This is a genomic window from Pseudomonas sp. FW305-3-2-15-E-TSA4 (genome assembly GCF_058787295.1).
This window is the reverse complement of record NZ_JBYSZP010000018.1, coordinates 1-110194: the sequence shown is the minus strand read 5'-3', so window position 1 is coordinate 110194 and position 110194 is coordinate 1. Positions and strand designations below refer to the sequence as shown.

Sequence of the window (110194 nt, the reverse complement as noted above, 5' to 3'; positions counted from 1 at the left end):
CCAGTCTAGTGCCCAAGGCCTTGCGGGCCAAGCGCTGGCGACTGTCGGTAAATCGCGCTTGTCAGCCGAATCGCCGCCCAGTAGGGTTTTGCCACGAATTCATGACTCAAACACAGCAAGGAATCTTTCGATGAGTGCCAACCCTCGCGTCGCCGATTACGCCATTCACCCGCAGTTCACCGACCGCTGGTCGCCCCGCGCCTTCACCGGCGAAGCGATCCCGGAAGAAACCCTGCTGAGCTTTTTCGAAGCCGCACGCTGGGCGCCGTCGGCCTACAACTCGCAGCCATGGCGCTTTCTGTATGCGCGCCGTGACACGCCGAACTGGGGACGCTTCCTGGGTCTGCTGAATGAATTCAACCGCAGCTGGGCGCAACACGCTTCGGCGCTGGTGATCGTGATTTCGAAAACCACCTTCACCGCACCCGGTGCCAGCGAAGAGTCCCCGGCGCTGTGGCACACCTTCGACACCGGCTCGGCCTGGGGCCACCTGGCGCTGCAAGCGAGCATCAGCGGCTGGCACACCCACGGCATGGCCGGTTTCGATCAGGAGCTGACCCGCAAGGAGCTGAACATTCCGCAAGGTTATGCGCTGCATGCGGCGGTCGCGATCGGCAAGCTGGGTGACAAGGCGACCCTGGCCGAATACCTGCAGGCTCGTGAAGAGCCGAGCCCGCGTCGCCCGCTGAGCGAGTTGGTGGCGGAAGGCGACTTCACCCTCTAAGCCAGCACAAAAACAAATGTGGGAGCGAGCCTGCTCGCGAAAGCGGTGTGTCAGACAACGATGATGTTGGCTGACACTCCCCCTTCGCGAGCAGGCTCGCTCCCACAGTTTACTCGGCGAACATTCAGTAACCGCGGTTGAAATCCACTTCCCCGCGCAACGCTTCTCCCGCTTGATACGCCTTCAGGTTTTCGACGAACAACTGCACCATCAACGCCGGCGACGTCGGTGCCGAGCTGTGCCCGGTCAGCAGCAGGCCCCAGGCGGTCCAGAACGGATGGCGTTGCGGCAATGGCTCCTGACGGCAGACGTCGATCACCGCGCCCGCCAGATGCCCTTCCTTCAGGGCTTCCACCAGATCCGCATCAACCACCGCCACGCCGCGCCCGACGTTGATGAACAACCCGGTAGGCTTGAATTGCTTGAACAGCGCCGCATCATAAATGTCGTGGGTGTGCTCGGTATTCGGCAGCAGATTGACCACGTAATCGACCGCGCCGACCAGTCGTGGCAGATCCGCCATCGAGCCGACTTCGACGAACGGCGCCTGCTCGCGCGCGCTGCTGGCGATGCCGTACAGCTCGACGCCAAACGGCAGCAGAAACTGCGCCACGCTCTGGCCGATATCGCCGGTGCCGACGATCAGCACCTTGCGCCCGACCAGACTCTGGCCGGTGCGGTTGTCCCACTTGCGCTCGACCTGGCTGACCAGACGCGCCAGCACTTCCCGCTCGTGGCCAAGCATGTAGGTCAGCACGTATTCGGCCATCACCTGACCGAAGATCCCCACCGCGCGGGTCAGGCGGTAATCGCGGCGCAAGCCATCAGCGAGCAGCGGCGTGATGCCGGCCCAGGTCGATTGCAGCCATTGCGGCTGGTGGCCCTGACGCAGCAGGGTCGCCAGCAGATCCGGCTGCCCCAGCCACACCGGGCAATCGGCCGCCTGACGGGCCAGTTCGGCGGAGTCGCCACTGGTCAGTACTTCAAGTTCGGGGGCCGCCTGACGCAGCAGCCGGGCGTACACCGCGTGGTCGTGTTCAGCAATCAGAACGCGCATCTTCAAACCTTTCGCAAACCGTGCAGGCAACCGCCGAAGGAGTCGCGCTCCTTCGTGGCGGTCGTCGCCGTAAAATCAGTTCCAGGGGGGCAAGAGGCCCAGAACAGGGCCTCGCAGATCAGACCGGGTCGTTGCGTCGCAGCAATTCTTCGGGCAGGTGTTCGATGTACTCGTCCTCGGCCGGCGGCATCTGCAAGTGATAACCCTGCTTGTCGAGGTTTTCCAGAACCACGACGATGTCCTCGCTGGCCAGCTTGCGCTCAGGCGACAGCACCAGATCGAAGGCATGTTTCGGCTTGCCGAACGCCAGCATCAGGGGTTCCGGCACACGCTCCAGAGCATCGCTCTTGAGCACATAAAGGTACATTCCGCTTCGCTTGGAGCTTTGGTAAATGGAGCAAATACGTTTCAAGGCTGTTCTCCGGCGGTGGCCAGGCTGTCGAGCAGCTTCTGGCCCATGAGTTCGCGGCGCCAGCCACGCAGCGACTCAGGCAATTGATAAGGACCCTCGGGGAAGCCGCTTTTGACCAGCGCTTCGAGGGTTTTCTTGCGCAGCATCAGTTCCGGGGCGATGCCCAGGCGTTCGGCTTCGACCTGGCCGAGGGCGCGCAGTTGCTTGATCAGCGCTGCCGCTTCGACCGGCAATGGTTCCGGCACCGCCGGCGGCCATTGATCAGGCCCCACACTGCCAGAGCGCTTGATCAGATCAAGCAGAAATTGGCCGTCCTGACGCACGGTACGCGGGTGCATGTCTTCGATCTTGCCCAGCGCGGCGAGGTTGTCCGGCTGCGTGCGGGCCAGCGGCCACAGCGAGTGCTCACGGACGATGCGGTTGCGCGGCAGATCACGGGCACGCGCTTCTTTTTCACGCCAGGCGCACAACTCACGCAGCACCGCCAGTTGCGCACGGGACAGTTTCCACGCCAGTTTGGCTTCGCGGTAGACCTCGTACGGGTCGGTCTCGCGGCGCAGGTTGGCGACCAGTTCGGCGCCGTCCTCCAGCACCCAGGCGAATTTGTCGTCGGACAGTTTCGGCCGCAGCTGTACGAAAACTTCCGCCAGATGCACTGCGTCTTCAGCGGCATAGCTGATTTGTGTGTCGGAAAGTGGACGCTGCAACCAGTCGGAACGGGTTTCGCCCTTCGGCAACTCAATGCCCAGCACTTCCTGCACCAGCCGCGAATAGCCCATCGAGAACCCGAGGTTCAGGTAGGCCGCCGCCAGTTGCGTGTCGAACAACGGCGCCGGCAGGCTGCCGGTCAGACGCAGCAGCACTTCGAGGTCTTCGCTGCAGGCGTGCAGGACTTTGAGCACCGCCGGGTTTTCCAGCAACGCCGCCAGCGGCTGCCAGGCGTCGATGGTCAGCGGATCGATCAGGTAGGCGCGTTTGCCATCGCCGACCTGCAGTAAACCGGCAATCGGGTAGAAGGTGTCGACCCGCATGAATTCGGTGTCGAGGGCAACGAACGGCAGTTGCTGCCACTCGGCGCAAAACTGCGCGAGGCTTTCGTTGTCGCGAATCCAGTGAATATCGATGGCCACACGGCTCTCCCTTGAAGAATGGCGCGCAGTATATATCGCCGCCGGCGTTTTACGCGCCTGCGCTGGGCCAGAGCTGTAACGAAATGTCCTGCCAGAAAGAAAGAATAGTCTTACAGCGTGGTCAGCAAGAGGAATCCGAACCTACCCGTGCAGGAGAGTCATATTTAATTTTTAAATAATGCTCGGGAAATCTGATTTGCCGATTAGTACGCTGCGCCGCCTAATCGACAGCCTCCGCAATCCAGAGTCTGCCGATGGAACACGTCCGCGCCCCCGCTCGCCCCGCTGCCTGGCTGATGTTCGGGATCATTCTCGTCGCACTCAATCTGCGCCCATCCATGGCCGCCGTCGGGCCGTTGCTGTCGGCAATTCGTGGCGATATCCCGCTGAGTTTCAGCGTGGCTTCGCTGCTGACCATGCTGCCAGTGATGGCGATGGGACTGGCGATGTTTTTCGGTATCGGCATCAGCCGGCGCCTGGGCGAGCAACGCACGGTGATCCTGTCATTGTTGATCATCGGCCTGGCGACGCTGTCGCGGCTGGTGCTCGATTCGGCACCGCAGTTGATTGGCAGCGCGGTGCTGGCCGGGATGGGTATCGCCCTGATTCAGGCGCTGATGCCGGTGCTGATCAAGTCACGCTTCCCCGACCATGTGGCGCTGTGCATGGGCCTGTATGTCACATCGATCATGGGCGGCGCCGCGCTGGCCGCCTCATTTTCGCCGCTGGTGCTGGGGCAGACCGGCAGCTGGCGCATCGGGCTGGCAATCTGGGCGGCACTGGCCTTGCTCGCGTTGCTGGTCTGGTGGACACCGTCGATCCCGTCATCCATCCAAAACACGCCTGTAGGAAAAGAGTCCTTCACGCGTAATTCCCGCGCCTGGCTGCTGGCCCTCTTCTTCGGGCTCGGCACGGCGTCCTACACCTGCGTGCTCGCCTGGCTGGCGCCGTACTACGTGGAACAGGGCTGGAGCGAACAGCAGGCCGGGCTGCTGCTGGGTTTTCTGACCGCCATGGAGGTGATTTCCGGGCTGCTGACGCCGGCCATCGCCAACCGTAGCCGTGATCGCCGTGCCGTCCTCGCAGCGTTACTGTTGCTGATCATCGGCGGCTTCTGCGGATTGATCCTCAGCCCGCAACACCTCAGCCTGCTGTGGCCGTGCCTGTTGGGGCTGGGGATTGGCGGCTTGTTTCCGATGAGCCTGATCGTCTCCCTCGATCACCTCGACAACCCGCAGCGCGCCGGCAGCCTGACCGCGTTCGTGCAAGGCATCGGCTACTTGATCGCCGGGCTTTCGCCGCTGCTGGCCGGAATCATCCGCGACCGTCTCGGCAGCTTCGAATGGGCCTGGTGGTCGCTGACCGCAGTGATGGTGGTGATGCTGCTGATAGTGCTGCGCTTTGACCCTCGGCTGTACGCCCGACACATCCGTTGAAGCCGAATGCCGCCGCTGGGCTAGAGGCCTGTTGCCATCTTTTTGCGGTTTATTTGTCGACGTCGTGTTGCTAAAAGTTTCTGTCCCACTGGCGACATTGAAACGTCCTACAGGGCTTTGTCCTGGCACCATCGTTCCGCTACGATCATGCGCACACGTTTGCGCGGATTCAGCGCAAGGAGCACAGCGGGACGGAACGGATGCTGAACAGTAACTTGCTTCGAAAGCTCGACATGCAGGACCTCATGGTGTTTATCGCCGTGTATGAGCAAAGCAGCGTCACGGATGTCTCGGAGACGCTGTGCGTCAGCCAGTCCACTGTCAGCTATTGCCTGAAAAAATTGCGCACCAGTTTCGAAGACGAGTTGTTCATCAACACCCGCACGGGCATGCGTCCCACCTACAAGGCCGGCACCATGTACGGCCATGTGCAGAAGATCCTCGAAAGCATCAACCTGTGCCACGCCGGCGCCCCGGTCTTCGATCCGACCCGGCAAGCGGTGACCTTCAATATCTGCGCCCCGGAATACTTCGAGCAATTGGTGCTGCCACGGCTGTTGAAGCGTTTCGACTTCGACGATTTGCCGGTGGTGGTCAACATGCACAAGTTCGAGACCGATGTGCCCGCCGACGAACTGCGCGACGGCAGCCTCGACCTGGTGATCTGTTTCGGCCCCAACTTCCACCGCAGCCACACCGACCTGAAATCGCGGATGCTGCTGGAGGACGATCTGGTCTGCGTCTTCGACAAACGTGCCACGCCGCTGGAACCGCGCCTGAGCCTGCAGGCCTTCACCGAGCGGCGCCATGTGTTCCCGACCCCGTGGACTTCCACCACCAACATGGTCGATGGCTGGCTGGCGCGTCAGGCGCAGAAACGGCAGATCGTCGCGCGTTCCAACAGCTACAGCGCGGCATTGAAGATGATCACCGGCACCGACTTCATCCTCACCCTGCCCCGGCGCATCCAGCGCCTGCTGACCAACGACGCGGTGTTCAATCACTGCGAGGCGCCGAACGGCCTGCCGGGGTTTACCCTCGACATGCAATGGAGCCAGAACGCCGATCAGGACAGCGCCAACGTCTGGCTGCGCGAGCAGGTGATCAAGGTGTGCAGTGAGCTGGAAGCGGCCTGAGTCCTACATGCCGATGGCGGTCTTGGTGTAGGAATCGCGGTCGATATCGAGCAACTCCACACACAACTGCACTTCGACCCCCGCCGGCCATTCGCACAGATCCTGCAACACCGCCAGCAGGCTGTCCGAGAGCTGCTTCTTGATCTGCGGCGAACGACCGCTGAGCAGCGCTAGCTTCACATGGACGAAAGCGCGCTCACCCATACTGGTACCGACCTTGAAGGTCTCGACCTTCACCGCCCGGCTCTTGATATCGAACTCGGCGGCGAACTGACCGGAACCCACCAGGGCGTTGTTGAGGCGGATCAACGCCACATCAGCGTTCAACTGCGGCAAGTTGGCGGTGTATTCCATGTGCAGGTGTGGCATGGGGATGCTCCAGTCAGTCGGCAGAAAGGTCGTACATATACCACAGCGCTGCCCTACTCTCCTGTGGCTTTTTCCGAGGTTATCGAGGCCGACGCCTGACGCAATGCCAAGCTTTCCCACAGCGCCACCAGCACCACGATCGCCGTGGTCAAAGCCCCGAGCATCAGCGCCGAAAACCAGTGATTCAACGCCAATGGCAGCGCCAGCATGAGCAACACCAGCCCCGCCAGATGCGACAACGGCGGCAGCGCCCGGTCGGACATGACCCACTTGAACAGCGCATTGCCCAACAGAAACAGCCATGGCCCGCCCACGATCACCAGGATCCCGGCGTCACTGGCGTGATCCGGATGCACCAGCACCAGTTCGTCGGCCACCGCACTGACAATCACCCCGGCAACAATCAGCACGTGCAGGTAGGTGTAGGCGATGCGCGCCTGGCGCCCGGGATCGCTCGAATGCGCGATGCGGTGATGCGCGCGCTCGGCGCCGCTGTCGAAGTACACCCACCACATGCCGATGCTGCCCAGCACCGCCACCAGAAACGCCATGACTCCGGTGGCGCTCAGCGTCAGTTCAGCGAACGTCGCGCCGGTCACCAGCAGCGATTCGCCCAGGGCGATGATCACGAACAACGCGCAGCGCTCGGCCATGTGATTGCCTTCGACGTTCCAGTCGTTCAACGACGAACGCCCCAGCCCCGGCACCCAGAAATACAGCGAAGGCGAGATCAGCTCGATCAGCAGCGCCAGCGCCCAACACAGCAGACGTTGTTGCCCGTCAAGAAAGGCTCCGACGATCCAGAACACGCCGGAGCACATCAACCACGCCAGAATTCGCTGGAAGTTACGGGTCATGCTCAGCGATTCGCCACGCACCGCCCAGATCGCAAACAACGTGCGCCCGACCTGCATGAACACGAACGCCGAGGCAAACATCAGCCCGCGCTCGGTGAAAGCCTTGGGGATCGAGGACGACAGCAACAGACCGGCGATCATCAGCCCGAACAGGCCGAGACGGATCGGCAATTTTTCCGGGTCGAGCCAGTTGGTGATCCACGAAGTGAAAATCCACACCCACCACACCGCGACCATCAACAGCGCCACCTGCACCGCGCCCAGGATCGACAAATGCGCGAGCAACGAATGCGAGAGCTGAGTCACGGCAAACACGAACACCAGATCGAAAAACAGTTCGACCATGCCGACCTTGCCACTGTCGAGACTGCCGCGCCCACGCAGCAACGATCGGGAAATGCTCATCGGACAAGTCTCCAGCCGGGGTCTTTGCCATTGAGCAAAGCAGCCCGACCAGACGAACGCAAACCCTGTAGGCGTGAGCCTGCTCGCGATGAGGGTGTGTCAGTCACATCAATGTTGTCTGACACAGCGCTTTCGCGAGCAGGCTCGCTCCCACAGGGAAGGTTTGTAGTGGTTTCAGGGGGCGGTCAGTGGCCGCTCACTCATGAACGCCTCAAGCCGCGACCGCAGCCAGCGCTCGGCCGGGTCGCTGTCGACGTGGCTGAGCCAGACCATCGACAGATCCAGCATCGGCGTCTTGAACGGAAACGGTTCCTTGAACAACAGCCCGGAGGCAGCCATGGCTTCGGCGGTGTAGTCCGGCAGGCTGGCGATCAGGTCGGTGCCGGCCAGCAATGCCGGCAGCGCACTGTATTGCGGCACCGACAACACCACATGCCGGGTGCGGCCGATTTCCGCCAGCCACTCATCGGCATAGCCGCTGATGTTGGCGGTGTGCGACACCAGTACGTGTGGGCGCGAACAGTATTCATCGAGGGTCAGCGGCGAATCCGAGGCGTCGGCGCGCAGAATGCTTGGCTGGATATGCCGCAGCAGTTTGCGCTTGGCATTTGCCGGCAGGCCCCGGGTCTGACTGATGCCGACGGTGATGTCGCCGGCGGCCAGCAGGTCGGGGATGCGCCAGTAGTCGACGTGTTGCACCACGAACACTACGCTGGGTGCTTCCTGACGCAGCGCCCGCAGCAACGGTGGCAGCAGGCCGAATTCGACGTCATCGGACAGGCCGATCCTGAACGTCATGTTGCTCACGGCCGGGTCGAAATCGTGAGTCAGACTCAGCGCCACCGACAGCGAGTCGAGGGCCGGCGACAGGTATTTGAACAGTTCCTCGGCCCGGGCCGTCGGCTCCATGCGATGGCCGACGCGAATGAACAGCGGATCGTTGAACATCGCGCGCAAGCGATTGAGCGCCGAACTGATGGTCGGCTGGCCGAGAAACAGCTTCTCCGCCGCACGAGTGACGTTGCGTTCGAGCATCAAGGTCTCGAACACCACCATCAGATTGATGTCGGCCTTGCGTAATTCATTTCGATTCATCCATTGCCCCTACTCCCCGGTCTGCGGGCAGTTTAGAAAGGCCCATGGACAGCGTCCATGGGCGAAAGGAACAACACCGGCTCAATTCACCGTCAACGCCTGTATCCCGATCGCCAGCTTGCGCATGTCCTTGCCCATGCCCAACTCCCCCGGACTGATAGCGTTGGCGTATTTGAAACGAATATTCAGCACACCTTGTTGCTCGACACGCTGCTGCACTTCGACCGGCAACTCGACATTCAGGCGATTCGCTTCAGGCTTGACCAGCCGGGTGGACAGCACGCGTACATCGTTGACGAAAATTTCCACTGCTTGCTCGGTGTGTGAAGGGGCCAGCAGCGCAGTGGTTTCCAGCAAGAACGAGTGCACCCGAGCAGTCGGCCGCAGGGCAATTTGCGACTCATTCCCCTCGGACCAGGTGCCCCACGGTTCATTGTTCGCCCACCCTTTACCGAGGAAAAACGTCGCCAGACTGCTGGGATTGAACACGACTCTCTCGCCCGACTTGAGTGGCGGGATCAGCGTCAATGGGTCCGGGGCCGATATCGGCAGGCAGTCGGCGCAACGCTTCCAGCCCGGCGCCAACACGTTCAACCCGTCAATTCTGGCGAGCACATCGGTGTCGCGATTCAAGGTCAGAGCTGCTTCCAGCACAGTGCGGTTACTGAGCACGTACAGGGTATCGGCTGCATAGTTTCCAGAACTGACCATTCGATCCGACACCGCTTGAGCGGCTTCAGTGGCAACCGTACTGACGCGCCCAAGGTAGATCGCGTTGGTCGGCAAGTGATGGCGACCCGAGTAGTCGGCCAGGGTCATCCACTGTTCCGGATAATTCTCCGGTCGCAGCCAGCGCACTGCCTGATAACGCTTCGCCGCCTGCTCCCAGAACGGGTCGACCAATGGCGTCTTCCATGTGGGCGACGGCGTGGCCATGAATAAACCGCGCGACACCGCCCAACCGGCGCGCGTGTCTGCCACCTGAACCACCAGCGCCACACTCAGCAGCATCAACGCCACGCGCGAGGAGTGCCCGCGAATCACCACATAAAGGATCGCAAAAATGGCCATGTACATGAGCGGCCAGATCATTCGCCCCGAGCCACGAAAAATCGTGGCCACGGCAACCACCGCATCCGGCAGCGGAATCCTGAATTCGAATGGCCCTACGCCGATATTGTTGGAAACGGCGAATATCGCCAGCCCTGCCAGTGCGAGCAAAACCAACGGGTAACGGCGAGCCTTGGCTCCCAGGTCAGTCGTCCCTTGCAGTACCGGCACCAAGGCAAAGATCCCCAGGCAGATCACGCCCAGGCCCAGAAATGCGAACCCGTCGCCGTCGCCCAGTACACCCGGCATGTCCTGCAAGGTATAGGACCAGACACCCGCATCGAAAAAGGTCAGCACATTAGCCCGGAACAGGCCATACCCCATCAACGCCAGACCGCTGTCGCCTATGCTGAAATAACCCGCCTGCCAGCAGCAGACACTGACCAGCAGAAACAGACCGATCAACTCGATCAAGGCCTTACCCGGCGTCTGGCGCCGCTGAAGGGTTTTGGCGGCAAGGTCGGCAAGCCAGATCAACGCAACCATCGCCAGCAAATAAGCGTGCACCAGCGCAGCCGCCGCCAGCAGCGCGCCCCAGGCGAGGCGGCGTTTCGGCGTAAAGGGGCGCAATGCCAGATATAACCCTGCCAGCAACAGAAAATGCCCAGCCAGGGACAGATGTACGCTCATGCGGACGATCATCGCCGGAATGAACAAAAACATTCCTGCACCAAGCAAACGCAACGCCACGTCGCGACTGAACAGGCCAATCAGCTTCCAGGCAAACCAGCTCTGCAGAATGAAACACGTCAGTAGCCATAGCCCGAAATACTGGAAGGGTTCAGGCAACAGGGCTGAGAACGGTTTGAAGATAAAGGCGAACAACGGATTGGAATCCGAGAAAATTATCCCGTTACCCAACTCCAGCCCATAGCTCGGGTTAAGCCCCAGTGGAAACGTCCAGGGCGAATGACGAAAAAAAACCCAACCCTGATAGTGCGTGGCGGGGTCGCCGTCGCCTAGCCATGCAATGTTCATCGGGTTCAAGGCACGTGGGCCGACCACAATGAAAAACGCCAGAATTCCCAAGAGCACGGGCAGCAGCGCAGTCGCCCGATGTGTTGCGGAAAGCTTCATCGATACGTCCAGAAGTTGTGCAAGACAAACGTGAATGCCGGAATCGTCAGCGCCACCGCGACAATGCCCAACAGATAATTCAACCCGGCAACCTGCGCGGCCCAGGCGACAAACATCGCCAACAGAAAACCGCACGCCGATACCAATAGAAATCGCAGCAACGTTCTGCCGTGCAACCGAGCCGAGAAACTCCAGGTGGTATTGATCACGTAGGACACCACCGTTGCCACGGCAAACGCCACTCCGTTGGCCAGCGGCGGTTGCGGCGCAACGAAATTGATGAACAGCACAGCCACCAGCGCATGCAGCGCGGTGACGAACAGACCGGTCACGGCAAAGCGCAGACCGCGCTGGATCAGCGCTTTCCTTTCAACTGAAGTCACGGTTTTTGCGCCAGCACGAACACGCTCAGCCCGGCCAGACGGTTGTGGCTCATCAGCGGCAGTTCGAGGCTGCACAACGTCTTGAGCACGCCGTTGACCAAGGGATGATGGCGTTTGAGCTGAGACTGCGGCGCTGCGGCCTGCGGCCCTTTGGGCAGCAAACGCAACGCCGCCGCAATCGGAAACACCGCGCCGAAATAGTAGGCACCAAGCTGCACGCTCAAACCGGCATCACGGGCCAGGGTTTCATACTGCGGCAGGGTGTAGCGGCGCTTGTGTTCGAGGAAGTCGTCGTGACCGCTCCACAGGAACTGGAACGCCGGCACGGTCATCAGGAAACGGCTGCCGGACGGCACCTTGTCAACGTAAGCCTTGAGCAAACCAAGGTCATCGTCGACATGCTCCAGCACATCCATGAGCAGCACCAGATCGGCGTCGATGGCGTCGATATCGCGGCGATAATGCACCGGTTTGCCGGCAGTGATCGCATCTGAATCGGCGGGGTAACTGATGTCGACGCACCACGCTTCGCGCGCATCGGTTTGAGTCAGCAGGTGATGGGAGAAGAAACCCGAGCCGGCGCCCACGTCGAGAATCCGCGTGATCGGTACATCACCGAGCAGACGACGAGTCGCCGCCGCTTTGGAGCAGTAATACCAATGCTCACCGATGCTGTCGCCGAGGATATCGGTTTCCTTGAGATCCATGTTTCAGTCCTTGGGGTCGTAGACGCGACGCACCAGAAAAACCGGCCGGCGTTTGGATTCGATATAAGTGCGGCCGAGGTACTCGCCGAGTACGCCGATGCCAATCAATTGCAGGCCACCGAGGAACGTCACGGCCACCATCAGCGAGGCATAACCGGGCATGTCGACGCCGTGGATCAGCGTGCGCAACACGATAAAAATGGCAAAGGCAAAGGACACCAGCGACACCGCGGCGCCGATGTAAGTCCAGATCCGCAACGGTTCGGTACTGAAACTGGTGATGCCTTCCAGGGCAAAATTCCACAGCCGCCAGCCGTTGAATTTGCTCTGCCCCGCCACGCGCTCGGGCCGCTCGTAATCAACGTGGGTAGTCCGAAAACCGACCCAGGCGAACAGGCCCTTCATGAAGCGCCGGGACTCGGGCAAAGTCAGCAAGGCATCGACTACACAACGGTCCATCAGGCGGAAATCGCCGACGTTTTCCGGCAGCGGTTGCTCGGCGATCTTGTTGTGCAGGCGGTAAAACCAATGCGCCGACGTCTGCTTGGCCCAGGTGTCGCTGCGGCGGCTGACGCGATGACCGAGCACCATTTCATAGCCCTCGCGCCATCGCTCGATCATTTGCAGAATGACTTCGGGTGGGTCCTGCAGATCGGCATCGATAGGCACCACAATCTGCCCGTTGGCGATTTGCAATCCCGCAGACAACGCCGCCTCTTTGCCGAAGTTACGGCTCAGATCGACGATGCGCAGCCGCGAGTCGTGCCGCTGACGATCCAACAGCCGCTCAAGTGTGGCATCAGTGCTGCCGTCATTGATGAACACCAGCTCCAAAGCAATTGAGGCTTGGTGCTGGAAGACTTCATCGATGCGCAGAATGAACGCGTCGAGACTGTCCTCCTCGTTAAAAACCGGGACAACCAGCGATAACGTGACCCGTGTGGCCTGTGCCGTTCCATGCTCAGTCAATGGAGTGCTCTTTTTATAGTGTTTGTCGGTCGTCGAAGCATTTTCAACGCCATGAGCCGTCCCGTATTAAGCAGTAGCGTCGATAGCCTTGCAAGGTGCAAAGGGCGACATTCTGGCCAATCCAGACGCCGATGCGTGCGCTCTAGCCCGCACTCTTCAGAAACATCTGCCAACGATTGGAAACAAATACCCGATAGCGAAAAAAACTCGCTCCGCTAGGCTTGCGACGATGCGCCACACAGGTTGTCGCAAACACCATCGCAAGGAGCGAACTGAATGTATTTCGAGATCTACAGGCAATCCCGAGGCACCCCGAGCACCGGCAAAGGCCAATGGCGCTGGAGACTGCGGGCGGGGAACCACGAGACGATTGCCAGTGGCGAGTCGTATGTGAACAAGGCCGATTGTTTACACGTGATCGAGTTGATCAAGGGTGTGCAGGGGGAGACGCCGGTGAAGGAAATCTGATGGCGCCGCGTCCTACAGCCTCTTCCTTTTTCGTCTGAAGCACTGGCAAAGCACTTTTGCGCCCCTACGCTCTTCAGCGTACGGGGCCATCCAGCCCTGTTTCGCCAAATGATGTTCAAACTCAAAAGGAGCCGCACCATGGCTAGAGACAAAGCGAAAGACGACAAGCACTTCAACTGCACCCAAACACATGAAGCCGACTACGTCGCCAGCCTCTATCCGCACGCCAAGGACGAAGTGAAAACCTTCCTGGCCTCGGCTTGCAAGGACAACACCCTGCGCAACTCGACGCACAAGGAAGTGTATGACCTGATCAAACAGAAGCTCGGGCATCCGCAGCCGTGAGTGGCTGAGGCGGGTGCTCGGTAAAACTCGCAGATACAAAAAAGCCCCGTAGCTTCTCAGCTACGGGGCTATTTGCTCTGTTCGGGAACGACGTACAACCTCCAGACCAGAATCAAGCTAGGCATGGGCCTCTCGGTCAAGAACATCCGCAACCCACTGATTAATGCTTTTTTGAGCCAATTGCGCTTTTACGGCAACAGTCGCATGAAGAGCTGGCGCCAAACGCAGACTGAGATTGCCCGAATAAGGCTTTTGAGGAGCACGGCCCAGTTTTGCGCAAGTCTCCAGATAGTCAGTAACAGCCTCTTCGAATGCTGACCGAAGCTTTTTCACAGATTCGCCATGAAAACCTACTACGTCCTTGATCCCAGCGATATGACCAACAAAAAGACCATCTTCATCACTGTATTCAATTCGGGCTGCATACCCGTTGTAATTCATCACGTTCATGGAGTGACTCCTGCTTGTTCAAGAAAAGCCCGAGCATCACGAACCTGATAGGGCTTTGCTTCTTTATCCGGGTGAGGTCGGTGGAACGTAGCAACCACTCCTCTTAATTCAAACCGAACTCGCGAACCATTGCTTTCCACGGTTCTGGCCCCGACCGCATTGAACAGAGACTCGATGCGCGCCCATTCCAACGTGGCGGGTGTGGGTCGTGAAAATATAGCTGCGAGCGTACCGAGTTATTTGTTGTTCATAGTATTACACCATGATACCGCGCAGGGAAAATTGACAATCGCGATTCATATCGCTGATCCATGAAGCGCCCCCTTGAACAAGCGGACAACGCCACCCTCCAAGCTTGAAAACGGCGTCTTTTTATCCGAATCCGGTCAATATTGGGCACATAGGTCAGGATAAGGAGTGATTGGAAATAGAGCTGTAGGTAGACTCCGAGAGTTACGTACGAACCGGCATCAATCGAGTCACATCCGATTATCGAGTTTTCAACCTCGGGTTCCGGCGACAGGATTTGCTGATTACTCAAGCGAGCAGAAACAAAAAAGCCCCGTAGCTTCTCAGCTACGGGGCTTTTTCTATATATGGCGGAGAGATAGGGATTCGAACCCCTGCCACATCACACTCATGCCGCCTCAGGCCACGAAAGCATTGCCTTGGAGCCATCTGGGTTGGTCTAGAGAGGCCCGGATAGGCCCATGATATGTCCTAAATTTGCCCTAAAAAACGCTGAATAGCGCTCAGCTTTTTTTAGAGTGTGCAGCTCAGGTTAGATCCTAGTGCGAAACACCGCTAGCTAAAGAAAATCCAGGAGGCTACCCTAAGCACTGTCTATTCATACAGTTAAGGACCACCATGATGAGTGCTGAAATTATCGATTTCTATAGAGTTAAATCCGACTCCGAGGCGGCCGAGGACGCCGACCTGTTAGCTTTTTTTCAAAGGCTACCGCTCACCTTTTCTGCAGATCACAGTTCTGTAGCGAGAAAAATGCTGGGCTGGAGCATTGAGGCATTAGCCTTTCGTTCCTCCGTTTCCGTGAAAGCCATCAAAGATCTTGAGAGCGGCACAAGGAAGTTGAATCAGGTAACGATGCAAGCCTTGGCTTACGCCTTCGAGAACGAAGGGCTAATTTTTATGCCAGGTCACCCACCGTCTAAAGGCGAGAACTGCCGAGGCGCGACATCCAATCCCAAGCATCGCGACGATTTCCACTTAATCGAATAACGAACCAATGAAAAGCAGCAGCCAAGGGCGGTGAGTAACAGCCCCGTCGCCAGCCCAGTCGCCCTGTCATTAGCCAAACGGCAGCTAACGGCCAGAAGCGGACATTGGCAAGCCGCCTTTGGCCAAGAGCAGCCCGTCAGGGTCATGGCAAGCACAGCTGAACAATTGAGGCGTCGGGGCTCACTGTCCGACTATACAGGGAAAATTTTTCCCGCCGTTCGGGTACCGACACCTGCAGATGCGGCCGACAGCCATGCGGCAGCCCTTTAGAACACCATACTTTTCGATGGCTTGTTTCGCATAGTTTGAACAGGAAGGCTCAAAGCGGCAGGCATTTCGCAATCGAGAGGAAGCAACTCGCTGATAGCAACGAATTGCTGAGACGGCGCAAAGCTTGATCACCGGGGCTTGCGCATAGAAATCACGTAATATTGGTTCAGAACGTTTTTCTTCCCCATTAACGCGTCGAAACATCCCGGTTTGACTGAAACGCCAATCGTGTCTATCCGATAAAACTCCCCCCCATCTTCAGCATGAGTGTTGACCACATTTTATAGATAAACTGCGGCCTCGTTCACTCGGTGCTCCTTCGCACGAACTTCAATGGTTGGCGGCACTTGAACCATTTTGTAGATGTACATCCGTGATCACCTTGTGAATGCTTGTATTCCCATGACGACATCGTCACGCTCACCAAAAGCAAGCAGCGGGAATTACTTGATTGGGTCAGCCTGGGTATCAACCTGATCGGTGTTTTACCAGCCCCTCCGACCATGGCTGCTGCTCGTATGAGTTTGCGCCCTACCTTGTTTTTAGTACATCAGGACTGCGTAACAGCGCCAAGATGTTGTTGGGCGATTCAATGACCGAAGTGCTGGTCGGGCACTTGAACGCCACCATCGTCGGCACGATCGATGACTTCGTAAAACAGGCCCAAGGCAAACTTTCGGGCATTCTTGCCGATGCCGGGAACTTGGGGGCAAGCGCGGTAAAAGAAATTGCGAAAGGGCTTGAAGCCGTCGTCAACGGCAAGCTCGACGCAAAAGGCGATGCGCGCCGCGGGTCAGAAAATCACTGCTGCCGGCAATCAATTGCTTAGCGATCCCAAGGCGGCCATCAGCAATATCTTTGGGGCTGCATTTAGCGCCTACAAAGCCGTAGGTAAAGGAGTTGCCAATAGCGCAGCGAAAAACCTTCTGCCGGACCAGGCTAAAAAACTGGTGATGACGCACACCGGCACATTGAGAGCGATGGGGCCAGAAATCAAAACCCAACTGAGTAAGTTGGTTGATCCGGGAACGCGACACTCCGTCGGTTGGTTGTTGCAAAGGCTCAGCGGCGCTGTGGTGACTTGGCGTAAACGCCGAGGACATGGACAGAGCGCTAGTGTTAAACCTAATGCCACCAGTAAGGCGCAGAGCAGAGCAGGTGAAGGCCGGCTCGAAGCCAGCAGCCGTCAGGCTCCTGCGAATGCTAACGCCAAACCGCCAGGCAGCTTGGGATGAGCCGCTCGACGGTAGGCTTTCTATGAGCTCGCTCCCCTACCACCGAAAACTAGGGAAATGGTGCTCAGGGCAATCAGGTATCCCTACCCCGTTTTTTAGCTTCGGTTATCGGTGGCCCTATCAGACTGAAGAGCTTGTAGCAGGTAAATTTCCAGAGCGGAAACGTTAGCTCAGCTACCCCACTTATACTGAAGAGGTTGTCAGGTTTGCCTGGGCCCAGTTCTCAGCGGTCGTGAGTTGAATCGACTGCTGCTCGTTGAAGGTGCCTGCTTTAGGCCATGACACACCTTTGCCCTGAGCAAATACGGCACGGTACTTCTTGATGTGATGGGTGGGGTCTTTTTCCAATTCTTGGAGCAGGTACGGAACAGTCCACACGTTTCGTTTGAACGGGCGACCCAGCACACGTTCAAGGAGGCTGGCGACCTCTCCGTACGTCACAGTGTCTCCAGATAGATAAACAATTTCATTGCGAAAGCGGGGTTCGAAGAAAACGATTTCCGCTGTCAAGGCGCCGATGTCGTCTGGAGTCGTAAGCGTCACGCTGGTTTCGAGACTGCCTAGTGCGTTCACGGTGTCGTTTTCGAAATCGACCACCTCGAATACAGGCTCGAACAAAAAGCTGGTGAACATACCAGTCGAGATGATTACCCATTCAGTTTTATCCTGGGCGCGAAGCAATTCGCGAACATCAAGCTGAGCATCGAACAGATCCTGAGGACTGCCCCGACCGATTGCCTCGAAGTCGGCACCAAACTGCCACGGGAAGTAGCGCTTCACACCTGACTTCAGAGCAGCGGTAGCCAGTTTCATCGGGGTTTCCCGGCCTGCAACCATGCCTGCACAGCCGATTACGGTATCGTAACGTGCGAATACTTCCGCCAACTGATCGATTGAGTCATTCACGAGGTCTGCGGCTACCATCTGGATGCCTAGGGCCCGAAGCTCATCGATTTCAACCTTTTTCTCAGGAATTTGAGTGTTGATGGTCGAGTCCCTGAGGAGGACGCTGATTGTGGAACCTGGCGCACGCTTTGCTACCCGCGCCAGGTTGCGCAAAACCGGCAGTCCAAGCTCACCGGCGCCTAGAACGAGAATGGATTGGGGGGAAAGCTGGGTCACTTCGGTCATGATTTCTCCTGAGCCCTGTTGCCTGTAAGATGAACAAATGCTTGCACGATTAGGCAACGCTTGTAAGAAGGCACACCGGTGATACCAGACAAAGAAATGTCCAGTCAGGAGGCTCTCAGCCAAGCTGAGACAATCTGCCGAACGCTTAGAGAAGACGATGATGGCGTCAGAAGGGAAGTGCTTGCTCACGCAGGCAGCCGCTGGTCATTAGGCATTCTGCATGCCCTAGGGGTGTACGGCACAATGCGCCATGCCGAAATAAAACGGCAGATGACCGGAGTGACTCAGCGGATGTTGACTAAGACATTGCGCGCCATGGAGCGGGATGGCTTAGTGAATCGGCGGGAGTTTGATGAAATTCCACCACGTGTCGAGTATGAGCTCACGCCGCTAGGCATGGAACTATTGATCCGCATGTCCCCCATCTGGACGTGGGTTGTCGAAAACGTTGAGGATTTCCGCAAGGCGCGGCGTAATTTCGACAATCAGAATGATAAAAAGCCTGTATGGCAAATACCCACGTCGACACCATTAGGCTCAGAAGCGTCTGACTGATTTACTCGCAGCGTACTAGAAGCCCGGTGCTGAGGAATAGCGTAGTAATTAATCAATCGCACTGACGCTCTTTATTGGGCCATCAGCATGACCATGCATTGCACATAGTGACACCAGCACAGGCGACGCCTGCGCTGGCTGTTAATGTTGGGCCCCAATGCTGCTGCTCAGTCGACACTAAAAGGCCAAAGCATCGAAAAAATCAATAGTCTGATTTATTGCCAATAAATTGACTCGATTAGTCTCAGCAGGGTTATCTTCGCAGATGAAGCTGTGTCCTACTTCCTCATATATATAAAAAAGATTTGGCACACCCACACGATCAAGCGCGTCCTTCATTTGCACGCTTTGGAGATATGGAACCTTCCGATCCTTTTTCCCGGCTAAAATCAGCATCGGCGAAGTTCGAGATGTGGGGTGAAAAGCGGGACTGGCTGAGCGAAAACGAGCAGTGCGATCCTGGCCAGGCTCTGCCCCTATAAGCCTCCACTCCGGCGCATCATCTGGAATGTCAATTCCCAGCTGTAGCGCTTGATCACCGAGAGTGGTGAAGTCGAAAACTCCATACCAAGCCGCTACGCCATGAACGCTTGCCGTGACCGGACAATGCTGATCCTGACTACTTACCGATTCAGTTGGATTGCCCAGCGAGGCAGCCAACTGAGCTCCGGCTGACACGCCCCAAGCGTAGACCCTTTGCGGATCTATACCGAATGCATCAGCTTGGTTCAGCAGAAAACTGACAGCAGTTCGAACATCGTCGATTTGCGCTGGCCATTTCGCCTCTGAGCTAAGTCGGTAATTCACCGCTGCGACGACATAACCTCTGCTCGCAATATCGCCCAATAATCTCGGAAAGTCAGTGAAAACACCGCATCGGTGACTGTCACCACGCCTCCAACCTCCTCCGTGGATATAGATCAGCAGGGGTAACTGCCTTGGGTGAGGCTGCCCTTTCTTCAACGGGGAGTAGAGGTCGAGCGTCAGGGGACGGTAGCCATCAACTCTATGATATTGCAGCCCCCCAAGAAGCGTAACGCCGCTCGCAAGCACTGTCTCCATCACAGGGAAAAGATCTTTATAGACCATTGAAGGCTCAGTCACGGGGTTCAGCCAAGTTGTTGATCTGAGCAATTAGATTCATCCTCGGGTAGCGGAGATTGCCAATTGAGGCGGCCATAGCAGAGACGTCCAAGAACGGCATAGGCTCATGAGAGAGGTTATCGCCTCATTCAGCCAGTGCAGATCTGGTTTTTTTCATGAGGATTCAAGCGGGCATGGCGACATGGGCGTCGAACTCGCCACTGTCACCAAGAGCCTTAGCTACGAATCCACTTCGCAATTGGCGGTTAACGAAGCCCTGGACATACTCCGCCGCAATATCGCGGCCTTTAGGCACTGCCAGTGCCTGACGGATTTCTGTGAAGTTATCCATTAACACCCTCACGCCAGTAGTCGACTTGGCGAAACGCTCCAATGGTTGGCGAACACCAGCGGCTGCATCCAGGCCCAACTCCAGGAAGGTGTGGACAGCTTCAGACGAGGTTTCCGCTCGGACGAGGTTAGCATTCTTGAGTGTGCGGGACAGGAACAAGTCGTAGGCGGCACCCTTTCCTACGGCGATACGGTTTCCGCCTGTATCCAGAGCAGAGGCTCGATGGAATTTGCTATCGGTCTTCACAAGATAGGTTCCGTCGATACAAACGTAGGGGTTCGAGAACGCGATTTTCTCGGCCCGAACTGGCTCGATTGCCAGAAATGCAAGATCCCAAGCCTGTTCTTCTAAAGCAGCGAACACCTTGCCGGCAGCATCGTACGTCGCCATCGAAATTTGGATGCCAAGCTCATCGGCAAGGGCCTTTGCCAACGCAACTGACACTCCGGAAAGAACTCCAGTTTGCTCATCTCGCTTCGCCAAGACAGGATTGCCAAGGTTAATGGCCACCCGCAGTGTCCCGTGAGGAGCCAAATCCCTACACACGTTGGCAAGTTCAAATTTCACGATCGCTCGCTCCTTTCCGCTTCTGACTGGCTAGCGCCTGCCCCTTTCCAATGGATAATCATTTTTCCGATAATCAAAATCATGAGCGCACCTAATGCTCCAGCGGCGTAATGAGACCATGTCGGCACTGCCGGCACGCTAATGTCGGTGATCGCCATCCTACCCGCGATCCAGCCCAGCAGTGCCGCTCCCAGCGTGATGACTATCGGGTACCGATCCATGAAGTGCAGCACCAACTTGCTGCCCCAAATGATGATGGGAATGCTGATGACGATGCCGAAGATCACGAGTTCCAGTTGGCCGTTGGATGCTCCCGCCACAGCAACGACGTTATCCAGGCTCATCACCGCGTCGGCGACGATGATCGTTTTGATTGCCCCCAGAAGCTTGGGGCTCGCAGCCAAGTTGTCGTGAGCGTCCTCGCCTTCGGGAACGATCAGTTTGATCCCGATCCACAGAAGGAGCACGGCGCCAACTAGCTTTAGGTACGGCAGCTCCAGCAATTGCAGAGCGAAGAAGATCATGGCGATCCGGAGAAGGATCGCCCCCAACGCGCCACCAATGATGGCGCGATTGCGCTGAGCTTCTGGGAGCTTGCGGCAAGCCAGCGCGATGACCACCGCGTTGTCGCCACCCAGCAAAATATCGATGGCGATGATTTGCATCACCGCCAGCCAGAACCCTGGCGAGTTTATGAGTTCGATCAAAATGAGCTCTCCAAGCCAGGGGGCCGGTTAATCAGACAGTTTTGAAGATCATGCAGACCGGGCTGCCGGTCTTGATCACCTGACCGTTCGAGGTAAGCACCCCGGAAGCCTGATCAACATCAAAGCCGACAATGGTGTCTGTCTCTTCGTTGGCGACAAACAGACGCGTGCCATCCGGCGTCAGGTTCATGAAGCGAGGCTTACGTCCTTGAGACGAAGTGTGAGCCTTGGCAGCAAATGCCCCACTCTCTTCCAGCGCGAAAGTCGTCACACTGTCATGGCCCCGGTTCGACACGTAGAGGTATTTTCCAGACGGCGCCATCACGATGGCCGCGGCACGGCTATTGCCTGTGAAGTTCGACGGCAGAGTGGAGACAATTTCCTGAGGCTTTAGCGAGCCTTGCTCAGGATCGTAGGCGTACCCGGTGACGCTGCTGTCGAGTTCGTTTACGACGTAAGCGCTCTTCCCTACCGGCGTAAATACCACGTGGCGCGGGCCCGAGCCTTCGCGTGCTTTGACCATGCTGACCTGGGTGGCGCCATATTTCGCGTTGTTCTGCTGCACCCGGTAGACGAAGACGCCATCCAATCCTTTGTCGGGAATGACCAAGAATCGTCCGGACGGATCGAAAGGAATCATGTGTGGATGAGAGCTGCTTTGCTCCACTTTATGCGGCCCAGGCTCGCCAGGCAGCGACTCCAGATGAGCCAGCGCGCCGAGGCTACCATCATCCTGAATCGGGAAGATCGCAAAACCGCCAGTGGCATAGTTCGCAACAGCCAGGAACTTACCGGAAGGATCGACGCTGAGATGAACGGGGTTCTTGCCTTGGGTGCCAACTGTATTGAGCTTGGTCAGCTCACCGCTCTTCGCATCAATAGCGAACGAGCTCACCTCGCTGAGATCACCATGTACGCAGTAAAGATGAGTCTGCGAGTGGTCGAAGGTCAGAAACGATGGATTCACAAGATCATTGAGCGCCTGAACCAACGTGCACGCACCCGTTTCAGGCGCATAACGGTATACAGTAATGCCTACGCCACGGGCATTGCGCTCTTTGGTTGTGCGTGATCCAACATAAGCAAACCGAGGGGTATGCGACCGTTTGTTATTGGTCATCTTGCTTTTATCACTGGTAGCAGCAGCGTGTGCCGGGAGGGTGAAGCCACCAGCCAATACACCGCCTGCCGCGAGCGCAGAAAGCTGAATGAATTGGCGGCGGAGCATCGAGTGACGCGGGAATTCGGATGAACTCATGGTGTGGTTCTCTGTTGTTTTTATTATTGATCAGGGTTGTGCTCATGCCGGACGGAAGCCGACATGAGCACGGGCTGGATCAGAGGACTTCAGGAATCCGTACCCAGCCCTCCATCAGCCGGCGAGCACTGCGGCTCATCACAGCCTTGTCCACACTCCAGGCACCGTCCTCCAGCACAGTTTTTGCGCCTACTGCCACACTGCCAGCGGTATGCCCCATACGAACTTGACGATCCCCGATGTCACCCACGATACGATTCACCAGCGTGCCGTCGAGAGCTGCCGCGACGGCGACAGCGACTGCACCCGTACCCGTAATCGCATGGTGAAGTTTGCCCATCGACAAGATCCGGGCGATCACATCGATATCACCAGGCTCAACGAGCTTGCCGCCTGCCGCCTGATAGGCCTGAGGCTTGGCCACGAAGCACAGCTTCGGCGTGTGCGGACGCAGACGAGTTGCCTCTTCGGCGGTGGCGGCCAGTCCCATGGCAACGGTGCAGTGGGCACGGATGGTTTCGCAGCGTGCCAGCAGCTCAGCATCCCCATTGACCTGATCCTGAGTTTCGGTGCCCTTCAGGCCCACTCGGTCAGCTTCAACGAAGATGGTAGGGTTACCAGCGTTCAACAACGTGACGGGCATATTGCCAATGCCTGGAATATTTAGTTCGTCGATGGCGTTACCCGTCGGCAGGATGCTGCCCCCCGAGCCGCCTGGTTTAAGAAACTCCAGCACGACTTCAGCAGCGGGGAACGCCACACCGTCGAGCACGAAATCACCTTCTTCCAGAACCTCGCCGTTGCGCATAGGCACATGCGCGATGATGCGTTTCTGGATATTGGCCTGCCATATACGGACGACGGCGATGCCATCGCGAGGCGCATCTACCAGACCTTCAGAGATGGCGTATGGGCCGACAGCCGAGCTCAGGTTGCCGCAGTTGCCCGACCAGTCGATCACTGGCGTCTCGATGGCCGGAGCCCCGAACAGGTAATCCACGTCACAATCTTCGCGACTAGATTTACCGATGATCACCACCTTGCTGGTACTGGAGGTCGCACCACCCACCCCGTCGATCTGCTTGCCGTACACATCCGGGCTACCGATCACGCGGAGCAGGATGGCATCTCGCTCTTGGCCTGCAGGCGGCAGATCCTTGTCGAGAAAGAACACACCCTTGCTGGAGCCGCCACGCATGTAAACGGCTGGAATACGTCTTTGAGTCATTTGATATCTCCTGCGACAAATCAGCGGCACATCAGTTAGCGGATGCGTTCTTCATGCTTTCGATCAGCAACTGCGGCAACAGACCACCATTGCGGAAGTAACGAACGTCCTCGAAGGTATCCAGACGACTCACCACAGTGACGCGCTCGGTTTCGCCGTTTTCGCGCTCGATCACCAGAGTGACCTTGGCGCCTGGCTGGAAGTCATCGGTGATGCCTTCCACGCTGAACGTTTCGCGGCCATTCAGACCCAGGCTTTGGCGCGAGACACCCTGCTCGAACTGCAGCGGAAGAATGCCGAGACCCGCCAGGTTGGTACGGTGGATACGCTCGAAGCTCTCAGCTACTACCACGCGCACACCCAACAGGCGTGGGCCTTTAGCCGCCCAGTCACGAGACGAACCACTGCCATATTCTTTGCCGGCGACAACGATCAGGGACTGCTTGCGATCTGCGTAGATCTCGGCAGCCTGAAAGATCGTGGTGACCTCTTTCTCAGGCAGCAGCAGCGTCCATGGGCCTTCACGACCATCTTCGAGCAACTCGTTCTTGAGGCGCGGGCTGGCGAAGGTGGCGCGCTGCGCAGCCTCGTGGTTGCCGCGACGTGTGCCATAGGAGTTGAAGTCAGGCACCGCGATGCCGTGCGATTGCAGGTATTGGCCCGCATCGCTTTCCGGCAGGATCGCACCCGATGGAGAAATGTGGTCGGTGGTGATGTTGTCCGACAGCATGGCGAGGACGCGCATGTTGCTCAAGTCTTTGCTGATGTCAGTGGCCGTCACCGCATCGCTCCAGTAGGGAGGTTTGCGAATGTAGGTGCTGTTCGCTTGCCATGCGTATTGGTCGCTGACACCGGCGCGCAGGTCGCTGGCAATCAGTCCGGCTTCGCGCGGGACGTCTTCGTACGCCTTGTCGAACAGGTCGGCGGTGAGGTTTTCAGTCTCGATTGAGGTGAGTTCCTCGTCGCTTGGCCACAGCTCGTGCAGGTAAACAGGCACACCGTTGTCATCCACGCCCAGCGCGTCTTTTTCCGGATCGATCAGATAGGTACCGGCGATGGCGTAAGCAACGATCAGCGGCGGCGACATGATGAAAACTTCGCGAGCCAGCGGATGAACACGGCCTTCGAAGTTACGGTTGCCCGAGGTCGCAGCCACGGTTTCCAGCTTGCGGGTGCGGATCTCCTCTTCGATCTCAGGGCTCAGCAATGGCCCCGACATACCGTTACAAGTGGTACAGCCGTAACCGACCAGGTTGAAGCCCAGTGCATCCAGATCATTGTTCAGACCCGAACGCTCCAGGTAACCAGCAACCACCATCGAACCTGGCGCAAACGAAGTTTTTACCCATGGAGCGCGCTTCAGACCACGCTTGCGGGCGTTGCGTGCTACCAGACCAGCGGCGATCACACCACGGGGGTTGGAGGTGTTGGTGCAACTGGTGATTGCAGCCAATACGACCGAACCATTGTCCAGGCCAGTTGGTAGATTGGTTGCCGGTGCCTTCTGACCCAGCACGATACGCTGGTGAGGCTGTTTCGGGCCGGCGATGGAACGCTCCACGGTGCCGAGATCCAGGGTTACAACGCGGTTGTATTCAACCGCGCCGAGGCTGTCATGCCACAGGCCTTGAGCACGAGCATAGGCTTCAGTCAGCCCCGAGATCTGACCGCCACGACCGGTAATGCGCAGGTAATGCAGCGTGCGGTCGTCGATGGCAAACATGGCAGCGGTAGCGCCGAACTCAGGCGCCATGTTCGACAGGGTGCCTCGGTCAGCAAGAGACAACTGTGGAACACCTGGGCCGAAGAACTCCAGGAAGGAGCCGATCACGCCAGCCTTACGCAGCAGCTCGGTCAGAGCCAATGCGATGTCCGTTGCCAGGTAGCCTTGGGGCAAGGTGCCTTCCAGACGCACACCGACAATTTCAGGCAGACGAAGCATCAGGGATTTACCCAGCATAGCTGCCTCAGCCTCGATACCACCGACACCCCAACCCAGCACGCCGATGGCATTGATCATGGTGGTGTGGCTGTCGGTGCCGACCAGCGTATCCGGGAACGCCCACAGCTCACCATCACGGCGCTGAGTGCCAATTACGGTAGTCAAGCGTTCCAAGTTGATCTGATGAAGGATGCCTTTGCCCGAAGGGATGATCGACAAATTGCTGAACGCCTTGTTGCACCAGTCCAGAAACTGGAAACGTTCGGCGTTGCGCTCACGCTCAATGGCTTCGTTATCGGCGAGTGCACTGGCGTCACCCCAACGCTCTACGTTGAGCGAATGATCCACTACCAAGTGGGTCGGTGTAACAGGGTTAACCAGCCTCGGGTTGCCGCCTTGAGCAGCGACGGCATCGCGCAGACCCGCGAGGTCGACCAGCGCCGGCGTACCGAGCAGATCCTGCAGAACGACGCGAGCTGGACGGAAAGGAATGTCGAATTCTTTAGAGCGGGCGCAGATGACTTTGAGCGCGGCTTCAGGGTCAGCCTCTCCACGCAAAACGTTCTCGGCAAGGATTCGCAAGCTGTAGGGCAGCTTCGCGTAATCACCACCCAGGTCGGTCACGACCCCCCGGATGTCGCTGACACGGTACTCGATTCCGTTGGCGGAAACGATTTGACCCTTTGACTTAGGCATTGACTATTCCTCACAAACAACACGGGTAACGTTCTTGTGGGACGCATATTGCACTTTGTGATGATATAGGTCAATGTTGGGTCATCCGATTCATCTTGTTTGAGTGTCGGACGTACCCAACCAACGATTTCTACTGCGCATGCTCGCTCCTTCGACGTAGCGCCCAGTCAGGTACGGTAGAAAAAATAAAGATAAGAAAAATCGAGGCCCGCCATGATCAAGCTCTTTTGCCCCCGCTCCCCCACCACTCCCATTTGGATCGAGCCGGTCTCGACCTGAGACCTATTGCGCTATCCAGGCCATATGGCCGACCAGAGCCACATAGATCTGAAAAATGGGAGTTCGACCGTGCTAACAGTCCTTGGCTTTTCAATGGTTATCTGTTTCATGTACTTGATCATGACGAAGCGCCTTTCTGCGCTCATCGCGTTGATCTTGATACCTATCGTTTTCGCGCTGATCGGAGGCCATTACGTAGGCCTCGGTGCCATGATGCTCGACGGCGTCAAAACACTTGCTCCAACCGGCGTGATGCTGACCTTCTCGATTCTCTACTTCGGCATAATGATCGACGCTGGGCTGTTCGACGGGCTCGTCCGCTTCATCTTGAAAGTGGTGAAAGGCGACCCTCTCAAGGTCTCGGTAGGCACTGCGGTGCTGACGATGCTGGTGTCGCTGGATGGTGACAGCTCGACTACCTACATGATTGCCTGCGCTGCATTCCTGCCGCTGTATCAGCGACTGGGGATGAGCGTGCTGGGCATGACATGCCTGGTGAACATTGCCAGCGGGATCATGAATATCTCGCCGTGGGGTGGGCCAACTGCTCGCGCAGCAGCAGCGCTGCATGTGGATGCAATGGAGATTTTCCTGCCCATGATTCCTGGCATGCTGCTAGGTTGCGCCTGCCTCATCTTTACTGCCGTAGTCATTGGGCGCAAAGAGCGTGCGCGCATTGGCATTCTTGATATGGACGGTCTTCATCACGGCCCTGTGTCGCTGGGCAATGGATCAGCAGAGCAATGTGATGAAAATCGTCGTCCGAAAATGTTTTGGCCGAATTTGATCTTGACACTAGGCCTCATCACTTGCCTGATCATTGGCGCAATGCCTATCCAGATCCTGTTCATGGTCGGCTTCGCCATTGCCATCATGCTCAACTACCCGAACATTGAGCAGCAAAAAGCACGTATTGCCGCTCATGCGACGAATGTGTTGGCCGTTACAGCAGTCATTTTTGCTGCGGGCATTTTCACGGGGATCCTTTCCGGAACCGGCATGGTGGACTCAATGGCGAAAAGCTTGCTGCATGTAATCCCACCAAGCTTCGGCCCGTTCCTGGCTGTCTTCACCGCCCTCGTTAGCCTGCCGTTTACATTCTTCATGTCTAACGACGCGTTCTACTTTGGCATCCTTCCGGTGATCGCACAGACTGCAGCCCAATACGGGATAACTCCACTGGAAATCGCGCGGGCTTCGGTTGTGGGTCAACCCGTCCACCTACTCAGCCCGCTGGTGCCATCACTCTATCTGCTCGTTGCCTTGGCCAAAGTAGATCTCGGAGATCATCAACGCTTCGCGCTCAAATGGGCTATTTTGGCCAGCCTCGGCCTGTTGGTGGGCGGCCTTCTGTTTGGGGCATTTCCCTTCTATCAGGTTCGGTAAGCCCCGCTGGACGTCATAATTGAGGCGGAGGCCAAACGGTCTCTGCCACAGCGTAAAATGACGCGCTAGAATGGGCTTTCTTCGGTTCAGATCTCTGTGGTTTCCGACCTAATGCCTCTAAGCCCGCTGCAAGCACGCATCGCGCGTGACATCGTTTCCCACGTCCGACGTGAACGCTTCCCTGTTGGCCATCATCTGGTTGAATCACAGCTAGCGAACACACTGAATGTGTCGCGCACGCCTGTGAAGTTTGCCCTGGGCCATTTGGTTGAAAAGGGTATGCTGACCTACGACCGCAACAGGGGATTTTTCCTCGCGCGATCCAGTGACGACTTGAGCGACCTTGTCTCTGAAGTCATGGAGAAGAGCGACGATCCTCTGTACCTGACGCTTGCAGAACTTCGCCTCAGTCGGCAGCTTCCTGAACTGTTTACCGAGATCGAATTCATGCGGCAGTTCGATGTGTCCAGAGCAGCTCTGAGGGCCGTGCTGTCTCGGATGCAGCAAGAAGGGTGGGTTGAACAGCGTGCAGGCCAAGGGTGGCGTCTGCTTCCCATGATCGACTCTGTTGAGGCTTACGAAGAAAGCTACTCCTTCCGAGCGACCGTCGAACCTTCTGGCCTTTTGTCACCGACTTTTCAGATTGATCGCGAGACGTTGGCGGCATGTCGTAAGCAGCAGGAATTCATCGCGAACGGCGGCTACCTGACCATGACGCCTCAGGAGCTTTTTGAGGCCAATTCCCAGTTCCACGAGACATTGGCAGCGTGCTCGGGTAACCGTTTCCTGCAGCAGACTGTCCGCCGTCTCGACCAGTTACGACGCCTGGTGGAATACCGCCAGGCCAGCGCACGCACACCCCGTAAAGGCCAAGCGGAAGAGCACTTAGCGATTCTCGATTGCCTGGAACGTGGCGACCGCTTGGCTGCTGCTGACCAGATGCGGCGCCACCTTGAACAAGCTCGCCGACACAAAGTCGATCCTGCTTTGTTTGAATAAGATTTCCACTCCCTAGCCCCTAGAGCATTGACGCGATCAACCTGGTCGCATGCGCTCACTCCTGGCGCTTGGACGACGCTCTGCCAGCTAGCGGTATCGTCGTAGTCCCATAACGCGCTGATTGACTTATATTTCCATATAAAACATTCGAACTAAGACATCCGAGTGCGCGCTTTCGTGTCATTTTGCACCCAGCTCGATCACGCTGTTAGACGAGGTCGACCTCAAGTTTTGTAACCGTCCGGCAAACATATCTTCCTCGAACGACTGCTAAAGGCCATGGTTTCCACCTAATTTAAGTAGACACCATCTCTGGCCCAGAGAGCGGATTTCCCATGATCCATGGCGACCCGCAACATGTCGCTCATGTGACGGTACAGGCTGTTCGATGCAGCCAGGCCGGCATACAAAAGCCTCTCTCTGGTGCAAAGGCATGAGTAACCTACCGACTGATCGGACATAGACGCGCCCCACATCCCAAAATACGCATTAAGGCTTTTATTGAGTGGCCAAGTGCTATCCTGCCAATCTCCACCTGCCGTCTCACTGGGAGCATGACGTCGGCCAGTGAAACTGAGCAAAACCGATACGTTCCGCATGTCGACGCTCGCTGCTCACCAAGGCCTTTGACTCGCTATGACTTCAGATTACGGCAAAACCTGTTTTCACAGCATGCAAGGAGTGCAAGATGCAGTACGTGGCTTGTTTACGAGTTGGTCAGAATGACGTTAAGGCGCTGATAAATCTGGAAGACCACAGGCGGGAAGTAGTGGCTCCGCTGTTGGACATGCGAGGTGACGACGACAGACACCTTCAAACATTCCTAGCGAGTTGGACTGAGCATCCTTTTTTCCTGGACGTTTCAAGAATAGCTAAGGACGTTGGTGAAGAATTCATTACTACCAATGACCTGCACAATCCTCATGGCGCGTTTGAGAACAAACGTCGCTTCTTTTCCGATGTGGCAGCCATCAACCAGAATGTTATACCGGTGGTCTCCTGGGTTGATGACGATCCCCAACGAGCAGTCATCCAAAGTGCACTTGCTCTCCAGGGCGATTTCCCCCATATAGCCATAAGGGTTACCTGCCCGGAAAACCCCACCTCGACTTCGTGGAGCAGATTGCTATCAATCCTGGATGCTCTTGAACGCCCGGACACCGCGACGGTGATTTTAGACTTCGGTGCCACCGCTCCGGCCAACACCGCCTCAGGGTCAGATTTCAACGTATCCCTGAGACAACTGAACAGCTATCAGATACGAAATCTGATCCTCATGAGCACTTCCTTCCCTATCGATAAGCCGGCTTCAAACACTTCACGTTCCTCCGCCTGTTACGACGTTGCGTGGCAAGCAAGGGTCGATACCAGTGGCATAGAGTTGGATATCGTCTACGGGGATTACGCCGCCACCAATCCGACCGCCTCGATGGAATACATACGAGGCATGCCTGTGCTTCCTTTTGCCTGCTATTACACGCCAACAGAATGGTGGCAACGACGCAAAGGTTCGGACAAGGAGTTTGTACGGTACGTTGAAATCGCCCAAGAAATCAGAGGCCTGCCGGGTTACCACGGTGATGACTTTTGCTGGGCTACTCGTGAGTACAGCAGAATTGTCGCCACATCTACAGGTTACGGGAACAATGGCACATGGAATGGGTACAGGATCAATCAGCATATCTGCGCCATGATCGAGTCCATCGTAGATACGGATAACAGTTTCGATGACTTTGATGCCGACGACTTACTCTAGCGAGCGATAGCGTTGTTTCAAGCTTGCTAGTACATGCGATCTGATCACGTTCATGGGGAGGGCGTCGCATAGCTGGCGACGCACCTCTTTTATGAGGTTGCGACTTTTCGTTGGCACCCCATACTGGGCCGCGAGTGCGTCCAACTCGCTACGCCACAAGAATCCCGTAAGGTGAAATTTATCCTGGAGCTTGTTGGGCTTCGCCCTTCGAATCATCGCCATGCCCGAATAGTCATCGACTACGAGCACTCCAACATGCGGTAGACAGGACTCAAGAGCCTTCACCAAGTGCTTCGAATGGCAGCATAGCCAGACTTCGTCAAAGCATGCCATATAGGCCTGCTGCTGGCCTTCCCAGCGAGCCAAGGTATCAGCATGCGATTTGATTTCGAACGCGGTTAGCTTTCCATTGGCGTGAACGAGATCGGCGCGTCTGGCCTTATCAATGAAGCACAGCTCCTCGATGAAAACGTCACTCTCTTCATGGGACATCGCTTTCGCGACCCACTGCTTGAGGATTGGGCGGATTTCGGTTGGATTCAGCATGCGCGGATTATAGACAGACAGTTGAGGCTTCTCACGCTAAAAAAGCATCCGGTCGTCTAAGGCCACAGAGCCCGCATCTGTATGATAGCCATCTTGCACGAAGTGGGGATGCGCCCGGTAGAAGCTTGGTGGGTTCATTCCGATGCGGCTAGAAATTGGCATTTAGAGCGACGCCCGAGGCTAGAACCCAGTACTCAGCTCAGTAGCCCTGAAAATCGCTCTTCAGAAAGTCCCGCAGCGACAACGGCTTCGGCTTTTATCAGCGCACCATCGGAACATGTCGGCTTGTCCAGGCCTATCAGCGCGCTGGTGCTGTACAGCGTGGTATAAGCGGCGCCCGCTAACACTGGGCAAGTGGTCTGAATACACGGGGAGTCGATTACGCGATCGACTTTTCCATCCGGCGCATAACGCACCACCCTGCTGCCGCCCCATTCGGCATTCCAGAGAAACCCCTGCGCATCAATGCAAGAGCCATCTGGAGCGCCTTGACCGTCAACCGTCGTGAACACACGCTGGTTTTCCAGTGAGGGGTAATCGCAGCAGAAAATACGTCCCTGCAGGGAGTCCGCGTAATACAGAGTGAAGCCGTCCGGGCTGAAACAGATGCTATTCGGGATCGCCACTGCGGGAATGTCCAACGTTTCTGTTTCGAGCGTCGACGCATTGAGGCGGTGAAATCTGCCGATGGTTTGCACCTGCTCACTGGCGTCCATCGTGCTGAACACAAAGTTGCCCATACGGTCGCAGCGGCCATCATTGATTCGGGTTCCGGGTACACCAGGCGTGACTGCAATTCTGCTGAAACGGCCTGTGCTCAGCTGATAGTAGCCCAGGCAGGATGCCAGTCCCATTAGCAATACGTCTTCGTCTGCCGTGAGGGCAAATGAGCCTAGCGACTCGGGCAGCGGCCAGCACTGCACTTCACCGCTTACGAGATCTATAGCACGTAACTCGCAGCTTGGAATGTCCGTCCAGAACAGGCGTTCGGTTCTTTCACACCAGACAGGGCACTCGCCAAGCATGCTGGTGGTGTCGGTTAGAGTTTTAAACATGGTTGCTTCCTACGAAACAGAATGGGGTAAACAAGGTAGTCAGTTGGAGAAAAGCGCTGACCAACGGTCACCGAACAACGCGATAGCCAAACCTGCGAGCATCACCACCGTCCCGACCAACTTGATGGAAGGCACCGGCCTCTCCAATGCCCCCATCAATCCGAAGTGATCGATCGCCAGTGACGAAATGATCTGCCCAGCGATAGCGAGGCCAAGCAGTGCTGACAGACCGATTTTCGGTGCCAGCACTACATAACTGAGCAACGCGCTGGCACCCAGCAAACCACCCAACAGGCTCCACCAAGGCTGTGCAGGTATGGCCGCCAGTGAGGCTGCTATCCCCCCGCGCATCAATGAAAAAATGCCCAGGCATACCGCGCCAGCAGTAAAAGAGAACAGCGCCGCCGCTACGGAGTCTCCACCCACACCTTTAGCGAGTTGGCCATTCAGTGTGGTCTGCAGGGTGATGCCAAGCCCCGCGCAGATGGCCAGCAGGTAGTAGGCTGCATTCATCTCACACCTCCTTACTTGGCTGACTCAAGCGGCAGGAATTTCTCGGCAAAGATATCCGGCTGATAGCCTGCAGCAGCAAACAGATGCTCACGGGACTCGTTGATCGCCGCACGCAGCCTTTCGCTATCCACACCTAAAACCTTGCCACCGCGCTTGACGATACGCCCGCCAATCATGACGGTGTCGACATTGCTGCGCTCTGCCGCATGTACCACGGTACCGAAGGCATTGCCTGACGGATAAAGGTTGATGTCCCGCGCGTTTATCAGGATCAGGTCAGCCTGCTTGCCGGGACTCAGGCTGCCGATTTTGTCCTGTAAACCGGCACAGACCGCGCCGTCGACGGTGGCGGATTTGAGCAAACCATGGGCGGGCAGGGTCACCACCGGATGATGGTCTTCACCGCAGCAGCGCTGGTGGTGCATGCCCATGACGCGCTGCAGGTAGAACGCCACCCGCATCTCCATGAACATGTCACCGCTGTAGGAGGTTTCGTTATCGACACTCAGGCCTGGACTGATACCGTGACGTTGGGCCGACTGCATGGCGAACATTCCATCTTCAATGCCGTAGTGGGCATCTGAACGCGGGCATACGTTGACCCGAACGCCAGCCTCGCGAAGGATTTTCCAGCCGGCGTCCGGCAGCGCGGTGCAGTGGTTGAAGATGTTGTCGGAACGCAGCAGCCCCTCGCGATGCAATCCTTCCAACTCAGCCGCCATGTCACCGCCAAAGAACTCGGTGATGATAGGCAGCCCTAGGCGTCGGGCCTCAGCCCACAGCTCAGGCTCCAACTGCGCCATCACCGCCAGAGAGAGCAGCGGGTTGTCGCCTTTCTTGATGTATTTTTCCTGCAGACGCTCCAGATTGCCCGGCCAGTGGGCTTTGTCCCACTCACCCGCAACCGGCGCCCCCGAGGCGTGTACGGCGCGTATGCCTGCATCGAGCAGCGCTTCGACAGCGGCATCGGAGTGCTCACCCGTGCGGCTGTTATGCGAGTTGTCCACCAAGGTCGTTATACCGGCATCGATGCAGCCCAATGCGCTCAGGAGGTTGCCGATATACATGTCCGCCGGGCGATAGTATTTGGCGAACGAGAAGTGGGTTGCGTTGCAGTAGTCCTCCAGGGTTGCGGCGTTCGGATTTATTCGCCGTAGTTGCCCCTCCCAGGAGTGACGGTGGGTATCGACCATGCCCGGCATAGCGATCATGCCGGATGCCTCAATCACGACAGAGTCGCCGGCTTCGAGATTTTCACCGATTGCCGTGATGGTGGTGCCTTCGATAAGAATATCGCCACGCGCCAGATTGCCGATGTCGCCATCCATGCTCAGTACAGTGGCGCCGCGGATAAGTGTGCGTGCGGCCGGAGCGACTGGGGCCTGCACAATGCTGCGGTTGTATTCAGCCATTTCAGTACACCTCTTCCAATTTCGTTGGAAGAAATGTACGCAAGGCGATACTGCGGGAAAAAGATGATTAAACTGTTTTTATTATTCAAGAATGACGAATAATAATGCTTTCCCCGGTCACTGCTTTGAGGCTGCTAACAGTCATGGATCGTATTCAAGCGATGCAGGTATTCGTCCGTGTGGCTGAGGCAGGAAGCTTTATCCAGGCGGCGCAGACGCTCTCTTTGCCGGCCTCGACGGTTACCAGCACCGTCAAGAATCTTGAGAAGTACCTGCAGGTGCGCTTGCTCAACAGAACCACGCGGCGGGTTAGTCTGACGCCTGAGGGCGCACAGTATCTGGCGCAATGCCGGGAAATATTGGAGCTGATAGAACACACAGAGACTAGTCTGACGGATTCCGTAAAACGGCCACAGGGACGTTTGCGGGTTGATATGCCGGGCGGCATTGCACACTTCATCGTCATGCCAAATCTGCAAGCTTTTTACATGCGCTACCCAGATATCTACCTAATGATCGGCGTCAGCGATCGGCAGGTTGACCTTGTTCAAGAGGGTGTAGATTGCGTCATTCGCACAGGCGAGCTCGACGATTCAACGCTTGTTGCGCGCCCCCTTGGCCGATTTCGCTGGGTGACCTGTGCATCTGTTGCCTATCTCGAAGAAAACGGTACTCCGCAAACACCACTGGATTTGTCACACCACCGGGCCATCCATTACTTTTCGGGCCACGCAAGGCACGCGGGCGAAATGCGCTTCGCCAGTGGCTCTGAAAAGCTCTCGGTTCAGGTGAACGGAACAACAGCCGTCAACGAGACTGGGCTCTACATAAAATTGTGCCTTGAAGGCTTTGGGCTGGCGCAACTCGCCGAGAACGTGGTTTCCGAGCACCTGCGAGAAGGGCGGTTGGTGGAAGTACTTGCTGACTGGCAACCGGCTTCGATTCCTGTGCACCTGTTATACCCGCATCAGCGCTTTCTTTCGCCAGCCGTGAGCGCATTCGCTGACTGGATCTCCGAGCTCGTTCGTGACGGGGATTCAGCCTGAGTTCAGTGGCTGCAGGGCTGAACAAACAGGCTCGAATATTCAGCTGGTGCGCCAATAGCGACGAGTAGCCAAGCGCAGCGAAGTGCTCGGCGGCCAGTGTGGCGAACGTATTGTTTAGTTCTCCCTTGGAGATGAGAAATGGCTTGGCACCGTTGATGATCAGTACGTTGCTCGCGAGGCTTAATCACCGACGATGAGGATCGTGATAGGGCCGCTCGGTGGCGATCGACACGTATTTGCCATGTTTGCTGGCCTAGCTGTGTTGCATGGGCGTGCTTCTGTAATGAGTGGGTTCGAGTTGAACATTGCGCCCGGCCAGCATGCCGGTGGATGCGCCGGCAACGGCGATTGCCGCTGTGATCAACAGCGGTGCTGTCCAGCCATCAGTCCAGTCGTGCAGTTGGCCCAGTAGCAATGGGCCTGTGGCCGCCATCAGATAACCCACACACTGCGCCATTCCTGATAGTGCCGCCGTGTCGCCGGCATTTTTTGTACGCAAGCCAATGAACGTCAGGCCAAGCATCATGCTAGCGCCAGAGCCGAAGCCCAGGAAAGCTGCCCACAACATGGCGTAGCTTGGTGCGTAAATGAGCCCGATCAAAGATGAGGCGGTTAACAGGCTAACGGTAGCGGCTGCCAGTTTCTGGTCTTTGAGACGGCGAAGCGTGGCCGCCAGAATCAAGCCGGGAATGGCGGTGGTCAATTGCAGCGTGCCGTGTACCATGCCAGCTTGCTCCGGGGATATACCATGATCCATCAGCATGGTCGGCAGCCAGCCTACGGCGACGTAAAAAGGCATCGCGTTCAGGCCCATAAACAGTGTGACCTGCCACGCCAGCGGTGAACTCCAGACGTTCACGGTTGCCGCTTGTTTGGGGCCGGACAGAACAATATGTTCGTGTTTTTTCAACTGGGGTAGCCACACAATCAGCGCCAACAGCGGGGCTGCTATCAACAAACTCAGGGCAATCGGCCATCCCCATGATTGGGTCAGCGGAATGATAACGGCGGAACCGGCAGCACCTGCTGCCCCCATCGTGATGGAGTAAGCGCCCGTCACAGACGCCATCTTCGTCGAGAAGTCGCGTTTGATCAGGCCAGGCAATAGCACGTTGCCCAGTGCGATCCCGGTGCCTATCAATACCGTACCGGCATACAACGCCCATGCGCTGCCTGCCGAGCGCAGCAGGATGCCTGCTGAAATGACCAACAGTGCACCGAAAAGCGTGCGTTCAATGCCGAACCTGCGGGCAACCGAAGCGCTAAGCGGGGAAAAGGCGGCAAAAGCCAGAAGTGGTAGTGAAGTAAGCAGGCCTAGAGCTGAGGCGCTTAAGCCAAAGTCATTCTGAATGAGCGGTAAAACAGGGGCGATGCCCGTAAAGGGAGCGCGTAGGTTTACGGCAATGAGCAGAATGCCCGCGACGAGCGCGATGGCATGCCACTTGTTTTTTGTATCTGACATATTCTGTAGCTGTCCTCTGAAAAGAAGACCACTGTAGAGAGCTTCAGAATTATCTAATATAGATATCAAAACACCTGATACCTAAATTATGCCAAGCTCAAAAAATGTCGTTACCTCGCCGGAAGATTTCGATTCAAATCTCTTCGCTCAGGCTGCGATTGCGCTCAAGGTTGCGCCTGCCCCCAATGATTCGGTTGCCCGCGCCCATGATCATCGAAAAGGCCAGCTAGTCCTGTCTTTGCACGGAGCGGTGAGCTGTGAGGTGCAGAACGCACTTTGGCTTGTGCCTCCCCAACATGCGGTATGGATTCCCGGCGGCACGCCGCACAGTTGCCGCATGACCGAAAACGCCCGCACTTGTTTTTTGTTTGTTGAACCCGATGCAGCAGAGATGCCTGACGCCTGCTGTACGGTTGCCATTACCCCCATTGTCCGCGAGATGATCCTTCACCTCGCAGAGCAGGAACCCTCCTGTCTTTGCGAGGGTAAAACTGCGCGGCTGGTTGCAGTACTGCTTGAGCAGCTTTCCGATGCTCCGCTGAAAGAGCTGCATTTGCCGATATCCGACCACCCCAAGATCAAACAAATCGCGGATACGCTCTTTGCAGACCCCGGTGACCGAACCACGTTGCGCGAGTGGGCCAATCGGCTTGCAACGAGTGAGCGAACGCTAGCCAGACTTGTGGAAAGTACGACTGGGCTGAGCTTCGGACGCTGGCGCCAGCAACTGCATCTGATGATCGCACTGAGTCATCTGGCAGAAGGCGTATCCGTGCAGCATGTGGCAGGCATCCTGGGCTATGACTCTGTTAACGCCTTTATCACGATGTTCAAGAAAGCTTTGGGAAAACCGCCCACTCTGTACTTTTCCTCTCTGCGATAGTGCTTTGCTTGTTAAATATCCGACCCATTGAGTCGTCGAGCCACCTGCACGATTCTGGGGATCACCCCCTGCTCAGCTTCTCCATCTGGAGTCCTCGTCGCAGACACCCACTGACCATCGGCATCACTAAATTCTGTAAAATGGGAAAGTGCGGTTCTGACACGGCCAGTCGTGAAGTGAGAATGGAGCCATCAAATAGTTAAGGATTGCTGACATGTCACGTTTCAAGGGCCGCCGCCTCAGGCAATACAGGTCGAGTTCGACCATCATAAAGATTTCAACATAGCTCACCCGACCATAGGCCTGTAATCCTAGGGATTGGTGAAGGCACCAGCCAGTTGCTACAACAGCCTGGCGGGAATATCCACCTCAGTGCGGGCACCTATGCCAAGAGCATGGGTACAAATGCTCTGAAGTGTGAACGGTGCGACGCAACAGTAATTCATGTCAATTCCTTCACTCGGGGCTGCTACTACAAAACCTCTAAGGTTCGGGCCTGCTTCCGCCCGCAAGCGAATGGAACGCATGGCCCCAACTGTCGTTTCGGTGTTGATAAGCAAATCGTTGAGCTCGCCAGCACCTCTAACTGCCTGGTCGAAAGCGTCCAGAAAAACCGCTTCCGCATGCGTCGGTCGCGGTGACAGAAGAGTTGAAAGCAAATGCTAGACGACTCAAGAAAGATGACGGTGGTGAGACATCCTCTACTGCCATCTGAACCTACACACCATCATCCAATCGGTTGTCCTCCTATATCAATACCGCACAAAGCGTCCTCAGACTGCGCGCAATGTGCGACGAAGACGCTGACATCGACGAGCACCTAGAACCAGTGTTTGCAGGCAATACCGTTGGCTGGAATCAGTTCTACTTCGACCATGCCCGGCAAATGGAGGCCCACTACGCCGTCTCAAAGAGTTCGACTCAATACCCGATCGCGATCCAAGGACGCGTGGGTAAGATCAAGCGGCGTGTCAACGGCGATACCACGCTCAATGTCATGAATCTCGAACGACTCAGGGTGACCCAGGATCCCAACGAACCCCACATATGGTATTAGCCTAGAAGTGGGTGTATGGGCGGCCTAGGCAAGCTGGTTTGATGGGCTAAGCGAAAACGACGAGTTCATAAAATCTGTCTGTGGAAAGCACCTCCCCCGGCCCGGAGCAAGGCCACCAAGGCGGGGTCTCTTGCATTACCGAATTGGCAAGTGCGTCAGTGTGCCGTGCCGGTTTCGCCAGGGTGGGCAGTCGCTTCTATTTTCTACCAATTGGTGGTCCCAAATGGGATGTCGGTGAGCTGCATGGGATTATCTCGGACGAGGGCGGGGTGGAATCGTACCAAGGTAACAAGGAAGCCAATAGATACAGATCCGGTTGATTTCATCAATGCTCGAGGGAAGTTGTTGCTCTCCCGTCGATTTACGTCCGTGTCCGCCCCCCCTTGACTGGCCGCTTCGGCCGATAGCTGCCGCTCACGAACGGCGGCTTTCGGCCAAAAGCGGACACTCAAAGATGCTAACGAAGCCAGGGAACGCAATCCTCCTGGACGCCAGTAGGATCCCTGGGCAGGAATGCGTTTTCTCCACTACCTACCTATCATCGCCTTCTCGGCTCTGATGGCCAGCTATGCCTAACTGTGGCTGATTATACCGACGTCTCTTTTAAATGATTTGGCTTAAACCAGTAATTACAGGTCATGGCAATCAACGCATCACTTAGAGCAAATGGCTTCTTCGCCGGCCTTTTGGAGTCAGAATTGTTGCTCGCTGCATCGCTCGAGTTACGGCTACTGGTACAAAAGGAAATAAATGAGAAAACAAAGAATGAACTGAGACAAAGATTTCTTTGGTTCGTGGTGGTGATTGCTGAACCCACTTTGGGATTTCGAATAGATAAGGCGTTCTCGATATTAATGGGACTGACTGAGATGAGCGCCTTAATGTCCGTAAAAGCAATTTTAAGAAAGGGCGAACTCTGTCCTATGGAAAACTTCCTCTTCTCCACATCTAAAGCAGGTTGCCTGTCGCCGCACTACAGTATTTCCATACTTAATGTGAGCGACATGACGGCTTGAGAGAGCACCGGTTCAGTTCAACGATGGGCTGCCCCACCTCAGGCCGATAAAAAATAACGTCATGCCCGGGATTACTTAAACGCTACAGACACCATTCCCCTTAATGCTGGAGTTGGAAGGCGAGTTCGCCGGACGCTTACACTAAAAATCTAAAAAAATAGCGAGGGGGGGGGCTGCCAACCGGCTAGAAAATGCAAATTTATTTTTATCTCCCTATATAATCAACGTCTGATGTTCGTACAGTTGACTATTCAGAAATGCCATCTTGCGTATCCTAGCTTACTGGTTTTTCTCGGACGAACTGGACGGACAGCTCTCCACTGGTCCAGCGTACAGATAAAACTATTTTATTCACTATGGTGGGTTCTTGTTGATTTTCAAATAGTATTTTTCGACCGGTCGTGAAGTTTAATTTCAGTACCAATGTTGGGTAATCGGTAAGATCTTTTTGTCCGACAGATTTATTAGATTTATTAGATTTATTTTTCGTGGATACGGGGGATGGTTCTTTTATGAGGTTTTCCGCAGCGAGTACATCAGAACGGGCTTTTTGGGATGCCTTGTCGTTTTTTCGTAATAACTTATTAGGCATTGAACCGGAAAGCGCGGTGGGAGTACCGACATCCGAATCAAACAAACCAGCAGTATGAAAAGTTTCGCCAGGAATATAGAGCTCGCTAAATGCGCGCTTTGCTTTTTTGCATTGAAGCTCAATATCTCTTTTCTCTTTGGCTTCGGCGTAATTTTTTTTATAATCATCAAGAAGCAAGTGATTGGTAATTCTTATTTTAACTTTCTCTACGAACTGGGATATTAAAAACGGATAATTGTGGGCAATCCATGTTTCCCCATCAGTTGTCCCGCTCCTGTCAAGTGGCCATGCGTTGTTCGGACTTGCAATGAAAATATCCGCAATTAAAATGTCGTCTGCTAATGGCATTTCACCTTTTTGGCCGGATAATTGAGTGAACGCATCTCTGATGGCATTATTTACTGCTGATGGTGTATCGCAAATGGTATGTTTCAGCTGAATAACCTTTCCTTGGCTTTTTCCCTCCTCGTTGTATTTATTGGTTGTTGTTGTAATGTCACCGCGGTTTTTTTTGACGACCTTGTTATTAACTTTTTCAGAAAAGCCTCCTGCGAAATTTTTTTTCTTAAGATGTTTTAGGCCTTTTGCGGATTCTACGTAATACCCCATTGCTATGCCAGTTATCGAATTTTCCCAACCATTGTGTTTGTCCAACAGCCAGTCTCGTGACTTTTTGTTTGCCGGCGTTTCCGGGAGTTCCTGCGTAGAAATTAGCATTTTCTCCAGAAGGTTGAGAGCGTTTTTGGCTCCGGGGTAATAAACTGAATCTGGCATTTCACCGACTCCATTACAGAATGGCGTTCAATAAATAATGAACGCCATTCCAAATATTAGTTTCTATAGATTGCTTTGGGCGATAAGACACCGGATGCAGCATCGAAGTGAAGCCCGATGGCCAGAAGGCCCTGATTATCCGGTGACTCTATATTGGAAAGGAAGGTACTGGAAACACTCAGCTGTTGAGGCTCGTCCGATGCATCATCTGCCACAAAGGTCCAAGCACTATCCGGCTTCAATTTGTATTGAAAGCAAAGTCGCTTGCTTTTGGGCTTTACATCGAGCTTGATTGCGTGTATCGGCTCCTCGGGTAAGTATAGAAACTGAGTGTCGATACCCGTGACAGAATCGGAAGTGATTTCTAACACTTGATCATCATCCGGCTCATTATGGGTTTCATAGGCGGGCTTAGCATTTTCCCGCGAAACACCTATCGTCAGCTGAACGGCATAGCCTTCATTGATTGACCAAAAACCACCACGTTTGATGAGCTTAAGCGCAAGCGAAGTCAGATTTCCCGCGATAATTAACTCTCGCCGATCTATCATCTTCGCCCATTCATTACTTCGCTGCGAATTGGCTACTATTTGCTTGTAGCTGGTGTATCCCAGGCTCTTCCCAACTGTGACTTTCGTCCACTTCTGTTTAGAAGCTGTACCACTGACCCTCATGGCTAAAGGGTTACCAGTTTTCGCGTTGTTGGAGTCATTACCGGCCGCGATTACCAAATCCGCCAGCTCTGAATGACGTGACACGATTAGCTGGTCGTTTTGCAATGTCCATCGCTGGGCAAAATTGGGTGACTCTGGGCTCACAACCAGGGCTTTGGTTTTAAGGTCGGCTGACAATAGTAGATCCATGAAGCTCCCAGCATCCTGCGCTTTTACAGCTGAGATCAACCGTCCTTTCGCATCCAGTTGCCATATTTGATGTGCACCATTGATGTCAGGTTGTGTAACTACCGAACATTGTGAAGTCGAAAGCACAGACTCCAGGCCTTCGCCGCCATTGATCGAAAGAACCGGACCGCCGTCGGCTAGCCGAAGTTTGAACCAGAGTGGAGCAGTGTCTTCGTTAGCGGCTTTGATTAGGTTGTCGACAAAATAGAGGGGTATCTCGTCCAGTTGCCATAGTCGATCATTACGGGTGTTATCTGTTCGTGCTTTCAGTAGAATTTTATTTTCCGCTGCAGCAAGCAGTGCGTGGTTTTTCCCAATCCCGACATTGGTGATTTCACCGGAGCCTGCTGATTCCCAGATTTGGTTATCTGCTTTACCAAGCTGATGGGCGATTAGCGTATAAACGGCATCTTGGGTACCAGAGGCCTTTTCGGGAGTGATGGCGAAAGTGATATCCCCGCGGGCGCCCCACGCGCCAGCCTTACGTGTGACCAGGCTCACTATGTGGCCTTCGGCAGTCATACGCCACAGCTGTGATCGCTCTGGCGCATCTTCACTTTTTTTCCAGACGATGGCAGTTCCTTCAAGCTCGGTGTCGGATGCCAAGCTCAATAGTGCGTCGTTATTTTTGTTGCCAATCGTGAAGTAGATATCCTTGGCCAGGCAGCCTACGGAATCTCCATATTCGCCATAAAAAAGGAACCACGCGTTTTCCTCAAATAGCAGAGCGCGTTTCGTTTGAGTTTTTGCATAGCGCTTCAACATTGCCCAGCACTTGCTGGATAACTCATCCGGTAACACGTTGATGCTCGGAATCAGGTTCTCTCTTTGAACTGCTGCCCAGCGTTTGTAATCGTAAAGCGATTCGGCCCATCGAGCCGCATCTTGAACCACGATGCCTTCACCGCCGACGGCATGGAAGGTTGATGATTGCGATTCGTTGCTGGACTTGTTCTTTTCGTCCGCCTGAGTGCTTTTTTCCGCAGATGCGGACAACTGCACATCAACTGTCGGTGCGCTGAGGCTAGCTTGAACCTTCGCTGCGAAACGTTCAGTCAGGCTGGATTTATCTTCCTTTCCGTCAAATACCTTCGACTGCGTTGCGAAAAGGCGTCCTCCTACTAGGGTCCGCGTCGAGACGAAATGCCCGTAATACCCGAGCACCTTTTTCAGAGCTTTGAACTGTTCGGTGTCGTCTTCTTTGTCCATGGCAGCCTGGCATTTTTCGAAAAAGCTCTGACTGGCGCATGGTTTATGTTCGTCGAACGACAATTCGATGCGGGGTAGGAAGAAGTTGGCCGTGGTGTACGACCTCTTTCCAATCATTCCAGCACTCGATTGCTCTTGGCTGGCATAGCTGGCTGCCATCCCGACGCCGACGGTCGTCATAGCTCCGCCGGCGACTGCTAGCGAAAAGGAGAGGTTGGATATTCCGCTTTTTTGCGTTTGATGCACCGCTTCAGAAAAGGTGAATTGGTTCTCAAAATAACCGGAAAACAGCGGTTTCCTGTACAGCACTGTGGCTGGAGACAGTTCATTGTTATCGACCTGTGTCGCACTGAAGTCCGGGCGACGGAGCACTTCTCGAAAGCTGGCATCTATAGACGTCGACGGATCGAGGACGATACCGCGGTAAAAACCAACACGATCGAGTAAGTCATCACGTTGAGCCACTGTCAGGTCAAAAAAATCCTGCGCATCCTTTAGAGGAGCCAATTGCGCCTGAAGCAATGCGACCTTTTCTTGAGGAGAGAACTCGTGTCCTTCGTGCTCAAGGCTTTCCATCTTCTCGAACAGCTTCGCGCTCAAATCCGGCGTTGATGCCTCGACGGCCTTCAACAACTGCGCACGCCTGTCTTTCGCTTCTTTCCGGAACTTCTCCGCTTCGGCCTCGCTTTCTTTCTCCATCTTGCGCACATCCAAAGCATGCTTGCGCAGCAAGATACGGTCGAGTCGTTTATCGATGTCGTCAGCGGAGATAGCATCCAGATCATCCGGTTCTTTGAATCCGTTGCTCTTCCGTTGCGGCGGTTCGTTGGAGAGGGGCCTTCCTCCCTCTGGGTTTTCCGAACCTTCGCCATCTTCAAGTACGTCGTCGACCATGAGCGCTTCTCTACGGATTGAGATTTGCGACTGACAGTGCCATATTGCCATTATCAGGTTCAAGACCCTTGGTGCAATGCCTCGACGTGAATGCGAAACCCGCTTTACTAAATTTCTGCAGATTCGAGCCACATTGCCGATACACGCTGATCCCAGAATAAATTGCAGTCTGAACAGCCCCCTTCACTTGGCTGGCAATTGCGCTTGAAACAGGTTTGTCGGAATGTCCCTGACACGGAAGCTAATTTTCACTGCGGTTGCCAGAAATCTTGCGCTAACTTTGCTAGCGACGGCGTCCCTTTTTGGTTTCTCTCCATCGGTATATGCCCTCTCCGCAGGGTGTACAACCTTGAACGCCCAAAGCGGTACGACGTCTTTCTCGCGATCATTTGCTGCAGGATCTTTCGATCCTGGTGATACCTTGACTGTCTCGTTTTCGGATAACGGTTCAAACGTCGGAAATTCCAATCCCAGTTCTGCAGATTCGGTCATTCTTCGTAATCCGACGACGTTTACCGCCTACTATGATTACCGAAGCAACACCGGTAGCGGAGGTAGTCACACTGGTGGTGCGACATCCTCACAGTTGACCGGTGGCGCGTTCGTCAGCATCAAAGCTGGGACATACTTGAGTGCAGTGTCGATTTCCTGTGGGTCGGCAGTATCCAGTGACGCCACGCTTTCCAATCTCATTCCGTCGACTGGCACGTTGTCTCCATCATTTTCTCCAGGTACCACCAGTTACAGTATTTCTGTTGCTAACAGCGTTTCTTCGATTGGCTTCACGCCGATTGCCAGCAGTGGCAATGCTACGATTAATGTAGGCAGCAATACGGTTGTATCTGGTGCGGCATCTCCCACGATCGGTCTAAGTGAAGGCACAAATCCGATCAGCATTTCCGTCACAGCCCAAGACGGCACCACCACGAATCTCTATTCAGTAAGCGTCTTGCGAGCAGTCGCAGTCCCAATTTCGAATGCAGTGACGGCGACTGTCTCGGCCAACAGTTCGAATAACATTGTCACGCTGTCCAACTCAGGAGGCGCTTATACGTCGGCTGCGGTGTCCGTAAATGCGTCTCATGGCAACGCAGTAGCGACAGGTACATCGATTTATTACACACCTACAGCCGGCTATTCAGGGGTAGATAGCTTCCAGTACACCCTTAGCAATGGAGCTGGTAACTCACAGTCTGCCACGGTGACAGTTACAGTGACGGCGCCACTGTTAGCGCTGTCGCCGGCGGCCGGAACACTAAACTCTGGTCAGATGGGTGTTGCGTACAATCAGTTCTTCAGTGCTTCGAGCGGTACAGCACCCTACAGTTATGTGGCTACGGGAGTTCCGCCAGGTCTTATTTTTGATCCCTCCAATGGGCACCTCAGCGGCATCCCGAGCAGCAGCGGTACCTATAATTTGTCTGTTACCGCTACCGATCATTTCGGTGCCACCGGTAGTGCCAACTACACGTTGAATGTTGCTGCTGCTGCGTTACCTGTCGCCAATCCAGTCTCCGCCACCGTTTCGGCCAATACCAGTAATGCTGTTTCCGTCGCGTTGTCGGGAGGCACAGCGACATTTGTAACGGTAGCGTCTGCACCGATGCATGGCATTGCCGTGGCTAGCGGTACTTCAATCACCTATACGCCGAATGCAGGTTATTCAGGCGTCGACAGTTTTACCTATACAGCAAGCAATGGTTCTGGCACATCTGCGCCGGCAGTGGTCACTTTGACCGTCACATCGCCGACACTTGTTCTGACACCGACTTCAGGCACGTTGACGTCGGCGCAGGTCGGCGGCACTTACAGCCAATCTTTCAGCGCATCCGGCGGTTCGGCTCCCTACAGTTACGTCGGTTCGGGCCTTCCCGTAGGTATGAACCTGGACTCAATCAGTGGACTGCTCAGTGGCTCGCCTACTGGTACAGGCACTTTCAATTTGTCTGTTACGGTGACAGATAGCCATGGCGCAACCGGAAGTGCGAACTACACGTTGAATGTTGCGGCTGGAGCACTACCCGTTGCGAATCCAGTCTCAACCACCGTTGTTGCCAACAGCAGCGGCGCGGTCGCATTGTCGATCAGTGGTGGGACGGCAACTGCTGTGGCGGTAGTAACACCGCCATCACACGGTTCGACGGCAGTCAGTGGAACTTCGATTTTCTACACACCGGTAGTAGGTTTCGCCGGCACAGATAGCTTCCGATACACAGCCAGTAATGCCTCGGGGACATCACCAGCAGCGACGGTCAGCATTACTGTCGCTCCGTCAGTGCTTACAGTTTCGCCGGCGGGGTCGGAGTTACCCAGTGCAACAGTTGGTGTCGCTTATTCGCAGCTCATTAGTGTTTCAGGCGGAGCCACCCCCTATCATTTTGTAGCGGCAGGCCTGCCAGCAGGGCTTATTATCGATGCATCCTCAGGCGTCATCAGTGGCATGCCGACCACCTCTGGTACGGCCAATGTTTTGGTAACAGTGAGCGATAATACGGGCACATCTGCGAAGGTTCCCTATAGCCTGACGGTGAATGGCTCGGTGCCAAGTGGCGCGGATCGTAGTACGTCTTTGTTGGCAGGTCAGTCACTAACGGTTGATCTCACCGATAACATCAGCGGCGGTCCATTTACTCAAGCCTCATTGCTTGATATCCCACCCAGAGCAATGGGACAGGTCAGTCTGAACGGTATGAACCTCACTTTTCTTGCGGCCGCTCAGGCCTCGGGAGCGACAGTGATCCATTACACGTTGAGCAACCGTTGGGGGACTTCTCAACCTATTGCGCTGAGCGTGCAGATTACCGGGCGATCCGATCCAAGCAAGGATCCAGAGGTTATCGGTATGGTCGGCGCTCAAGCACAGAGCTCCACGCGCTTTGCTCGCGCGCAGATCGACAACTTCAATGATCGGCTTGAACAGTTGCACGACGACGAAAGCCGGCGGAATAGAGGCTTCAATTTACAGTTGGGTCTACCGCAGTCCCGCCCATCTCGCACCGGAAATACCAGTGCTGCCGAGATGTATCAGGCACTGTCGTCGCTGAGCGGTAACGATGCTCCGGCAATTGAGCGGCACGCTGCAGCAGGTGAGCAGGATGGTTGGTTGGGAGACGATAACCTCGCGTTGTGGAGCGGCGGTTACGTGAATGTTAGTGATACTCATCGAGATGACGTCAAGTTCGACAGCACGATGGTGGGGGTTAGTGCGGGTGCTGACTATCGTTTCTTCGATACCTTCACCGCCGGCATCGGCTTCGGTTATGGAAGTGATTCGAGCGATATTGGTTCCCGGGATAGTCGCAGTAAGGGGCGCTCATTCAGCACCGCGTTGTATGGCAGCTTGCATCCTGGACGGATATTCGTCGACGGCTTACTCGGCTACAGCAGCTTGTCATTCGATAGTCGGCGCTACGTTACCGATAACGGAGGCCGCGCCAAGGGCAGCCGCGATGGAGATCAAATATTCGGCTCCCTGAGTTCTGGCTATGAGTTCCGGGACGAGAATTGGAAGGTCGCGCCTTATGGCCGCATGGATATTTCTTCGACCAAGCTGGACGGATTTCGCGAGAGCGGTAGCGGCATCTATGACCTGGCTTACGCGGAGCAGCGTATGACAGTGTTTTCTGGCGTTGGTGGGGTGCGCGGGCAATATGGCATACCGTTGACGCAGTCAGCCGTTACTCTGAGAGGTCGAGTCGAATACAGCCATACGTTTAGCGGCGATAGTACTGCACGTGTTGGCTATGCCGATGTCAGCGATTCTACCTATGCCATCTCAACGGTAGGGCAGAGCGAGAACATCATGACGGTGGCGCTGGGATTAGACTTCCTTCTGTCATCGGGCGTGAGTACTGGACTGACGTACCAGGGCTCATATGGACTCGGCGATGACTCAAGATCGAATGCGTTGATGTTTCGGGTCGGCAGCCGTTTCTAACCGCCGACCCAAGCGTCCTGCACACCCCATTACTCGCAGCCCGGCCATCTCTCCAGACAAATTATGTTTTTTTGCATAATTGCGCATAAAGCTAGTCTTTTAGATTTTGCCCGCCCGTTCACCAACCGGATCTCAAAGATCTAACCACATCAAGCGACGCTTTCATTGGCGAGCATGCTAATGCTTCATAGCGTGCTTGCCTCTGTTTCTTTGGCCCCACACTGAGGGTAGAACTGGGGGCCTTGGGCATTATCGCGACTACAAGGCCGCTCGTTGCCGGGCCTCTTCTCGTGCCTGAAGCTGCAACTGAAGCTGGGCTTGAATCTCGGTGTAGAGCTGAGCCTGCTCGTTATCACGGTCGGCTAAGTAACATCACTCAGGAGGATTGTGATCTGATAGACGACTTGATGACACGATACTCTGTGTATGAGCATTCTCAGGCAGACGATCTTCCAGCGGTCCCCCCCGAACTCGCCCAACTCGAAACAGATGTGCGATCGCTTGCGGACTGGATAGAGGGGTACTCGAAGCGAGTGGCCTGACCCACATTGAAACGCCGACTGCTTGTTACCTGTAGCGGTCGCTAGTGAGCGTCCGCTTTTGGCCGAAAGCGGACCATTTGGCTCACCCTGTGAACTCCTCTCGCCTTAGCACTCGTCCGATAAAAGTCCAAAGTCGTCGCTGGACACTTGAGCTGCTTCATTAAGCCGTTGACGTAGCGCAGCGGTCAGCTCCCGCTCCACTTCCCACGGGTCCGATAGCGCAGCAAGTTGAGGCGCCAACTGTGGCGACAGGCTCATCAGGGACTGATTGAGCGAACGCGCCGTTTCATAAGCGGCCTTCTGCACGAAGCTGACTTCCACCAGTTCACCTTGGGCCTTGCGAAACTCCATCTCCGCCATCCGCGCCAAGTAGTGCTCGCGATGCGCTCGTGCTTTCTGAAAGTCCGGGGACTGCCCTTGCGCGGGATCAGCGGGCGGCGGCGCAGCCATGTTAGTCGGCTCGGATTGTGCAGCGACGTGGCTGTACACATCACGCTGAATCCGCTCCTGTTGATGGCGAGCAGCGACGGCAGCCTTGCTCGGGTCGGCGGTATCGCGGATCAACGCTTCAGTGGCCAGCACGTCGACCTGCTTGCCATTGGGAGACAGGACCAGTCGGCCGTTTTCCTTAAGCCAGGTGATGTAACTCGGTGACCGGCCGATGTGCGCAGCGAAGGCGCTCTTGGATAGGTAGGTGGCTACGGTCATAAGCCCTCCTTTTCAGCGGCTTTTCAATGAATCCTTTCAAGATTTCAGTGGATTGAAATTTCAGTAAGCTGGCGGGCCTCCCACTAACAAGATCCCGCGGGTTTCCGACCCCGTGTCCTTTGAAAGTCCCCAGGGTCCCCGGCGGGTTTCTGCCGGGTCCGGCCGGTCGAGCCAGCATCCGAGTGCCATGCCCTGCCCCAATTCCGTTGGAAAGACGGACATCCCTGCAACCATTTCAGCTAGAGAGATTCCGCGAGTTCGATAACCCGTGTAGGGGGCGGCCCTTGGGGAGGACCCGTGAAATCTGCGCCCTACCCGGCCCGCCCGGCTCATGCTTTCGGCTCGGCCTCGCTCAGGTCCAGCCGCTTGGCCACCCAGCGCTCGTACAAGCCGATGGCGACATCGGCGCCGGCCATCGCGGTCAGGCAACCCAGGGCGCCCGCTGTCCAGATCGACAGGCCCGCACCGAACAGCAACATCATCGCCGACACGCCGCACACGATGCAGGCACCGGAGCGAAGTACTAGCCGGCGCAGTAACGCCCAACCTCGTGCCCCGTCCTTGTCGGCGCGCCACATCTCGCCGGACACACCGCCAACCAGGGAAAGAGCAATCACCAACCAGATCGGCATCTCTGCCAGTGCCTGTTGCTCGTTCGTCATTGCCCTGCCCCTTAAACAAAAAGACCCGGCGCAATGGTCGGGTCAGGTGGTGGGTGGCCTGCCGCGCTTTGCGGTCGCACCCATCGAAGATGGCCCCTTTTTACAGGTCGATTCTGGTGGCAGCAAGACCGTTTTAATGCCACCCGGTGAATGTGTGGGTGACACCCGGTGAACGGCTGGCGAATGTCGGTGAATATCTGTCCCGGCTGTCTTTTGCTTTTCTGGCGTCCCATGCGTCCCACCTCTTTAAAACGAGGTGGGACGTCTGAAAGCCCCGCAGATTGGGGCTCTGCCCCACCGTCCTACTTTTATCTCTCTTTTCTCGTGTATAGAAAGAAATTTAAAAAGCACGCGTGCGCGTAAACGCGCGTACCTGTACCCGCTACGCACACACGGGCGTGAGGCATGAAAAAGGTGGGACGGTGGGACAGCCCAACAACGACGCGGCCTGCGCCCGTCCCACCACCGCAAAAAGCGGTGGGACGGAGGCAGGCCAGTGGGACGGCATGAGCCAGAGAGATGCCCACGATCAAGCCGCTTCCCCCAGGAGGAAGTGCTCGACCACGATGTGGGCGTCGTGCAGGCGCTGGTAGTAGACGTTGCGCGTGCAGCCACTGCGGGTCAGACGTGCGGCTAAGGGCGCGTCAGGCTGGAAGTAATGCACCTTGACCACGGTCATCAGCTCGGGGTCGAGGCGTTTCTTGACGATGCGCTCAATGTCCAGCGAGGCTTCCAGCGGCACCCGGCTCCCGCGCCGGCCGCGCACCAGTTGACCACCGCTCTCCATCATCATGGCGACCATGTTGCCGCCCGAATAACCGGCGGCCACTTCGTCGCTGTGCAGCTCCTGGGCCCATTGTTTGAGGGCCATATCGATCGCTTTAATCATCGAAGCACGGCTCCTCGAATTCTTCCTTCTGAAGTGCAGGCGCCCTGCCCCAGTGCTCGGGTTTCTTGTACGCCCATGGCCGCTGACCGCTCTTGTTCAAAGCCCCCAGACGGAACCGTCGCCACCCCAGTCGATGCAGAATCGCACCGACGCGCATCTGCTCGGGTTTGCCCCAATGACCGGGATCGAGCTTGAGCGCCTGACTCATCACCTCACTGCCGGTGGTGGTCTCGCCAATCTGCGACTCTTCGAGCCAGTTCAGAATCGGTGTTTCCCATTCGTCCACCACAAAGCGTTCGTCCTGCTCCTCGCTGAACATCGGTGCTTCCTCTCGTGTCACCCACCAGAGATCGCCGGCCTCGAAGCAGAACACCGCTTCGGCCCACAGCTGGTCGCGGATCTCGCGCAGCAACGGCACATCGACCTTGGTACAGGCCACCGGCCAATAACGCCGGTTGCCGGTGGCGTCCTTGAGGTACTCGTCCTGGTTGGTGGTCCCGACGAAAACACACTGGCGTGGCACGTCCAACGTTCTGCGGCCATAGCTTTCGCGGTAGGTGTCGGTCGACGCCGAGAAGAACTGCTTGGCCTTGGTGCTCTCGGCCTTGTTGAAGCTGTCCAGTTCGCCCAGCTCGACAATCCACTTGCCACGAATCGCCTGAAAGCCGTCCTTGTCGCCGAGGGCAAACGGCGTGTCCATGAACCACTCGCCACCGAGCACGCTCATCGCGGTCGACTTACCGGCGCCTTGTACGCCTTCGAGGATCATCACCGAGTCCGCCTTGCAGCCCGGCTTCATCACCCGCGCCACGGCGGAGATCATCCAGCGCTTGCCGACCTTGGAGGTGTAATCCGTTGCCTTCACCCCCATCACATCCGTCAACCAACGCTCCAGGCGCGGCACACGATCCCATTCGAGTTTTTTCAGGTACTCGCGCACCGGGTGAAAGGCGTGGTCGTGGGCCACGACACTCACCGCCTCGATCACGTGCGACGACTTCACGCGCAGGTTGTACTGCTGCGCGAGCCACTTCATCACCCGCACGTCGTCGATGTCGGCCCACTCGCCGGTACCACCCCCATAAGGAGCAGCCCGCAGCTTGACGATCTTCGAGCTGAAGGCGCAGTAGCTGATCACCCCGGCCCAGCGTTCGTCATGCGCGAGGATCAGTTCGACGTTCTGCATGTGCGCGATCAGGGCCCCGCTCTCGCTGCGAGCCAGCTGATCTTTCCAGCCACCGGCGGCCGGTGGACGCACAACCGCGAGCACTTGTCGGCGAACCGCATCCAAACCTTCGGCGACGTGCAGGTCGTTGAAGTCGGTCCACTTGTCGTGGCGCTCGAGCGCGAAGGTCGGCGCAACCACCTGGGCACCGACAATCAGCGCGGCGTTGCCGGCCTTCTCTTCGCCGGGGTTCCACGCATCACCGTTGGGCTTGGTGGTCTTCCAGTCATCGTCGCGGCAGATGATCAGCGGGCATCCGGCAAAACGCTCACGCATGGCTTTGCACACCGCGAGCAGGTTGCCCGCATCGAAGGCCACCGCCACAGTGAGCGAGGTCGCCATGTGCAGGCTGGCGCCGGTGGCGTAACCCTCACACACCAGCACCGGTTCACCCGGCTCCGGGTGCGGACCGAGCAGGTGAAAGGTGCCCTCCTTCGCCATGCCGTAAGGCCAGTAGGATTTGTCGCGGCCAGTGTCTTCCTGCTTGCTGGGGAAGATCACCTGCAGGCCCATGATTTGATCACGGGCATTTTTCATCGGGACCAGCACGGCGCCGGTGCGCGGCGCGTAACGCACATTGATCCCGACGATCTGTTTGCGGTCCAGGTAGTCGCTGCGTCCGGTGGTCGGCATGCGCTCGAACAAACCCTGCGCCCTTTTCGCCGCCCGCCGCGCAGCGTTGTTCGCGATTTCGGCGGCACGGCGCTTGGCTTCCTCCTGGCGAGCGCGCATCACTTCGCGCTCTTCCGGCGACATGCGCCCGGCCTTGACCTTGATCTTCTGCGTCTCGCCCGAACGCCAATCACCGAAGGCGCCGAAGATCAGCGTGTCGCCCTTCTCCGTGCGCTGCTCGTGAACCACGTACCAGCCGTTCTTTTCCTTGCCCTTGTCCTGCGCTGTCTTGCAGCGGGTCAGCTTGCCGAACACCAGCGGTTGCGCTGGCTCCAGACCGTAGTCGGCGAATTGGCCCAATACCTCATCGAGCATGCTGAATCCCCCGCTCAGACAGGGACTGGCAGCTGATGCACTGCGAGCAACCCGGTTGGGCCAGTCGGCGTGCTTCCGGAATCGGATCGTCACAGGCTTCACAGAACAGCAAGGAATGGGCAGCACTCTCGGCCTTGGCAGCGCTGCGCGCTGCCATGGCCTGATCGATGCGTTCCTGCACCAGATCGTTGGCGAAATCGGCGATGTCAGCCACGGTCGGCACCTCGCGTCGTCTGGTTGACGTAGGTGGCGCGGTTGAACAACCCGAGCAGCCCTTGAATGCCGCGGAACACCTGCAGGCGAATCGCCGCCAGTTCCTGATCAGTCACCACACCGTCGCCAATGCTCTTGGCCCAGGTCTCGGCCAGATCGGCGACCTGACGGAAGTATTCGGCGATACCCGTGGTCAGGGTCTCGGGCATGTCGTTGGTGTAGGTGTCGGCTAGCTCCTGCCAGATCGTATCGCCGACCAGCGCATGCACCGCATCCAGAATGCGGCGATCCTTGGTCAGTTCGAGGATTTCGCCAAACTCCTGAATGTTGATGGAGTGGCTCGGATGGGTTGGCGACAGCTTGTGCTGCAGCGTGGTCGGGTTACGACCGGTCGTGGCAGCGATGGCAGCAGCGCCGCCTGGGTATTCGCGAGCGGCGTGGTACAGCGCTAAATCGAGCGGCAGGATTTCCCGCTGCGCCCGTTCCAGAGAACTGAGAGCGATTCGGCTCATGGCATTAATCCTAAAAGTTGCCAGTGCCATGCGACAGATGTTGGTGATACATTTGCCGCGTGGTCTGGAGAGGCCCAAACGCCGGTAACCCTTGCAGGGGACAACCGGCACCGTGCCGGGGCGAACAATCCGTTGTTCCCCCCTGGCGCAACAGCTGCCAGCTCTGTGGTAAGAACGGCAGCAACACCAAGGCTTCCGAGCCTTGGAAACGCGATGGAGGTCGGCGGCATGTGGTGTGCGCACCTACCGACATCGCGCCCCGGCAGCATGTGATGATGCTAACGGGAGGAACTGGGCGGCCCTTGGGTCGCCTTTTTTCTAGGTTTTATGCAGCGACAGCGGAAATAGCTGGAGCTGGAGCTGGAGCTGGAGCTGGAAAAAGATCAGGTAAATCAGGACGCAATTCGTGGGGTAACACTTTTCCTTCCGATGCCTTAGCAACCGAATGCACACGTTCGGTGGGAACCCGCCCCGCCCTGACCCATTTCCAGACATGCGGTTGCTTGACGTTGCAGCGGCGAGCAAGCTCTGACTGGTTGTTACCGCAAATCTTGATGACCTTTTCTAAGGCCTGCCGACATAGCTCGGCGTCTTTAACGCAGTAAGTCACTGATTAAGCTCTCCCTGATGAACGACGAAGCGAATCTACAACCTTCGTAATAGACAAGTCAACACCCAATAGTTTAGGACGCCCTATAACCGAGGTCGTAGAATTACCCCATGAAATACTTACCGATCGATCTCCTCCCCACGCTCTCCGATCGGCTGAAATATGCCATGGAGCAACTCAACCTCAGTCAAACTGATGTGGCGAAGCTTTCGGGATGCTCTCAAGCGACGATTTTCAAAATCGTAGATGGCCAAACACGAGAAAGCCGCAAAACAGGCGCTATAGCTCGCGGACTTAACCTTTCGTTACCGTGGCTTGAGAATGGCGATATGCCAGCCAGCATAGTGCCCATCACTCGTCGTCAGGAAAAATCACCCCCGCCTCTTATTCTTGAACCGGTATCCGCGTGGGATAACGACACCCCCTTGAATGATGACGAGGTGGAGATACCACTTTTTAAGCAAGTTGAGATTTCAGCTGGGGCAGGGAGAACAGCTGTTCAGGCTGAATATGGCCGTGTGCTTCGTTTTTCCCTTGCAACACTTCGGCAGTGCGGCGTCCACCCTGCTAATGCGTTATGTGCGCCAGTCACAGGTAGGAGCCAGGAACCGTTAATCCTTCACGGTGCGACGGTCGGAATAGACCGCGGCATGACCAAAATCATTTCTGACCATCTCTATGCCATTGAGCAAGAGGGCGCGCTGAGGATTAAATTCCTGGAACGTTTGGAGGGTGGTGGACTGAAGCTCGTGAGCTATAACAGAGCTGAACATCCAGATGAATCCTATACATTTGACCAGTTTGTAGAGCAGCAAATGAAAGTTTTAGGTCGAGTATTTTGGTGGTCGACAATCCGCCCCGTGAATGCTCCTCCTCTTCCAAGAAATTGAAGATCTAAAACCAAAGTAATTGCATCATGCTAACACCTAGGTTATTTTCGCCTCACTCTCCTACCACAGTGAGGCTTCACCATGCGTACCACCGCATCCCTGCATGTCCATCCGGCATGCGTCAGCAATCGAAAACTGATCGAACAGCTGCAGCTCGCCACGGGCTGCCTGGTCGTCATTCATAACAGCAAACCCAAGCTTGTCGCCAAGTCCTGTCAGCCCTCTCCTGTTCATCCGAACGGCGGAGGGCACGCGGCATGATCAAGTTCAAGATCGACAACCGTACCCTGCAGTTGCTCAATGCCCAGGTCAACCTGAGCGAGACCTTCAACCATGTTCTGCGCACAGCGCCGAAGCGCGAGTGCCTGGCATTCCGTCTCAAGGCTGAGCGCGGCCCCGTGGAAAGCACTTTTGTCATCGAGCTGGGCAGTGAACGCCACACGCTGACCCTGCCGAACGACAAGAAGATGCACCTCAAGCTAGCCGACTTCATCGAAGAGATTGCCAACGGCCCGCTTGATCCGAGCAACACCAGCGACCCGGCGCATCGCGCGCATGCCGATCGCCAATACGGCCGCTTTGACGTCCAGGACAAGCAACGGGTGTTCGAGCTGATTCGTACCGGCGGCGTGCTGAGCCTCGACATGGGTTTCGATCTGCCGCTGCACGTGGCTGTTCATCGCCCGCACACTCTCTCCTGCATCACCGCCATCCTCAGCATCGGCAAAAAGAGCCCGCGTACCCGGTGTTTTACCGCGTGCGGTACCGATGTCGAGATCTACGGCAAAGTCAGCGAATCCATCAGCCAAATTGCTGCAGCGGCCACTCCTGCTGCACACGCGGCTTAAGGTGGGCGACATGGAACGTACCCTCGCCCAAACAGCTGCTCATCTCGGCCTGACCCGCCCCAAGCTCATCGCCCGCATGCGCGAAAAGGGTCTGCTCAAGGGAAACCTGCCGGCGGATCTCAACCGTGACGATGATTATCTGCGGATCAAAAGCAGTCCCTGGTACGACGAGAAATACGGCATGCAGTACAGCCAGTCGACTCGGGTCAAGCAGGCCGGAATCCGCTGGCTGGCTGACCAGTTGGGTATCGACCTCCCCGCCATTCCGGCAGGCCGCCGTGACGTGGCCTAGGGAATACGCCCGACAGATCATCGCAATGCGAACACGTGAGGAGCGCAATGCCGCGCTCCAGGAGGTGCCTGAACATCTGCGGGAATTGACCAAACGCCATTGCCTGAACGCCTGGAACCACCCATCACGATCCAAACGCAAGGAGGCTCAATAGCCACATGAACAACGCGAACCAAACACCGCTTCGCCTTCATCCGGCGCCTGAATCGACCACCGTTGAAATGCTCTATCGCACTTTCGGGAATGTGCTGATCCCGCTGGAAAAAATTCGGGAGGCCTATTTTCGCAACCTGAATTCGCAGTTGTTCGTGACTGAGATCTACAACGGCCGGATTCAGCTTCCGATCACCACGATCGACGCCAGTCGCAAGGCACTTAAATACGTCCACATCCGGCACATGGCCTCGTTGATCGACATCTGCGCCTACAAGGCCGATGAAGACATGCAGCGACAGCAGGAAGACCAACCCGATGCTGCACCCACTCCATTAACGGCAGTTACCACTACCCCACGACAACCCCAGGAGCACACCAAATGATGACTCCAATACAAATAGTTGCACTCGTCATCCTGACGGCGCTCGCCGCTCTCCTTATTTGGGGCGATTACATCATGGGCCGCAGAGATGGTCTGGAGGTCGGCCTGCGCGAGAGTGAAGACATTCAGCGCGCCGTGAGCGCCAAAACCATACGCGAGCTTCAGGCCTCCCTGCAGTTCATCAGGGCTGATCACGCGCGCCTGGCACAAACTTGCAAACTTCTTGAAGCAAGTCCGCAGTTCGGCCCGACAGAAAAGCAGACGCTGGTCGCCATCGGCGACCTACTGCGAATTGCCGCCGAAACCTTCAGCGTATTTCGTACTGGCAAGAAGCTCGAGCGCGACGCCAGACCTCTACGAGAACAAGCGCTTCAATTAGCAAAACGCGTAGTAACCCAAAAAAGGACCGATCACATGAAAGGCATTCAGCCAAAAGGAGTGAGAGCATGAGCGCCGCAGAAAAAATTGATTTCCACATAACTCCAGGCGCCTGGTTTCGGCAGGATCTGCTGTATCCAGTTTTTGGATTAAGCACGGAAGCAGTCCGCAAATACCGATCCCGCGGGATCTGGCTAGAAGGGAAGCACTATCGAACCGACCCAGCGAACGTGCTTGTTTATAACAAGGAGGCCATTGAAAAGTGGATGGCAGGCCAACCATGACTGACAAGATGCCCACAGGCGTCGAGATGAATGGCAAGCAATTACGCATCTGGTTCATTTTCAACGGCCAACGTTGCCGAGAACCTCTCGAAGGAATCTCGAAAGTAAACAAAGCCGCAATTGCATACGCCGACAACAAACGGCGCACCATCTTAGCGGAGATTAGAGAGGGCCGTTTCGATTATGCGGCTCACTTTCCCAACTCACCAAGGGCCGCCATGTTCACGGACACCGGCGGCCCGTCCCTAAAGCGTACAGTCAAAGAAGGTATCGACCGATGGCTGGAGGTTCAAAGGGCGCTTAAAGCATCAAGTACCGTCGTTAACTATGTCAGCAAGGCCAAGCACGTCGATAACAAATTTGGCAAACGCCGAATCGTCGACATCAGCAAGAGCGATATAGAGCTATTCCAAGCTCAATTGCTAAAGCAAGGGCTATCCCCTAAGACAGTAAACGACATCTTCACCGTCGTTCGTGGCGTCTGGGCTGACGCCTTTGGCGACGGCATTTTGAAAGCCAACGCACTGGACCGAATCAGTAACGTCGGTTCGGACGTAGACCTTGAGCACGCCGATCCCTTCAGCCGCACCGAGATCGAGCTGATCGGCAAAGCGGATCCGGACAGACGACATGATAGCAGGATGATTGAGTTCAACTGCTGGGCCGGACTTTCGCTATCCGAGCTCATCGCGCTCGCTGTCGAAGATATCGATCTCGATGCCGGCCTAGTGCAGGTTCGTCGTGCGCTGGTCGTTGGTGAGTTCAAAGTCCCGAAAGAGCGCTCCAGGGTTAGGGTGATAGAGCTGATCGATCCTGCACTTGTACTGATGCGAGAGATCGTAGCTGCTGCAAGAGAGGTCCCCGCGGAAGAGATCACCGTTATCCAGCGTGACAACATCACGTCGAAGAAGATGAAAGTCAGGTTTCTTTTCCGCAGCTCCACCAGCGGGCTGCTATGGAGCGGAAAGACCTTGAGCAATTGGTTCACGGCTCACCTGAAGAAGGCAGAGGTCCGACACCGAGGCGCCAACCAATGCCGTCATACCTTCGCGAGCCAGATGCTGTCGAGCTATGTACCAGTGGAATGGGTAGCGAGACAGCTTGGACATGCTGACACCACGATGGTGAGAAAACATTATGGGAGGTGGATACCCAAAGACACCAAGAGCATGGCCGGTGTCGTGTCGAAAATGCTGGGGTTTAGGACGGACTAGAGCGGCATAACGGGCAAGGTTTATGCCCTAGAAATGCCCTAAATGGATCGACAGAAACGAAAAAGCCCCTGTAATCATCAATGATTACAGGGGCTTAGTCTTATTCGATAATGGCGGAGAGATAGGGATTCGAACCCTAGGTACCGGTGAAGGTACAACGGATTTCGAATCCGTCCCATTCGGCCACTCTGGCATCTCTCCAACGGCGCGCATCATAACAACACTTCTGCCGAAAGCAAACCCTCTTTCGAAAATTTTCTTCGTGCTATCAGATGCTTGCGTCGATTAAAGCGGTACACCCAGACGATTGGCGACTTCTTCGTAGGCTTCGATGACGTCACCGAGGCCCTGGCGGAAGCGGTCTTTGTCCATCTTCTTCTTGGTGTCCTTGTCCCACAGGCGGCAGCCGTCCGGGCTGAACTCGTCGCCGAGGACGATCGAGCCGTCGCTGAACACGCCGAATTCAAGCTTGAAGTCCACCAGCAGCAGGCCTGCGTCGTCGAACAGTTTGCTCAGGACTTCGTTGACCTTGAGCGACAGTTCTTTCATGCGTGCCAGTTGCTCGGCGGTGCCCCAACCGAATGCCACGACGTGGGATTCGTTGATGAACGGGTCGCCCTTGGCGTCGTCCTTGAGGAACAGTTCGAAGGTGTACGGGTTGAGCTTCATGCCCTCTTCGACGCCCAGACGTTTTACCAGGCTGCCGGCGGCGTAGTTACGCACGACGCACTCGACCGGGATCATGTCCAGCTTCTTCACCAGGCACTCGTTGTCGCCCAGCAGTTTGTCGAATTGGGTCGGAATGCCGGCCGCTTCGAGTTTCTGCATGATGAAGGCGTTGAACTTGTTGTTCACCATGCCTTTGCGGTCGAGCTGCTCGATGCGCTTGCCGTCGAACGCCGAGGTGTCGTTGCGAAACAGCAGGATCAAACGGTCAGCGTCGTCGGTCTTGTAAACCGATTTGGCTTTGCCGCGGTAGAGTTCTTCACGTTTTTCCATGATGGGCTCCGCTTGCTAAGTAGATGGGCTAGGCGATATGGCGCCAGTCGAGCCCTGAATCTTGATCGGCCAGTTGCAGCCAGTCCGGGTCGCACCCGAGGGTGTCGACGAAACATTGCCGGGCCAGCTGCGGCAGGTTGTTCTTGCTGCTCAGGTGGGCGAGAACCAGATGCTGCAAGCCCTGCCACCCCAACTCGGCCACCAGGAATGCCGCCTGATGGTTGTTCAAATGTCCCAGCTCGCCGCCCACCCGTTGCTTGAGAAAGTACGGATAGTGACCACGGGCCAGCATGTCGCGGCAATGGTTGGACTCGATCATCAACGCATCGAGATCCCGATAGCCGTCCAGCACCCGCTCGCAATAGGAACCCAGGTCGGTCAGCAGGCCGAAGCGCCGCTGCTCGTTATCACTGAATACGTACTGGGTCGGCTCCTGCGCATCATGGGCCACGGCAATGACCCCGATGTTCAGTGCGCCGATCTGCAGCTGCTCGCCGCCGGCCAGAAAGCCTGCGGGTTCGATCGGTTTGCGCATCCCGCGCAGTGTGCCGCGACTGAGGTAGACCGGCAGATTGTAGCGCCGAGACAGCAAACCCACGCCATGCACGTGGTCGGCATGTTCGTGGGTTACGAGTATCGCGCTCAGTTGCGCCGGGTGAACCCCCAGACGCAACAGGCGTTTTTCGGTTTCCCGCAGGGAAAAACCACAATCCACCAGCACATAGGTATCAGCGCTGGCGATCAGCGTGCCGTTCCCTTGGCTACCGCTGCCGAGAACGGCAAAGCGCATGTGATCAGCCCAGGTTGTCCTGAATCACGCTCAACACTTTGCGCGCCACATCGGCCGGCGCAACGGTATTGATGTTCTTCTCTACGGTCACCTGAACGTTCTCACCGACCTTGCTCAGGCGAACCTGATAACGCTCGGCGCGGGCTTCAACTTCTTCCTTGGTCGGCGCACTGCCGAACAGGCTGCTGAAGAAACCAGGCTTGTCGTCTTTCTTCTCGGCTTTCTCGGCCAGGTTGATGTAGTACAGGCCCAGGCTGCGGTTGATGTCTTCAACGCGCCACTGACCTTGCTCCAGCGCACGACCGACGCTCGACCAGGCACGATCCAGGTCAGGACCGACGTTCAGCACCGGGTTGCCGCTGCCGTCTTCGCTGAGGCTGACACGGCTCGGGGTATCGAAATCGCGCGAAGCCAGCATCGACACCGAACCACCCTTCTCGGAGATCCGGCTCATGCTCGCGAGCATGTCGTCGACCAGCGCTGCGTCCAGGCCTGTGTTGACCGAACGGTTGGTGAAATCGACGTCGGCGGTGCTGCCGGCAGGACGCTCGGCGCTGACCACGTAGATTTCACTGGTGTTGCGCTGCACGCCTGGCTCGATACGCACCCGCACGCGGGTTTCGCTGTCGGCACCGACACCGGCGGCGCTCAGGCGCTTGGCCATGGCGGCGGACAGTTCGTCGGAATGCTGCCAGGTGGTAGTGAATTCGCCGGTTTGCGGACGCTGTTCATCCAGCCGGAAACCATTGTCCTGGAAGAACTGTACCGCCACTGGCCAGACTTCGGCCGGAGGGTGCTGGGCCACGACCCAACGCGAGTCACCGCTCTTCTGCAGCGAGTAGTCGGTCGCCTCGGCAACCGCCGTCAGCGGTTGCGGACGCGGTACCACGTATTCGCCCTTCGCCGTGTCATCAGCCACGTTGCGCGGGATCGGCAACAGCGGATCCAGACGCTTGGAGGTGCTGACATTCGGTGGCAGTTGCATCGGTGCAGTCTGTTGCGCTTCCAGGTAATCGCTACCACGGTCACGGAAATAACCTTCCGGGCCCCAGACCCATCCGCAGCCACTGGTGCTGGAGATAATCAAGGCAAGTGCGGAAAGTCCGGCCATTCGCTTCATGCGTTGTACTTCCTCAATTAAACCAGGACGCTGCACTGGCGCAGGGCCGTGCGAAGCGTTTCATGACAAGGAGCGCTCAGCCAGGTCAACGGCAGGCGGATGCCTTCGTGCATCAGGCCCATTTCAACCAAAGCCCACTTCACCGGAATCGGGTTGGCTTCGATGAACAGGTCCTTGTGCAGCGGCATCAATTTTTCGTTGATCGCCCGTGCGGTCTCGGCGTCGCCTTTCAGCGCGGCCTCGCACAGGTCAGCCATTTCGCGCGGGGCGACGTTGGCCGTTACGGAGATGTTGCCTTTGCCGCCCAGCAGGATCAGCTCAACCGCGGTAGGATCATCGCCGGACAGCACGATGAAGTCCTTGCTCACGCCGTCGATGATGGCTTTGGCGCGTTTCAGGTCGCCGGTGGCTTCCTTGATGCCGATGATGTTCGGCACGCTGGACAGGCGAATTACGGTCTCGGCCTGCATGTCGCAGGAGGTGCGGCCGGGAACGTTGTAGAGAATCTGTGGAATGTCGACGGCTTCGGCAATGTGCTTGAAGTGCTGGTACAGGCCTTCCTGGGTCGGCTTGTTGTAGTACGGAACTACCAGCAGGCAGGCGTCGGCGCCGGCTTCCTTGGCGTTGCGGGTCAGCTCGACGGCTTCGCGGGTCGAGTTGGCGCCGGTACCGGCGATCACCGGAATGCGCCCGGCTACCTGTTTGACCACGGCTTTGATGACGGCGATGTGTTCTTCTACATCAAGGGTCGCCGACTCGCCGGTAGTACCGACCGCGACAATGGCATGGGTGCCGTTCTTGAGATGGAAGTCCACGAGTTTGCTGAGGCTGTCCCAGTCAAGACGCCCTTGTGCATCCATGGGAGTGACCAGTGCCACCATACTGCCCGCAATCATGAAACCGCTCCTGCCGGAAAAAGAGAGCGGTAATGGTACTGGCGCCAAGATGCTTGCACAAGCGAAGTACTGCGCCGCCATTCCCCTTGGCGTCGGTTTTCGCTACCCTTCAGACTTTGATCGGTACAGATCAGCTTGTACGCCGGGTTCCAGCCTCCTCTTTCGGCCTCCCAGGCCCCGTTCCAGTGTCGCTGCTGCACGCTCCGCCTTTATTGGAGCGAATTGCGAGCCACGGCCCGGGGCTTTCTGAACGGGCACGCGCAGACGCTTCCCGACGGCCAACGCCCATCGACCTACCGACCGCTCATCGCTTTAGGAATGCTGCATGTCCACCCCCACAGTTCGCGAACAATTCCTTGTCATCAGTGCCCTTGGCGCCAACCCCATGGAGCTGACTAACGTCCTGTGCCGCGCCAGCCATGAAAATCGCTGCGCCGTCGTCACCTCCCGCCTGACTCGCCATGGCGAATGCAGCGCCCTGGTGCTGGAAATCTCCGGCAGCTGGGACGCGCTGGCCCGCCTCGAAGGCAGCCTGCCGACCCTGGCCAAGCGCCACGCATTCACCGTCAACGTGGTACGCAGCGCGGCTCTGGAAAACCGTCCGCAGGCCCTGCCGTACGTGGCTTATGTCAGCTCGGCGTATCGCCCGGACATCATCAATGAGCTGTGCCAGTTCTTCATGGATCACAACGTCGAGCTGGAAAACCTGACCTGCGATACCTATCAGGCCCCGCAGACTGGCGGCACCATGCTCAACGCCACGTTCACCGTAACGCTGCCGGCCGGCACCCAGATCAGCTGGCTGCGCGACCAGTTCCTGGACTTCGCCGACGCGATGAACCTGGATGCGCTGATCGAACCTTGGCGCCCACAAAACCCAATGTAAGGAAGCTTTCATGGCCGTTGTCATCGACCAACCGGTTGCGGATTTCGAAGCACCTGCCACCAGCGGGCAGACCGTCAGCTTGTCCGCCCTGAAGGGCAAGCAAGTGGTGATCTACTTCTATCCGAAGGACAGCACCCCCGGCTGCACCACCGAAGGCCAGGGTTTTCGTGACCAGTACGCGGCGTTCCAGGCCGCTAATACCGAGATTTTCGGTATCTCCCGCGACAGCCTGAAGTCTCACGAGAACTTCAAGTGCAAGCAGGAATTTCCGTTCGAGCTGATCAGCGACAAGGACGAAGCGGTCTGCCAGCTATTCGACGTGATCAAGCTGAAGAAACTGTATGGCAAGGAATATCTGGGCGTTGATCGCAGCACGTTCCTGATCGACAAGAACGGTGTACTGCGTCAGGAATGGCGCGGCGTGAAAGTGCCGGGACATGTGGATGCTGTGCTGGCTGCGGCTCAGGCCTTGAATAAAGCCTGAAGGTTTTGCGTCGCCCTCATTGACGCCTTCGCGAGCAGGCTCGCTCCCACATTGAACTTGTGAACGCCACAGATCCAATGTGGGAGCGAGCCTGCTCGCGAATAGCCTTCATATAAAATCTGGCTCAACCGCTACAGCAGCGGAGCGACAACCGGCTCCTTGCGCGGCCACGCATCCAGCACGGCCTTGAACAGCGTCGCCAGCGGAATTGCGAAGAACACGCCCCAGAACCCCCACAACCCGCCAAACAACAGCACCGCACAAATGATTGCCACCGGGTGCAGGTTGACCGCCTCGGAAAACAGCAACGGCACCAGCACGTTGCCATCCAGGGTCTGAATGATCCCGTAGACCGCCATCAGATAGATGAACTGATCGCTCCAGCCCCACTGGAACAACGCAATCAGCAACACCGGCACGGTCACCACCACCGCGCCGACGTACGGCACCACCACCGATACCCCGACCAGCAACGCCAGCAGCGCCGCATAGTTGAGGCCAAGCGCGACGAAGGCGATGTAGGTCACGCCGCCACAGATCACAATCTCTATAACCTTGCCACGAATGTAGTTGGCGATCTGCCGGTTCATTTCCTGCGCCACGCGGGTGATCAGCGCTCGCTCACGGGGCAGATAGCCGCGCACCCACTCGCCGATCATGGCCCGATCCTTGAGAAAGAAGAACACCAGAATCGGCACCAGCACCAGATAGATCATGATGTTGACCAGCAGCGGCAGGCTCGACAGGGAAAAGGTCAGCGCCCATTGGCCGAACTTGCCGATTTCGCCACGCGCCGCTTCGATGGCCTGCAGCACCTGCTCGTCAGAGACCAGATGCGGATAGCGCTCGGGCAGCAACAGCAGCAGCGACTGCCATTTGGCCAGCATCCCCGGCAATTCGTTGAACAGCGTGATCAACTGATGCCACAGCAACGGCAAGACCACCACGATGAACACCAGCAACACGCCCATGAACAGCGCAAACACCAACCCCACCGCCGCCGCGCCAGGCACGCGCATACGCTCCAGTGCGAGTACCAGCCCCTGCATCAGATACGCCAGCACCATCCCGGCCAATACCGGCGCGAGCATGCCACCGAGCGTGAGCACCGCGGTGAAGGCGAGAAACAGCAGCACCGCCAGCACCACCGCTTCTTCGTCGGAAAAGTAGCGCTGAATCCAGTCGCGTAACACTTTGAACATCAATAATCCTTAGGTCTTTTACGCTGTCGGTTCAGGCTTTTTTCAACCAGTAACGGTAGACGCCCGCTTCGTCTTCTTCGCGCAGCAGCGTATGACCGGCCAGACGGGCAAAGGTGCGGAAGTCGCGCTGCGAACCCGCGTCCGTGGCGATCACCTTGAGCACCGCCCCGCTGGGCAGCTTGTTGAGTTCCATCTTGGCCTTGAGCAACGGCAACGGGCAATTCAGGCCACTGGCGTCCAATTCACAGTCATGGGCTACAGCGTCAGTCATTGCGTCACTCCGGTTCAGGTGGTTGAGGCGCCTAGAATATCTGGTCGCAAGCCCGGTGTCCGGCTACAGTAAGGTCTTTGTCTTCTAAGGCTTTGTGCATGACATTTCTGCGCCCTACCCTGCTGACGCTCGCTTGCCTGCTCGCCTCACCGGGCTTTGCCGACGATCTGCCGTCACTTGGCGACGCCAGTTCTGCCATTGTCTCTCCGCAACAGGAATACCAGTTGGGCCGCGCCTGGCTGGCCATGTTGCGTAGTCAGGTTGCACAGCTCAACGATCCGCAGCTCAAAGACTACGTCGAATCCAGCGTCTACAAGCTGGTGGAAACCAGCCAGGTGACCGATCGTCGCCTGGAATTCATTCTGATCAACAGCCCGCAACTCAACGCTTTCGCGGCGCCGGGTGGCGTGGTCGGGGTCAACGGTGGCCTGTTCCTCAACGCGCAGACTGAAGGCGAATACGCCTCGGTACTGGCCCACGAACTGGCTCACTTGTCACAGCGCCACTTCGCGCGCGGCGTCGAAGCTTCGCAGCGGATGCAGGTGCCGATGATGGCGGCGCTGCTCGCCGGGATCGTGATTGCCGCCGCCGGTGGCGGTGATGCCGGGATCGCGACCATCGCCGGTACTCAGGCCGCAGCCATTCAGTCGCAGCGTACCTTCTCGCGCCAGAACGAGCAGGAAGCCGACCGTATCGGCATCCTCAACCTGGAAAAGGCCGGATACGACCCGCGCTCGATGCCGACCATGTTCGAACGCCTGATGCGCCAGTATCGCTTCGACGCCAAGCCGCCAGAATTTCTGCTGACTCACCCGGTGACCGAATCGCGTATCGCCGACACCCGTAACCGCGCAGAACAAGCGCCAGCGGGCGGCATTGAAGACAGCATGCGCTATCAGTTGATCCGCGCCCGCGTACAGCTGATCTACGAAGAAACCCCGGGACTGGGCGCCAAGCGCTTTCGTGCACAACTGGACGAGAACCCGAAGAACGACGTGGCGCGTTACGGCCTGGCGATCGCTCAGATCAAGGGCGGCCAGCTCAATGAAGCCAGGGAGAATCTCAAACAGCTGCTGGCCAAGTCACCCAACGAGATCATCTACAACCTCGCGCAGATCGACCTGGACATTACCAACAACCGCCTGCCGGATGCGCAAACGCGGGTTGACCGGATGCTCACCCAGTATCCGGGCAACTACCCACTGAATCAGGTTCGGGTCGATCTGTTGCTGAAACAGAATCGCACCGCCGACGCCGAGAAAGCCCTCGACAGCCTGCTCAAATCCCGTCCGAATGATCCTGACGTGTGGTATCAGGTCGCGGAAACCCGTGGTCTGTCCGGCAATATCATCGGTCTGCATCAGGCTCGCGCCGAGTACTTCGCACTGGTCGGCGATTATCGTCAGGCGATCCAGCAGCTTGATTTTGCCAAGCGCAAGGCGGGCAGCAACTTCCCGCTGTCCTCGCGGATCGATGCACGCCAGCGCGAGCTGATGGAGCAGGAGCGCATGATCAAGGACATGATGGGCTGAGTTTTCATCAGCGACAAAAAATTCAGGTATAAAAAAACCGCCTCTTTCGAGGCGGTTTTTATTTCACCGCAACCGGGTTATTCAGCCAGTTTGAAGGTGATGAAGCTCGCGCGACCTTCACGCAGGACGCGCATCGACACCGAACGATTCTTCGGCAGCGCCTTGGCGATCTCGGCGAATTCCTTGGTGGAGCCAATGGCCTGGTTGTTCAGGTGAGTGATCACGTCACCCGGTTGCAGACCGATCAAAGCCGCAGGACCGTCCTGAACTTCCTTGATCACCACTCCGCCCTTGAGGTCGTAGGTTTTCTTCTGCTCAGCGGTCAGTTCCGCCACCGAAACGCCGAGGCGGTTGCTGCTGCTTTCCGCACCCGACTTCGGCAGTGCAGCCAGCTCTTTGTCCTCATCCGGAATCGCGCCGACAGTCAACTCGACATTCTTGCGCTTGCCGTCACGGATCACTTCGAGGCTGGCCTTGGCGCCCGCTTTCAGCGCACCGACCAAGTGTGGCAGGTCGGCGGACATGACGATCGGCTGACCGTTCATGCTCAGGATCACGTCGCCCACTTGCAGGCCACCCTTGGCTGCCGGACCGTCATCCTGAATCTGCGCAACCAGCGCACCGGCCGGCTTATCAAGACCGAACGACTCGGCCAGATCCTTGTTCACTTCCTGGATGACCACGCCCAGCCAGCCGCGGCTGACTTTGCCACCGCTTTTCAGCTGATTGGAAACGTCCATCGCCACGTCGATCGGAATGGCGAACGACACACCCATGAAGCCACCGGAACGGGTGTAGATCTGCGAGTTGATCCCGACCACTTCACCGTTCAGGTTGAACAGCGGGCCACCGGAGTTACCCGGGTTGATTGGCACGTCGGTCTGGATGAACGGCACGTAGTTTTCGTTCGGCAGGCTACGGCCGACGGCGCTGACAATACCTTGGGTCACGGTGTGGTCAAAGCCGAACGGCGAACCGATCGCCACGACCCACTGACCCGCCTTCAGGTCCTGGGACTTGCCGAGCTTGAGCACCGGCAGATCCTTGCCATCGATTTTCAGCAGGGCCACGTCGGAGCGAGGGTCGGTACCGATCAGCTTGGCTTTCATTTCACTGCGATCAGCCAGACGCACGAGGATTTCGTCGGCATCGGCAATCACATGGTTGTTGGTCAAGATGTAGCCATCGGAGGAAATGATGAAGCCCGAACCGAGCGATTGCGCTTCACGCTGACGATCGCCGCGCGGCGAACGCTGCTGAGGCGGCATGCCGCGCTCGAAGAACTCGCGCAACATTGGCGGCAAGCCTTCCAGGTCAGGCATCTGCTGGTTCACCTTGCGGTCCGGCAGCTTCTGCGTGGTACTGATGTTCACCACTGCAGGCGAGGCCTGTTCAACCAGTTGGGTGAAATCCGGCAGGTCGGCCGCCTGGACAGCGGGGACAGCCTGACCCAGCACCAGCACGGTGGCGAAAATGGAGAGATAAGACTTCAAGCTAAGTATCGACATACAGCTCCCGTTACGACGAGCAGGGTTAAGCGATATGGAGCAAGGAACACCGGGAACCGCGTGCCGGTATTTTTGTTCCGGGAACAACAGACAAGGCCAGAGCCGTGAGGCTCTGACCTATAAAAAACTTTCGGGTGATTTGCAAATGAAAATGCTGAGCAAACATTTCATCTACGTCTCGAAGAAGAAGTGGAAATGACTGAAATCAGCTCACTGCTTGCTGGTTGCAGCGCCATCGTTGCGCATCGAAAGGGCAATCCTCTCGGCCGTGCCGATTGGAATTTCGCCGACCACCGTCACCATCATCTCGCCCTCAGGCGTAGTGAGGCGGCGGGAAACAGCGACAGTCGGCCCCAACTGCGTGCGGGTATCGGTCACTGTTGCACCGTTCAACGGCTCAAGAAATACCGAAAACCGCGCCAGCCCGTCGTCATACATCAGGCTGCTGACTTGAGTTTTGGTTTCCGAATCTTTGTGTGAAGTACTGCTGGTCAGCACGAAACCCGGAGGCAGCCAGTCGGAATGCCAGACCTGAGCCGTTTTCACGGCAGACGCCTTGTCACTATCAATAGTGACGGCCTTGCACTCGGTGCCAGCTTGCAGATCTTTGTCCGACGGGACATCAGCGGTATCGAGGCTGGTGAACTGGAAACGCTCGAGTAGCTGCCCTTTGTCGTTGAGCAACAACGACTTCAGTGGCAAACCGGTCTGTTTATCCAGATGCAGCTCGAAACCATAACGATGCTGGTCGCGGGGCGTCAGCGATACAATGACCGCATCACGCCCGGCCACGCGCGACTTGCCGATGACGGCAAGCTCATACCAGTTTTTCAGCTTTTGGGGATCAAGCGAACGAGCGGTCGAGTTGGGAGAGTCTCCCAACCCCGCAATCAGAGTGCCGCTGACGCATTGAGTATGCCCATCAACACGCACGACTTCCTGAGCCGAGCCGTCGAGCTGAAGCAAACGCTCGCGGACCTGACCGTTCTGGACACGATGCCAGATATTGTGGGTAGAAAAACTACCGTTACGCTCGTATACGAAAGTGCCTTGGAAGCTTTGCTGCTGCTCCGCCTGACCCAGGCGGATCAGCCAGTCCTGGGCCTCGTCGGCATGGGCTGGAACAATGAACCAGCCGCTAAGCAGAAGCGAAAGTAGAGGTATGGCGCGCATGATCCTCCTTAACGGTTTTCCATGCTTGCTGCACGCGCATAAGGCAGAGCGCTTTCAGTACCTTTCAACGCAGCTTGCTGGGCATGCTGACGCAGATAGCCTGGCAGACGCTGATCGTGCCAGCCTGGCTGACCTTGCAGGACGCCGTTGGCCATCGGCCCCGTAGTTTCCGAGCTTTCCTTGTAGCCTGCCAGAACAGCCGGGCCTTTGACCTGCGGCGCAACCAGCGAAGGCTGATTGGACTGCTGGGCCAGTTCGACGCCAGCGATTTCGTCCTGGTTGTACAGGCGCACACCAGCCAGTACCGCAACGGTCACCGAAGCCGCAACGGCCAGACGACCCAGGTTGCGCCAAGGGCCGCGGGATACTTTGGCTGGAGCCGTTTCGTCTTCCAGCGCAGCAGAAACTGCCGCAGCAATATCCAGACGCGGAAGCAGCAGATCCTTGTGCATGGCTGCCCGAGCGATCTGATAACGAGCCCAGGTCTCACGGGTTTCAACATCGTCCAGTGCATTGATCACTCGACGCAATTCCAGTTCGTCCGCTTCGTTATCCATCACTGCGGACAGCGATTCCTGCAGGGCTTCACGACTCATGGCGTTCCTCTCTTGGCTGTCGCCGCTGTCTCAGTTTTCCTGCAACAACGGCTGCAGGGCTTTATCGATGGCCTCCCGGGCGCGGAAAATCCGGGAGCGCACGGTACCCACCGGACACTGCATGACGCTCGCAATGTCCTCGTAACTCAGACCATCGAATTCACGTAAAGTTAAAGCCGTACGTAAATCCTCTGGCAGTTGCTGAATGGTTCGATGGACGGTGCCTTCGATCTCATCCCGCAGCAACGCGCGTTCCGGCGATTCGAGATCCTTCAGGCCGTGATCGCCGTCGTAGAACTCTGCGTCTTCAGAACTTACATCGCTATCCGGCGGCCGGCGGCCGCGTGAAACCAGATAGTTCTTTGCCGTGTTGATGGCAATGCGGTAAAGCCACGTATAGAACGCGCTGTCTCCGCGAAAGTTTCCTAGCGCTCGGTAGGCCTTGATAAAGGCTTCCTGAGCCACATCCTGGGCTTCATGGGTGTCGTGCACGAAACGCACGATCAACCCGAGAATTTTGTGCTGATATTTCAGCACCAGCAGATCGAAAGCTCGCTTGTCGCCACGCTGAACGCGCTCGACCAGCTGCTGATCCTCTTCCTGGGTTAGCATGAACACTCCTCGATAAGCATGGAGGAGGCTTGCATAACTAAACGACCAGACTTGCAAACATAGACTCGGGCTTTTCGCAAAAGTTCTCCCCCTCCAGGCAAGTTTCCTGCGGGCTCTGATTTGGCACGCACGAAAAACGCAGCGCGGGATAAACCGGCTGCGCGAATAATCTTGTCATCGGTTCGCCGGCAAAAACCCAATCGCAGGTTCTGCATTGAAGCCGACACTGTCCCGTGCTTCTGGCAACTGACTATTGATCTTGGGCCTCTGGCAAAAGTTCCAATTATTTATAGCCGTGCTGAAGCGACATTGAGCAACCGCGTGCTGAAAAAGCCTGTTTCATCCTCGATACAGTCGCCTTTTCCCAAAACGACAGAAAAAAACGTCCGACGAAACGTCAAGCTTTTGTCGTCACAGTAGTTTCACAATGCCATACGGGCCCGGCTATTGTGCCGCTCCACCCCTCTATATACTAGTGGGCTGTGTGGCTGTCTTGACTCGCCGATCCAGCTGTCCTGCGCCACCCCCGATCCGGGTCGCTTTGAGCGGAATCCTGAAATGAGCCAACAGTTTCAACACGATGTTCTGGTGATTGGCAGCGGCGCTGCCGGTTTGAGTCTCGCGCTGACCCTGCCGGGTCATTTGCGCATTGCCGTATTGAGCAAAGGTGATCTGGCCAACGGCTCGACTTATTGGGCCCAGGGCGGCGTCGCTGCCGTGCTGGACGATACCGATACTGTCGAATCCCACGTCGACGACACCCTGAATGCCGGCGGCGGTCTGTGCCATGAAGACGCGGTGCGTTTTACCGTCGAGCACAGCCGCGAAGCCATCCAGTGGCTGATCGACCAGGGGGTGCCGTTCACCCGCGACGAACAGTCCGGCACCGAAGACGGCGGTTTCGAATTCCACCTGACTCGCGAAGGCGGCCACAGCCATCGGCGCATCATCCATGCCGCGGACGCAACCGGCGCAGCGATTTTCACCACCCTCCTCGCCCAGGCCAGAGAGCGCAGCAACATCGAACTGCTGGAGCAGCGAGTTGCCGTTGATCTGATCACCGAACGCCGTCTGGGCATGAATGGCGAGCGCTGCCTCGGCGCCTATGTGCTGAATCGCGCGACCGGCGAAGTCGACACCTACGGCGCACGCTTCGTGATCCTCGCGTCCGGCGGCGCCGCCAAGGTCTACCTCTATACCAGTAACCCCGACGGCGCTTGCGGTGACGGCATCGCCATGGCCTGGCGCTCGGGCTGCCGAGTGGCGAACCTGGAATTCAACCAGTTCCACCCTACGTGCCTGTATCACCCGCAGGCCAAGAGTTTCCTGATCACTGAAGCCTTGCGTGGCGAAGGCGCGCACCTGAAGCTGCCCAACGGCGAACGGTTCATGCCGCGCTTCGACAAACGTGCCGAACTGGCGCCACGCGACATCGTCGCCCGCGCCATCGACCATGAAATGAAGCGCCTGGGCGTCGACTGCGTCTATCTCGACATCAGCCACAAGCCTGAAGCCTTCATCAAAAACCACTTCCCGACCGTCTACGAACGTTGCCTGGGTTTCGGCATCGACATCACCAAACAGCCGATCCCGGTCGTGCCGGCGGCGCACTACACCTGTGGTGGGGTAATGGTCGATCAGCATGGTCGTACCGACGTGCCGGGGCTGTACGCCATCGGCGAAACCAGCTTCACCGGCCTGCACGGGGCCAACCGCATGGCCAGCAACTCGCTGCTCGAATGCTTCGTTTATGCCCGCTCGGCGGCAGCGGACATCCTTGCACAACTGGATGACGTCACCGCGCCAACCGCCCTGCCCGAGTGGGACGCCAGCCAGGTCACCGATTCCGACGAAGACGTGATCATCGCCCACAACTGGGACGAGCTGCGCCGCTTCATGTGGGACTACGTCGGCATCGTGCGCACCAACAAGCGCTTGCAACGAGCGCAGCACCGCGTGCGTCTGTTGCTGGACGAGATCGACGAGTTCTACAGTAACTATAAAGTCAGCCGCGACCTGATCGAGCTACGCAATCTGGCGCAAGTCGCCGAACTGATGATCTGCTCAGCCATGGAGCGCAAGGAAAGTCGCGGTCTGCATTACACCCTCGACTACCCGAACCTGCTGCCCGAGGCGCTCGACACTATTCTGGTGCCGCCCACCTACGCCGGCTGAACTTGAGCCGCACTCGCAGGCGTCGGTGCACATCCGCTGCCTGCGAGTCTCGCGGTACACAGATCGAGCGCACCCGCCGCTCCCCGCGCAAACGAAAGCGCAGCACCACGATCAACGGCAACGCCAGGCTGTCAGGGCGCAGCTGGACTGCTTGCCAGCCGCCCGCCTGATTCCACAATTGCCAGCCATCGGCATCGCGGCGCAATCGGCAAAAAGCCTGCGGATGCGTCAGCAGAATCTGCCGTGGCAACACCCACACGGCGTGCAGCAGACAGGCGAAAGCCCCGAGCAGACAGGCCCAGAGTGGAATCGACAGGAGAAACAACACACCCAGCGCGAACGCCTGGGTCAACAGATACGCCGCCAGCAACTGCCGAGAGGCATGCCAGCGGCATTCGAACGTATTACTTGGGCTGAACACGGTCCAGGATCATCCGGACCATGCGCTGCAGCTCAGGGTCTTCGGACTCACTGCGCTCCATGAACCAGCCGAACATGTCCTGATCCTCACAGGTCAGCAGACGGACATACAAGTCGCGATCGACCTGGTTGAGGTGCGGATAGACCTCTTTCACGAACGGCACCAGCAGCACGTCAAGTTCCAGCATGCCGCGGCGGCTGTGCCAGAAGAGGCGATTGAGTTCAACTTGTTCGACCATGGAGCCCTCCTCAAATAGGCGCGCAGTATACAGCCCCGGCGCGGGTCGCACAGTCGGCTTTGGTCGGGCACCACCGATCCTTTATCAACTACCCATTTCAACAACGCGCCCTTATGATGTGCCCCAGACTTTTTTACCCTGCGATGACCCATGGCCGATTCTGCTTTTTTCTGCACCCTGTCTCATGAAGGCGTACTCGCGGTTCGCGGCGTGGATGCCGGCAAATTCCTGCAAGGCCAATTGACCTGCAACATCAATTACCTCAGCGACAGCCAGGCCAGCCTGGGCGCGCGCTGCACGCAAAAAGGCCGGATGCAGTCGAGCTTCCGCATTCTGCTCGAAGGTGACGGCGTGCTGCTGGCAATGGCCAGTGAACTGCTGGAGCCGCAACTGGCGGATCTGAAAAAGTACGCGGTGTTCTCCAAATCCAAATTGACCGACGAAAGCGCCGCCTGGGTGCGTTTTGGCCTGGAGCACGGCGACGCCGCGTTGGCCAGCCTGGGTCTGAACCTGCCAGGCGAAACCGACGGCGTGGTGCGCAACGCAGGCCTGATCGCGATTCGCGTCTCGCCGGATCGCGCCGAACTCTGGGTACCGGCCGATCAAGCCGATGCCATCAAAGCCAAGTTGGCCACCGCCCTGCCTGAAGGCAAATTGAACCAATGGCTGCTGGGGCAGATTCGCGCCGGTATCGGTCAGGTCATGCCGACCACCCGCGAGTTGTTCATCCCGCAGATGCTCAACCTGCAGGCCGTCGGTGGCGTGAGTTTCAAGAAAGGTTGCTACACCGGCCAGGAAATCGTCGCGCGCATGCAGTACCTGGGCAAGCTCAAGCGTCGCCTCTATCGCGTAGAACTTGACGCGACTGAACTGCCAGAGCCGGGCACCCCGCTGTTCGCCCCAAGCCACAGCAGCGCCATCGGCGAAGTGGTGATTGCGGCCCGCGCCGCAGAAAAGATTGAACTGTTGGCGGTGTTGCAGGCCGAAGCTGCCGAAGCGGGTGATCTGCACCTGGGCGACCTCGAAGGGCCAGCCCTGCATTTGCTCGACCTGCCCTACGAACTGGATCGCGACCGCGAAATCCAGCGCTGATCGCAGCTTTTGTTGCAACACCCTAGAGAATCTACATGAGCGAGCTGGCGGATAAGGTCCAACAGGATTTGGTTGAGGCCATCGATAACGATGACCTGGTTCTGCCAACGTTACCGGAAGTGGCCCTGCAAATTCGCAAGGCCGCCGAAGACCCGGAGATCAGTGTCAGCGACCTGAGCAAAGTGATTGGCCGCGACACGGCGTTGTCGGCGCGACTGATCAAAGTGGTCAACAGCCCGTTGCTGCGCGCGACCCAGGAAGTCACCGACCTGCACACCGCGATCACCCGACTGGTGGTGAACTACAGCAGCAACCTGGCGATCGGCCTGGTGATGGAACAGATCTTCCACGCCCGCTCCGAGGTGGTCGAACAGAAGATGCGCGAAGTCTGGCGCAAGAGCCTGGAGATCGCCGGCGTCAGCTACGCCCTGTGCCGTCGGCACACCCAACTCAAACCTGATCAGGCGGCGTTGGGCGGACTGGTGCATCAGATCGGCGTACTGCCGATTCTGACCTATGCCGAAGATCACTACGAACTGCTGTCAGACCCGGTCAGCCTCAACCATGTGATCGACCACATTCACCCGCTGCTGGGCGACAAGCTGTTGCGGGTCTGGGAGTTTCCCGAACAACTGGTGGCGTTGCCGGGGCTGTACCTGGATTTCAAACGCGACTCGGCGCACCTCGATTACGTCGATCTGGTGCAGGTGGCGAGTCTGTATTGTCACAAGGACAGCGATCATCCGATTGCGCGGATTGACCCGCTCAGCGTGCCGGCGTTCAGGAAGCTTGGGATCGATCCGGAGAACAAGGAGTTGTGCGCGGATCTGCAAGAATCGCGGACGATGTTTTACTGATCCGGAACCGCGGCGCGGCCTTCGCGAGCAAGCCCGCACCAAAACCACATTTATCCGGCAATAAAACTCACCCGGACCTTCAAACCGGCCTGCTCTCCATCGTGCAAGGTGATCTGCGCCAGATGCGCCCGGCAGATCTCTCCGACAATCGCCAGCCCCAACCCTGAACCCGCGACCTGCTGATTGCGCCGATAGAAGCGTTCAAACACCCGATCACGCTCTTCCAGCGGAATCCCCGGCCCGTCATCTTCAACCTCAAGCACCGCCGGCGCTGCGACCCGCAGAATCACGTTGCCGCCCGGTGGCGTATGCGCCAGTGCGTTGTCCACCAGATTGCTCAGCAGCTCATTGAGCAACGTCGGCTCACCGCGCAGCCACACCGGCTCATCCGCCTCCAGAGCCAGCGCGACCCCGCGCGCATGAGCCAACGGCGCCATAGCCATGCCCAGCTCGCGGGCCAACTGACTCAGATCGAGCAGTTGCGCGCCGCCCTCGGCAATCGCCCGGGCACCGTTTTCCACCCGCGCCAGCGACAGCAGTTGATTGGCCAGATGGGTCAGGCGATCAGTGCTTTGCGCAGAGGATTCCAGGGTTGTGCGCCAGGTTTCCGCTTCAGTCGAACGCAGCCCAAGTTCCAGCCGCGCCTTCAACGCCGCCAGTGGCGTGCGCAGTTCGTGGGCGGCATCGGCGATGAACTGCGCCTGCCGCTCGAACTGCCCGCGCAAGCGTTCGGTGAAGTGATTGAGCGCGCGCACCAGCGGCCACAATTCATGTTGCACTTCCACCAGCGGCAGCGGCCGCAAATCATCGGGCTGACGCTCCTCCACCGCCGTGCGCAAACGCTCCAGCGGGCGCAGCGCGGCACTCACCGCAAACCACACCAGCAACAAGGCGCCGATCGCGAGCATGCCCAGACGCAGCAGCGTATCGGCCGCCAGACTGCGGGCCATGCTGACTCGCGCCTCGTCGGTTTCGGCGACACGGATTTCCGCCATGCCATTCATGTTCGGTTCGGTGACCGCTTTGAGCAGGCTGACCACGCGCACGTTCTGCCCGCGATAGGTCGCGTTATAGAAGCGCGCGAGCGCTGGATAATCGTCAGTTCTTGGCGTACCGGGTGGTGGTCCGGGCAGGTTTTCGTAGCCGGAAATCAGCTTCTGGTGGATGTCGTTGACCTGGTAGTAAATCCGCCCGGCGCTGTCGTAAGCGAAGGTGTCCAGCGCCACGTAGGGCACGTCGGCGCTGAGGGTGCCGTCGCGCTGCGACAGGCCGGCGGCGATGGTCCGCGCCGAGGCCAGCAGGGTGCGGTCGTAGGCGGTGTCGGCGGCTTCGCGCCCGTTCCAGTACGCGCTCAGACCACTGGCGAGCATCAGCACCACCAGCAACAACGCGAGGTTCCACAGCAACCGCCAGCGCAGGCTGCTGGGCTTATGCATCGCGGCTTTCCAGCAAGTAGCCGAGGCCACGGAAGGTCACGATCGCCACCGGTTGGCCGTCGAGTTTCTTGCGCAGGCGATGCACGTAGATTTCGATGGCATCGGGGCTGGCTTCTTCGTCGAGACCGAACACCTGTGCCGCCAGTTGCTCCTTGCTCATCACCCGGCCCGGGCGGGCGATCAACGCTTCGAGCACGGCTTGTTCGCGGGAGGTCAGTGTCAGCAGTTCTTCGCCGAGACTGAAGCGCCGGGTGTCGAGATCGTAGGCCAGCACGCCGCAGCGCTGCTGACGCTCGCCACCGAGCACACTGCGCCGCAACAGAGCTTTGACCCGGGCTTCGAGCTCGGTCAGTTCGAACGGTTTGGCCAGGTAATCGTCAGCGCCGAGATTCAAGCCGTGTACGCGGTCCTTCACATCGCTGCGCGCTGTCAGCATCAACACCGGCAGGTTCTTGCCACGTGCGCGCAGGCGTGCCAGCACCTCGAAACCGTCCATGCGCGGCAGGCCGACATCGAGGATCGCCATCGCGTATTCCTCGCTGCCCAGCGCCAGGTCGGCGGCCACGCCATCGTGCAACACGTCCACGGTCAGACCGGTGCTCTTGAGCGCCTGGGCGACGCTTTCGGCCAGTTGCAAATGGTCTTCGACGAGCAGAACACGCATGGATCTCTACCTCATTCAGGGATGGCCGACGCCACTCTTTGCCGCGGAGTTTACAGCCGCAACCGCCGCTGTGAAGCCCGAAACCCGCGAAATCCAGCTGAAAGGTTAGCGAAAGGTTAGCCCGTTAGAGTCCGGTCACGGACAGTTTCGACTGCCGTCGCTGCTGCCACACAGCGATACGAAAAACGCCTCGAAGCGTTTTCGACCAATAAGAACAATAAACGGAGTACACCCGCATGCCGTCCTTGCAGACCAAGGCTTCTACGCCTGTTCGTCCTTCTCGTTTGCGCCACGCCACCCTCGCCAGCACCGCTGCCCTCGCCGGTTTTTCGCCGCTGAGCTACGCCGACTTCATCAAAGACAGTTCCGCCACCTTCGAAACCCGCAACATGTACTTCAACCGCGACTTTCGCGACGGCACCAGTGCCCAGCAAAGCAAGCGTGATGAATGGGCGCAGGGTTTCATGCTCAACCTGCAATCGGGTTACACCGACGGCACCGTGGGCTTCGGTGTCGATGCGCTGGGCATGCTCGGGGTCAAACTTGATTCGAGTCCGGATCGTACCGGCACCGGCCTGCTGCCGACCCACGATGACGGGCGCGCCGCCAACGAATACTCGAAAGTCGGCCTGACCGGCAAAGTGAAAATCTCCGCCACCGAACTGAAAATCGGCAGCCTGATTCCCGAACTGCCGATTCTCAAACCGAATGACGGGCGCATCCTGCCGCAGACGTTTGAAGGTGGTTTGCTGACCTCCAAAGAGATCAAGAACCTGACCTTCACCGGCGGGCGCCTGGAGAAAGCCAAGGATCGCGACAGCACCGATTTCGAAGACATCGCCCTCAACAACAAGAACAGCCGCTTCGCAGGCACCGTGGCCGGCAAGCATTTCGATTTTGCCGGCGTGGACTACAAGTTCACCGACAAGATCACCGGCAGTTACCACTTCGCCCAGCTCGACGAAGTCTATAACCAGCACTTCTTCGGTCTGGTCGCCTCGCGGCCGATGGGCCCGGGCACCTTCGCCACCGACCTGCGCTTTGCCGTCAGTGACGATCAGGGCGCGGCCCGTGGTGGCGAGATCGACAACCGCTCGCTCAACGGTCTGGTCAGCTATGCCCTGAGCGGCCACAAGTTCAGCGCCGGTTATCAGCACATGTCCGGCGACAGCGCGTTCCCGTATGTCGATGGCAGCGACCCGTACCTGGTCAACTTCGTGCAGATCAACGACTTTGCCGGCGCCGAAGAACGCTCCTGGCAGGCGCGTTACGATTTCGACTTCGCCCGCCTCGGCATCCCTGGCCTGTCGTTCATGAGCCGTTACCTGAGCGGTGACAACATCAAGCTCAAGAATGGCGAAGAAGGCAAAGAGTGGGAGCGCAACACCGAGATCAAATATGTAGTACAAAGCGGCGCCCTGAAGGACGTTGCCGTACGCCTGCGTAATGCCACCTACCGTTCCAACTACTCCGCTCGCGATGCCGATGAAGTGCGTCTGCTGGTGAGCTATAGCGTTGCCCTTTGGTAATTCAGTACGTCCATAACAACAACTCCCAAGGAGACATAGATGAACTTATCACTGCGTAAAGTTGCTCTGGCCGCTGGCGTCATGTTGTTCGCCGGCCAACTGATGGCCGAACCGAAACGTCCGGAATGCATCGCCCCGGCCTCCCCCGGCGGTGGTTTTGACCTGACCTGCAAACTGGCGCAGAGCGCGCTGGTCAACGAAAAACTGCTGACCAAACCGATGCGCGTGACCTACATGCCCGGCGGTGTCGGCGCGGTGGCGTACAACGCGGTCGTCGCCCAGCGCCCGGCCGACGCCGGCACGCTGGTGGCGTGGTCCAGCGGTTCGCTGCTGAATCTGGCGCAAGGCAAGTTTGGTCGTTTCGATGAAACCAATGTGCGCTGGCTGGCCGCCGTCGGCACCAGTTACGGTGCCATCGCGGTGAAAAGCGATTCGCCTTACAAGACCCTCGACGATCTGGTCAAAGCCCTGAAGAAAGATCCGAGCTCCGTGGTGATCGGTTCCGGCGGCACCGTCGGCAGCCAGGACTGGATGCAGACCGCACTGATCGCCAAGGCTGCCGGGATCAACCCGCGTGACCTGCGTTACGTCGCCCTCGAAGGCGGCGGCGAAATCGCTACTGCACTGCTCGGCGGTCACATCCAGGTGGGTAGTACCGACATCTCCGACTCCATGCCGCATATCCAGAGCGGTGACATGCGGCTGCTCGCGGTGTTCGCCGATAAACGCATCGACGAACCGGAAATGAAAGACATCCCGACCGCGCGCGAGCAGGGCTACGACATCGTCTGGCCGGTGGTGCGTGGTTTCTACCTTGGGCCAAAAGTCAGCGACGAAGACTACGCCTGGTGGAAAGACGCCTTCGACAAACTGCTGGCCTCCGATGAGTTCGCCAAGCTGCGCGATCAGCGTGAACTGTTTCCGTTCGCTATGACCGGCCCGGAGCTGGACACCTACGTGAAGAAGCAGGTCGCGGACTACAAAGTGCTGGCCAAAGAGTTCGGCCTGATTCAGTGATCGTCTCTGTCTAGCGGCTGCGGCCTCGCGCATCGAGGCCTCGGCACAGGAGTTTCCCATGCTCTTACAACGCATTTTCGCCTCGGTGCTGTTGCTGGCCTGCGTCGGCCTGGCGCTGATGGCGTGGCCGTATCAAGCGGCTTTTTCTTATGAACCGGTCGGCCCACGCGCCTTTCCTCTGCTGATGCTCGGCCTGATGGGCGTGGCGCTGCTGTACATGGTGTTCCGCCCGGCACCGATCAAACACAGCGAAGACGAGCCGCCGCTGGATCGCGAAACCCTGACCAAGATCGGCATCTGCGTGCTGTTGCTGCTGGTCTTCGCCGGCCTGTTCGAACCGCTGGGCTTCATCCTCAGCAGCATCCTGATCGGCATCCCGATGGCGCGCCTGTATGGCGGTCGCTGGTTGCCAAGCATTGTGGTCACGACATTGATGGCCATCGGTCTGTACCTGCTGTTCGACCGTCTGATGGACGTTCCGCTGCCTTTGGGCCTGCTCGACGTTCTGGAGAACTGATATGGATACTCTCGGTTATTTGGGTCAGGGCTTCGGCGTCGCGCTGAGCCCGTACAACCTGGTCACGGCCTTGACCGGCACGCTGATCGGCACCGTGGTCGGGCTGTTGCCGGGCCTGGGTCCGATCAATGGCGTGGCCCTGCTGATCCCGATCGCCTTCGCCCTCGGCCTGCCGCCGGAGTCGGCATTGATTCTGCTGGCGGCGGTGTATCTGGGTTGCGAATACGGCGGGCGGATCAGCTCGATCCTGCTGAACATTCCGGGCGAAGCCTCCACCGTGATGACCACCCTCGACGGCTATCCGATGGCGCGTCAGGGTCTGGCCGGTGTCGCCCTGTCGCTGTCGGCATGGAGTTCGTTCATCGGTGCGTTCATCGCCACCTGCGGCATGGTGCTGTTCGCCCCGCTGCTGGCGAAATGGGCGATTGCCTTCGGTCCGGCGGAATACTTCGTGTTGATGGTGTTCGCGATTGTCTGCCTTGGCGGCATGGCCGGTGATCGACCGCTGAAGACTTTTATTGCGGCGCTGATCGGGCTGTTTCTGTCGACCGTGGGCATCGACGCCAACAGCGGTGTGTACCGTTTCACTGGCGACAACATTCACCTGACCGACGGCATCCAGTTCGTGGTGCTGGTACTGGGTCTGTTCTCGGTCAGTGAAATCCTCCTGCTGCTGGAAAAAACCCATCGTGGCCAGGAAGCGGTGAAAGCCACCGGACGCATGATGTTCAACTTCAAGGAAGCGGCGTCGGTGTTCGTGGTGAACATCCGTTGCGGCCTGCTGGGTTTCATCATGGGCGTGTTGCCGGGTGCCGGCGCAACGCTCGCCAGTGCCGTGGCCTACATGACCGAAAAACGCATCGCCGGTGCCGGCGGCAAATTCGGTCAGGGTGACGCCCGTGGCCTCGCTGCTCCGGAGACCGCAATCGGTGCTTCGGCGTGTGGCGCGCTGGTGCCGATGCTGACCCTCGGCGTACCCGGTTCGGGCACCACCGCCGTGATGATCGGCGCGTTGTCGCTGTACAACATCACCCCGGGGCCGCTGCTGTTCCAACAGCAACCGGACATCGTCTGGGGCCTGATCGCGTCGTTGTTCATCGCCAACATCATGCTGGTGATCCTCAACATCCCGATGATCCGCATCTTCACCCGCATCCTCGCCGTGCCGAACTGGGCACTGGTGCCGGTGATCGCGATCATCACCGGGATCGGCGTCTACGCCGTGCATGCGACCACCTTCGACTTGTTCCTGATGGTCGGCATCGGCATCTTCGGTTACATCCTGCGCAAACTGGATTTCCCGTTGTCGCCGGTGCTTCTGGGGTTCATTCTCGGCGGGCTGATGGAGCAGAACCTACGTCGTGCGCTGTCGATTTCCAACGGTGCGCTGGAAATCCTCTGGTCGAGCCCGATCACTTTCGGCGTGTGGATCCTGACCGCGATCATGTTGCTGATGCCGCTGCTGCGCATCTGGCGCAAGCGTTCGGCGGCGCAACGCGCCATCGCCGATGTCTGATCGGTCTTCCCTCAGAAGCTGGTGGGCTACCCCGCTGGTCGGTCTGCTTGGCGGTTTCATCGCCAGCCAGATCGGCTGGCCACTGCCATGGATGGTTGGCTCGTTACTGGCGATCATCCTCGTGCGCTGCCTGACCCCGTGGCAACTCACGGAAATCCCCGGCGGGCGTAAATGCGGCCAATGGATTGTCGGCATCGGCATCGGCCTGCACTTCACCCCGTTGGTGATGGAGCAGGTGCTGAGTCATTTCGGATTGATCTTCTTCGGTGCGCTGGTCACCAGCCTGTCGGCGGTGGTCGGGGTGTGGTTGATGCGCCGCACCGGCGAAGATCGCGCCACGGCGTTTTTCTCAAGCATGCCCGGCGGCTCCGGGGAGATGGTCAACCTCGGCGCGCGCAATGGCGCGCTGCTCAGCCATGTCGCCGCGGGGCAGAGTCTGCGGGTGCTGGTGGTGGTGCTGTGCGTGCCGGCCGCGTTCAAGTATCTGCTGGGCGACGGCACACCGATTTCCCACGCCGGCAACGTAGATTGGCGCTGGCTGGCGATTCTGTTTCCCACGGGCGCCCTGCTCGCCTGGCTCTGGCAGCGTTTGCGTCAGCCCAATCCGTGGCTGTTCGGGCCGCTGCTGGTCAGTGCCACGGTGAGCATTGCCTGGGATTTGCACATCGGCCTGCCGGACGGCGGCAGCCAGATCGGCCAGTGGCTGATCGGCAGCGGCCTGGGCTGTCACTTCAATCGTCAGTTCTTCCGCCGCGCGCCGTCATTCATGGGCCGTACGCTGATCGGCACGGCGCTGACCATGTTGATCGCCACATTGGCCGCGCTGGGTTTGAGTGCGCTGACCCATCTGGATCTGCGTTCGCTGACGTTGGGCATGATGCCCGGGGGGATTGCCGAGATGAGCCTGACGGCGGAGACCCTGCAACTGTCGGTGCCGCTAGTGACGGCGATGCAGGTGATGCGGCTGCTGTTTGTACTGTTTCTGGCGGAGCCGTTGTTCAAGTACTGGAATCGTAATCCCGAGTAACACTGATATACCGAGTTGCCTTCTTCGCGAGCAAGCCCGCTCCCACATTGGTTATGTGCATGCCGCAAAACCAATGTGGGAGCGGGCTTGCTCGCGAAGGGGCCGGCCCGGTCTGCCGATCAGACCGGCGGCAACCGCCACTCGATCGGCGCTTCACCATTTTGCTCGAGAAACTTGTTGGTCCGGCTGAAATGCCCGCAACCGAGGAAGCCCCGATAAGCCGACAACGGCGACGGATGCACCGAGGTCAGCACCAAATGCTTGGTCGCATCAATTAGCTTCTGTTTGCTCTGCGCATGCGCCCCCCACAGCATGAACACCAGATGCGGCTGGCGTTCGCTGACCAGTTCGATGATCCGGTCGGTGAAGAACTGCCAGCCCTTGTCCTTATGCGCGTTGGCATTGGCCCGCTCGACGGTCATGGTGGTGTTGAGCATCAACACGCCCTGATCGGCCCAGCTCTGCAGGTAGCCGTGGTTGGGAATGTCGATGTTCAGGTCGCGTTTCAACTCTTTATAGATATTGACCAGCGACGGCGGCGCCGGCACGCCGGGTTGCACCGAAAAGCACAAGCCATGGGCCTGGCCCGGGCCGTGATACGGGTCCTGGCCGAGGATCACCACTTTGACTTTATCCAGCGGCGTCGAATTCAGCGCGTTGAAAATCAGCGGGCCCGGCGGATAGATTTCCTTGCCGGCCGCCCGCTCCTGCTGCAGAAAAGTGCGCAACTCTGCCATGTATGGCTGGTCGAACTCAGCACGCAGTGCCTCCTTCCAGCTCGGTTCGAGTTTGATACGGTCGTCAGCAGTCATGGTCATACCCGGCAAAAACAATGGGGCGAACCCTAGGAAAGCCGACCACGCTTGTCAATTGGTCTGACACAGATCCGGCACTTTCCCGCACAGCGATCATACTGAACGCTCAATTTCCCGATCGAGGTCACGATGAATCTGCACTTCGAAGAACTCACCGGCACCGACGGCGCCCGTCTCGGGATCGCCAGCCTGGATGCTGAAAAGTCGCTCAACGCGCTGTCCTTGCCGATGATCAACGCCCTGAGCGACAAACTGAACGCCTGGGCCAAAGATCCACAAATCGTCTGCGTGCTATTGCGCGGCAATGGCGCCAAGGCGTTCTGCGCCGGCGGCGAAGTGCGCAGCCTGGTGGAGGCCTGCCGCGCCCACCCCGGTGAAGTCCCGCCACTGGCGGCGCAGTTTTTCGCCGCGGAATATCGCCTGGACTACAGCCTGCACACCTACCCCAAACCGCTGATCTGCTGGGGCCACGGTTACGTGCTCGGCGGCGGCATGGGCCTGTTGCAAGGCGCGAGCACGCGGATCGTCACGCCGAGCAGTCGCCTGGCGATGCCGGAGATCACCATCGGTCTGTACCCGGACGTCGGTGCCAGTTGGTTTCTCTCACGGTTGCCGGGCAAGCTCGGCTTGTTCCTCGGTCTGACGGGTGCACACATGAACGGCCGCGATGCGATCGATCTGGATCTGGCCGACCGTTTCCTGCTTGAAGAGCAGCAACCGCAGTTGATCGAAGGCCTGCTGCAACTCAACTGGCAGGAACAGACCGACATGCAGCTCAACAGTCTGTTCAAGGCCCTGCAACAGGAAGCCGTCGGGCAGATGCCCGAGGCGCAGTGGTTACCCCGCCGTCAGCGGATCGACGAACTGCTCGACGTCAGCGACGTCACCTGTGCCTGGAAAGCCATCAGCCTGCAACGCGACAGCAGCGACCCGCTGATCGCCCGCGCCGCGAAAACCCTGAGCGAAGGCTCGCCGTTGACCGCGCATCTGGTCTGGGAACAGATCCTCCGCGCCCGCTATCTGTCGCTGGCCGAAGTGTTTCAGATGGAATACACCCTGAGCCTCAATTGCTGTCGGCACCCGGAATTCAGCGAAGGGGTGCGGGCGCGATTGATCGACAAGGATCAGAAGCCGCACTGGCATTGGCCGGACATCAATAACGTCCCGGACGCGGTGGTCGAGGCGCATTTTCACAAGGTCTGGGAAGGTCGGCATCCGTTGGCGGATCTGACGCAATACTGAACGCCCGGTAAATCGCAGGCACAAAAAAAGCGGCGCTCAATGCGCCGCTTTTTTGTTTGCGGATGCTTACCAGCGACCGCCTCGCCCGCCGTGGTCACCGCGGTTACCGTGATGGTCACGGCCGCCACGGTCACGATCCCAACCTCCACCGCGGTGGCCGTCCCAACGGCCACGATCATTGTCGTGCCAGCGACGACTCTCGTAGTAGCGCGGCGCTGGTTGGTAGTAGCGTGGCGCCGAGTAGTAACGCGGAGCCGGTTGATAGTAACGCGGGGCCGCCTGGTAGTAGCGCGGGGCCGAGTAGTAGGTGCTGCCGCCGCTGTAATAGGTGCCGCCAGTGTTGTAGTAAGCCGGAGCGGGTGAGGTGTAGACCTCCGAGCTGTAATAATTGTCTGCGTAGGAGTAGGGAGCGCAACCGGCAACGGAAAACATCATCGCAGCAAGTAGAAGAATTCGTCGATACATGGCGGCCTCCTGGACCGCGGGTAGCCGCACCAGCGACGCTGGCAGGCATCAGTCGTTTATTCGGTGACTGACGGAACATCTGACAGCGTTTTCCGAATCTGGTGCGCTTCCGTAACAAGTTGAAACATGTGATTGATGAAATCCTGTTCATTTGGAAAACACTGTCATTCAGCCGCCGATCAGTGGTGCCCACCGTGATAGCCGCGTCCGTAACCGCCGCGATAGCCGTGACCGCCGTAGTAATAGTGCCCGCCACCGTAATAGCGCGGGCCGTAATAACCGCCGTAGTAATACGGTGAGTAATAGCCTGGATAGTAGTAAGTGGCAGGGTAAGCATCGTAAGGACCGGCGTAGTAATAACACCCGGACAGCCCCAAGCCGAGCACCGCTCCCAGCAGCACCCGGCGCAACAGTTTGGAAGTAACCATGACGGCCTCCTGAAAGACCTGCGGCCGCAGCAGGACAGCGCAGCCGACACAGTTTTGACTGTCAGGTCCGGGGCAAGTGCCGGGCGCGCAAAGGCTTCAGATCAGCGGTGTCAGTCACACTGAAAATCCTCTGTGGAAGCAGGCTTGCTCGCGAAAGCGGTGGGTCAGTGACGAATCACTGACTGACAGGACGCCTTCGCGAGCAAGCCCGCTCCCACTGTTGGCCTGCGTAATGTCCAGGCATACATCGGTGCCACCACCGTACATGCTGATGACACCTTGCATACCCTGCTGTCTCGGGCCGATCATGCGATGTAGCAGGCCAGACAAACTGGCCGTAACCGCAATTGCGTGGAAATGCCTTACTCGTCCTATGCCTGATTCCGACATCAAACCCGACCTCTGCCCGGCATGCGGCGCGCGCAACGACTGCACCCTGGCTGACCCGCGCACCGCCGACCAGGCCTGCTGGTGCTATGCCGTGAGCATCGATCCGGCAGTGCTTGAAGCCTTGCCCGCAGCGCTGCGCAATCAATCCTGTCTGTGCCCGCGCTGCGCGCAGGTCGAGGCGCAACTGCAAGCAGCGGCGCGGCCGATCCCGTAAGATACGCGCCCCTTTATCCGCCGATTCCTGACCATGCGCGTCGACCGTTTCCTCAGCAACCTGCCCCGCTATAACCGTCAGCAGGTTCGCCTGTTGCTGGTGGAAAAGCGCGTGCGGATCGACGGAAAAGTCGTCAGCGACCCGCACAGCGAAGTGCTGGAGTTCAGCCGCGTCGAAGTCGACGAAGAAGTCCTGCAACTCGGCAAACCGGCACGCTACTTCATGCTGCACAAGCCGCCGGGGTGCGTCAGTGCCACCCGCGATCCGCAGCACCCGACCGTGCTTGATCTGATCGATGAACCGGACAAAGACGACCTGCACATCGCCGGTCGCCTCGACTTCAACACCACCGGGCTGATGCTGATCACCAACGATGGCAGCTGGTCGCGACGCCTGACCCAACCGCAGACCAAACTGCCGAAGGTCTATTACGTCGAGACCGAACAGGAGATCGGGCCGCAATACGCGCTGACGTTTGCCGATGGCATCTACTTCGCCTTTGAAAACCTGACCACGCAACCGGCGCAACTCGAAGTGCTCGGCCCAAGAGCGGCGCGTCTGAGCATCGTCGAGGGTCGCTACCATCAGGTGAAGCGCATGTTTGGTCACTTCAACAACAAAGTCTTGTGCTTGCATCGCGAATCCATGGGCCCGCTGTCGCTGGATAACGCGCTAAAACCGGGCGAGTACCGCGCTTTGCGCACCGAAGAGATCCATTTGTTATAAGCCGGCGACCGCTCAGCAGAAGTTGTCGAACAATTTACCAACGGCACTTGCGCGATCCCCATCCCACTGCTTGAATCAGGACGTCGGCCAAATTGTGACCGATGAGTCACCACATACTTCCAAGAAACTTTTTGCCGGTCGTCAGCCCGTTGGGTTGCGCCTCAGCCGGCAGACTGCCCGCCAATAACAACACCCGTCGACCGCAGTCATGGATCGACATGGGCCAAGCAAATTCCAGGCGTATGCCTACCTGTCACAAAGCTCGTGCAATCTCTATTTGCGCGCATACCCGCTTGCTTGCCAGGAGTCTTATGACATGAGGCCAGAAATCGCTGTGCTGGATATACAGGGTCAGTATCGGGTTTACACGGAGTTCTATCGCGCAGACGCCGCAGAAAAGACCATCATCCTGGTCAACGGCTCGATGGCCACGACTGCGTCGTTTGCACAGACTGTGAAAAACCTGCACCCGCAATTCAACGTGGTTTGCTACGACCAGCCCTACGCGGGCCGGTCGAAAATCCACAACCGTCACGAGAAACATCTGACCAAGGAAGTCGAAGGGCAGATCCTGCTGGAGCTGATCGACCACTTCGGCGCCGAACACGTGCTGTCGTTTTCCTGGGGCGGCGCAGCCACCCTGGTTGCCCTGGCCCATCAGCCGCGGCGTATCGAGAAAGCCGTGATCAGCTCGTTCTCGCCGGTGATCAACGCACACATGCTTGATTACCTGGAGCGCGGTGTCGATTACCTCGGCCAGCGCGACGGCGACCGCGTCGGGCACCTGGTCAACAGCACTATCGGCAAACACTTGCCGTCACTGTTCAAGCGCTTCAACTATCGCCACGTCAGCAGCCTGGCCGAGCACGAATACGGGCAGATGCACTTCCACATCAGTGACGTGTTGCACAGCGATCGCCAGTGCTACCTGAATGCGGCGAAGAAGATCAACGTGCCGGTGCTGTTCCTCAACGGCGAATGGGATGAATACACCGCCGCCGAAGACGCCCGGATTTTCGGCAACCACGTGGCGCACAGCACCTTCACCACGCTGCAGGCCACCGGCCACTTCCTCGACATGGAACACAAGGCCGCCTGTCGCGATAGCCAGAACGCCTTGCTCGGTTTCCTGAAACCCTCACTGCAGTCGAGCCGAACGCGTTACGCGTTCGTTCAGGATCACCATGCATTGGCCATTTGAAAAAGAGTCGTCGCGAGCGAGTCTGTGGGGTTGAAAAACCAGCATTGATTGCCCTGCAGATTTGCCCGCGAATGACCGTTTTCAATGCTGTAACGCGCTGCGAGCAAAAGAAAAACTTCAAATCTGCGCCCGACTCTGGTACAAAGTCAGCCGCTCTGAGCGGGTATAGTTTAGTGGCAAAACGAAAGCTTCCCAAGCTTTAGTTGAGGGTTCGATTCCCTCTACCCGCTCCACTCATTCAGGTCTCACGTCGTGTTATGACGGGGGATGCAGGAACAGAAAAACCGGCCTACAGGGCCGGTTTTTTTGTGTCCGGGATTTTGTGGGAAGGCACCATGAATGATGATTCTCCTGATTCGGACCTCTCCTCAACCAAATTTGAATAATTCCATTTTTCTGTGGGTTATTGCGATTTTTAAAAGATAAGCCACAATAAACAGGAATAACGCATGGATGACAATTTCCTGGATAAATCCAGAATTACCGGGTTTAAAGTAGCTTTTGAGGTGTAAGACCCATTATGTTGGATTTGAGCCTTAGCAAGCCAAGTGAGATCGTCAAGCGGATCTGTGAACGCCTGCGCACTGATCGACTCGCTCTGGAGATGACACAAGCAGATGTGGCCGCACGTGCCGGCATCGGAACCAACACGGTATCCAATCTTGAGGCCGGGCGTAATGTGGGCTTCGAAAATCTGGTGCGCGTCGCCATGGTACTTGGACGCAGCAAGGAACTCGAAAATCTGTTCCTGCCAAAGCTTGAAACTCTGGACGACATCCTGCGCTACGAAAACAGCGCCAAGCGTCAACGCATCAAAAGGAAATCCGAAAATGCTTGAGCGAGTGGACGTCTACTACGAAGGCTGGGGTGAACATTGGCAGTGGGGCACGCTGGCTTCCACCACAGCTCTGACCGGTCGGCCGCTGGTGGTGTTTGAGTACAGCGACGAAGCGAAAAAAAGAGGACTCGAACTTTCGTCCCTGAAACTTCCTTTACAAGGCGCAAAATTAAGCCGGGATTTCCCGCAACATCAGTTGGGATTGCCAGGCCCCGTCTATGACTCGCTGCCCGACGGTTGGGGCATGCTGCTGATGGATCGTCTATTCAAACGTCGCGGCCTGAATCCCGCACGCATCGGCCCCTTGGAGCGACTGGCCTACATTGGCAACAATGCCATGGGCGCCATGTCGTTCAAGCCTGTGGCGCCTGAGGTGCTAGAACCGCAGATGCATGTTCCCATTGAATTGCTTGCAGCCGAAGTGCAGCAAGTGCTCAAAGGTGAAGGGGGTGAGCTTCTTCAGAAGTTGTTGCTGGTGGGAGGATCTCCGCAAGGTGCCAGACCAAAAGCTCTGGTCTATCGCGATCCTGATACCGGGACGTTCACCACTGCCGCCACTCCGGATTTTGAAGCATGGCTGGTGAAGTTCCCGGCCCAGCACGAACACCCCGAAGTGTGCGCTATCGAAATGATCTATGCCGAGTGCTTGCGCCTCTGCGGCATTCAAACACCAGACACGCAATACTTCAGTCTGTCAGACGGAATGACTGCCTTCGCCAGCAAACGCTTTGATCGACAGGACGGGCTGCGCGTCCCCATGCAAAGTCTCGCAGCTTTCACCGGAGCAGATTTTCGATCCCCTGGAGCATTGGACTACGCCAACTTCCTGCGCGCGACGCAGAGATGCACCAATGATGTACGAGAAAAAGCTCGAGCGTTCGAGCGAGCTGTATTCAACGTTGCGTTCCACAATCGAGACGATCACCCCAAAAACTTTGCCTACACCATGTCACGAACTGGCGACTGGAAATTAGCCCCGGCCTACGATGTGACCTTTTGTGAGGGACCGGGTGGGTATCACCAGATGGATGTGATGGGCGAAGCGTTGGAAATCGACCGAAAGGCCATGCTTGGACTGGCAGCAGAAGCGGAGGTTAGTGCCTATGAGGCAGGAGTTATCATTGAGCGCTTTTGCGACGTATCCAGCCAATTCTCAACTGTGGCAAATGATCGTTATCCTGGCGCGATCACTCAGGAAACCCTGCGTACCATTCAAAGCCGAATTGATCACAACATCAAGTTGTTGCGATGACTGCATATCCTTGCAAATCACACTTTTTGAAACCCTGAAGATTTTTCCGACATTACAGATCCACAACACACCGACGGTTCTCACCTTCCCCACGACCCGCTAGCATTTCCCCATCACCCACCACCCTCCCCCTGCGCGGCCATCGACGAATACGCGTTTTGACTTTCGAGGGACTCCATGGCGCGGCCTCTGTGCCGCTGATGACCGAACTCAAAAGACCACTTCCCCCCATGACGCAAAATATTTACGACGATCCGGAGTTTTTCCAGGGCTACAGCCAGATGAACCGCTCTATAGGCGGCCTCGATGCCGCGCCGGAGTGGCCGGCGCTCAAGGCGTTGCTGCCATCGATGCACGACTTGAATGTGGTCGACCTCGGCTGCGGCTATGGCTGGTTCAGCCGTTGGGCCAGTGAACATGGCGCCGCCCATGTGCTGGGGCTGGATGTCTCGGAAAAGATGCTGGAGCGGGCGCGCGAAACCACAGCGGCGGCGAACATCCGCTATGAACGCGCCGACCTCGAACATCTCGATTTGCCGGCCTGCAGTTTCGATCTGGCCTACAGTTCGCTGGCGCTGCACTACATCAAGGATCTGGCCGGACTGTTCGCCCATCTGTACGCGGCGCTGAAACCGGGTTCGCATTTTGTGTTCTCCATCGAGCACCCGATCTTCATGGCCCCGCGCAATCCAGGCTGGCTGGTCGACAGCGATGGCCACAAGCGCTGGCCGCTGGACAGCTATCAGATGGAGGGCGAGCGGGTGACCCACTGGCTGGCCGACGGGGTGATCAAGCAGCACCGCACGATGGGCACGCTGTTGAATTCGTTGATCACGGCGGGCTTTGCCATTCGCCATGTCAATGAATGGGGGCCGAGCGATGCGGAGGTGGCGGCGCAACCAGCGCTGGCTGAAGAGCGGGAGCGGCCGATGATGTTGTTGGTGGCGGTGCAGCGCTAATTCGCGGCATATGCATTGTGGCGAGGGAGCTTGCTCCCGCTGGGGCGCGAAGCGCCCCGAATATCTTGGGCCTGCTCCGCAGTCCAGCGGGAGCAAGCTCCCTCGCCACAGAATGGGTGTTTGCCGTTACCGAGTCGCGACGATAAATAGCCGTGGAAACGGCAACAGCACCGAACCATCCGGCAACGCCGGATAAGCCTCGGCAACCGCCGCCATATACTGCGTGAGATATTGCGCCCGCTCCTCTTCAGTCAGCGGGCTCAGAAACGGAATCAAGCCACTGCCCTTGAACCACTCCACCACCCCCGCCGCTCCACCGGACAACTGATGGTGATAGGTGGTGCGCCACACATCGACCCGCGAGCAGTGCGGACGCAACATCGAGAAGTACTCGCTGGCGCTGGCCATGTCGGTGCGCTGTCCGGCGGCGCCGGCGAGTTTCGCGGCCCACGGGCCGTTGGCGGCGACTTCACGCATCAGTCGGTGGGAAGGCTCGTTGAGGTTATCCGGCATCTGGATCGCCAGACTGCCACCGTCCGAAAGCTTACCCGCCAACGCCGGCAGCAACGTCGCGTGATCCGGCACCCATTGCAGCACTGCATTGGCGAAGATCACATCGAACGGCCCTTGATCCGCCCAACTATCGATTTCCGCGACTTCGAACTGTAACTGCGGCAGCCGCTTGCGCGCCGCGGCGATCATGTCTACCGAGCTGTCCAGCCCCCGGACCTGGGCCTGCTCAAAACGCTGCACCAGCAATTCGGTGGAATTACCCGGGCCACAACCGATATCGACCACCGATCGCGCCTGAACCGTGGGAATCGCCGCCAGCAGATCACGGGCCGGGCGGGTGCGTTCATCTTCGAAAGCGACGTATTGTCTGGCGGACCAACTCATTGCGTTCTCCAGTCGGGACATTCCTGCGGTTCGTCACAATACAGGCAGCGCTGCGGACAGTTCCAGAGAGGCTTATTGCAAGGGATGTCTCCGCCTTCACAATTATTGGCAGGAGTCATTTGTAAGTAGAATTTTCATCGCGCCCCGGATGTCTGAATTTCAAGCTCTCCCAATAAGGAACATCGCAATGAAATTCGCGAAAATCTCCCAGACCCTGGCCCTCTGGGCCGGTAGCCCGAAAACCTTCATGGGCGCATTGATCCTGATTTTTCTGTGGGGGTTGAGTGGGCCGATTTTTGATTTCAATGACACCTGGCAACTGATCATCAACACCTCGACCACGATCATCACTTTTCTGATGGTATTCCTGATCCAGAATACGCAGAACCGTGATACCGACATCCTGCATCTGAAGCTCGATGAGTTATTGCGGGTGAACAAGGAAGCGCAGAACGCAATGCTCGGCCTGGAATCGCTGGATCTCAAACAACTCGAGGCGCTGCGCAAGCATTACCGCAGCCTGGGGGAAAGCGAGGTATTCGATCTTGAAGGGCTGGGGGAGAAGAGCAAGCCGAAGCAGGATTTGAATGACTGCTAAGTAAAGTTGAACAAAGCAAAAGATCGCAGCCTGCGGCAGTTCCTACACCGTTCTATGTAGGAGCTGCCGCAGGCTGCGATCTTTTGATTGGCAGTTGGTGTCAGCGACTGGCTTGCAGAGCTCGGGCCATTTCCAGATGGCTTTGCAGTTTTGGCAGCGTCTCGTCGGCAAATGCCTTGATTTCCGGCACGTCGGTAGACTGCGCTTCCTGCTGAATCTGCTGGATGGCCTCTTCGGTCGCTTTCACCTGGCTCGCGGCGTAGGCCTGGTCGAAGGTTTCACCGTCCTTGACCTGAGGGATCATGGTCTTGGCCTTGTCGGCAATTTCTTCACGGGGCGCGACCGGCAGATCGAGTTTCTTCGCGATCTTCGCCAGATGCTGGTTGGCCGTGGTGCGGTCATTGATTACGACAATGGTGTAATCCTTGACCTCTTTGGATTCGGATTTCTGGTGCGCCAGCCGGCTGGCTTCAATGTCGGCCATGCCTTTGGCGGACGCATCGTTGATGAAGTCGGCAGGCGACTGGGCGAATGCTGTGCCCGCGAACAAACCCAACAGCGTGGCAAAACTGAAACGACGTATCTGGGTGGCCATCCGGCTCATGGTCGCGCCCTCCTATCTCTGCAAATTCAAGCGGGGGCTTGCGCCCCCGCCTCTCAATCAAAACTACCTCACCGACTACTTCGACTTCTGAGCTGGCTTGCGGCCCATTTCGGTTTTCGCAGGCTCTTTGTCGACTGTCGTGGTGGTGGTTTTCCCACCTTTGCGACCGGCTTCAGAGGCCTTCGTTCGATCGTTGGCGAAGTTTCCCGAGTTCGAGTTTCTTGAATTAGGCATGATTCTCTTCCTCTTGGTGTTGATCGTTGGCGAGCAGATGCCCGCCTAGATTGAGAATTGCCGGACTGCCAAAGGTTTAGAAAAGTTGCCCGCGCCGCGACGAACGGCGCGCACTGTTTCAGCTATCCACCGCCCGATGATTGAGGCGTTTGGCGGCGTACATCGCTTGGTCGGCATGCCGGAACAATTGTTGCTCCTCACTGCCATGTTCGGGATAACGGGCCACGCCGATGCTCGGTTCGATATACAGGTTGTGACCGTCCAGGCGCATCGGCTGCACCAGCACCTGGCGGATTTTTCCGGCCACGATGTCGGCGTCTTCAGCGGCGTGAACGCTGTGCAACAGCACCACGAATTCGTCGCCACCGATGCGCGCCACGGTATCGGTGTCGCGTACGCAGCCCTTGAGCCGACTCGCCACCGTTTGCAGCAGCATGTCGCCGACCGCATGGCCAAAGGTGTCGTTGACCTGTTTGAAGCGATCCAGATCGACGTACAGCAGCGCCATGTTTCCCGAGGTTTCCCGGGCACCGGCCAGCGCAGCCTTGAGACGGTCTTTGAGCAACCCGCGATTGGGCAACTGGGTCAGTTGATCGTACTGCGCCATGCGTTTGAGCCGCGCGTGCAGTTGCTGACGCTCGATGGCGGTGGCGACCTGGGCGCAGACGTATTGCAGCAGTTCCTTGTCCTGCTCGGTGTAACGCTCGCCGCCCGGCAGGCTTTTGACGATCAGCGCACCGATGGTGCCGTTCTTCGAATTCAGCGGCACACCGAGCCAGCACGGTGAGTCCTGCCCCGCCACCAGCGCCGCGAAGTCGGGCGAGGCGTCGGGGCTGTCCGGCGTCAGCAGAATCGGCTGACCGCTGCGGATGACCTGCGCACACAAACGCCCGGTGACGGTGCCCGGTTGCTCGGGCTGCAATTCGTGATCGTCGACGTGATAAGGAAAATTCAGCTGCGCACAGTGCTCGTCGTACAGCGCCACGGAGAAATTCAGCGCCGGCAGCCACTCACCGATGATCAGGTGGATGCGTTTGAACAGCGCCAGCAAGTCTTCGGCGACATGCGCCGCCTCGGAAATCGCGTACAGCGCAGCCTGACGCGATTCCGCCTGCTTGCGCTCGGTGATGTCGCGGGCCACGGCGATGCGCAGTTGATCGACCTCCGACCAGCGCGCCGACCAGAGGATGTTGACGATGCGGCCATCCTTGCGCACGTAACGGTTTTCGAAATTGTGCTTGGGTTCGCCGCCCATGATGTCGTGGGCGGCGGCGAGCGTGCGCTGGCGATCTGCGGGATGCACCAGCTCGATCATCGACCGACCGATCAACTCGTCAGGCGTATAACCAAAAATACGCTCGCAGGCAGCACTGACAAAAACGAAACGGCCCTGCCTGTCCACCGCGCAGACGGCATCGAGCAACAGGTCCATATAACTCGCCAACGGCGCGGAATTTCGGCTTTCCATGGTTCAGCGTGGGTGTCCGGACAATGCAGCACTGTTCAACCATCCCTGACCCTTTGTTCACGCATCCCTGCACACAACATCAAGCCTTGTTCGGCAGCAATCCCGGTAGTGCGTGCATCAGTGCGTTGATCGCAAAACCGATGAACATCACGCCACACAAACGCGTGATCATCAGCTCGTGGCGCTGATACAGCGTGCGCACCCGTCGGGCGCCGACAACGCCGATCAAGATAGCGTAAGCCAGCAATCCGCCGAGAAAGCTCAGGGCGATCAGCCCCGGCAGCATCGACCAGTTGAGCAGTTCGGCGCGGCTCGACAGCAGCGCCGTAAACGTCGCCACCGCTACCGGATACGCCTTGGGATTGGTCAGGCCGAACAGGATGCCGTGCCAGAACGGCTGACGCGCCGCGCCCTGCGGCTGATCAGCGCTGCGCCGCTGGGCTCGCACTGCGCGCCAGCCGAGCCAGAACAGGTACAAACCGCTGAGCACACCCAGCACATCGAATGCGGTGCTGCCGATCTCGCGGGCACCGACGATGGCGATCAGCGCGGTGCTGCACCAGACCACATCGCCAAGCAAATGCCCACAAAGAAACCCGGCCCCGGCCCGTCGCCCATGCGCCGCACCGATGCCGAACACCGCCAGAACACCCGGCCCGGGCGTGATGCCGTATATGAAACCCGAGGCCAGAACGGCCATTAGCAGCGATGGAGTCATGGAAAACCTGCTGGCGCCAGTACAAATGATGGCCAGTCTATATCAGCCCAATGTGTCTGATCACGACGCGTCGTAAAAACGCATGCCCGTGTACGGTTTCAACCGACAGGCTGCCAGTCGCGAAGCCAGATTGCCGACATGAGCCTCAAGCTTGTGGCCATCAGGGTCAAGAAAGTAGAACGACGCACCTTCGCTGCGGTTGTCGCGCCACTCCTGTACGTTCGCCACTTTTAGCTTCTGCACGAACGATGAAAAATCCGCCTCGGCCAGACTGAATGCGTAATGGGTGTAGTCGACGGACGGCGCTGCGCTGCGCTGTGCGTCCAGCGACAGACACACCCACAACCCCGGCAGCGACAGATAGGCACCGGCGTCCCACGTGGCTTCGACGCGCAGACCGAGCATATCGCGATAGAACGCCAGGCTGCGGGGCAAATCGCTGACAGCGAGGGTCAGGTGGTTGAGGCCGGTGAGCATGGGTCAGTAACCTCTGAGGTCTTCAGGGACGTTGTACTGCTGGCCATCGTACGTCAGGGTGATCTGTTTTTTCTTCAGGTCGGTGTTTGTCGAAACGCACTGATTGCCGGACTTGGTGTTTTTCATTTTGCTGCCGGTGGTGGTGACGATCAGATCGGCGAAACCATTGTGGCTCGTTGGAGCGATCTCGAGCGTTCGGCGGATTTTCTTGCTGTAGCCCTCGCAGTCATTCGCGAACTCACCGTTGTCCTTGAAGACCACCAGGCCTTCAAGCACCGGACGTAACTCGTCGCCCTCGCGCACATACAGCGCCAGATCGGTTTTCTCGTAGGGAATGGCATGGGAACTGTGAACGAACTTCGCGCGCAGCCCAAACGCGCGGATGTCCGACGTCAATCGGTAGCGCGCCGTGTCGATGCGTACGTCATCCAGGCGCACGGCATCGGAGTTGTAGGCGCCCGGCTTACGGTAGGTGGCGATGGGTTTGGCGTTGCTCGCATTGAGGAGCGCCAGGTCCAGATCGAACGCCCCGGCATCGTCACCACCAGAATCGGCCAGATAGGTGGATTTGACCGAAATCGCCTGACTCGGGAACGCCGGCCAGACGTTGCAGCGTGACATGGATTTGCCGTCGAAACTCTTGGTGGTGCAGGCGGCGTGGGCTTGGGTGGTGATGGCCAGCAAACCGAAGGCGATCAGGAGTCTGGTGGGGTTAAGCATGGTTCTTCCTTGATAAGTGTCGTGTCTGGCTGGCGGGTTACAGGCCTTGGAAACCGTTTGGCAAAACGTATGATTTTCCGTCGTAGTGCAATGTTGTCAAAACGGGTTTGTTGTCAGTGGTTTTAGTTTTACATGCGTCTCCCGTCCCCACACTTGTTGTGTCTTTCTCCAAGGTTTTGACAATCAGATCTGCATAGCCGTGAGAGCTCGTTTTAGCGATTTCTACCGTTCTTGAAATCTCATATCGCTCGCCTTCGCAGTCACCATCCCACTCGCCGCCATACCGATAAACCACTAATTTATCCAATACCGGGCGCAATTTTTCGCCCTCTTTCACGTAGAGCGAAAGCAGGTTTTCTTCCATCGGATTGATCCGGGATCCATTAGTGGATAACGCACGTACGCCAAAGGCACGAAGATCGGTAGTCAGTGTGTAGCGAGCCGTATCGAGCGTTATTTCTCGCAAACTGACGCCATCCAATACAAATGCAGCCGCTTTGTAATAAGTCGCAATGGGTTTCGATTGAGCGGTGTCCAGAACGGACAAGTCGAAATCGTAGGTACTCAGCGCTTCTGGGTCATCAGATGGGGATCCGCGCTTAAACTGTGCAGTGGCGTTGATGGTTAATCCTGGATATGCAGGCCACTCCTTGCAGACAGAAAGATCCAGATCTCCTGCCATCGGTGTTGGCACGCAACCAGCCAACACCTGCCCCGCCATCAACCACCCACTCAGGGCCACCCACCCGATCCATCCAGACTTCACTGTCACACCCCACTCCTTGATAACGTTTTCAGCCGCGCACTATCCCCTCCTCAATCCGGCGATTCAACCAGTTCAACGCCTGATCCCCACCCCGGCGCTTATGCCACGCCAGCACAAACGTGAACGGCGCAATCTCGAACGGTGGCGGCAGCACAATCAGCTCCTGCTGATCAATCTCGCGCACGCTGCGTGACGACACCGTGAGAATCAGATCCGTACCGCTGATCAACTCGGGGGCGACGTTCCAGTGCGGCAGGCTAATGGCGACGCGGCGGCGTTCGCGCAGTGAGGTCAGCGCCCGCTCGATTTCCGGGGTGCCGCTGCCGCGCATTTCCAGCAAAACATGCGGGCGCGACAGGTAGGTCGGCAAATCCAGTACGCCGTCGGCCGGCAAGCTGCGGCGATCCAGCAGGCAGACGTAGCGCTCTTCGAACAGCACGCTGCTGCGCAACTCGTTGGGCATTTCCGGGAACACCCCGGCGGCCAAATCGATGTCACCGTTGAGCACACCCTCCAGCATGCCCTCGCGGCTGGCATGGCTGATTTGCAGGTCGATGCCCGGGGCCTCTCGGCGCAAGGTGCGGATCAGATCGGGCAGGATGATGGCCGCGCCGTAGTCGGACATCGCCACACGAAAGGTTCGCCGCGCAGTGGCCGGACCGAAAGTGTTCGGCGCCAGCAGCGATTGCACCTGGGCCAACGCTTCGGCCAGTGGCGCAACCAGTTCCAGCGCCCGCGCCGTGGGCACCAGCGTCGAACCGGCGCGCACCAGCAGCGGATCGCCGAGCAAGTCGCGCAGCCGCGCCAGCGCATGGCTGACCGCCGGTTGACTCAGGTGCAGCCGCTCGGCAGCGCGGGTGACATGTTGCTCGCTGAGCAAAGCATCGAGGACCACCAGCAGGTTGAGATCGATACGGCGTAGATCATTCATCTTGTGCATGTTCTGGATGACAAAACGGAATTTAAATCTGCGCGACGAATACCCTAGAGTCCAGCAAAACCTGTTGGAGAGTGAGCATGAGTACGTTGCAGTGGGTTGGCTTGTTGCTGCTGGCCGCGTTTGCCGGGGCGGTGGTGCCGTTTCAAAGTGCGATCAACAGCAACCTGGCGCGGGGCCTCGGCCATCCGCTATGGGCAACCTTGGCCTCGTTGCTGGTGAGTGTGTTGGTGCTGTTGCCGGTGATTCTGGCGTTGCGCCTGCCGCTGCCGTCGCTGGGGTTTATCAGCAAGGCGCCGTTGTGGATGTGGGCTGGCGGTGCGTTCGGCGTGTGCTTTGTGGCGCTGGCGGTGATGTTGCTGCCGAAGCTCGGCGCGTCGGGGTTTGTTGCGCTGGCGTTGGCCGGACAGGTGATTGCGTCGATGGTGCTGGATCACTTCGGGTTGTTCGGGCTGGTGGAGAAACAGCTGACGGCGTCGCGGGTATTGGGCGCGTTGTTGCTGATTGGCGGGCTGGTGTTGATTCAGTTTGGTGGGGCGACGAGCAGGAATCTGGCACCTGCCGGGTAGGCTTCGGAGGCGCCCGACACCGCATCAGAACATCGCCCTACAAGCAAATATCCAATTCCGCTCAGTATTGCAGGAAGTGTCTGATTCAGGCCCGAATTCGTGTTCCGTAAAGTCTGGCAATACACACAAATTGCAAGGCCCACGGATTGCCACGCACAAGGGATGCCCTGATGAACCATACACAGCAAGCACCAAACCTTTATTCCAACTATCGAAAAGTCATCGCCCTGGCAAACCAGAACTGGGAAAACGCCGAGCTCGGCAAAGTCGCCGGTCTCAATGTCGAGGTCATGGGTTCCAACCACCTGCTCGATCAATACGGACGAGAGTTACAACACTTCTGTACCACTTCCTACCTTGGCCTTGATCACCACCCTGCCTTGCTCGGAGGTGCAATCGCCGCACTGCAGGAAACCGGCACCTTGCGCATCGCCAACTCGAAAAATCGCTGCAAGCTGGGGATTCTCGAAAAATACGAAACCGAGCTTTCGCAGTTGTTCGATGCAGTGTGCCTGACGACCCTGTCCTGCAGCGCTGCAAGTGCGGGGATCTTGCCGCTGCTGGCCAGCGGTGTATTGACCGAGAATCGCCCGCCAGCGATGGTCTTTGACCGTCAGGCGCATTACTCGATGAATCACTTGAAAGCTGCATGCGCCGACGAAACCCGGGTGATGACCTGTCCACACAACGATATGAATTTTCTAGAAAAGATCTGCCAGCAATATGGTCGTGTGGCCTATATTGGCGATGGCGCCTACAGCATGGGCGGCGTGTCCAACATGGAAGGCCTGCTGTACCTCAAGGATCGTTACGGGCTGTTTCTTTATCTGGATGATTCACACGCGTTGTCAGCCGTGGGCCATAACGGCGTCGGTCTGATACGCCCGAGAATCCAGACGCTGGAAGATGACTGCGTGATCGTCGCGTCGCTGGCCAAGTCATTTGGCGCCAGTGGTGGACTGGTGATGCTTGGCAACCAGCGCCAGAAAAAAATCATCCAGCGCTATGGCGGCCCGAGCAATTGGTCACAAAGTCTCAACTGTGCGGCAATCGGCGCCGGCCGAGCGTCAATTCGTCTACATTACACCGCCGAATTCGCCGCTCTACAGGCCCGCCTCCAGGCTAATATCCGCCTCTTCGACAGTTTGATCAGTACAGAGCAATGCCACAGCGCGATGGCAATCCGCTTGATCGACTGCGGCCAGGCGGATCTGGCCAATCTCATCGCCAGCGAGCTGGCCGAGCAAGGCTTTTTCACCAGCGCAGTATTTTTCCCGGTAGTTGCCCAAGGTAAAGCGGCCATTCGGGTAACCTTGCGTGCTGATATGGAGCCGTCGCTGATCCGACGTTTCTGCGATGTAGTCAGCGAATTGTTGCGCACACACCGCGTCGATTTCGACATCTGAGCCAGGGACGATAGATGAACGCCAGCGCCACCCTTCTTATCACCTGCTGCACTGTGTTCCTTGCACAGTTGGGCATGAGTATTTACCTGCCAGCGCTGCCGGAGATTGCCGGCCATCTGCATGCAGGGCCTGCGCAAGTGGCGTGGGGTTTATCGATTTATCTGGTCGGCATGGCGCTGCCAATGCTGCTTTGGGGATCACTGGCCCAGCGTATCGGGCGCAAACCTGTGTTACTCGCAGCATTGGGGCTGTATGGCGTGGCGAACCTGGCGTTGCCGCTGGGTTCGACGCTGGAGTCGTTCCTGTTACTGCGCCTGATTCAGGGCGTCGGCGCCAGCGGGATTTCGGTGATGGCACGGGTGCTGATTCGCGACAGTTTTCGCGGCGACCTGCTGGCCAAGGCATTGTCATGGATTTCGATTTCGTTCGTGGTGGCTCTAGGCATCGGTCAGTACCTGGGTTCGATCATTCAGGTCACGCTGGGCTGGCAGGCAATCTTCTACTTGCTCGGCATCACGTGCCTGCTGATGGCCATGATCGTATCCCGGGTCAATTTTGCGCCATTGGAGGAGGCGCAAACCAATGCTTCGGCATGGCTGATTTACCGGCGCATCCTGATCCATCGCGCGTTCCTGTTGCCGGCACTGGCCGGAGGCCTCGGCTACGGGGTGATCATCGCCTTCAACACGGCTGCGCCACTGATCCTGCAAGGACCGTTCAATTGGTCTACGGTGGATTACGGTCTGCTCGGCTGGCCGATCAGTGCGGCATACTTTCTCGGGGCACTGGTGGTCAATCGCTTCGTTCTGCGCACGGGTCAACACCGGTTGATGACGTTGGGCGTGGTGCTGGTGATGGCGGGGTGCGGAGTGATGCTGCTGGGCAGTCTGACAGCCAGTTCCGTCGCGCTGATGCTGTGGCTGCCCTATTGCGTAGCGGTGTTCGGACAATCGCTGAACTACCCGATCAGCCTGTCCCGTGCCAACGATGGCGCACCGATTGCGGGTGCTTACGCAATGGCGTTGAGCGGATTTATTCATCAACTGATGGCGGCAATGATCGGCGCGATTGCCAGTCTTGTCGCTAGCCCTTCGGCGTGGCCGCTGGCACTGTTATGCAGTTTGCTTGCAGTCGGCGCGATGCTCTGTGTGAGATTCACGCCGACGCGCGTCAGCCCTTAAAAAGCATTACGGAAAATCTCCTCGATCTGCCGCTGATCCGCCGCCCGTGGGTTGGTCAGACCGCACGCGTCTTTCAATGCGTTGGTGGCGAGCACTGGAATATCGCTGAGCTTGGCGCCGAGTTCACGCAGGCCGCCGGGAATATCGACGTCCCTGGCCAGACAACGGATCGCATTGATCGCCGCCTGAGCGCCCTCTTCCGGGCTGAAACCACGAATGTCAGCGCCCATGGCGTGGGCGACGTCAGTCAGGCGTTCGGCACAGATCAACGCGTTGAAGGTCTGCACATGCGGCAGCAGCACGGCGTTGCACACGCCATGGGGCAAGTCGTAGAAACCGCCCAACTGGTGGGCCATGGCGTGCACGTAGCCAAGCGATGCGTTGTTGAACGCCATGCCGGCGAGGAACTGCGCGTAAGCCATGTTTTCCCGCGCCGCGAGGTCGCTGCCGTCACGCACGGCCAGGCGCAGGTTGTTGCTGATCAGGGTCATGGCCTTCAGCGCACAGGCGTCGGTGATCGGGTTGGCCGCGGTCGAGACGTAGGCCTCGATGGCGTGGGTCAGCGCGTCCATGCCGGTGGCGGCAGTCAGGCTTTTCGGCATGGCGACCATCAGCGCCGGGTCGTTGACCGACAGCAGCGGCGTGACGTTGCGGTCGACGATGGCCATTTTCACGTGGCGCGATTCGTCGGTGATGATGCAGAAACGGGTCATCTCGCTGGCGGTGCCGGCGGTGGTGTTGATGGCGATCAGCGGTAATTGCGGCTTGCTCGATTGATCGACGCCTTCGTAGTCGCGGATCTGCCCGCCGTTGGTCGCACACAGAGCAATGCCCTTGGCGCAGTCATGGGGCGAACCGCCGCCCAGCGACACCACGAAATCGCAACGACTGTCCTTGAGCAGCGCCAGCCCGGATTCGACGTTGGCGATGCTCGGGTTCGGTTTGGCGCCGTCGAAGATCACCGAATCGATGTCCTGCATCGCCAGTTTTTCGGCAAGCATGGTCGCCACGCCAGCCTTGGCCAGCCCCGCGTCGGTGACGATCAGCGCCTTGCGAAAACCGTAGTTGCGGATCGCAACCATGGCTTCGTCGAGGCATCCGTTGCCCATGATGTTTACGGCCGGAATGAAAAAGGTGCTGCTCATGCGCGTCTCCTGACTGGGGCCGAATCGACTGCTCCGATACGGCGGATGTGCACAGGATCGACCGATCGGTCACCACCGATGTTGATCTGGCTCAATGCCCGCTCGTGATAAAGTCGCCGTCCATCCGCCCTTTGTTTTGAGACTGCCCACGCAATGACCGATTTTCTGGACGTCGACGCCACCCTCGAAGACTGGAGCGCCCTGCGCGCCACCGCCGACTTCAACGGTCTGCTGGTGGGCAATGGCGCCAGTCGCGCGGTGTGGGACGATTTTGGCTATGACTCGCTGTTCGAAAACGCGCGCACCGTGGAAGAGAAACCGCTGAGCCCGTCGGAACTGAGCGTGTTCGACGCGATGCAGACGCGCAGCTTCGAGCAGGTGCTCGGTGCGCTGAAAACCACCAGCCGGGTCAACAAGGCCCTGGCCGTCAGTTCGGCGGCACCGCGCAATCGCTACTACGCGATCAAGGAAGCGCTGATCAACACCGTACACGCCGTGCACATTCCCTGGCGCCTGGTGCAGGCCCCGACTCTGGCCACGCTCAATGAAGAACTGGCGCGGTATCGCACGGTGTTCACCACCAATTACGACCTGCTCAGCTACTGGGCGATCCAGCACCGCAGCGAGGCGATCGACGACCTGTTCAACGGTCCCGACGCCAGTTTCGATCTGAGCGCAAGCAGCAGCGCCAAACCGCGTCTGTTGTATCTGCACGGCGGGCTGCACCTGGTGCGCAATCAGGATGGCACCGCGCGCAAACTGACCTCGACCGAGGGCACCCTGCTCGGCAGCTTCGCGATCAACAACACGATCAAGACGCTGGACGACGTGCCGCTGTTCGTCAACGAAGGGCCGAGCGCGGACAAGCTCAAGACTATTCGCAGCTCGGATTATCTGTCGTTCTGCTACGAGCAGTTATTGGGGCACGCGCAGAACCTGTGCATCTTCGGTCATGCGCTGGGCGAGCAGGATGCGCACATCGTGAGGGCACTGCGCCTGGCGAAACCGGCGAGCGTGGCGATCTCGATTTATCCGCGCAGTGCGGCGTTCATTCAGCATCAGAAACGCCATTACGCCAAGGTGTTCGAGGGCACCGGGATTGAGTTGCGGTTTTTTGATGCGAAGACGCATGCGTTGGGGAGTCCGAAGCTTTCGGTTCCCGTCGAGATTTGATGTAAGCAGTACTGACGCCTTCGCGAGCAAGCCCGCTCCCACCTTGGAATGCATTCCAAATGTGGGAGCGGGCTTGCTCGCGAAGATTTTTCTGGCGGCTCATTCTTCCGAGCTGTGCACCACCACCAGCAACTGCGCCTGCACCTCGCCCACCGACCTGATCCGGTGCGGCTTCTGCGCGTTGAAGTGCAGCGCATCGCCACGTTCGAGCAGCACCCGCTCGTTCATGAAATCCACTTCCACCTGCCCTTCGTGGACGAACAGAAACTCCTCGCCCAAATGCTCCTTGAAGGTCTTGTCGGTGAACTCGCGCGGCGGGTAGATGATGAACGGCAGCAGGTTGCGCTCGCTGACCTGATGCGCCAGCACCGCATACCCCGGGCTCTGATCGTTGGCCGCCAGTGACTGGCGTTCGTGGCTGCGCACCAGGCTGTAGCTGTCGAGGCTGACGTTGTCTTCGGAGAACAATTCCTCGACCTTCACGTTCAGTGCCTTCGCCAGTTTCAGCGCGGCCGCAATCGACGGGGTGTTCAGCCCGCGCTCGACCTTCGACAGATAACTCTTGGTCATGCCGGATTTTTCCGCCAGCGCCTCAAGTGTCACGCCAAGTTTTTTTCTCAACAATTTCAAACGGATAGACATGCGCAGCAGTTATTCCATCAAGGAAACGACGATTGATGCTTGCTTATGACACTTTGTGTCATATAGGCTCTTTAGTGTCATTTGCAATCACCCAAAGGACACAGACATGGCCAAGACATTAGCACTACCCAAAGAGCAACTGGTCAAGCAAGCGCTGACCCAGATGCAAAACACCCTGGCGGATAATACGTGGACTGACCGGCAAAAGCTGGCGCTGACCTGCCGGATCCTGTTCGAGAGCGGTCATGACTCCGGTCTGGCCGGACAGATCACCGCTCGCGGCCCACAACCGGGGACCTATTACACTCAGCAACTGGGCCTGGGTTTCGATGAAATCACCGCGAGCAATCTGCTGCTGGTCAACGAAGACCTGGAAGTGCTCGAAGGGCACGGCATGGCCAACCCGGCCAACCGTTTCCACAGCTGGGTCTACCGCGCCCGGCCGGACGTGAACTGCATCATCCACACCCATCCGACGCACATTGCCGCGCTGTCGATGCTGGAAGTGCCGCTGCAGATTTCCCACATGGACCTGTGCCCGCTGTACGACGACTGCGCGTTTCTCGAAGGCTGGCCGGGCGTGCCGGTGGGTAACGAAGAGGGCGAACTGATTGCCGGTGCACTGGGCGACAAGCGCGCGATTCTACTGTCGCACCACGGCCAGCTGTCGACCGGCAGCACGATCGAAGAAGCCTGTGTCATCGCCCAACTGATCGAGCGCGCCGCCAAACTGCAGTTGCTGGCAATGGCCGCCGGTACGATCAAACCGATCATTCCGGCGCTGGGGCGCGAGGCCCATGACTGGGTGTCGAAACCCAAACGCCACGCCGCCGCCTTCAACTACTACGCCCGGCAGAACCTGCGCCAACACGCCGATTGCCTGAACTGATTTCAGCTTTTTCCGGAGACTCATCATGTCCAATATTCACGGCATCATCGGCTACACCATCACCCCGTTCAGCACCCACGGCGAAGGCCTCGATCTGCCGGCGCTCGGCCAATCGATCGATCGTCTGATCGACAGCGGCGTCCATGCCATCGCCCCGCTCGGCAGCACCGGCGAAGGCGCCTACCTGAGCGACGCCGAATGGGATCAGGTCGCCGAGTTCAGCATCAAGCACGTGGGCAAACGGGTGCCGACCATCGTCAGCGTGTCCGACCTGACCACCGCCAAAGCCGTACGCCGCGCACGCTTCGCCGAAGCCCATGGCGCCGACGTGGTGATGGTGCTGCCGGCGTCGTACTGGAAGCTGACTGAAGCGGAAATCCTCGCGCACTACCGCGCCATCGGCGACAGCGTCGGTGTGCCGATCATGCTCTACAACAACCCGGCCACCAGCGGCACCGACATGTCGGTCGAGCTGATTCTGCGCATCGTCAATGGCGTGGAAAACGTGACCATGGTCAAGGAGAGCACCGGCGACATTCAGCGCATGCACAAGCTGCAATTACTCGGTGAAGGTCAGGTGCCGTTCTACAACGGCTGCAATCCGCTGGCACTGGAAGCGTTTGCCGCCGGGGCGAAGGGTTGGTGCACCGCCGCGCCGAACCTGATCCCGCAGTTGAACCTGGATCTGTATGCGGCCGCTCTGGCCGGTGATCTGCAGCAGGCACGCGAGTTGTTCTACCGCCAGTTGCCGCTGCTGGACTTCATCCTCAAGGGCGGTTTGCCGGCGACGATCAAGGCCGGATTGCGCGAGACGGGGCTGGAGGTTGGTGATCCGCGCTTGCCGGTGTTTCCGTTGAGCGAAGCTGGGCAAGCTCAGCTAAAAGCAATCCTCAACACCCTGCGCTAACACACACAACCCCATGTGGGAGCGGGCTTGCTCGCGAGGCGGTGGATCAGTCACTGGAGATGTCGACTGACACGACGCCTTCGCGAGCAAGCCCGCTCCCACATTTTTGCTCTTCTGTGTTCTTCAGAGCACCGGCAAGGTCTTGTCCTTGATCACTTTGCTCGGCCCATTGGCCTTGACGCTCGCGATGCCTTTGGCACACGCGGCATCGTTGGAGTACGACTCGCTGCTGCCGATGATCTGGTGGTTGGCGGCCTTGAGGTTGAAGTAAGGATGGCCATCCTTGGTGGTCTTCTTCTCGTAGCGTTCATCCAGCGGGCTGTTGCTCTGCACCGAAGCAATGCCGTTGTCGGCAGCCGCGCGGGTGGTGTAGAGCTCGCTGGTGAGAATGGTTTCGGCGTTGGCGGCCTTCAGCACAAACCTGAACTGGCCGTTGCTGCTTTTGCTCACTTCGTACCATCCGGACATGCGCGTTTCTCCTTGGCGGTTGAGAGGTTTTGCGCTTCAAAGTAAAGACCAGCCCGAGACTTCTGTCGCCTGTAGTGGCCTCTTCGCGAGCAAGCCCGCTCCCACAGTAGATCTCCAGTGATCACAAAAATAGGTGAGCACTCGGCAATCAATGTGGGAGCGAGCCTGCTCGCGAAGGCGTCACCCCGGTGTTGGCTGTTTCACCCCCGCCCGCACCACCGACAACTCCGGCGCACTCACCCGTCGCTGACTCAGATACCGCGTGCAACTCACCCGCAGGAACGAAGCGAAATTCACCACCTCCCCGCGATAATCCATCACCTCTTCATACAGCTTGGCGATCAACTGGTTGGTGGTCATGCCATCGACTTCGGCGATTTCGCTGAGGATGTCCCAGAACTGGTTTTCCAGGCGCAGGGTCGTCACCACGCCGCAGATGCGCAGCGAGCGCGAGCGGGATTCGTAGAGAATCGGGTCGGCCTTGACGTAGAGCTCGCACATCGGCGGATCCTCGTTACAGGGTGATCTTGGTGCCGAGCAGACCGAGGAAACCGGCCAGCCAGTTCGGATGCGCCGGCCACGCTGGCGCAGTCGCCAGATTGCCTTGAACGTGGCCGTCGGTCACCGGGATATCGATGAACGTGCCACCGGCCAGTCGCACTTCCGGGGCGCAGGCCGGATAGGCGCTGCATTCGCGCCCTTCGAGAACGCCCGCTGCCGCCAACAGCTGCGCGCCGTGGCAGACCGCGGCAATCGGCTTGCCGGCCTTGTCGAAGGCGCGCACCAGCTCCAGGACTTTTTCGTTCAGGCGCAGGTATTCCGGCGCACGACCGCCGGGGATCAGCAGCGCGTCGTAATCGGCCTCGGTGACCTTGGCAAAGTCGAAATTGAGGGCGAACAGGTGACCGGGTTTCTCGCTGTAAGTCTGGTCGCCTTCGAAGTCATGGATCGCGGTGCGCACGGTCTTGCCCGCAGCCTTGTCCGGGCACACGGCGTGCACGGTGTGACCAACCATTTGCAGGGCCTGGAACGGCACCATCACTTCGTAGTCTTCGACGTAATCGCCGACCAGCATCAGGATTTTTTTCGCGGCCATGGGGAGGACTCCTCTGGGATATGGACTTGCAGGAGTATTCAAGGTAGACCTTATCCGTTGGGGCGGGTAACAACCGGCTACTACCTCGAAGACCGCGTTATCGTTTTTCGCGAGCAGGCTCACTCCTACAGGGGAATGCATTCCAATTGTAGGAGTGAGCCTGCTCGCGATAGCGTCCGCAAACTGTACGCCTAAGTCTGTGCCTAGCTGTAACAGCCCGAGCCGCCCGGTTTATGGCTAGATGAAGCCACCTTCCTGTCACCTTCAATTCTGGTCACTCACATGTCCTCGCGCGAAAACACCGGCATGGCCCTCGGCCTGCTCGGGGTTGTGATTTTCAGCCTGACCCTGCCCTTCACCCGGATCGTGGTGCAGGAACTGCATCCGCTGCTCAACGGCCTCGGCCGCGCGCTGTTCGCGGCGATTCCCGCGGCAGCGTTGTTGTTATGGCGACGCGAGAAGTGGCCGAGCTGGCAGCAGATCAAAGGCCTGAGCCTGGTGATCGCCGGGGTGATTCTTGGCTTCCCGGTGCTGTCGGCGTGGGCCATGCAGACCTTGCCGGCGTCCCACGGCGCGCTGGTCAACGGTTTGCAGCCGCTGTGCGTGGCGCTGTATGCGGCGTGGCTGTCCCACGAGCGGCCGTCGAAAGCCTTCTGGGCCTGCGCCGCGCTGGGCAGTGCGCTGGTGCTCGGCTACGCGTTGTACACCGGCGACGGGAGCATTCAGGCCGGTGACTTGTTGATGCTCGGCGCAATTGCCGTCGGTGGTCTGGGCTATGCCGAGGGTGGCCGGTTGGCCAGGGAAATGGGCGGCTGGCAAGTGATCTGCTGGGCGCTGGTGCTGTCGACGCCGCTGCTGATCGGCCCGGTGTTGTACCTGGCGCTGCAGCATCACGGTGCAGTGTCAGCCAAGGCCTGGTGGGCGTTCGGCTACGTGGCGCTGTTTTCGCAGTTTCTCGGCTTCTTCGCCTGGTACGCCGGGTTGGCGATGGGCGGGATTGCGCGGGTCAGTCAGATCCAGTTGCTGCAGATCTTTTTCACCATCGCGTTTTCGGCGCTGTTCTTTGGTGAACATGTCGAGCCGATTACCTGGGTGTTTGCCTGCGGGGTGATTGCCACTGTGATGCTCGGGCGCAAGACCGCCATCAAACCCCATGTGGGAGCGAGCCTGCTCGCGAAGGGGCCATAACAGCCAGCAGCATCCTTGGCTGGCAGTCTGCCTTCGCGAGCAGGCTGAACTGGTCAAGTAATCTTGGACACTGATTAAGGTTTCACGCCGCCAACTTCTCCTTGGCGACTGGTGACCGAT

General features: G+C 57.9%; 116 protein-coding genes and 2 tRNA genes. 52 read left to right on the top strand and 66 right to left on the bottom strand.

Features of this window, described 5'->3' with window-relative positions:
- Positions 1-130 precede the first annotated feature (130 nt).
- Positions 131-724: a nitroreductase family protein gene (locus AC3WMV_RS23640; protein ID WP_103368279.1), complete on the top strand. Its 594-nt coding sequence runs from the start codon at positions 131-133 to the stop codon at positions 722-724.
- A 124-nt stretch (positions 725-848) separates the two neighbouring features.
- Here AC3WMV_RS23640 and AC3WMV_RS23635 read toward each other — a convergent pair whose 3' ends face one another.
- The 3 genes from AC3WMV_RS23635 to rnd all read right to left on the bottom strand — a co-directional run bounded on the left by AC3WMV_RS23635 (position 849) and on the right by rnd (position 3323).
- The gene (locus tag AC3WMV_RS23635; protein WP_003222601.1) at positions 849-1781 is read right to left on the bottom strand and encodes a D-2-hydroxyacid dehydrogenase; all 933 of its coding nucleotides are present in this window, start codon (positions 1779-1781) and stop codon (positions 849-851) included.
- A 118-nt stretch (positions 1782-1899) separates the two neighbouring features.
- Entirely contained in the window at positions 1900-2193 is a 294-nt protein-coding gene (locus AC3WMV_RS23630) for a YcgL domain-containing protein (protein ID WP_097086697.1), read from the bottom strand.
- On the bottom strand, positions 2190-3323 hold the full coding sequence (rnd, locus tag AC3WMV_RS23625; RefSeq protein ID WP_027614515.1) for a ribonuclease D: 1134 nt from the start codon (positions 3321-3323) through the stop codon (positions 2190-2192). Before rnd ends, AC3WMV_RS23630 begins: the two co-directional genes overlap by 4 nt.
- A 254-nt stretch (positions 3324-3577) precedes the next feature.
- On the opposite strand from rnd, the gene AC3WMV_RS23620 reads away from it, so the two are divergent.
- Together AC3WMV_RS23620 and AC3WMV_RS23615 are read left to right on the top strand one after the other, a co-directional pair.
- Positions 3578-4759 carry a cyanate transporter gene (locus AC3WMV_RS23620; protein WP_103368278.1) on the top strand — a complete coding sequence of 394 codons (1182 nt, stop codon included), beginning with the start codon at positions 3578-3580 and terminating at the stop codon, positions 4757-4759.
- Between the two features lie 200 nt (positions 4760-4959).
- Entirely contained in the window at positions 4960-5895 is a 936-nt protein-coding gene (locus tag AC3WMV_RS23615) for a LysR family transcriptional regulator (RefSeq protein WP_045122326.1), read from the top strand.
- Between the two features lie 3 nt (positions 5896-5898).
- Here the strand turns inward: AC3WMV_RS23615 and AC3WMV_RS23610 are convergent, their stop codons facing one another.
- The 7 genes from AC3WMV_RS23610 to AC3WMV_RS23580 all read right to left on the bottom strand — a co-directional run bounded on the left by AC3WMV_RS23610 (position 5899) and on the right by AC3WMV_RS23580 (position 12867).
- Positions 5899-6264 (bottom strand): 5-carboxymethyl-2-hydroxymuconate Delta-isomerase, encoded by a 366-nt coding sequence (locus AC3WMV_RS23610; protein ID WP_103368277.1) that lies wholly within the window; start codon positions 6262-6264, stop codon positions 5899-5901.
- A 53-nt stretch (positions 6265-6317) separates the two neighbouring features.
- Positions 6318-7526 (bottom strand): low temperature requirement protein A, encoded by a 1209-nt coding sequence (locus AC3WMV_RS23605; RefSeq protein WP_103368276.1) that lies wholly within the window; start codon positions 7524-7526, stop codon positions 6318-6320.
- Positions 7527-7700: 174 nt separating this feature from the next.
- Positions 7701-8621, bottom strand: coding sequence for a LysR substrate-binding domain-containing protein (locus AC3WMV_RS23600; protein WP_027614510.1), 921 nt, complete (start codon positions 8619-8621; stop codon positions 7701-7703).
- Between the two features lie 81 nt (positions 8622-8702).
- A complete protein-coding gene (locus tag AC3WMV_RS23595; protein WP_103368275.1) occupies positions 8703-10808 on the bottom strand; it encodes a DUF6311 domain-containing protein in 2106 nt (701 codons plus the stop codon).
- Positions 10805-11191 carry a GtrA family protein gene (locus tag AC3WMV_RS23590; RefSeq protein ID WP_103368274.1) on the bottom strand — a complete coding sequence of 129 codons (387 nt, stop codon included), beginning with the start codon at positions 11189-11191 and terminating at the stop codon, positions 10805-10807. Before AC3WMV_RS23590 ends, AC3WMV_RS23595 begins: the two co-directional genes overlap by 4 nt.
- Positions 11188-11898 carry a class I SAM-dependent methyltransferase gene (locus AC3WMV_RS23585; RefSeq protein WP_103368273.1) on the bottom strand — a complete coding sequence of 237 codons (711 nt, stop codon included), beginning with the start codon at positions 11896-11898 and terminating at the stop codon, positions 11188-11190. Before AC3WMV_RS23585 ends, AC3WMV_RS23590 begins: the two co-directional genes overlap by 4 nt.
- A 3-nt stretch (positions 11899-11901) precedes the next feature.
- On the bottom strand, positions 11902-12867 hold the full coding sequence (locus AC3WMV_RS23580) for a glycosyltransferase family 2 protein (protein WP_103368272.1): 966 nt from the start codon (positions 12865-12867) through the stop codon (positions 11902-11904).
- A 276-nt stretch (positions 12868-13143) separates the two neighbouring features.
- On the opposite strand from AC3WMV_RS23580, the gene AC3WMV_RS23575 reads away from it, so the two are divergent.
- Positions 13144-13335: a YegP family protein gene (locus tag AC3WMV_RS23575; RefSeq protein ID WP_007963291.1), complete on the top strand. Its 192-nt coding sequence runs from the start codon at positions 13144-13146 to the stop codon at positions 13333-13335.
- A 138-nt stretch (positions 13336-13473) separates the two neighbouring features.
- Positions 13474-13680 carry a hypothetical protein gene (locus tag AC3WMV_RS23570; protein ID WP_027614505.1) on the top strand — a complete coding sequence of 69 codons (207 nt, stop codon included), beginning with the start codon at positions 13474-13476 and terminating at the stop codon, positions 13678-13680.
- A gap of 117 nt (positions 13681-13797) precedes the next feature.
- Here AC3WMV_RS23570 and AC3WMV_RS23565 read toward each other — a convergent pair whose 3' ends face one another.
- Positions 13798-14130 (bottom strand): type II toxin-antitoxin system HicB family antitoxin, encoded by a 333-nt coding sequence (locus AC3WMV_RS23565; protein ID WP_103368271.1) that lies wholly within the window; start codon positions 14128-14130, stop codon positions 13798-13800.
- Positions 14127-14321 carry a type II toxin-antitoxin system HicA family toxin gene (locus AC3WMV_RS23560; RefSeq protein WP_178085245.1) on the bottom strand — a complete coding sequence of 65 codons (195 nt, stop codon included), beginning with the start codon at positions 14319-14321 and terminating at the stop codon, positions 14127-14129. The genes AC3WMV_RS23565 and AC3WMV_RS23560 overlap by 4 nt, the downstream gene beginning before the upstream one ends.
- Before the next feature lie 679 nt (positions 14322-15000).
- Between AC3WMV_RS23560 and AC3WMV_RS23555 the strand changes: the two genes are divergently transcribed.
- Complete coding sequence (locus AC3WMV_RS23555) at positions 15001-15369, top strand: helix-turn-helix domain-containing protein (protein WP_049827965.1); 369 nt, start codon at positions 15001-15003, stop codon at positions 15367-15369.
- A 180-nt stretch (positions 15370-15549) separates the two neighbouring features.
- Here AC3WMV_RS23555 and yidD read toward each other — a convergent pair whose 3' ends face one another.
- Entirely contained in the window at positions 15550-15843 is a 294-nt protein-coding gene (yidD, locus tag AC3WMV_RS23550) for a membrane protein insertion efficiency factor YidD (RefSeq protein ID WP_219738115.1), read from the bottom strand.
- Positions 15844-16231: 388 nt separating this feature from the next.
- Between yidD and AC3WMV_RS23545 the strand changes: the two genes are divergently transcribed.
- On the top strand, positions 16232-16468 hold the full coding sequence (locus tag AC3WMV_RS23545) for a hypothetical protein (RefSeq protein ID WP_226939984.1): 237 nt from the start codon (positions 16232-16234) through the stop codon (positions 16466-16468).
- Positions 16419-16874 (top strand): hypothetical protein, encoded by a 456-nt coding sequence (locus AC3WMV_RS23540; protein ID WP_226939985.1) that lies wholly within the window; start codon positions 16419-16421, stop codon positions 16872-16874. Before AC3WMV_RS23545 ends, AC3WMV_RS23540 begins: the two co-directional genes overlap by 50 nt.
- 183 nt (positions 16875-17057) lie before the next feature.
- Here the strand turns inward: AC3WMV_RS23540 and AC3WMV_RS23535 are convergent, their stop codons facing one another.
- Positions 17058-18005 carry an aromatic alcohol reductase gene (locus tag AC3WMV_RS23535; RefSeq protein ID WP_027614501.1) on the bottom strand — a complete coding sequence of 316 codons (948 nt, stop codon included), beginning with the start codon at positions 18003-18005 and terminating at the stop codon, positions 17058-17060.
- Positions 18006-18101: 96 nt separating this feature from the next.
- Between AC3WMV_RS23535 and AC3WMV_RS23530 the strand changes: the two genes are divergently transcribed.
- Complete coding sequence (locus AC3WMV_RS23530) at positions 18102-18560, top strand: winged helix-turn-helix transcriptional regulator (protein ID WP_027614500.1); 459 nt, start codon at positions 18102-18104, stop codon at positions 18558-18560.
- Between the two features lie 177 nt (positions 18561-18737).
- Here AC3WMV_RS23530 and AC3WMV_RS23525 read toward each other — a convergent pair whose 3' ends face one another.
- The 6 genes from AC3WMV_RS23525 to AC3WMV_RS23500 form a co-directional block, all read right to left on the bottom strand.
- Positions 18738-19649, bottom strand: a complete 912-nt coding sequence (locus tag AC3WMV_RS23525; RefSeq protein ID WP_065899395.1) for an alpha/beta hydrolase — start codon at positions 19647-19649, stop codon at positions 18738-18740.
- A gap of 178 nt (positions 19650-19827) precedes the next feature.
- On the bottom strand, positions 19828-20562 hold the full coding sequence (locus AC3WMV_RS23520; RefSeq protein WP_027614498.1) for a transporter substrate-binding domain-containing protein: 735 nt from the start codon (positions 20560-20562) through the stop codon (positions 19828-19830).
- Complete coding sequence (locus AC3WMV_RS23515; RefSeq protein WP_027614497.1) at positions 20559-21269, bottom strand: TerC family protein; 711 nt, start codon at positions 21267-21269, stop codon at positions 20559-20561. The genes AC3WMV_RS23520 and AC3WMV_RS23515 overlap by 4 nt, the downstream gene beginning before the upstream one ends.
- A 31-nt stretch (positions 21270-21300) precedes the next feature.
- Positions 21301-22527, bottom strand: a complete 1227-nt coding sequence (locus AC3WMV_RS23510; protein ID WP_226939986.1) for a lactonase family protein — start codon at positions 22525-22527, stop codon at positions 21301-21303.
- A gap of 79 nt (positions 22528-22606) precedes the next feature.
- Entirely contained in the window at positions 22607-23755 is a 1149-nt protein-coding gene (gene prpF, locus AC3WMV_RS23505) for a 2-methylaconitate cis-trans isomerase PrpF (protein ID WP_027614494.1), read from the bottom strand.
- A gap of 31 nt (positions 23756-23786) precedes the next feature.
- The gene (locus tag AC3WMV_RS23500; RefSeq protein ID WP_027614493.1) at positions 23787-26393 is read right to left on the bottom strand and encodes an aconitate hydratase; all 2607 of its coding nucleotides are present in this window, start codon (positions 26391-26393) and stop codon (positions 23787-23789) included.
- Positions 26394-26741: 348 nt separating this feature from the next.
- Here AC3WMV_RS23500 and AC3WMV_RS23495 point away from each other — a divergent pair, with 348 nt between their 5' ends.
- From AC3WMV_RS23495 to AC3WMV_RS23485, 3 genes are all read left to right on the top strand, one after another.
- Positions 26742-28058, top strand: coding sequence for a CitMHS family transporter (locus tag AC3WMV_RS23495; protein ID WP_026019990.1), 1317 nt, complete (start codon positions 26742-26744; stop codon positions 28056-28058).
- A gap of 111 nt (positions 28059-28169) precedes the next feature.
- A complete protein-coding gene (locus AC3WMV_RS23490) occupies positions 28170-29057 on the top strand; it encodes a GntR family transcriptional regulator (protein WP_027614492.1) in 888 nt (295 codons plus the stop codon).
- A 688-nt stretch (positions 29058-29745) separates the two neighbouring features.
- Positions 29746-30813 carry a beta family protein gene (locus AC3WMV_RS23485; protein WP_027614491.1) on the top strand — a complete coding sequence of 356 codons (1068 nt, stop codon included), beginning with the start codon at positions 29746-29748 and terminating at the stop codon, positions 30811-30813.
- Here the strand turns inward: AC3WMV_RS23485 and AC3WMV_RS23480 are convergent.
- The 4 genes from AC3WMV_RS23480 to AC3WMV_RS23465 form a co-directional block, all read right to left on the bottom strand.
- A complete protein-coding gene (locus AC3WMV_RS23480; RefSeq protein WP_027614490.1) occupies positions 30805-31359 on the bottom strand; it encodes a sce7726 family protein in 555 nt (184 codons plus the stop codon). The genes AC3WMV_RS23485 and AC3WMV_RS23480 overlap by 9 nt on opposite strands.
- A 194-nt stretch (positions 31360-31553) precedes the next feature.
- A complete protein-coding gene (locus AC3WMV_RS23475) occupies positions 31554-32414 on the bottom strand; it encodes an SMP-30/gluconolactonase/LRE family protein (RefSeq protein WP_027614489.1) in 861 nt (286 codons plus the stop codon).
- Positions 32415-32453: 39 nt separating this feature from the next.
- Positions 32454-32927, bottom strand: coding sequence for a DMT family transporter (locus tag AC3WMV_RS23470; protein ID WP_103368270.1), 474 nt, complete (start codon positions 32925-32927; stop codon positions 32454-32456).
- 11 nt (positions 32928-32938) lie between these two features.
- Positions 32939-34339 (bottom strand): amidohydrolase family protein, encoded by a 1401-nt coding sequence (locus AC3WMV_RS23465; RefSeq protein WP_027614487.1) that lies wholly within the window; start codon positions 34337-34339, stop codon positions 32939-32941.
- Positions 34340-34482: 143 nt separating this feature from the next.
- Here AC3WMV_RS23465 and AC3WMV_RS23460 point away from each other — a divergent pair, with 143 nt between their 5' ends.
- Complete coding sequence (locus AC3WMV_RS23460; RefSeq protein ID WP_027614486.1) at positions 34483-35385, top strand: LysR family transcriptional regulator; 903 nt, start codon at positions 34483-34485, stop codon at positions 35383-35385.
- A 253-nt stretch (positions 35386-35638) separates the two neighbouring features.
- On the opposite strand, the gene AC3WMV_RS23455 is transcribed toward AC3WMV_RS23460, so the two are convergent.
- Positions 35639-36847 carry an MFS transporter gene (locus AC3WMV_RS23455; protein WP_027614485.1) on the bottom strand — a complete coding sequence of 403 codons (1209 nt, stop codon included), beginning with the start codon at positions 36845-36847 and terminating at the stop codon, positions 35639-35641.
- A gap of 88 nt (positions 36848-36935) precedes the next feature.
- Here AC3WMV_RS23455 and AC3WMV_RS23450 point away from each other — a divergent pair, with 88 nt between their 5' ends.
- The 3 genes from AC3WMV_RS23450 (at position 36936) to AC3WMV_RS23440 (ending at position 39803) form a co-directional block, all read left to right on the top strand.
- A complete protein-coding gene (locus tag AC3WMV_RS23450; protein ID WP_049827964.1) occupies positions 36936-37730 on the top strand; it encodes an AraC family transcriptional regulator in 795 nt (264 codons plus the stop codon).
- A gap of 787 nt (positions 37731-38517) precedes the next feature.
- Entirely contained in the window at positions 38518-38787 is a 270-nt protein-coding gene (locus AC3WMV_RS23445) for a hypothetical protein (protein WP_219738114.1), read from the top strand.
- A 638-nt stretch (positions 38788-39425) separates the two neighbouring features.
- Positions 39426-39803: a hypothetical protein gene (locus AC3WMV_RS23440; RefSeq protein ID WP_027614482.1), complete on the top strand. Its 378-nt coding sequence runs from the start codon at positions 39426-39428 to the stop codon at positions 39801-39803.
- 274 nt (positions 39804-40077) lie between these two features.
- Here AC3WMV_RS23440 and AC3WMV_RS23435 read toward each other — a convergent pair whose 3' ends face one another.
- A complete protein-coding gene (locus tag AC3WMV_RS23435) occupies positions 40078-41169 on the bottom strand; it encodes a hypothetical protein (protein ID WP_027614481.1) in 1092 nt (363 codons plus the stop codon).
- 56 nt (positions 41170-41225) lie between these two features.
- Positions 41226-44174: an RICIN domain-containing protein gene (locus tag AC3WMV_RS23430; protein ID WP_158248890.1), complete on the bottom strand. Its 2949-nt coding sequence runs from the start codon at positions 44172-44174 to the stop codon at positions 41226-41228.
- A 223-nt stretch (positions 44175-44397) separates the two neighbouring features.
- Here AC3WMV_RS23430 and AC3WMV_RS23425 point away from each other — a divergent pair, with 223 nt between their 5' ends.
- Positions 44398-48111 carry an autotransporter domain-containing protein gene (locus tag AC3WMV_RS23425; protein WP_083221299.1) on the top strand — a complete coding sequence of 1238 codons (3714 nt, stop codon included), beginning with the start codon at positions 44398-44400 and terminating at the stop codon, positions 48109-48111.
- A 647-nt stretch (positions 48112-48758) separates the two neighbouring features.
- On the opposite strand, the gene AC3WMV_RS23420 is transcribed toward AC3WMV_RS23425, so the two are convergent.
- The 7 genes from AC3WMV_RS23420 to AC3WMV_RS23390 all read right to left on the bottom strand — a co-directional run bounded on the left by AC3WMV_RS23420 (position 48759) and on the right by AC3WMV_RS23390 (position 54459).
- Positions 48759-49361, bottom strand: a complete 603-nt coding sequence (locus tag AC3WMV_RS23420; protein ID WP_027614479.1) for a hypothetical protein — start codon at positions 49359-49361, stop codon at positions 48759-48761.
- 329 nt (positions 49362-49690) lie between these two features.
- Entirely contained in the window at positions 49691-50023 is a 333-nt protein-coding gene (locus AC3WMV_RS23415) for a phage holin family protein (RefSeq protein ID WP_027614478.1), read from the bottom strand.
- A gap of 529 nt (positions 50024-50552) precedes the next feature.
- Positions 50553-50912, bottom strand: a complete 360-nt coding sequence (locus AC3WMV_RS23410) for a PA0613 family protein (RefSeq protein WP_027614477.1) — start codon at positions 50910-50912, stop codon at positions 50553-50555.
- Complete coding sequence (locus tag AC3WMV_RS23405) at positions 50905-53124, bottom strand: VapE domain-containing protein (RefSeq protein ID WP_027614476.1); 2220 nt, start codon at positions 53122-53124, stop codon at positions 50905-50907. The genes AC3WMV_RS23410 and AC3WMV_RS23405 overlap by 8 nt, the downstream gene beginning before the upstream one ends.
- Positions 53114-53338 (bottom strand): TraR/DksA family transcriptional regulator, encoded by a 225-nt coding sequence (locus AC3WMV_RS23400; RefSeq protein WP_008080171.1) that lies wholly within the window; start codon positions 53336-53338, stop codon positions 53114-53116. The genes AC3WMV_RS23405 and AC3WMV_RS23400 overlap by 11 nt, the downstream gene beginning before the upstream one ends.
- Positions 53331-53849 (bottom strand): phage regulatory CII family protein, encoded by a 519-nt coding sequence (locus AC3WMV_RS23395; protein WP_025112490.1) that lies wholly within the window; start codon positions 53847-53849, stop codon positions 53331-53333. The genes AC3WMV_RS23400 and AC3WMV_RS23395 overlap by 8 nt, the downstream gene beginning before the upstream one ends.
- Positions 53850-54174: 325 nt before the next feature.
- Positions 54175-54459 (bottom strand): transcriptional regulator, encoded by a 285-nt coding sequence (locus AC3WMV_RS23390; RefSeq protein WP_103368269.1) that lies wholly within the window; start codon positions 54457-54459, stop codon positions 54175-54177.
- A 110-nt stretch (positions 54460-54569) separates the two neighbouring features.
- Here AC3WMV_RS23390 and AC3WMV_RS23385 point away from each other — a divergent pair, with 110 nt between their 5' ends.
- The 8 genes from AC3WMV_RS23385 (at position 54570) to AC3WMV_RS23350 (ending at position 58903) form a co-directional block, all read left to right on the top strand.
- Positions 54570-55349: a LexA family transcriptional regulator gene (locus AC3WMV_RS23385; protein ID WP_081730300.1), complete on the top strand. Its 780-nt coding sequence runs from the start codon at positions 54570-54572 to the stop codon at positions 55347-55349.
- An 81-nt stretch (positions 55350-55430) separates the two neighbouring features.
- A complete protein-coding gene (locus AC3WMV_RS23380; protein WP_081730299.1) occupies positions 55431-55610 on the top strand; it encodes a hypothetical protein in 180 nt (59 codons plus the stop codon).
- Entirely contained in the window at positions 55607-56197 is a 591-nt protein-coding gene (locus tag AC3WMV_RS23375) for a hypothetical protein (protein WP_027614474.1), read from the top strand. Before AC3WMV_RS23380 ends, AC3WMV_RS23375 begins: the two co-directional genes overlap by 4 nt.
- Before the next feature lie 10 nt (positions 56198-56207).
- Positions 56208-56489: a phage antirepressor KilAC domain-containing protein gene (locus AC3WMV_RS23370; protein ID WP_027614473.1), complete on the top strand. Its 282-nt coding sequence runs from the start codon at positions 56208-56210 to the stop codon at positions 56487-56489.
- Positions 56490-56647: 158 nt separating this feature from the next.
- Positions 56648-57028, top strand: a complete 381-nt coding sequence (locus tag AC3WMV_RS23365; protein WP_027614472.1) for a pyocin activator PrtN family protein — start codon at positions 56648-56650, stop codon at positions 57026-57028.
- A complete protein-coding gene (locus AC3WMV_RS23360; RefSeq protein ID WP_049827962.1) occupies positions 57025-57477 on the top strand; it encodes a hypothetical protein in 453 nt (150 codons plus the stop codon). Before AC3WMV_RS23365 ends, AC3WMV_RS23360 begins: the two co-directional genes overlap by 4 nt.
- On the top strand, positions 57474-57689 hold the full coding sequence (gene xisR / locus AC3WMV_RS23355) for an excisionase family protein (RefSeq protein WP_027614470.1): 216 nt from the start codon (positions 57474-57476) through the stop codon (positions 57687-57689). Before AC3WMV_RS23360 ends, xisR begins: the two co-directional genes overlap by 4 nt.
- The gene (locus AC3WMV_RS23350; RefSeq protein WP_065899397.1) at positions 57686-58903 is read left to right on the top strand and encodes an Arm DNA-binding domain-containing protein; all 1218 of its coding nucleotides are present in this window, start codon (positions 57686-57688) and stop codon (positions 58901-58903) included. Before xisR ends, AC3WMV_RS23350 begins: the two co-directional genes overlap by 4 nt.
- A 111-nt stretch (positions 58904-59014) precedes the next feature.
- Here AC3WMV_RS23350 and AC3WMV_RS23345 read toward each other — a convergent pair.
- From AC3WMV_RS23345 to dapA, 5 genes are all read right to left on the bottom strand, one after another.
- Positions 59015-59104 (bottom strand) — tRNA-Ser (locus AC3WMV_RS23345).
- 84 nt (positions 59105-59188) lie between these two features.
- Entirely contained in the window at positions 59189-59902 is a 714-nt protein-coding gene (purC, locus tag AC3WMV_RS23340) for a phosphoribosylaminoimidazolesuccinocarboxamide synthase (protein ID WP_007963288.1), read from the bottom strand.
- Between the two features lie 28 nt (positions 59903-59930).
- The gene (locus AC3WMV_RS23335; protein ID WP_047598088.1) at positions 59931-60692 is read right to left on the bottom strand and encodes an MBL fold metallo-hydrolase; all 762 of its coding nucleotides are present in this window, start codon (positions 60690-60692) and stop codon (positions 59931-59933) included.
- 4 nt (positions 60693-60696) lie between these two features.
- Positions 60697-61812: an NlpB/DapX family lipoprotein gene (bamC, locus tag AC3WMV_RS23330; protein WP_027614466.1), complete on the bottom strand. Its 1116-nt coding sequence runs from the start codon at positions 61810-61812 to the stop codon at positions 60697-60699.
- A gap of 17 nt (positions 61813-61829) precedes the next feature.
- Positions 61830-62708, bottom strand: coding sequence for a 4-hydroxy-tetrahydrodipicolinate synthase (dapA, locus tag AC3WMV_RS23325; protein ID WP_027614465.1), 879 nt, complete (start codon positions 62706-62708; stop codon positions 61830-61832).
- 325 nt (positions 62709-63033) lie between these two features.
- On the opposite strand from dapA, the gene AC3WMV_RS23320 reads away from it, so the two are divergent.
- Both AC3WMV_RS23320 and AC3WMV_RS23315 read left to right on the top strand, forming a co-directional pair.
- Entirely contained in the window at positions 63034-63594 is a 561-nt protein-coding gene (locus tag AC3WMV_RS23320; protein ID WP_007963284.1) for a glycine cleavage system transcriptional repressor, read from the top strand.
- 10 nt (positions 63595-63604) lie between these two features.
- The gene (locus tag AC3WMV_RS23315; protein WP_003222570.1) at positions 63605-64078 is read left to right on the top strand and encodes a peroxiredoxin; all 474 of its coding nucleotides are present in this window, start codon (positions 63605-63607) and stop codon (positions 64076-64078) included.
- Between the two features lie 131 nt (positions 64079-64209).
- Here the strand turns inward: AC3WMV_RS23315 and AC3WMV_RS23310 are convergent, their stop codons facing one another.
- Together AC3WMV_RS23310 and AC3WMV_RS23305 are read right to left on the bottom strand one after the other, a co-directional pair.
- Entirely contained in the window at positions 64210-65280 is a 1071-nt protein-coding gene (locus tag AC3WMV_RS23310) for an AI-2E family transporter (RefSeq protein ID WP_027614463.1), read from the bottom strand.
- Between the two features lie 31 nt (positions 65281-65311).
- Positions 65312-65551: a sulfurtransferase TusA family protein gene (locus tag AC3WMV_RS23305; RefSeq protein ID WP_007963279.1), complete on the bottom strand. Its 240-nt coding sequence runs from the start codon at positions 65549-65551 to the stop codon at positions 65312-65314.
- A gap of 98 nt (positions 65552-65649) precedes the next feature.
- Between AC3WMV_RS23305 and AC3WMV_RS23300 the strand changes: the two genes are divergently transcribed.
- A complete protein-coding gene (locus tag AC3WMV_RS23300; RefSeq protein ID WP_007963277.1) occupies positions 65650-67083 on the top strand; it encodes a M48 family metalloprotease in 1434 nt (477 codons plus the stop codon).
- Between the two features lie 77 nt (positions 67084-67160).
- Here the strand turns inward: AC3WMV_RS23300 and AC3WMV_RS23295 are convergent, their stop codons facing one another.
- From AC3WMV_RS23295 to rpoE, 4 genes are all read right to left on the bottom strand, one after another.
- Positions 67161-68591, bottom strand: coding sequence for a DegQ family serine endoprotease (locus AC3WMV_RS23295; RefSeq protein WP_096796602.1), 1431 nt, complete (start codon positions 68589-68591; stop codon positions 67161-67163).
- 210 nt (positions 68592-68801) lie between these two features.
- Complete coding sequence (locus AC3WMV_RS23290) at positions 68802-69764, bottom strand: MucB/RseB C-terminal domain-containing protein (RefSeq protein WP_097086674.1); 963 nt, start codon at positions 69762-69764, stop codon at positions 68802-68804.
- A gap of 8 nt (positions 69765-69772) precedes the next feature.
- Entirely contained in the window at positions 69773-70360 is a 588-nt protein-coding gene (locus AC3WMV_RS23285; RefSeq protein WP_003222558.1) for a sigma-E factor negative regulatory protein, read from the bottom strand.
- A gap of 30 nt (positions 70361-70390) precedes the next feature.
- Positions 70391-70972 (bottom strand): RNA polymerase sigma factor RpoE/AlgU, encoded by a 582-nt coding sequence (rpoE, locus tag AC3WMV_RS23280; RefSeq protein ID WP_003172477.1) that lies wholly within the window; start codon positions 70970-70972, stop codon positions 70391-70393.
- A gap of 558 nt (positions 70973-71530) precedes the next feature.
- On the opposite strand from rpoE, the gene nadB reads away from it, so the two are divergent.
- A complete protein-coding gene (nadB, locus tag AC3WMV_RS23275) occupies positions 71531-73147 on the top strand; it encodes an L-aspartate oxidase (protein ID WP_103368268.1) in 1617 nt (538 codons plus the stop codon).
- Here nadB and AC3WMV_RS23270 read toward each other — a convergent pair.
- Both AC3WMV_RS23270 and AC3WMV_RS23265 read right to left on the bottom strand, forming a co-directional pair.
- Positions 73116-73568 carry a protein YgfX gene (locus tag AC3WMV_RS23270; RefSeq protein WP_097086670.1) on the bottom strand — a complete coding sequence of 151 codons (453 nt, stop codon included), beginning with the start codon at positions 73566-73568 and terminating at the stop codon, positions 73116-73118. The genes nadB and AC3WMV_RS23270 overlap by 32 nt on opposite strands.
- Positions 73552-73806 carry an FAD assembly factor SdhE gene (locus tag AC3WMV_RS23265; RefSeq protein ID WP_003222550.1) on the bottom strand — a complete coding sequence of 85 codons (255 nt, stop codon included), beginning with the start codon at positions 73804-73806 and terminating at the stop codon, positions 73552-73554. Before AC3WMV_RS23265 ends, AC3WMV_RS23270 begins: the two co-directional genes overlap by 17 nt.
- A gap of 150 nt (positions 73807-73956) precedes the next feature.
- Here AC3WMV_RS23265 and ygfZ point away from each other — a divergent pair, with 150 nt between their 5' ends.
- Positions 73957-74898 carry a CAF17-like 4Fe-4S cluster assembly/insertion protein YgfZ gene (gene ygfZ, locus AC3WMV_RS23260; protein ID WP_103368267.1) on the top strand — a complete coding sequence of 314 codons (942 nt, stop codon included), beginning with the start codon at positions 73957-73959 and terminating at the stop codon, positions 74896-74898.
- Between the two features lie 35 nt (positions 74899-74933).
- Positions 74934-75755 (top strand): HDOD domain-containing protein, encoded by an 822-nt coding sequence (locus AC3WMV_RS23255; RefSeq protein ID WP_103368266.1) that lies wholly within the window; start codon positions 74934-74936, stop codon positions 75753-75755.
- A 50-nt stretch (positions 75756-75805) separates the two neighbouring features.
- Here AC3WMV_RS23255 and AC3WMV_RS23250 read toward each other — a convergent pair whose 3' ends face one another.
- Entirely contained in the window at positions 75806-77191 is a 1386-nt protein-coding gene (locus AC3WMV_RS23250) for a sensor histidine kinase (protein WP_027614456.1), read from the bottom strand.
- Entirely contained in the window at positions 77184-77855 is a 672-nt protein-coding gene (locus AC3WMV_RS23245) for a response regulator (RefSeq protein ID WP_003222545.1), read from the bottom strand. Before AC3WMV_RS23245 ends, AC3WMV_RS23250 begins: the two co-directional genes overlap by 8 nt.
- A 236-nt stretch (positions 77856-78091) precedes the next feature.
- On the opposite strand from AC3WMV_RS23245, the gene AC3WMV_RS23240 reads away from it, so the two are divergent.
- Genes AC3WMV_RS23240 through AC3WMV_RS23220 form a run of 5 tightly spaced genes read left to right on the top strand, consistent with a single transcriptional unit; the run spans position 78092 to position 83461 of the window.
- The gene (locus AC3WMV_RS23240) at positions 78092-79384 is read left to right on the top strand and encodes an OprD family porin (RefSeq protein ID WP_097086665.1); all 1293 of its coding nucleotides are present in this window, start codon (positions 78092-78094) and stop codon (positions 79382-79384) included.
- 39 nt (positions 79385-79423) lie between these two features.
- Positions 79424-80401 (top strand): Bug family tripartite tricarboxylate transporter substrate binding protein, encoded by a 978-nt coding sequence (locus AC3WMV_RS23235; RefSeq protein WP_027614454.1) that lies wholly within the window; start codon positions 79424-79426, stop codon positions 80399-80401.
- 58 nt (positions 80402-80459) lie between these two features.
- A complete protein-coding gene (locus AC3WMV_RS23230) occupies positions 80460-80918 on the top strand; it encodes a tripartite tricarboxylate transporter TctB family protein (RefSeq protein ID WP_027614453.1) in 459 nt (152 codons plus the stop codon).
- A gap of 1 nt (position 80919) precedes the next feature.
- Complete coding sequence (locus tag AC3WMV_RS23225) at positions 80920-82434, top strand: tripartite tricarboxylate transporter permease (RefSeq protein ID WP_027614452.1); 1515 nt, start codon at positions 80920-80922, stop codon at positions 82432-82434.
- Complete coding sequence (locus tag AC3WMV_RS23220; RefSeq protein WP_027614451.1) at positions 82427-83461, top strand: AbrB family transcriptional regulator; 1035 nt, start codon at positions 82427-82429, stop codon at positions 83459-83461. Before AC3WMV_RS23225 ends, AC3WMV_RS23220 begins: the two co-directional genes overlap by 8 nt.
- 119 nt (positions 83462-83580) lie before the next feature.
- Here AC3WMV_RS23220 and ung read toward each other — a convergent pair whose 3' ends face one another.
- Positions 83581-84273, bottom strand: a complete 693-nt coding sequence (ung, locus tag AC3WMV_RS23215; RefSeq protein WP_103368281.1) for a uracil-DNA glycosylase — start codon at positions 84271-84273, stop codon at positions 83581-83583.
- A gap of 132 nt (positions 84274-84405) precedes the next feature.
- On the opposite strand from ung, the gene dspII reads away from it, so the two are divergent.
- Positions 84406-85518 carry an enoyl-CoA hydratase/isomerase DspII gene (gene dspII, locus AC3WMV_RS23210; protein WP_103368265.1) on the top strand — a complete coding sequence of 371 codons (1113 nt, stop codon included), beginning with the start codon at positions 84406-84408 and terminating at the stop codon, positions 85516-85518.
- 66 nt (positions 85519-85584) lie between these two features.
- Here the strand turns inward: dspII and AC3WMV_RS23205 are convergent, their stop codons facing one another.
- Both AC3WMV_RS23205 and AC3WMV_RS23200 read right to left on the bottom strand, forming a co-directional pair.
- Positions 85585-85983 (bottom strand): hypothetical protein, encoded by a 399-nt coding sequence (locus AC3WMV_RS23205; protein WP_103368264.1) that lies wholly within the window; start codon positions 85981-85983, stop codon positions 85585-85587.
- Positions 85984-86162: 179 nt separating this feature from the next.
- Positions 86163-86411, bottom strand: coding sequence for a hypothetical protein (locus AC3WMV_RS23200; RefSeq protein WP_103368263.1), 249 nt, complete (start codon positions 86409-86411; stop codon positions 86163-86165).
- A gap of 373 nt (positions 86412-86784) precedes the next feature.
- Here AC3WMV_RS23200 and AC3WMV_RS23195 point away from each other — a divergent pair, with 373 nt between their 5' ends.
- The 7 genes from AC3WMV_RS23195 (at position 86785) to AC3WMV_RS23165 (ending at position 91991) form a co-directional block, all read left to right on the top strand.
- Positions 86785-87015, top strand: a complete 231-nt coding sequence (locus AC3WMV_RS23195) for a cysteine-rich CWC family protein (RefSeq protein ID WP_098967655.1) — start codon at positions 86785-86787, stop codon at positions 87013-87015.
- A gap of 33 nt (positions 87016-87048) precedes the next feature.
- Positions 87049-87741 (top strand): pseudouridine synthase, encoded by a 693-nt coding sequence (locus tag AC3WMV_RS23190; RefSeq protein ID WP_103368262.1) that lies wholly within the window; start codon positions 87049-87051, stop codon positions 87739-87741.
- Positions 87742-88057: 316 nt separating this feature from the next.
- A complete protein-coding gene (locus AC3WMV_RS23185) occupies positions 88058-88942 on the top strand; it encodes an alpha/beta fold hydrolase (RefSeq protein WP_103368261.1) in 885 nt (294 codons plus the stop codon).
- Positions 88943-89101: 159 nt separating this feature from the next.
- Positions 89102-89175, top strand: a tRNA-Gly gene (locus AC3WMV_RS23180).
- A 287-nt stretch (positions 89176-89462) separates the two neighbouring features.
- Positions 89463-89780, top strand: coding sequence for a helix-turn-helix domain-containing protein (locus AC3WMV_RS23175; protein WP_027614444.1), 318 nt, complete (start codon positions 89463-89465; stop codon positions 89778-89780).
- A complete protein-coding gene (locus tag AC3WMV_RS23170; RefSeq protein ID WP_103368260.1) occupies positions 89773-91032 on the top strand; it encodes a type II toxin-antitoxin system HipA family toxin in 1260 nt (419 codons plus the stop codon). The genes AC3WMV_RS23175 and AC3WMV_RS23170 overlap by 8 nt, the downstream gene beginning before the upstream one ends.
- A 230-nt stretch (positions 91033-91262) precedes the next feature.
- Positions 91263-91991, top strand: a complete 729-nt coding sequence (locus tag AC3WMV_RS23165) for a class I SAM-dependent methyltransferase (protein WP_096796589.1) — start codon at positions 91263-91265, stop codon at positions 91989-91991.
- Positions 91992-92117: 126 nt separating this feature from the next.
- On the opposite strand, the gene tam is transcribed toward AC3WMV_RS23165, so the two are convergent.
- Complete coding sequence (gene tam / locus AC3WMV_RS23160; RefSeq protein WP_103368259.1) at positions 92118-92888, bottom strand: trans-aconitate 2-methyltransferase; 771 nt, start codon at positions 92886-92888, stop codon at positions 92118-92120.
- A gap of 187 nt (positions 92889-93075) precedes the next feature.
- Here tam and AC3WMV_RS23155 point away from each other — a divergent pair, with 187 nt between their 5' ends.
- Positions 93076-93486, top strand: coding sequence for a low affinity iron permease family protein (locus AC3WMV_RS23155; RefSeq protein WP_027614440.1), 411 nt, complete (start codon positions 93076-93078; stop codon positions 93484-93486).
- A gap of 100 nt (positions 93487-93586) precedes the next feature.
- On the opposite strand, the gene AC3WMV_RS23150 is transcribed toward AC3WMV_RS23155, so the two are convergent.
- From AC3WMV_RS23150 to AC3WMV_RS23115, 8 genes are all read right to left on the bottom strand, one after another.
- Positions 93587-94090, bottom strand: coding sequence for a DUF4142 domain-containing protein (locus tag AC3WMV_RS23150; protein ID WP_027614439.1), 504 nt, complete (start codon positions 94088-94090; stop codon positions 93587-93589).
- A gap of 75 nt (positions 94091-94165) precedes the next feature.
- Positions 94166-94324, bottom strand: a complete 159-nt coding sequence (locus AC3WMV_RS23145; protein ID WP_003222499.1) for a KGG domain-containing protein — start codon at positions 94322-94324, stop codon at positions 94166-94168.
- A gap of 118 nt (positions 94325-94442) precedes the next feature.
- Positions 94443-95792, bottom strand: coding sequence for a sensor domain-containing protein (locus AC3WMV_RS23140; protein WP_103368258.1), 1350 nt, complete (start codon positions 95790-95792; stop codon positions 94443-94445).
- 79 nt (positions 95793-95871) lie between these two features.
- Positions 95872-96510, bottom strand: coding sequence for a LysE family translocator (locus AC3WMV_RS23135; RefSeq protein WP_097086642.1), 639 nt, complete (start codon positions 96508-96510; stop codon positions 95872-95874).
- Positions 96511-96570: 60 nt separating this feature from the next.
- Positions 96571-96987 (bottom strand): fosfomycin resistance glutathione transferase, encoded by a 417-nt coding sequence (gene fos / locus AC3WMV_RS23130; RefSeq protein WP_103368257.1) that lies wholly within the window; start codon positions 96985-96987, stop codon positions 96571-96573.
- Positions 96988-96990: 3 nt separating this feature from the next.
- Positions 96991-97707 (bottom strand): PA3715 family protein, encoded by a 717-nt coding sequence (locus AC3WMV_RS23125; protein WP_096797071.1) that lies wholly within the window; start codon positions 97705-97707, stop codon positions 96991-96993.
- Positions 97708-97744: 37 nt separating this feature from the next.
- Positions 97745-98479 carry a PA3715 family protein gene (locus AC3WMV_RS23120; RefSeq protein ID WP_103368256.1) on the bottom strand — a complete coding sequence of 245 codons (735 nt, stop codon included), beginning with the start codon at positions 98477-98479 and terminating at the stop codon, positions 97745-97747.
- Positions 98480-98501: 22 nt separating this feature from the next.
- Positions 98502-99413: a LysR family transcriptional regulator gene (locus AC3WMV_RS23115; protein WP_178085244.1), complete on the bottom strand. Its 912-nt coding sequence runs from the start codon at positions 99411-99413 to the stop codon at positions 98502-98504.
- A gap of 77 nt (positions 99414-99490) precedes the next feature.
- Between AC3WMV_RS23115 and AC3WMV_RS23110 the strand changes: the two genes are divergently transcribed.
- The 3 genes from AC3WMV_RS23110 (at position 99491) to AC3WMV_RS23100 (ending at position 102566) form a co-directional block, all read left to right on the top strand.
- The gene (locus AC3WMV_RS23110) at positions 99491-99979 is read left to right on the top strand and encodes a DMT family transporter (protein WP_103368254.1); all 489 of its coding nucleotides are present in this window, start codon (positions 99491-99493) and stop codon (positions 99977-99979) included.
- 170 nt (positions 99980-100149) lie between these two features.
- Complete coding sequence (locus AC3WMV_RS23105; protein WP_103368253.1) at positions 100150-101385, top strand: aminotransferase class I/II-fold pyridoxal phosphate-dependent enzyme; 1236 nt, start codon at positions 100150-100152, stop codon at positions 101383-101385.
- 14 nt (positions 101386-101399) lie between these two features.
- A complete protein-coding gene (locus tag AC3WMV_RS23100; RefSeq protein ID WP_103368252.1) occupies positions 101400-102566 on the top strand; it encodes an MFS transporter in 1167 nt (388 codons plus the stop codon).
- On the opposite strand, the gene yiaY is transcribed toward AC3WMV_RS23100, so the two are convergent.
- Entirely contained in the window at positions 102563-103711 is a 1149-nt protein-coding gene (gene yiaY, locus AC3WMV_RS23095) for an L-threonine dehydrogenase (protein WP_103368251.1), read from the bottom strand. The two genes, AC3WMV_RS23100 and yiaY, sit on opposite strands and share 4 nt — an antisense overlap.
- Before the next feature lie 153 nt (positions 103712-103864).
- Here yiaY and AC3WMV_RS23090 point away from each other — a divergent pair, with 153 nt between their 5' ends.
- Positions 103865-104884, top strand: coding sequence for a DUF4917 family protein (locus tag AC3WMV_RS23090; protein WP_103368250.1), 1020 nt, complete (start codon positions 103865-103867; stop codon positions 104882-104884).
- A 99-nt stretch (positions 104885-104983) separates the two neighbouring features.
- On the opposite strand, the gene AC3WMV_RS23085 is transcribed toward AC3WMV_RS23090, so the two are convergent.
- Positions 104984-105526: a helix-turn-helix domain-containing protein gene (locus AC3WMV_RS23085; RefSeq protein ID WP_027614428.1), complete on the bottom strand. Its 543-nt coding sequence runs from the start codon at positions 105524-105526 to the stop codon at positions 104984-104986.
- A 106-nt stretch (positions 105527-105632) separates the two neighbouring features.
- On the opposite strand from AC3WMV_RS23085, the gene AC3WMV_RS23080 reads away from it, so the two are divergent.
- On the top strand, positions 105633-106415 hold the full coding sequence (locus AC3WMV_RS23080) for an aldolase (protein ID WP_103368249.1): 783 nt from the start codon (positions 105633-105635) through the stop codon (positions 106413-106415).
- Between the two features lie 22 nt (positions 106416-106437).
- Positions 106438-107322 (top strand): dihydrodipicolinate synthase family protein, encoded by an 885-nt coding sequence (locus tag AC3WMV_RS23075; protein WP_178085246.1) that lies wholly within the window; start codon positions 106438-106440, stop codon positions 107320-107322.
- A 123-nt stretch (positions 107323-107445) separates the two neighbouring features.
- On the opposite strand, the gene AC3WMV_RS23070 is transcribed toward AC3WMV_RS23075, so the two are convergent.
- The 3 genes from AC3WMV_RS23070 to AC3WMV_RS23060 form a co-directional block, all read right to left on the bottom strand.
- Entirely contained in the window at positions 107446-107790 is a 345-nt protein-coding gene (locus AC3WMV_RS23070) for a YegP family protein (protein WP_095138504.1), read from the bottom strand.
- A gap of 180 nt (positions 107791-107970) precedes the next feature.
- Positions 107971-108291 carry a ribbon-helix-helix domain-containing protein gene (locus AC3WMV_RS23065; protein ID WP_103368247.1) on the bottom strand — a complete coding sequence of 107 codons (321 nt, stop codon included), beginning with the start codon at positions 108289-108291 and terminating at the stop codon, positions 107971-107973.
- A gap of 13 nt (positions 108292-108304) precedes the next feature.
- On the bottom strand, positions 108305-108886 hold the full coding sequence (locus tag AC3WMV_RS23060; RefSeq protein WP_103368246.1) for a DJ-1/PfpI family protein: 582 nt from the start codon (positions 108884-108886) through the stop codon (positions 108305-108307).
- Between the two features lie 282 nt (positions 108887-109168).
- Here AC3WMV_RS23060 and AC3WMV_RS23055 point away from each other — a divergent pair, with 282 nt between their 5' ends.
- Positions 109169-110074 carry a DMT family transporter gene (locus AC3WMV_RS23055; RefSeq protein ID WP_097086625.1) on the top strand — a complete coding sequence of 302 codons (906 nt, stop codon included), beginning with the start codon at positions 109169-109171 and terminating at the stop codon, positions 110072-110074.
- Positions 110075-110194 lie beyond the last annotated feature (120 nt).

Excerpts from the sequence above, each read along its gene's own strand:
- AC3WMV_RS23640 (WP_103368279.1), top strand. The coding sequence starts at position 131 with ATGAGTGCCAACCCTCGCGTCGCCGATTACGCCATTCACCCGCAGTTC.
- AC3WMV_RS23635 (WP_003222601.1), bottom strand. The coding sequence starts at position 1,781 with ATGCGCGTTCTGATTGCTGAACACGACCACGCGGTGTACGCCCGGCTG.
- AC3WMV_RS23620 (WP_103368278.1), top strand. The coding sequence starts at position 3,578 with ATGGAACACGTCCGCGCCCCCGCTCGCCCCGCTGCCTGGCTGATGTTC.
- AC3WMV_RS23615 (WP_045122326.1), top strand. The coding sequence starts at position 4,960 with ATGCTGAACAGTAACTTGCTTCGAAAGCTCGACATGCAGGACCTCATG.
- AC3WMV_RS23610 (WP_103368277.1), bottom strand. The coding sequence starts at position 6,264 with ATGCCACACCTGCACATGGAATACACCGCCAACTTGCCGCAGTTGAAC.
- AC3WMV_RS23605 (WP_103368276.1), bottom strand. The coding sequence starts at position 7,526 with ATGAGCATTTCCCGATCGTTGCTGCGTGGGCGCGGCAGTCTCGACAGT.
- AC3WMV_RS23600 (WP_027614510.1), bottom strand. The coding sequence starts at position 8,621 with ATGAATCGAAATGAATTACGCAAGGCCGACATCAATCTGATGGTGGTG.
- AC3WMV_RS23595 (WP_103368275.1), bottom strand. The coding sequence starts at position 10,808 with ATGAAGCTTTCCGCAACACATCGGGCGACTGCGCTGCTGCCCGTGCTC.
- AC3WMV_RS23585 (WP_103368273.1), bottom strand. The coding sequence starts at position 11,898 with ATGGATCTCAAGGAAACCGATATCCTCGGCGACAGCATCGGTGAGCAT.
- AC3WMV_RS23575 (WP_007963291.1), top strand. The coding sequence starts at position 13,144 with ATGTATTTCGAGATCTACAGGCAATCCCGAGGCACCCCGAGCACCGGC.
- AC3WMV_RS23570 (WP_027614505.1), top strand. The coding sequence starts at position 13,474 with ATGGCTAGAGACAAAGCGAAAGACGACAAGCACTTCAACTGCACCCAA.
- AC3WMV_RS23565 (WP_103368271.1), bottom strand. The coding sequence starts at position 14,130 with ATGAACGTGATGAATTACAACGGGTATGCAGCCCGAATTGAATACAGT.
- AC3WMV_RS23555 (WP_049827965.1), top strand. The coding sequence starts at position 15,001 with ATGAGTGCTGAAATTATCGATTTCTATAGAGTTAAATCCGACTCCGAG.
- yidD (WP_219738115.1), bottom strand. The coding sequence starts at position 15,843 with ATGTTTCGACGCGTTAATGGGGAAGAAAAACGTTCTGAACCAATATTA.
- AC3WMV_RS23545 (WP_226939984.1), top strand. The coding sequence starts at position 16,232 with ATGACCGAAGTGCTGGTCGGGCACTTGAACGCCACCATCGTCGGCACG.
- AC3WMV_RS23540 (WP_226939985.1), top strand. The coding sequence starts at position 16,419 with ATGCGCGCCGCGGGTCAGAAAATCACTGCTGCCGGCAATCAATTGCTT.
- AC3WMV_RS23535 (WP_027614501.1), bottom strand. The coding sequence starts at position 18,005 with ATGACCGAAGTGACCCAGCTTTCCCCCCAATCCATTCTCGTTCTAGGC.
- AC3WMV_RS23530 (WP_027614500.1), top strand. The coding sequence starts at position 18,102 with ATGTCCAGTCAGGAGGCTCTCAGCCAAGCTGAGACAATCTGCCGAACG.
- AC3WMV_RS23525 (WP_065899395.1), bottom strand. The coding sequence starts at position 19,649 with ATGGTCTATAAAGATCTTTTCCCTGTGATGGAGACAGTGCTTGCGAGC.
- AC3WMV_RS23510 (WP_226939986.1), bottom strand. The coding sequence starts at position 22,527 with ATGAGTTCATCCGAATTCCCGCGTCACTCGATGCTCCGCCGCCAATTC.
- prpF (WP_027614494.1), bottom strand. The coding sequence starts at position 23,755 with ATGACTCAAAGACGTATTCCAGCCGTTTACATGCGTGGCGGCTCCAGC.
- AC3WMV_RS23500 (WP_027614493.1), bottom strand. The coding sequence starts at position 26,393 with ATGCCTAAGTCAAAGGGTCAAATCGTTTCCGCCAACGGAATCGAGTAC.
- AC3WMV_RS23490 (WP_027614492.1), top strand. The coding sequence starts at position 28,170 with ATGCCTCTAAGCCCGCTGCAAGCACGCATCGCGCGTGACATCGTTTCC.
- AC3WMV_RS23485 (WP_027614491.1), top strand. The coding sequence starts at position 29,746 with ATGCAGTACGTGGCTTGTTTACGAGTTGGTCAGAATGACGTTAAGGCG.
- AC3WMV_RS23480 (WP_027614490.1), bottom strand. The coding sequence starts at position 31,359 with ATGCTGAATCCAACCGAAATCCGCCCAATCCTCAAGCAGTGGGTCGCG.
- AC3WMV_RS23475 (WP_027614489.1), bottom strand. The coding sequence starts at position 32,414 with ATGTTTAAAACTCTAACCGACACCACCAGCATGCTTGGCGAGTGCCCT.
- AC3WMV_RS23470 (WP_103368270.1), bottom strand. The coding sequence starts at position 32,927 with ATGAATGCAGCCTACTACCTGCTGGCCATCTGCGCGGGGCTTGGCATC.
- AC3WMV_RS23465 (WP_027614487.1), bottom strand. The coding sequence starts at position 34,339 with ATGGCTGAATACAACCGCAGCATTGTGCAGGCCCCAGTCGCTCCGGCC.
- AC3WMV_RS23460 (WP_027614486.1), top strand. The coding sequence starts at position 34,483 with ATGGATCGTATTCAAGCGATGCAGGTATTCGTCCGTGTGGCTGAGGCA.
- AC3WMV_RS23455 (WP_027614485.1), bottom strand. The coding sequence starts at position 36,847 with ATGTCAGATACAAAAAACAAGTGGCATGCCATCGCGCTCGTCGCGGGC.
- AC3WMV_RS23450 (WP_049827964.1), top strand. The coding sequence starts at position 36,936 with ATGCCAAGCTCAAAAAATGTCGTTACCTCGCCGGAAGATTTCGATTCA.
- AC3WMV_RS23445 (WP_219738114.1), top strand. The coding sequence starts at position 38,518 with ATGTGCGACGAAGACGCTGACATCGACGAGCACCTAGAACCAGTGTTT.
- AC3WMV_RS23440 (WP_027614482.1), top strand. The coding sequence starts at position 39,426 with ATGGCAATCAACGCATCACTTAGAGCAAATGGCTTCTTCGCCGGCCTT.
- AC3WMV_RS23435 (WP_027614481.1), bottom strand. The coding sequence starts at position 41,169 with ATGCCAGATTCAGTTTATTACCCCGGAGCCAAAAACGCTCTCAACCTT.
- AC3WMV_RS23430 (WP_158248890.1), bottom strand. The coding sequence starts at position 44,174 with ATGGTCGACGACGTACTTGAAGATGGCGAAGGTTCGGAAAACCCAGAG.
- AC3WMV_RS23425 (WP_083221299.1), top strand. The coding sequence starts at position 44,398 with ATGTCCCTGACACGGAAGCTAATTTTCACTGCGGTTGCCAGAAATCTT.
- AC3WMV_RS23420 (WP_027614479.1), bottom strand. The coding sequence starts at position 49,361 with ATGACCGTAGCCACCTACCTATCCAAGAGCGCCTTCGCTGCGCACATC.
- AC3WMV_RS23415 (WP_027614478.1), bottom strand. The coding sequence starts at position 50,023 with ATGACGAACGAGCAACAGGCACTGGCAGAGATGCCGATCTGGTTGGTG.
- AC3WMV_RS23410 (WP_027614477.1), bottom strand. The coding sequence starts at position 50,912 with ATGATTAAAGCGATCGATATGGCCCTCAAACAATGGGCCCAGGAGCTG.
- AC3WMV_RS23405 (WP_027614476.1), bottom strand. The coding sequence starts at position 53,124 with ATGCTCGATGAGGTATTGGGCCAATTCGCCGACTACGGTCTGGAGCCA.
- AC3WMV_RS23395 (WP_025112490.1), bottom strand. The coding sequence starts at position 53,849 with ATGAGCCGAATCGCTCTCAGTTCTCTGGAACGGGCGCAGCGGGAAATC.
- AC3WMV_RS23385 (WP_081730300.1), top strand. The coding sequence starts at position 54,570 with ATGAAATACTTACCGATCGATCTCCTCCCCACGCTCTCCGATCGGCTG.
- AC3WMV_RS23380 (WP_081730299.1), top strand. The coding sequence starts at position 55,431 with ATGCGTACCACCGCATCCCTGCATGTCCATCCGGCATGCGTCAGCAAT.
- AC3WMV_RS23375 (WP_027614474.1), top strand. The coding sequence starts at position 55,607 with ATGATCAAGTTCAAGATCGACAACCGTACCCTGCAGTTGCTCAATGCC.
- AC3WMV_RS23370 (WP_027614473.1), top strand. The coding sequence starts at position 56,208 with ATGGAACGTACCCTCGCCCAAACAGCTGCTCATCTCGGCCTGACCCGC.
- AC3WMV_RS23365 (WP_027614472.1), top strand. The coding sequence starts at position 56,648 with ATGAACAACGCGAACCAAACACCGCTTCGCCTTCATCCGGCGCCTGAA.
- AC3WMV_RS23360 (WP_049827962.1), top strand. The coding sequence starts at position 57,025 with ATGATGACTCCAATACAAATAGTTGCACTCGTCATCCTGACGGCGCTC.
- xisR (WP_027614470.1), top strand. The coding sequence starts at position 57,474 with ATGAGCGCCGCAGAAAAAATTGATTTCCACATAACTCCAGGCGCCTGG.
- AC3WMV_RS23350 (WP_065899397.1), top strand. The coding sequence starts at position 57,686 with ATGACTGACAAGATGCCCACAGGCGTCGAGATGAATGGCAAGCAATTA.
- purC (WP_007963288.1), bottom strand. The coding sequence starts at position 59,902 with ATGGAAAAACGTGAAGAACTCTACCGCGGCAAAGCCAAATCGGTTTAC.
- AC3WMV_RS23335 (WP_047598088.1), bottom strand. The coding sequence starts at position 60,692 with ATGCGCTTTGCCGTTCTCGGCAGCGGTAGCCAAGGGAACGGCACGCTG.
- bamC (WP_027614466.1), bottom strand. The coding sequence starts at position 61,812 with ATGAAGCGAATGGCCGGACTTTCCGCACTTGCCTTGATTATCTCCAGC.
- dapA (WP_027614465.1), bottom strand. The coding sequence starts at position 62,708 with ATGATTGCGGGCAGTATGGTGGCACTGGTCACTCCCATGGATGCACAA.
- AC3WMV_RS23320 (WP_007963284.1), top strand. The coding sequence starts at position 63,034 with ATGTCCACCCCCACAGTTCGCGAACAATTCCTTGTCATCAGTGCCCTT.
- AC3WMV_RS23315 (WP_003222570.1), top strand. The coding sequence starts at position 63,605 with ATGGCCGTTGTCATCGACCAACCGGTTGCGGATTTCGAAGCACCTGCC.
- AC3WMV_RS23310 (WP_027614463.1), bottom strand. The coding sequence starts at position 65,280 with ATGTTCAAAGTGTTACGCGACTGGATTCAGCGCTACTTTTCCGACGAA.
- AC3WMV_RS23305 (WP_007963279.1), bottom strand. The coding sequence starts at position 65,551 with ATGACTGACGCTGTAGCCCATGACTGTGAATTGGACGCCAGTGGCCTG.
- AC3WMV_RS23300 (WP_007963277.1), top strand. The coding sequence starts at position 65,650 with ATGACATTTCTGCGCCCTACCCTGCTGACGCTCGCTTGCCTGCTCGCC.
- AC3WMV_RS23295 (WP_096796602.1), bottom strand. The coding sequence starts at position 68,591 with ATGTCGATACTTAGCTTGAAGTCTTATCTCTCCATTTTCGCCACCGTG.
- AC3WMV_RS23290 (WP_097086674.1), bottom strand. The coding sequence starts at position 69,764 with ATGCGCGCCATACCTCTACTTTCGCTTCTGCTTAGCGGCTGGTTCATT.
- AC3WMV_RS23285 (WP_003222558.1), bottom strand. The coding sequence starts at position 70,360 with ATGAGTCGTGAAGCCCTGCAGGAATCGCTGTCCGCAGTGATGGATAAC.
- rpoE (WP_003172477.1), bottom strand. The coding sequence starts at position 70,972 with ATGCTAACCCAGGAAGAGGATCAGCAGCTGGTCGAGCGCGTTCAGCGT.
- nadB (WP_103368268.1), top strand. The coding sequence starts at position 71,531 with ATGAGCCAACAGTTTCAACACGATGTTCTGGTGATTGGCAGCGGCGCT.
- AC3WMV_RS23265 (WP_003222550.1), bottom strand. The coding sequence starts at position 73,806 with ATGGTCGAACAAGTTGAACTCAATCGCCTCTTCTGGCACAGCCGCCGC.
- ygfZ (WP_103368267.1), top strand. The coding sequence starts at position 73,957 with ATGGCCGATTCTGCTTTTTTCTGCACCCTGTCTCATGAAGGCGTACTC.
- AC3WMV_RS23255 (WP_103368266.1), top strand. The coding sequence starts at position 74,934 with ATGAGCGAGCTGGCGGATAAGGTCCAACAGGATTTGGTTGAGGCCATC.
- AC3WMV_RS23250 (WP_027614456.1), bottom strand. The coding sequence starts at position 77,191 with ATGCATAAGCCCAGCAGCCTGCGCTGGCGGTTGCTGTGGAACCTCGCG.
- AC3WMV_RS23245 (WP_003222545.1), bottom strand. The coding sequence starts at position 77,855 with ATGCGTGTTCTGCTCGTCGAAGACCATTTGCAACTGGCCGAAAGCGTC.
- AC3WMV_RS23240 (WP_097086665.1), top strand. The coding sequence starts at position 78,092 with ATGCCGTCCTTGCAGACCAAGGCTTCTACGCCTGTTCGTCCTTCTCGT.
- AC3WMV_RS23235 (WP_027614454.1), top strand. The coding sequence starts at position 79,424 with ATGAACTTATCACTGCGTAAAGTTGCTCTGGCCGCTGGCGTCATGTTG.
- AC3WMV_RS23230 (WP_027614453.1), top strand. The coding sequence starts at position 80,460 with ATGCTCTTACAACGCATTTTCGCCTCGGTGCTGTTGCTGGCCTGCGTC.
- AC3WMV_RS23225 (WP_027614452.1), top strand. The coding sequence starts at position 80,920 with ATGGATACTCTCGGTTATTTGGGTCAGGGCTTCGGCGTCGCGCTGAGC.
- AC3WMV_RS23220 (WP_027614451.1), top strand. The coding sequence starts at position 82,427 with ATGTCTGATCGGTCTTCCCTCAGAAGCTGGTGGGCTACCCCGCTGGTC.
- ung (WP_103368281.1), bottom strand. The coding sequence starts at position 84,273 with ATGACTGCTGACGACCGTATCAAACTCGAACCGAGCTGGAAGGAGGCA.
- dspII (WP_103368265.1), top strand. The coding sequence starts at position 84,406 with ATGAATCTGCACTTCGAAGAACTCACCGGCACCGACGGCGCCCGTCTC.
- AC3WMV_RS23205 (WP_103368264.1), bottom strand. The coding sequence starts at position 85,983 with ATGTATCGACGAATTCTTCTACTTGCTGCGATGATGTTTTCCGTTGCC.
- AC3WMV_RS23200 (WP_103368263.1), bottom strand. The coding sequence starts at position 86,411 with ATGGTTACTTCCAAACTGTTGCGCCGGGTGCTGCTGGGAGCGGTGCTC.
- AC3WMV_RS23195 (WP_098967655.1), top strand. The coding sequence starts at position 86,785 with ATGCCTGATTCCGACATCAAACCCGACCTCTGCCCGGCATGCGGCGCG.
- AC3WMV_RS23190 (WP_103368262.1), top strand. The coding sequence starts at position 87,049 with ATGCGCGTCGACCGTTTCCTCAGCAACCTGCCCCGCTATAACCGTCAG.
- AC3WMV_RS23185 (WP_103368261.1), top strand. The coding sequence starts at position 88,058 with ATGAGGCCAGAAATCGCTGTGCTGGATATACAGGGTCAGTATCGGGTT.
- AC3WMV_RS23175 (WP_027614444.1), top strand. The coding sequence starts at position 89,463 with ATGTTGGATTTGAGCCTTAGCAAGCCAAGTGAGATCGTCAAGCGGATC.
- AC3WMV_RS23170 (WP_103368260.1), top strand. The coding sequence starts at position 89,773 with ATGCTTGAGCGAGTGGACGTCTACTACGAAGGCTGGGGTGAACATTGG.
- AC3WMV_RS23165 (WP_096796589.1), top strand. The coding sequence starts at position 91,263 with ATGACGCAAAATATTTACGACGATCCGGAGTTTTTCCAGGGCTACAGC.
- tam (WP_103368259.1), bottom strand. The coding sequence starts at position 92,888 with ATGAGTTGGTCCGCCAGACAATACGTCGCTTTCGAAGATGAACGCACC.
- AC3WMV_RS23155 (WP_027614440.1), top strand. The coding sequence starts at position 93,076 with ATGAAATTCGCGAAAATCTCCCAGACCCTGGCCCTCTGGGCCGGTAGC.
- AC3WMV_RS23150 (WP_027614439.1), bottom strand. The coding sequence starts at position 94,090 with ATGAGCCGGATGGCCACCCAGATACGTCGTTTCAGTTTTGCCACGCTG.
- AC3WMV_RS23145 (WP_003222499.1), bottom strand. The coding sequence starts at position 94,324 with ATGCCTAATTCAAGAAACTCGAACTCGGGAAACTTCGCCAACGATCGA.
- AC3WMV_RS23140 (WP_103368258.1), bottom strand. The coding sequence starts at position 95,792 with ATGGAAAGCCGAAATTCCGCGCCGTTGGCGAGTTATATGGACCTGTTG.
- AC3WMV_RS23135 (WP_097086642.1), bottom strand. The coding sequence starts at position 96,510 with ATGACTCCATCGCTGCTAATGGCCGTTCTGGCCTCGGGTTTCATATAC.
- fos (WP_103368257.1), bottom strand. The coding sequence starts at position 96,987 with ATGCTCACCGGCCTCAACCACCTGACCCTCGCTGTCAGCGATTTGCCC.
- AC3WMV_RS23125 (WP_096797071.1), bottom strand. The coding sequence starts at position 97,707 with ATGCTTAACCCCACCAGACTCCTGATCGCCTTCGGTTTGCTGGCCATC.
- AC3WMV_RS23115 (WP_178085244.1), bottom strand. The coding sequence starts at position 99,413 with ATGCACAAGATGAATGATCTACGCCGTATCGATCTCAACCTGCTGGTG.
- AC3WMV_RS23110 (WP_103368254.1), top strand. The coding sequence starts at position 99,491 with ATGAGTACGTTGCAGTGGGTTGGCTTGTTGCTGCTGGCCGCGTTTGCC.
- AC3WMV_RS23105 (WP_103368253.1), top strand. The coding sequence starts at position 100,150 with ATGAACCATACACAGCAAGCACCAAACCTTTATTCCAACTATCGAAAA.
- AC3WMV_RS23100 (WP_103368252.1), top strand. The coding sequence starts at position 101,400 with ATGAACGCCAGCGCCACCCTTCTTATCACCTGCTGCACTGTGTTCCTT.
- yiaY (WP_103368251.1), bottom strand. The coding sequence starts at position 103,711 with ATGAGCAGCACCTTTTTCATTCCGGCCGTAAACATCATGGGCAACGGA.
- AC3WMV_RS23090 (WP_103368250.1), top strand. The coding sequence starts at position 103,865 with ATGACCGATTTTCTGGACGTCGACGCCACCCTCGAAGACTGGAGCGCC.
- AC3WMV_RS23085 (WP_027614428.1), bottom strand. The coding sequence starts at position 105,526 with ATGTCTATCCGTTTGAAATTGTTGAGAAAAAAACTTGGCGTGACACTT.
- AC3WMV_RS23080 (WP_103368249.1), top strand. The coding sequence starts at position 105,633 with ATGGCCAAGACATTAGCACTACCCAAAGAGCAACTGGTCAAGCAAGCG.
- AC3WMV_RS23070 (WP_095138504.1), bottom strand. The coding sequence starts at position 107,790 with ATGTCCGGATGGTACGAAGTGAGCAAAAGCAGCAACGGCCAGTTCAGG.
- AC3WMV_RS23065 (WP_103368247.1), bottom strand. The coding sequence starts at position 108,291 with ATGTGCGAGCTCTACGTCAAGGCCGACCCGATTCTCTACGAATCCCGC.
- AC3WMV_RS23060 (WP_103368246.1), bottom strand. The coding sequence starts at position 108,886 with ATGGCCGCGAAAAAAATCCTGATGCTGGTCGGCGATTACGTCGAAGAC.
- AC3WMV_RS23055 (WP_097086625.1), top strand. The coding sequence starts at position 109,169 with ATGTCCTCGCGCGAAAACACCGGCATGGCCCTCGGCCTGCTCGGGGTT.